Source organism: Paenibacillus shenyangensis (assembly GCF_000346635.1).
In the GTDB taxonomy this organism is placed as follows: Bacteria; Bacillota; Bacilli; order Paenibacillales; family Paenibacillaceae; genus Saccharibacillus; species Saccharibacillus dauci.
Genome location: NZ_AOIG01000007.1, coordinates 1 through 115,343, shown reverse-complemented (window position 1 = coordinate 115,343; position 115,343 = coordinate 1). Strand labels below are relative to the sequence as shown.

Annotated in this window: 96 protein-coding genes, 2 pseudogenes and 2 riboswitches (1 of these 100 running past the window's edge); of the genes and pseudogenes, 28 read left to right on the top strand and 70 right to left on the bottom strand. The window is 45.5% G+C overall.

The features are described 5' to 3' along the window. From H065_RS26880 to rhaD, 3 genes are all read right to left on the bottom strand, one after another. Positions 1–600: the 5' end (the start) of a putative bifunctional diguanylate cyclase/phosphodiesterase gene (locus H065_RS26880; RefSeq protein ID WP_238557898.1), read on the bottom strand. Its footprint begins 1,713 nt before the window's first position; the window shows 600 of its 2,313 coding nt (coding positions 1–600); the start codon lies at positions 598–600; the stop codon falls past the left edge of the window. 598 nt (positions 601–1,198) lie between these two features. After that, on the bottom strand, positions 1,199–2,785 hold the full coding sequence (gene mbcS, locus H065_RS0106020; protein ID WP_017812126.1) for an acyl-CoA synthetase MbcS: 1,587 nt from the start codon (positions 2,783–2,785) through the stop codon (positions 1,199–1,201). A gap of 375 nt (positions 2,786–3,160) precedes the next feature. Next, a complete protein-coding gene (gene rhaD / locus H065_RS0106015; RefSeq protein WP_017812125.1) occupies positions 3,161–4,009 on the bottom strand; it encodes a rhamnulose-1-phosphate aldolase in 849 nt (282 codons plus the stop codon). A gap of 481 nt (positions 4,010–4,490) precedes the next feature. On the opposite strand from rhaD, the gene H065_RS0106010 reads away from it, so the two are divergent. Next, positions 4,491–5,723, top strand: a complete 1,233-nt coding sequence (locus H065_RS0106010) for a family 16 glycosylhydrolase (protein WP_017812124.1) — start codon at positions 4,491–4,493, stop codon at positions 5,721–5,723. A 95-nt stretch (positions 5,724–5,818) separates the two neighbouring features. Here the strand turns inward: H065_RS0106010 and H065_RS0106005 are convergent, their stop codons facing one another. From H065_RS0106005 to H065_RS0105995, 3 genes are all read right to left on the bottom strand, one after another. Continuing rightward, a complete protein-coding gene (locus H065_RS0106005) occupies positions 5,819–6,433 on the bottom strand; it encodes a hypothetical protein (RefSeq protein WP_017812123.1) in 615 nt (204 codons plus the stop codon). 379 nt (positions 6,434–6,812) lie between these two features. Then, complete coding sequence (locus H065_RS0106000; protein WP_017812122.1) at positions 6,813–8,141, bottom strand: MFS transporter; 1,329 nt, start codon at positions 8,139–8,141, stop codon at positions 6,813–6,815. Between the two features lie 80 nt (positions 8,142–8,221). Next, positions 8,222–9,259 (bottom strand): quercetin 2,3-dioxygenase, encoded by a 1,038-nt coding sequence (locus H065_RS0105995; RefSeq protein WP_017812121.1) that lies wholly within the window; start codon positions 9,257–9,259, stop codon positions 8,222–8,224. Positions 9,260–9,456: 197 nt separating this feature from the next. Between H065_RS0105995 and H065_RS25355 the strand changes: the two genes are divergently transcribed. Beyond that, complete coding sequence (locus H065_RS25355) at positions 9,457–10,353, top strand: helix-turn-helix domain-containing protein (RefSeq protein ID WP_017812120.1); 897 nt, start codon at positions 9,457–9,459, stop codon at positions 10,351–10,353. Positions 10,354–10,744: 391 nt separating this feature from the next. Here the strand turns inward: H065_RS25355 and H065_RS25350 are convergent, their stop codons facing one another. The 9 genes and pseudogenes from H065_RS25350 to H065_RS0105945 all read right to left on the bottom strand — a co-directional run. Further along, complete coding sequence (locus H065_RS25350; protein WP_017812119.1) at positions 10,745–11,836, bottom strand: SDR family oxidoreductase; 1,092 nt, start codon at positions 11,834–11,836, stop codon at positions 10,745–10,747. Positions 11,837–11,998: 162 nt separating this feature from the next. Continuing rightward, the gene (locus tag H065_RS0105980) at positions 11,999–12,877 is read right to left on the bottom strand and encodes a DL-endopeptidase inhibitor IseA family protein (protein ID WP_017812118.1); all 879 of its coding nucleotides are present in this window, start codon (positions 12,875–12,877) and stop codon (positions 11,999–12,001) included. A gap of 160 nt (positions 12,878–13,037) precedes the next feature. Continuing rightward, entirely contained in the window at positions 13,038–14,930 is a 1,893-nt protein-coding gene (locus tag H065_RS25345; RefSeq protein ID WP_017812117.1) for a serine hydrolase, read from the bottom strand. Between the two features lie 81 nt (positions 14,931–15,011). Continuing rightward, on the bottom strand, positions 15,012–16,079 hold the full coding sequence (locus H065_RS0105970; RefSeq protein ID WP_017812116.1) for a sensor histidine kinase: 1,068 nt from the start codon (positions 16,077–16,079) through the stop codon (positions 15,012–15,014). Then, entirely contained in the window at positions 16,069–16,767 is a 699-nt protein-coding gene (locus H065_RS0105965; RefSeq protein WP_017812115.1) for a response regulator transcription factor, read from the bottom strand. Before H065_RS0105965 ends, H065_RS0105970 begins: the two co-directional genes overlap by 11 nt. 91 nt (positions 16,768–16,858) lie before the next feature. Beyond that, the gene (locus tag H065_RS0105960) at positions 16,859–17,137 is read right to left on the bottom strand and encodes a hypothetical protein (protein ID WP_017812114.1); all 279 of its coding nucleotides are present in this window, start codon (positions 17,135–17,137) and stop codon (positions 16,859–16,861) included. A gap of 205 nt (positions 17,138–17,342) precedes the next feature. Further along, entirely contained in the window at positions 17,343–19,343 is a 2,001-nt protein-coding gene (locus H065_RS0105955) for an ATP-dependent DNA helicase (RefSeq protein ID WP_017812113.1), read from the bottom strand. A gap of 483 nt (positions 19,344–19,826) precedes the next feature. Further along, positions 19,827–21,341, bottom strand: a complete 1,515-nt coding sequence (locus H065_RS0105950) for an ABC transporter permease/substrate-binding protein (protein ID WP_017812112.1) — start codon at positions 21,339–21,341, stop codon at positions 19,827–19,829. 41 nt (positions 21,342–21,382) lie between these two features. Further along, positions 21,383–22,111: pseudogene (locus H065_RS0105945) on the bottom strand (ABC transporter ATP-binding protein); the annotation flags it as partial. Positions 22,112–22,332: 221 nt separating this feature from the next. Here H065_RS0105945 and H065_RS0105940 point away from each other — a divergent pair. Beyond that, on the top strand, positions 22,333–22,752 hold the full coding sequence (locus tag H065_RS0105940) for a hypothetical protein (RefSeq protein WP_017812110.1): 420 nt from the start codon (positions 22,333–22,335) through the stop codon (positions 22,750–22,752). A gap of 106 nt (positions 22,753–22,858) precedes the next feature. Here the strand turns inward: H065_RS0105940 and H065_RS0105935 are convergent, their stop codons facing one another. From H065_RS0105935 to H065_RS25335, 4 genes are all read right to left on the bottom strand, one after another. Continuing rightward, positions 22,859–23,995 carry a bifunctional cystathionine gamma-lyase/homocysteine desulfhydrase gene (locus tag H065_RS0105935; RefSeq protein ID WP_017812109.1) on the bottom strand — a complete coding sequence of 379 codons (1,137 nt, stop codon included), beginning with the start codon at positions 23,993–23,995 and terminating at the stop codon, positions 22,859–22,861. Positions 23,996–23,999: 4 nt separating this feature from the next. After that, positions 24,000–24,923: a PLP-dependent cysteine synthase family protein gene (locus H065_RS0105930; protein WP_017812108.1), complete on the bottom strand. Its 924-nt coding sequence runs from the start codon at positions 24,921–24,923 to the stop codon at positions 24,000–24,002. A gap of 470 nt (positions 24,924–25,393) precedes the next feature. Continuing rightward, positions 25,394–26,605 carry a YsnF/AvaK domain-containing protein gene (locus H065_RS27300; protein ID WP_017812107.1) on the bottom strand — a complete coding sequence of 404 codons (1,212 nt, stop codon included), beginning with the start codon at positions 26,603–26,605 and terminating at the stop codon, positions 25,394–25,396. A gap of 135 nt (positions 26,606–26,740) precedes the next feature. Then, complete coding sequence (locus H065_RS25335; RefSeq protein WP_046228087.1) at positions 26,741–27,256, bottom strand: general stress protein; 516 nt, start codon at positions 27,254–27,256, stop codon at positions 26,741–26,743. A gap of 558 nt (positions 27,257–27,814) precedes the next feature. Between H065_RS25335 and H065_RS0105915 the strand changes: the two genes are divergently transcribed. From H065_RS0105915 to H065_RS0105905, 3 genes are read left to right on the top strand one after another with little or no spacing between them, the layout of a single operon-like run. Then, positions 27,815–28,786 carry an ABC transporter permease gene (locus H065_RS0105915; RefSeq protein WP_017812105.1) on the top strand — a complete coding sequence of 324 codons (972 nt, stop codon included), beginning with the start codon at positions 27,815–27,817 and terminating at the stop codon, positions 28,784–28,786. 40 nt (positions 28,787–28,826) lie between these two features. After that, entirely contained in the window at positions 28,827–29,738 is a 912-nt protein-coding gene (locus H065_RS0105910; RefSeq protein WP_017812104.1) for a carbohydrate ABC transporter permease, read from the top strand. A gap of 58 nt (positions 29,739–29,796) precedes the next feature. After that, positions 29,797–31,452: a type 2 periplasmic-binding domain-containing protein gene (locus H065_RS0105905; RefSeq protein WP_017812103.1), complete on the top strand. Its 1,656-nt coding sequence runs from the start codon at positions 29,797–29,799 to the stop codon at positions 31,450–31,452. A 206-nt stretch (positions 31,453–31,658) separates the two neighbouring features. Here H065_RS0105905 and H065_RS0105900 read toward each other — a convergent pair whose 3' ends face one another. Further along, positions 31,659–34,013, bottom strand: coding sequence for an AraC family transcriptional regulator (locus H065_RS0105900; RefSeq protein ID WP_017812102.1), 2,355 nt, complete (start codon positions 34,011–34,013; stop codon positions 31,659–31,661). A gap of 446 nt (positions 34,014–34,459) precedes the next feature. Between H065_RS0105900 and rsgA the strand changes: the two genes are divergently transcribed. Continuing rightward, positions 34,460–35,524 carry a ribosome small subunit-dependent GTPase A gene (gene rsgA, locus H065_RS0105895; RefSeq protein WP_017812101.1) on the top strand — a complete coding sequence of 355 codons (1,065 nt, stop codon included), beginning with the start codon at positions 34,460–34,462 and terminating at the stop codon, positions 35,522–35,524. A gap of 242 nt (positions 35,525–35,766) precedes the next feature. Here rsgA and murB read toward each other — a convergent pair whose 3' ends face one another. After that, positions 35,767–36,789: a UDP-N-acetylmuramate dehydrogenase gene (murB, locus tag H065_RS0105890; protein WP_017812100.1), complete on the bottom strand. Its 1,023-nt coding sequence runs from the start codon at positions 36,787–36,789 to the stop codon at positions 35,767–35,769. A gap of 198 nt (positions 36,790–36,987) precedes the next feature. Between murB and trhO the strand changes: the two genes are divergently transcribed. After that, a complete protein-coding gene (gene trhO, locus H065_RS0105885; protein WP_017812099.1) occupies positions 36,988–37,881 on the top strand; it encodes an oxygen-dependent tRNA uridine(34) hydroxylase TrhO in 894 nt (297 codons plus the stop codon). Between the two features lie 149 nt (positions 37,882–38,030). Here the strand turns inward: trhO and H065_RS0105880 are convergent, their stop codons facing one another. From H065_RS0105880 to H065_RS25330, 15 genes are all read right to left on the bottom strand, one after another. Then, positions 38,031–39,272, bottom strand: a complete 1,242-nt coding sequence (locus tag H065_RS0105880; RefSeq protein ID WP_017812098.1) for an aminotransferase-like domain-containing protein — start codon at positions 39,270–39,272, stop codon at positions 38,031–38,033. Positions 39,273–39,466: 194 nt separating this feature from the next. Beyond that, on the bottom strand, positions 39,467–40,636 hold the full coding sequence (locus H065_RS0105875) for an amidohydrolase (RefSeq protein ID WP_017812097.1): 1,170 nt from the start codon (positions 40,634–40,636) through the stop codon (positions 39,467–39,469). A 144-nt stretch (positions 40,637–40,780) separates the two neighbouring features. Further along, positions 40,781–41,851, bottom strand: coding sequence for an LLM class flavin-dependent oxidoreductase (locus tag H065_RS0105870; protein ID WP_017812096.1), 1,071 nt, complete (start codon positions 41,849–41,851; stop codon positions 40,781–40,783). 103 nt (positions 41,852–41,954) lie between these two features. Next, positions 41,955–42,707: an amino acid ABC transporter ATP-binding protein gene (locus H065_RS0105865; RefSeq protein ID WP_017812095.1), complete on the bottom strand. Its 753-nt coding sequence runs from the start codon at positions 42,705–42,707 to the stop codon at positions 41,955–41,957. Then, the gene (locus H065_RS0105860) at positions 42,704–43,414 is read right to left on the bottom strand and encodes an amino acid ABC transporter permease (RefSeq protein WP_017812094.1); all 711 of its coding nucleotides are present in this window, start codon (positions 43,412–43,414) and stop codon (positions 42,704–42,706) included. Before H065_RS0105860 ends, H065_RS0105865 begins: the two co-directional genes overlap by 4 nt. Then, on the bottom strand, positions 43,411–44,181 hold the full coding sequence (locus H065_RS0105855) for an amino acid ABC transporter permease (protein WP_017812093.1): 771 nt from the start codon (positions 44,179–44,181) through the stop codon (positions 43,411–43,413). The genes H065_RS0105860 and H065_RS0105855 overlap by 4 nt, the downstream gene beginning before the upstream one ends. Positions 44,182–44,229: 48 nt before the next feature. Then, positions 44,230–45,120 (bottom strand): transporter substrate-binding domain-containing protein, encoded by an 891-nt coding sequence (locus H065_RS0105850; protein WP_051058693.1) that lies wholly within the window; start codon positions 45,118–45,120, stop codon positions 44,230–44,232. Between the two features lie 140 nt (positions 45,121–45,260). Then, positions 45,261–46,178, bottom strand: a complete 918-nt coding sequence (locus H065_RS0105845) for a LysR family transcriptional regulator (protein ID WP_017812091.1) — start codon at positions 46,176–46,178, stop codon at positions 45,261–45,263. Between the two features lie 293 nt (positions 46,179–46,471). Then, positions 46,472–47,800 carry an LLM class flavin-dependent oxidoreductase gene (locus H065_RS0105840; RefSeq protein ID WP_017812090.1) on the bottom strand — a complete coding sequence of 443 codons (1,329 nt, stop codon included), beginning with the start codon at positions 47,798–47,800 and terminating at the stop codon, positions 46,472–46,474. A 118-nt stretch (positions 47,801–47,918) separates the two neighbouring features. Next, positions 47,919–48,212, bottom strand: coding sequence for a glutaredoxin family protein (locus tag H065_RS0105835; RefSeq protein ID WP_017812089.1), 294 nt, complete (start codon positions 48,210–48,212; stop codon positions 47,919–47,921). Between the two features lies 1 nt (position 48,213). Next, on the bottom strand, positions 48,214–48,921 hold the full coding sequence (locus H065_RS0105830) for a GNAT family N-acetyltransferase (protein ID WP_017812088.1): 708 nt from the start codon (positions 48,919–48,921) through the stop codon (positions 48,214–48,216). 61 nt (positions 48,922–48,982) lie between these two features. Beyond that, positions 48,983–49,771, bottom strand: coding sequence for an ATP-binding cassette domain-containing protein (locus H065_RS0105825; RefSeq protein ID WP_017812087.1), 789 nt, complete (start codon positions 49,769–49,771; stop codon positions 48,983–48,985). A 21-nt stretch (positions 49,772–49,792) separates the two neighbouring features. Continuing rightward, positions 49,793–50,701, bottom strand: a complete 909-nt coding sequence (ssuC, locus tag H065_RS0105820; RefSeq protein ID WP_017812086.1) for an aliphatic sulfonate ABC transporter permease SsuC — start codon at positions 50,699–50,701, stop codon at positions 49,793–49,795. A 41-nt stretch (positions 50,702–50,742) separates the two neighbouring features. Next, positions 50,743–51,759 carry an ABC transporter substrate-binding protein gene (locus H065_RS0105815; RefSeq protein ID WP_017812085.1) on the bottom strand — a complete coding sequence of 339 codons (1,017 nt, stop codon included), beginning with the start codon at positions 51,757–51,759 and terminating at the stop codon, positions 50,743–50,745. Between the two features lie 67 nt (positions 51,760–51,826). Beyond that, positions 51,827–52,966 (bottom strand): iron-containing alcohol dehydrogenase family protein, encoded by a 1,140-nt coding sequence (locus H065_RS25330; protein WP_017812084.1) that lies wholly within the window; start codon positions 52,964–52,966, stop codon positions 51,827–51,829. Between the two features lie 363 nt (positions 52,967–53,329). Here H065_RS25330 and H065_RS0105800 point away from each other — a divergent pair, with 363 nt between their 5' ends. Genes H065_RS0105800 through H065_RS0105790 form a run of 3 tightly spaced genes read left to right on the top strand, consistent with a single transcriptional unit; the run spans position 53,330 to position 55,680 of the window. Beyond that, complete coding sequence (locus H065_RS0105800; protein WP_017812082.1) at positions 53,330–53,758, top strand: DUF1453 family protein; 429 nt, start codon at positions 53,330–53,332, stop codon at positions 53,756–53,758. A 42-nt stretch (positions 53,759–53,800) separates the two neighbouring features. Beyond that, on the top strand, positions 53,801–54,997 hold the full coding sequence (locus tag H065_RS26875) for a sensor histidine kinase (RefSeq protein ID WP_017812081.1): 1,197 nt from the start codon (positions 53,801–53,803) through the stop codon (positions 54,995–54,997). Then, positions 54,994–55,680 carry a response regulator gene (locus H065_RS0105790; RefSeq protein WP_017812080.1) on the top strand — a complete coding sequence of 229 codons (687 nt, stop codon included), beginning with the start codon at positions 54,994–54,996 and terminating at the stop codon, positions 55,678–55,680. Before H065_RS26875 ends, H065_RS0105790 begins: the two co-directional genes overlap by 4 nt. Before the next feature lie 193 nt (positions 55,681–55,873). Here H065_RS0105790 and H065_RS0105785 read toward each other — a convergent pair whose 3' ends face one another. From H065_RS0105785 to H065_RS0105775, 3 genes are all read right to left on the bottom strand, one after another. Beyond that, positions 55,874–56,683: a carbohydrate ABC transporter permease gene (locus tag H065_RS0105785; protein WP_017812079.1), complete on the bottom strand. Its 810-nt coding sequence runs from the start codon at positions 56,681–56,683 to the stop codon at positions 55,874–55,876. Positions 56,684–56,720: 37 nt separating this feature from the next. Further along, on the bottom strand, positions 56,721–57,593 hold the full coding sequence (locus H065_RS0105780; protein WP_017812078.1) for a carbohydrate ABC transporter permease: 873 nt from the start codon (positions 57,591–57,593) through the stop codon (positions 56,721–56,723). Positions 57,594–57,665: 72 nt separating this feature from the next. Beyond that, entirely contained in the window at positions 57,666–58,922 is a 1,257-nt protein-coding gene (locus H065_RS0105775) for an ABC transporter substrate-binding protein (protein ID WP_017812077.1), read from the bottom strand. 222 nt (positions 58,923–59,144) lie between these two features. Between H065_RS0105775 and H065_RS26870 the strand changes: the two genes are divergently transcribed. Continuing rightward, positions 59,145–60,014, top strand: a complete 870-nt coding sequence (locus H065_RS26870) for an AraC family transcriptional regulator (protein WP_017812076.1) — start codon at positions 59,145–59,147, stop codon at positions 60,012–60,014. Between the two features lie 187 nt (positions 60,015–60,201). Here the strand turns inward: H065_RS26870 and H065_RS0105765 are convergent, their stop codons facing one another. The 9 genes from H065_RS0105765 to H065_RS0105725 form a co-directional block, all read right to left on the bottom strand. Next, on the bottom strand, positions 60,202–60,480 hold the full coding sequence (locus H065_RS0105765) for an HPr family phosphocarrier protein (RefSeq protein WP_017812075.1): 279 nt from the start codon (positions 60,478–60,480) through the stop codon (positions 60,202–60,204). Between the two features lie 368 nt (positions 60,481–60,848). Continuing rightward, positions 60,849–61,532, bottom strand: coding sequence for a hypothetical protein (locus tag H065_RS26865; RefSeq protein WP_017812074.1), 684 nt, complete (start codon positions 61,530–61,532; stop codon positions 60,849–60,851). Positions 61,533–61,558: 26 nt separating this feature from the next. After that, on the bottom strand, positions 61,559–62,368 hold the full coding sequence (gene pdxK / locus H065_RS0105755; protein ID WP_017812073.1) for a pyridoxine/pyridoxal/pyridoxamine kinase: 810 nt from the start codon (positions 62,366–62,368) through the stop codon (positions 61,559–61,561). 98 nt (positions 62,369–62,466) lie between these two features. Then, a complete protein-coding gene (locus H065_RS0105750) occupies positions 62,467–63,408 on the bottom strand; it encodes an oxidoreductase (RefSeq protein ID WP_017812072.1) in 942 nt (313 codons plus the stop codon). A 6-nt stretch (positions 63,409–63,414) separates the two neighbouring features. Continuing rightward, positions 63,415–64,248 carry a uroporphyrinogen-III synthase gene (locus H065_RS0105745; RefSeq protein ID WP_017812071.1) on the bottom strand — a complete coding sequence of 278 codons (834 nt, stop codon included), beginning with the start codon at positions 64,246–64,248 and terminating at the stop codon, positions 63,415–63,417. A gap of 70 nt (positions 64,249–64,318) precedes the next feature. After that, a complete protein-coding gene (locus tag H065_RS0105740; RefSeq protein WP_017812070.1) occupies positions 64,319–64,936 on the bottom strand; it encodes a flavin reductase family protein in 618 nt (205 codons plus the stop codon). Positions 64,937–65,311: 375 nt separating this feature from the next. After that, the gene (locus H065_RS0105735) at positions 65,312–66,787 is read right to left on the bottom strand and encodes a DHA2 family efflux MFS transporter permease subunit (RefSeq protein WP_026136047.1); all 1,476 of its coding nucleotides are present in this window, start codon (positions 66,785–66,787) and stop codon (positions 65,312–65,314) included. 56 nt (positions 66,788–66,843) lie between these two features. Then, positions 66,844–67,431 carry a TetR/AcrR family transcriptional regulator gene (locus tag H065_RS0105730; RefSeq protein ID WP_017812068.1) on the bottom strand — a complete coding sequence of 196 codons (588 nt, stop codon included), beginning with the start codon at positions 67,429–67,431 and terminating at the stop codon, positions 66,844–66,846. A 204-nt stretch (positions 67,432–67,635) separates the two neighbouring features. Then, positions 67,636–68,148: a mismatch-specific DNA-glycosylase gene (locus tag H065_RS0105725; RefSeq protein ID WP_017812067.1), complete on the bottom strand. Its 513-nt coding sequence runs from the start codon at positions 68,146–68,148 to the stop codon at positions 67,636–67,638. A gap of 262 nt (positions 68,149–68,410) precedes the next feature. On the opposite strand from H065_RS0105725, the gene H065_RS27675 reads away from it, so the two are divergent. Together H065_RS27675 and H065_RS25305 are read left to right on the top strand one after the other, a co-directional pair. Further along, the gene (locus tag H065_RS27675) at positions 68,411–68,791 is read left to right on the top strand and encodes an IDEAL domain-containing protein (RefSeq protein WP_238557896.1); all 381 of its coding nucleotides are present in this window, start codon (positions 68,411–68,413) and stop codon (positions 68,789–68,791) included. Positions 68,792–69,078: 287 nt separating this feature from the next. Continuing rightward, positions 69,079–69,501 (top strand): DUF4190 domain-containing protein, encoded by a 423-nt coding sequence (locus H065_RS25305; RefSeq protein WP_017812065.1) that lies wholly within the window; start codon positions 69,079–69,081, stop codon positions 69,499–69,501. On the opposite strand, the gene H065_RS0105710 is transcribed toward H065_RS25305, so the two are convergent. Both H065_RS0105710 and H065_RS0105705 read right to left on the bottom strand, forming a co-directional pair. Then, positions 69,498–70,364 carry a VOC family protein gene (locus H065_RS0105710; protein WP_017812064.1) on the bottom strand — a complete coding sequence of 289 codons (867 nt, stop codon included), beginning with the start codon at positions 70,362–70,364 and terminating at the stop codon, positions 69,498–69,500. The genes H065_RS25305 and H065_RS0105710 overlap by 4 nt on opposite strands. A gap of 276 nt (positions 70,365–70,640) precedes the next feature. Then, the gene (locus tag H065_RS0105705; protein ID WP_238557895.1) at positions 70,641–71,579 is read right to left on the bottom strand and encodes a cellulose binding domain-containing protein; all 939 of its coding nucleotides are present in this window, start codon (positions 71,577–71,579) and stop codon (positions 70,641–70,643) included. A 453-nt stretch (positions 71,580–72,032) separates the two neighbouring features. On the opposite strand from H065_RS0105705, the gene H065_RS0105700 reads away from it, so the two are divergent. Together H065_RS0105700 and mprF are read left to right on the top strand one after the other, a co-directional pair. After that, positions 72,033–73,700 carry a multicopper oxidase family protein gene (locus tag H065_RS0105700; RefSeq protein WP_193746756.1) on the top strand — a complete coding sequence of 556 codons (1,668 nt, stop codon included), beginning with the start codon at positions 72,033–72,035 and terminating at the stop codon, positions 73,698–73,700. A 317-nt stretch (positions 73,701–74,017) separates the two neighbouring features. Then, the gene (gene mprF / locus H065_RS0105695) at positions 74,018–76,663 is read left to right on the top strand and encodes a bifunctional lysylphosphatidylglycerol flippase/synthetase MprF (RefSeq protein WP_017812061.1); all 2,646 of its coding nucleotides are present in this window, start codon (positions 74,018–74,020) and stop codon (positions 76,661–76,663) included. 170 nt (positions 76,664–76,833) lie between these two features. Here the strand turns inward: mprF and H065_RS0105690 are convergent, their stop codons facing one another. Both H065_RS0105690 and H065_RS0105685 read right to left on the bottom strand, forming a co-directional pair. Further along, the gene (locus H065_RS0105690; protein ID WP_017812060.1) at positions 76,834–77,373 is read right to left on the bottom strand and encodes a LytA/YqiH family protein; all 540 of its coding nucleotides are present in this window, start codon (positions 77,371–77,373) and stop codon (positions 76,834–76,836) included. Positions 77,374–77,684: 311 nt separating this feature from the next. Next, the gene (locus H065_RS0105685; protein WP_017812059.1) at positions 77,685–78,257 is read right to left on the bottom strand and encodes a hypothetical protein; all 573 of its coding nucleotides are present in this window, start codon (positions 78,255–78,257) and stop codon (positions 77,685–77,687) included. Between the two features lie 420 nt (positions 78,258–78,677). Here H065_RS0105685 and H065_RS0105680 point away from each other — a divergent pair, with 420 nt between their 5' ends. Continuing rightward, positions 78,678–79,025: a DUF3243 domain-containing protein gene (locus H065_RS0105680; protein WP_017812058.1), complete on the top strand. Its 348-nt coding sequence runs from the start codon at positions 78,678–78,680 to the stop codon at positions 79,023–79,025. Positions 79,026–79,238: 213 nt separating this feature from the next. Here the strand turns inward: H065_RS0105680 and H065_RS0105675 are convergent, their stop codons facing one another. The 5 genes from H065_RS0105675 to H065_RS0105655 form a co-directional block, all read right to left on the bottom strand. Beyond that, on the bottom strand, positions 79,239–79,856 hold the full coding sequence (locus H065_RS0105675; RefSeq protein ID WP_017812057.1) for an undecaprenyl-diphosphatase: 618 nt from the start codon (positions 79,854–79,856) through the stop codon (positions 79,239–79,241). 206 nt (positions 79,857–80,062) lie between these two features. Next, positions 80,063–81,397, bottom strand: a complete 1,335-nt coding sequence (locus tag H065_RS0105670; RefSeq protein ID WP_017812056.1) for an amidohydrolase — start codon at positions 81,395–81,397, stop codon at positions 80,063–80,065. Between the two features lie 207 nt (positions 81,398–81,604). Then, the gene (locus H065_RS0105665; RefSeq protein ID WP_017812055.1) at positions 81,605–82,813 is read right to left on the bottom strand and encodes a threonine synthase; all 1,209 of its coding nucleotides are present in this window, start codon (positions 82,811–82,813) and stop codon (positions 81,605–81,607) included. A 125-nt stretch (positions 82,814–82,938) separates the two neighbouring features. Continuing rightward, entirely contained in the window at positions 82,939–84,279 is a 1,341-nt protein-coding gene (locus H065_RS0105660; protein WP_017812054.1) for a response regulator, read from the bottom strand. 234 nt (positions 84,280–84,513) lie between these two features. Continuing rightward, the gene (locus H065_RS0105655; RefSeq protein ID WP_017812053.1) at positions 84,514–85,554 is read right to left on the bottom strand and encodes an NAD(P)/FAD-dependent oxidoreductase; all 1,041 of its coding nucleotides are present in this window, start codon (positions 85,552–85,554) and stop codon (positions 84,514–84,516) included. Between the two features lie 417 nt (positions 85,555–85,971). Between H065_RS0105655 and cls the strand changes: the two genes are divergently transcribed. From cls to H065_RS25300, 3 genes are all read left to right on the top strand, one after another. Continuing rightward, the gene (gene cls / locus H065_RS0105650) at positions 85,972–87,423 is read left to right on the top strand and encodes a cardiolipin synthase (RefSeq protein ID WP_017812052.1); all 1,452 of its coding nucleotides are present in this window, start codon (positions 85,972–85,974) and stop codon (positions 87,421–87,423) included. A gap of 989 nt (positions 87,424–88,412) precedes the next feature. Next, on the top strand, positions 88,413–90,338 hold the full coding sequence (gene thrS / locus H065_RS0105640; RefSeq protein ID WP_017812050.1) for a threonine--tRNA ligase: 1,926 nt from the start codon (positions 88,413–88,415) through the stop codon (positions 90,336–90,338). A gap of 81 nt (positions 90,339–90,419) precedes the next feature. Continuing rightward, positions 90,420–90,752: a DUF3219 family protein gene (locus H065_RS25300; RefSeq protein WP_017812049.1), complete on the top strand. Its 333-nt coding sequence runs from the start codon at positions 90,420–90,422 to the stop codon at positions 90,750–90,752. A 297-nt stretch (positions 90,753–91,049) separates the two neighbouring features. Here H065_RS25300 and H065_RS0105630 read toward each other — a convergent pair whose 3' ends face one another. Next, positions 91,050–92,102, bottom strand: a complete 1,053-nt coding sequence (locus H065_RS0105630) for a hypothetical protein (protein WP_017812048.1) — start codon at positions 92,100–92,102, stop codon at positions 91,050–91,052. 534 nt (positions 92,103–92,636) lie between these two features. On the opposite strand from H065_RS0105630, the gene H065_RS0105625 reads away from it, so the two are divergent. The 3 genes from H065_RS0105625 to H065_RS26860 all read left to right on the top strand — a co-directional run bounded on the left by H065_RS0105625 (position 92,637) and on the right by H065_RS26860 (position 96,999). Further along, entirely contained in the window at positions 92,637–93,773 is a 1,137-nt protein-coding gene (locus tag H065_RS0105625; RefSeq protein ID WP_017812047.1) for a family 10 glycosylhydrolase, read from the top strand. A 291-nt stretch (positions 93,774–94,064) separates the two neighbouring features. Continuing rightward, on the top strand, positions 94,065–94,892 hold the full coding sequence (locus tag H065_RS0105620; RefSeq protein ID WP_238557894.1) for a DUF4097 family beta strand repeat-containing protein: 828 nt from the start codon (positions 94,065–94,067) through the stop codon (positions 94,890–94,892). A gap of 229 nt (positions 94,893–95,121) precedes the next feature. After that, a complete protein-coding gene (locus H065_RS26860; RefSeq protein WP_017812045.1) occupies positions 95,122–96,999 on the top strand; it encodes an ATP-binding protein in 1,878 nt (625 codons plus the stop codon). Between the two features lie 26 nt (positions 97,000–97,025). Here H065_RS26860 and H065_RS0105610 read toward each other — a convergent pair whose 3' ends face one another. The 7 genes from H065_RS0105610 to H065_RS0105575 all read right to left on the bottom strand — a co-directional run bounded on the left by H065_RS0105610 (position 97,026) and on the right by H065_RS0105575 (position 107,147). Beyond that, positions 97,026–99,365 (bottom strand): hypothetical protein, encoded by a 2,340-nt coding sequence (locus H065_RS0105610; protein ID WP_017812044.1) that lies wholly within the window; start codon positions 99,363–99,365, stop codon positions 97,026–97,028. Continuing rightward, a complete protein-coding gene (kdpC, locus tag H065_RS25290) occupies positions 99,362–99,937 on the bottom strand; it encodes a potassium-transporting ATPase subunit KdpC (RefSeq protein WP_017812043.1) in 576 nt (191 codons plus the stop codon). Before kdpC ends, H065_RS0105610 begins: the two co-directional genes overlap by 4 nt. Positions 99,938–100,020: 83 nt before the next feature. Beyond that, a complete protein-coding gene (kdpB, locus tag H065_RS0105600) occupies positions 100,021–102,048 on the bottom strand; it encodes a potassium-transporting ATPase subunit KdpB (RefSeq protein WP_017812042.1) in 2,028 nt (675 codons plus the stop codon). A 150-nt stretch (positions 102,049–102,198) separates the two neighbouring features. Further along, on the bottom strand, positions 102,199–103,869 hold the full coding sequence (kdpA, locus tag H065_RS0105595) for a potassium-transporting ATPase subunit KdpA (RefSeq protein WP_017812041.1): 1,671 nt from the start codon (positions 103,867–103,869) through the stop codon (positions 102,199–102,201). Between the two features lie 19 nt (positions 103,870–103,888). After that, positions 103,889–103,969: a K(+)-transporting ATPase subunit F gene (gene kdpF, locus H065_RS28550; RefSeq protein ID WP_081604057.1), complete on the bottom strand. Its 81-nt coding sequence runs from the start codon at positions 103,967–103,969 to the stop codon at positions 103,889–103,891. Between the two features lie 425 nt (positions 103,970–104,394). After that, positions 104,395–104,577: riboswitch (cyclic di-AMP (ydaO/yuaA leader) on the bottom strand. A 74-nt stretch (positions 104,578–104,651) separates the two neighbouring features. Beyond that, a riboswitch (cyclic di-AMP (ydaO/yuaA leader) is annotated at positions 104,652–104,852 on the bottom strand. 450 nt (positions 104,853–105,302) lie between these two features. Beyond that, on the bottom strand, positions 105,303–106,847 hold the full coding sequence (locus H065_RS0105580) for an SMI1/KNR4 family protein (RefSeq protein WP_017812039.1): 1,545 nt from the start codon (positions 106,845–106,847) through the stop codon (positions 105,303–105,305). 96 nt (positions 106,848–106,943) lie between these two features. Further along, positions 106,944–107,147: a DUF4177 domain-containing protein gene (locus H065_RS0105575; protein ID WP_017812038.1), complete on the bottom strand. Its 204-nt coding sequence runs from the start codon at positions 107,145–107,147 to the stop codon at positions 106,944–106,946. 195 nt (positions 107,148–107,342) lie between these two features. Between H065_RS0105575 and H065_RS0105570 the strand changes: the two genes are divergently transcribed. Then, positions 107,343–107,915 (top strand): histidine phosphatase family protein, encoded by a 573-nt coding sequence (locus H065_RS0105570; RefSeq protein ID WP_017812037.1) that lies wholly within the window; start codon positions 107,343–107,345, stop codon positions 107,913–107,915. A gap of 128 nt (positions 107,916–108,043) precedes the next feature. Here H065_RS0105570 and H065_RS0105565 read toward each other — a convergent pair whose 3' ends face one another. Next, entirely contained in the window at positions 108,044–108,907 is an 864-nt protein-coding gene (locus H065_RS0105565; protein WP_017812036.1) for an MBL fold metallo-hydrolase, read from the bottom strand. 195 nt (positions 108,908–109,102) lie between these two features. Continuing rightward, a complete protein-coding gene (locus tag H065_RS0105560) occupies positions 109,103–109,957 on the bottom strand; it encodes a helix-turn-helix transcriptional regulator (RefSeq protein WP_017812035.1) in 855 nt (284 codons plus the stop codon). Between the two features lie 131 nt (positions 109,958–110,088). On the opposite strand from H065_RS0105560, the gene fabF reads away from it, so the two are divergent. Beyond that, entirely contained in the window at positions 110,089–111,327 is a 1,239-nt protein-coding gene (gene fabF / locus H065_RS0105555; protein WP_017812034.1) for a beta-ketoacyl-ACP synthase II, read from the top strand. Positions 111,328–111,454: 127 nt separating this feature from the next. Here the strand turns inward: fabF and H065_RS25285 are convergent, their stop codons facing one another. Further along, positions 111,455–112,036 (bottom strand): P-loop NTPase family protein, encoded by a 582-nt coding sequence (locus tag H065_RS25285; RefSeq protein ID WP_238557893.1) that lies wholly within the window; start codon positions 112,034–112,036, stop codon positions 111,455–111,457. 326 nt (positions 112,037–112,362) lie between these two features. On the opposite strand from H065_RS25285, the gene H065_RS27815 reads away from it, so the two are divergent. From H065_RS27815 to clpP, 3 genes are all read left to right on the top strand, one after another. Further along, positions 112,363–112,509 carry a hypothetical protein gene (locus H065_RS27815; RefSeq protein ID WP_017812032.1) on the top strand — a complete coding sequence of 49 codons (147 nt, stop codon included), beginning with the start codon at positions 112,363–112,365 and terminating at the stop codon, positions 112,507–112,509. Between the two features lie 236 nt (positions 112,510–112,745). Further along, on the top strand, positions 112,746–113,738 hold the full coding sequence (locus H065_RS26855; protein ID WP_017812031.1) for an RNA polymerase sigma factor: 993 nt from the start codon (positions 112,746–112,748) through the stop codon (positions 113,736–113,738). An 18-nt stretch (positions 113,739–113,756) separates the two neighbouring features. Then, on the top strand, positions 113,757–114,338 hold the full coding sequence (gene clpP / locus H065_RS0105535) for an ATP-dependent Clp endopeptidase proteolytic subunit ClpP (protein ID WP_017812030.1): 582 nt from the start codon (positions 113,757–113,759) through the stop codon (positions 114,336–114,338). A 252-nt stretch (positions 114,339–114,590) separates the two neighbouring features. Here clpP and H065_RS28140 read toward each other — a convergent pair whose 3' ends face one another. Next, a complete protein-coding gene (locus tag H065_RS28140) occupies positions 114,591–114,959 on the bottom strand; it encodes a stalk domain-containing protein (RefSeq protein ID WP_017812029.1) in 369 nt (122 codons plus the stop codon). 120 nt (positions 114,960–115,079) lie between these two features. After that, positions 115,080–115,151: pseudogene (locus H065_RS28135) on the bottom strand (YHYH domain-containing protein); the annotation flags it as partial. Between the last annotated feature and the right edge of the window lie 192 nt (positions 115,152–115,343).

The window sequence follows — 115,343 nt, the reverse complement described above, 5'->3', positions numbered from 1 at the left end:
ACGCAAAGTGTATGCCAAAATAATTGCTGCATACGTTGGCAGACTATCTACAGGAAGGATAGGAATCTCCGGAAAAATCTGACTGAGAGCAAAAAACATAACCAGCCAGATCGATGCTACTACACTTCCACGTATAATTGTAAGCATCATCTGCTGTTCGCGTTCATAAGCACGGCTACTTTTGAGTTTGCGGTAACCAATAAACATAATCATAAGCAAAAAGGAAAGTGAATAAAACGTAATAATGATAAACATCCAGTCAAAAGTTTTATTATGCATCTCCATCCGCCAATGTTCACCCATAGCCATGTATAGCTTGAAAGTATCCGGCCAGCCATGAAGCAGTATAATTCCGACCAGCGGAACACCTGCAAAAGGATGAAGCAGCCAGAATGGCAATTGAATCTGGCTAAGAATAGCAAAGAAATAGGTGAGGATGGTAATCGCAATAAATGTCAGATCATAAGTCATGCGAGGATTGATCCAGCTTGCAAACCCGTAATCAAGCGACTGGGTGAGAAAATCGGATAAAAATATAAAAGAAAGCGCACCAATCAGGATCGTAGTCAGCCGATGAAGAGAGCTGTCTGGATGCCGCATCAGGATTTCAATAGAAAGTGCACCCAACAGCACAAATGGTATGAATGATATGACTAGGCTAACTAAAAAGCTATACATGACTTTTGACCCCCAGATACACTTAAATACACTTACTATTAATATCGCACGAATTAAAGATAATTTAAATAGCTAACTGCCTTAATTTCAAAAAATATATTTGTATGAAACACATTGACAAATGTCTTTGGAACTATTTTACTCCTTTTTACGGTGCGTCTTATGATTTATTTTATGCCTATTTGCGTAGAGCGCCGATTGCTTTTTATCTATAATGAATTTTTCATATGTTGATTTTTTCTTTCTTAATTGTTTATTTTTTTGAAACTTAAATCTCATTTTTTTGCTTTCATTCTTTTTCTGTCTATATAAATTATTGGGTAATTATACCCACAAAAACACGTAGTGATTTAAATTACAGAAGTAACAGACAAACAAAAAAGCAGCCCAAATGGGCTGCCTGTATACGTTGATGCTCAATCATTGTCTGGTTACTATTGAATCCACTGTGCTCTGTTTTTAGTGCTGGCTATCACACGTAGTCAATCCATAGATGACATTTACAATCCATGTGTGACACTCAACTGTTGTTTTTTTTCTCTTGTTCACGCAGTTCGATACGACGGATTTTGCCGGAACTGGTTTTGGGCAGGTCGGTAATAAATTCAACCTTACGAGGGTATTTGTAAGGAGCTGTCCACTCTTTAACATGATTTTGCAGCTCTCTTGCAAGTTCCGGTGTTCCCTCTACTCCATCTTTGAGTACGATAAATGCTTTTACAATATGTCCACGAATCTCGTCGGGACTTGCTACAGCAGCACATTCTTTGACAGCAGGATGCTTCATAAGGGCTTCTTCTACTTCAAAAGGACCGATCGTATAGCCGGAACTGATAATGATATCATCTCCGCGTCCTTCAAACCAGAAATATCCGTCTTCATCTTTACGAGCACGGTCACCGGTAATAAAGTAATCTCCATTGATATTTTCGGCTTTGCGTTCCGGATTCAAGTAATACGTTTGGAACAAAGCAGGCATATCGGTACGGACAGCGATGTTGCCTACTTCTCCTGCAGGTACAGGCTTACCATCTTCATCGATAATCTCGACGAGTCCAGGGGACATGGATTGACCCATCGCACCCAGGCGAATCTCTGTATCGGTCAGGTTACCAATCAGCAGTGTGCTCTCGGTCTGGCCATATCCATCACGAATTGTTAATCCGAATTCACGGTTAAAGGTATGAATGACTTCCTGGTTGAGCGGCTCCCCGGCAGATACAGCGCTGCGCAGGTTGGATAAATTATAGGTACCGAGGTCTTCCAGTTTGGCCATCAGCCGGTACTCGGTTGGCGTGCAGCACAATACCTGTACGCCGTACTGTTGAATCAGCTCCAGATATTTATGCGGCTGAAAAGCTCCATTATAGACAAACCCGGTTGCTCCGCGTCCCAGTACCGACAGGAACGGGCTCCAGATCCATTTTTGCCAGCCCGGTGCAGCTGTTGCCCAGACCATATCATCTTCATGGATATCCAGCCATGGACCTGTAATGCGCAGATGAGCATACGCCCAGCCGTGACTGTGTACAACACCTTTGGGATTGCCGGTCGTTCCGGACGTGTAAGCCAGAATCGCCATATCATCACGCTTGGTAGCTACCGCTTCGAACTGATCGTCTTCATTCTGCATCAAGTTGGTTAGATCCAACCAGCCTTCGGCAAGCTCGGATTGATCGGCAGCAACTGAGATGCGGAATGACCATGCAGGCAGTTCCTCATCGATTTTGTCTACTTCTCCGGTTACACTGGACCAGGCAATAACTGCACGTGCTTCCGAATGACGCAGTCGATAGGCCAGATCTTTGGCACGCAGCATTTCCGAAGACGGGATAATAACCAGTCCACTTTTGAGACAGGCCAGATATATAATATAGGCAGTAATCTGTCTTGGTACCATGACCAGTACACGATCGCCCTGTTCGAGTCCGAGCTTAAGCAGACCATTTGCCAGGCGGTTCGCCTGCTTCAACAATTCTCCATACGTAATTTCCTGTGTATCTCCCTTATCATTCAGCCATTTTAGCGCTGTTTTGGCAGGATTATGTTTCTCCATCTCGGAGGTTAGATTGTATTGCTCGGGTGCAGTCCATTCCTGATATTTCATAATCAATTTCCCCTTTATACTACAAAATGAATACTAATGATTCATTTCAGTATAGCACGTCTTAAGACCAGGTTCTAATACTAATTGCAGGTTGCGCTTACATGAAAATGGCAAATGCAGAATATCTCATCCTTATTATTCCTCATTTTTCCAGATAATTAGCCAAAAAAATCAGCCTGCTTCTTAACAGGCTGATCTTTAATGGCACTATCATATCTTATTCCTATTATAGGTATTACTAATCTATTCGCTTGCTATACGGTGCTACTACTCTATGTCAGTAATTATGATCTTTTATAGTATGCTGCTGTATGATCGTGTATCGATCATTTTGGCTTATATATATCTGTATTATTTTGTTACTTGTATACTCTTCTATATATCCAGAATACCCGGACGGGGAGTTACGCCAAATGCTTGTGCAAGATCAGCAAGTTCCTGACTGGTAATACGCTGCAGAATCGGCAAATGAGCAATTTTCATATAAATCTGGGCGGCCTTCTCGATCGTCTCAATCAGACCAAATGCTTCATCAATCGTCGCTCCGGTACCAAAAATCCCATGTTGTGGCCATAAGACGGCGCGGTGTTCTTGCATTTTGATTGCTGTCGCACGTCCGATCTCGCTGGAGCCGGGTACCATCCATGGAATCACCCCGATACCGTCGGGAAATACAACGATACATTCGGTGCACATTTCCCATAGTGTTCTGGTAAATGCATTCTCGTCCAGCGTATGCACAAAAGTCATTGCCAGCGTATGGGTCGCATGATTATGCATCACCACACGATGCTGCGAATCGACTTTGAGACGCTCAATATGACTCATAAAATGAGCAGGAAGTTCACTGGTTGGTACAGCTCCATTTTTCAGTCCCCAGAGCAGCTCGAGCTGTTCCCCATCTCTTGATACACGCAGCACACCCAGATTGCCTTCAGGATCATCGATGATATTTTTGAAATACTTGCCCGAGCCGGTAACGATAAAATACCGCCCTGCCAGTTCGTGTACCGGAAAAGCAGGCTGAAAGCGCCGAATGACGTGGTTAATATCCATATACTGGGCAACTTCTTCCTCATCCAAAATACAACTGACATTCCCGCCATTACGCTCATCCCAGCCAAAACGCCACATACTGCGAGTAATCTGTGCCATCTCGCGCACAAATGGAATCTGTTCCGGTTGAAACATAATTGGCTGGTGATCAGGCATCATCGTATGCATGATATTCTCTCCCTTGGTTATCTGAATAGGTGCTATACCCACATTTTAATCTTCTAATTTCTGTAAGTCAATAAAAAACAGAAATAAACAAAAATAAATAAACATTAAAATTTTTAATAATGTTTGTTTTCTTCTGATTTAGCTGTATTGATACGATACTTATTCTTTTTATGATTAATATACTTGGCATACTAATCAAGCTAGATACGCTAGATACGCTAGATACGCTAGATACGCTAGATACGCTAGATACGCTAGATACGCTTAAGTATATTTGAAAGTACAGCAAGAAATTTTTATTTTTATTCTGCCGTTACTATTTATTTTCTATCTCTTTATCTGTAGCTGTATATGCATCAGAGTTCGCATTTTATAGAAGAGTAGGTGTATTTCTACGCAATTCTGCTAGATCTCTTTTTTTGTAACCCCTTACATATTAGAATATATTGGAAATTAATATATAGAAAAGGTGGTTGAATTGATGAAGAAAAAGTGGTTTTCTCTCCTCCTCTCTACCGTATGTGCTGCCGGATTGGTAACTCCATGGAATACTCATCTGCCGACAGCAGAAGCTTCTTCCTCCAGCAATTGGGTGCCGATCTGGTCAGATGATTTTAATGGACCTAACGGAAGCGGTGTAGATACGTCCAAATGGAATCTGGAGACTGGCAACAATAATGGCTGGGGCAACAATGAACTGGAGTACTACACGAACCGTACCAATAATTCCTATATGGAAAATGGAAATCTGGTTATCCAGGCGCTAAAAGAGAATTACCAGGGATCTCAATATACTTCAGCACGTCTGACAACCGCCAACAAATTTAATGTCAAATACGGTAAAATCGATATCCGTGCCAAAGTTCCTTATGGCAAAGGAATATGGCCTGCCGCCTGGATGCTGGGCAGCGATATTGGCAGCAATCCCTGGCCGGCAAGTGGCGAGATCGACGTTATGGAGTACATTGGTCCGCCTGCACCCAATACAGTCTACGGAACGATTCATGGTCCAGGTTACTCGGGCGACAAGGGATTATCTGCCGGTTATACCATTGGGGAACCGTTCAGCAATGCCTTTCATAACTATACAGTGGAGTGGGAACCTGGCGTTATTCGCTGGTATGTAGATGGCAAACTGTATCACACCCGTACCCCTGCCGATGTAGGTGATAACACGTGGGCTTATGACAAGCCATTCTTCCTGCTGCTCAATCTGGCGGTAGGCGGCAACTGGCCGGGTTATCCGGATGCAAGTACTGCTTTCCCGCAAAAATTGCTGGTTGATTATGTCCATGTGTTCCAGCGTGAAGGCGGCTATAACATTGTAGCGCTCAAAGCAGGTGCCAATGGTAAATACGTTACAGCGGAAGATTATGGTAGAGGCGCCCTTATCGCTCGTTCGGATAATGTGAGTACGTGGGAACGCTTCGAACTGGTGGATCTGGGCAGTAATCGCGTCGCCCTGCGCTCCATGATCAACGGCAAATATGTATCTGCAGACAATAATGGAACCAGTCCGTTAATTGCTAATAAAACGTCTATCGGTACCTGGGAGACATTTGAACTTGGTACGACAGCAGATGGCAAACGAACACTGAAATCCCTGGCCAATAACAATTATGTAACAGCTGATAATACCGGCAGCAGCCCGCTTATTGCCAATCGTGCCAGTGTTGGCGGCGCATGGGAAGCTTTTGAAGTAGTGAAGCAATAAAATGAAAAGGGAGATTAACCGCCTGCAGTGGTTAATCTCCCTTTTATGACTTTTCAATTGTTGTAAAGGTACTTTGAATATCATCGCTAAATTGCTTAGAACTTGGAACGACATCCCATTGCTTCTTTGGCGAGCAGGAGTACCTGTTCTGCCAGCTTGGCTGAATCACTCTCATGATCGTCCTCGAAAATAAAAGGACCCAGCACGTATTCGTTAATATACAATGGCGAACCAGTCTGGTCTCCTTCTACAAAGGCATCCTGATACAAAATACGATGATAGCAGGCATAATCCTCCATGCCATAAAATTCGGCATGATCTGCTTCGGGGTCCATTTGCAGAACAAAGTGATGTTCATCTTCTACTGTCAGATTGCGCACCGGACGTGAAGCAACATACACAGCAGCTGTCCAGAACATTCCCTGGCATTTCTGGCATTCGCCACAGGAATAGGATGTATCATACCAGTCGCTGCCTAGAATACTGCTGCGTATTCCGGTAATCGTATCGCTATCCATATATACATAACGATCTTCAAGCTCCGGCAATCCGGGATAAATATGCACCTGCTGTTTGTTGCCAGCTTTGGGGTCTGGTTCGACCCGAATCAGTACTTCCCGGCAATGCGGGCAATGGTGTTCAATAGCAGCCATTTTAGCTTCCTGTATGGGCTGCTGAAGTACTTTTAGAAATGTTCCCGATGTGTTCATTTTCATTCTCCAATCAATTGTAGATCATACTCCAAGCTATTCTATCAAATTGGGTATTAGGACATGAATCATTGCGCAACTGTGCGCTGACCCTTTAACAAGTATACTACAAATTAGGTTTTATGACCCAATTTGAATGAACATTTCCAATTCGGAATGTATATTATGATAAAAGTTATATATTCAGGTAGAAGGACCTTGCTTCAACACATCTTATCCTGAGGCATATATCCCGGTATATAATCAAAAAAGAGCCAGATCACCTGGCTCTTTTTCCAAATTGTCCCGCATTATTCTATTTAATATAACAAATCATAAGAGACACCTTGATCTACTATTCTCAGATGACACCATTTTGCCTTGATCTCCATCAAATCGTTTACTTCTGTTCTCCGCGCTGCAAAAAGCGGAAACATCCAGCAAACATAATCAAAATCCAGATCGCGAACACAAAGAAAATCATACTGAATACGCTTGGCTGGCTGCTCAATAGTACGCTTGGAGACCAAGCGGTATGCGACTGATCCAGGATCAGTCCCAGCACCGTCGTACCAATCGCTCCCGAAATAAAGCTAAGCATCATATACATCCCCATACCTACGCCGACCTGCGGTCCTGTCAGTGTACGGGATACCGTATTGGCGAGTCCAACCTGAGCAAATGTAAGTCCGGTATTCCCGATCACGAGCAGCAGCATAATGATCAGATACGATCCGCCAGTGAATAGCGAGATCAGCACATACGTAAGTATCTGCAGACTGAATGCTATAGCAAGCAGGAACGAATTGCCTTTGCTGTCAGCAATACGACCGCCGATAATGCCGAAGATCGCAGCAATTAACGCACCCGGGAACATCACCAATCCGGTAGTAAACGAAGTTAGTCCATTTACACTGCTCAGCAGCTGCGGAATCAGATATGGTACACACAGATTAAAGATCAATACCAGACAAGCAATAATCATCGTTATCGTATATGCACTATTACGGAAAATAGCCGGGTCCAGAAACGGCTGTTTGGCTTTGCGAATATAGAGTATAAAGATAATCAATACAATAAGTGTCAGTACACTCAGCAGTAGACTGGTATTGGTAATTGCCAGCAGCAGCAGAGTTACTCCAGCAGCAAGCAAAATACCGCCCAGCAGATCGATACGTGACGGATGCGTCTGATCTTTGTCCAGGTATTTACGGAAAAATGGAATAGTAACCAGCGATAGCAGGCTGATCGCGAACAGATAACGCCAGTCCGCAAAGCTGGTGATCAATCCGGCAACAATCGGACCCATTGCCGTACCAAGTGCCATACCGGACGAGGTGATACCCAGGGCTCTGCCCCGCTTTTCTGCCGATACATAACGGATCGGAATGACCATAGAGGATGCCGGAATAACCGATGCACCTGCCGATTGTAGAATACGTCCGGCAATAACCATCCAGAAGCTGGATGAGATAAAACCAAGCACTGATCCGATTGCAAACAGACACAGTCCGAAGGTAAGCAGATTTTTCAATTTATAACGATCAGCCAGCTTCCCGTAAGTAACCGAACCAATCGCATAGATAATAATATAAGAAGTGACGACCCAGCTAACCTGTGAGCTGGATAAATGAAAGTCTGCACGAAGCGCAGGCAATGCTACGTTGAACATTGTCGAGTTCATCACAGACAATACCATGGCAAATGCCAGTACAAAAATAATTTTCATGTTAAATGCACCAATGAATCGTATGACAGGATATAGAGCCAGCCCTATATCCTGTATATATCATCTTATCCTTTATTTCATTATTTCTTCTGGTGAGAGTTAGGTGGTCCTACAACGTTCAGATCCAGCGTGTCGATATTTTCCATCAGACGATCAATACGTGCCGGTCCCGGATTATTAGGGAACATGTAATGTTCATACTCATCACCAAGCAGACGGAAGAACGGTTCGAACAACCCACTTACGAGCAGTCCCACTACTTTGGTAAAGTGATCATCCAGACGATAGGAGTGCACTGTACCAGCTGGCACATGCAGGAAGTCACCCGGGAACAACTGGATTTCTTCGTCATTGGCCCACATGGTCATACGGCCCTGTGTACAGAAGAATGTCTCTGTATGGTGATCATGGTAGTGAGATACGATTTCATCCCCTTTTGGACCGTCACTCGCTACAATAATATAACCGCCATCTGTCGTTTTCTGGGTTGCAAGCAGACGATGCACCTGATCGCCGGTCAACAAGCGGATTCCTTCGCCGCTTTCCAGTACATAATTGCTTACTTCATCCGGTACGACTGTATTGCTTACCAGTTCATACGCAGGGAATTCTGTGCTGCCAGCGGAGAATACGATATCTGCATTCTGCTCTGCCTGACGGCGATGTTCTTCGGAATAGGCATGATCGGTAAATGGTGGATACTCGATATGCTCATAGGATTGACCCAGTGCCGGATAGACTTTGGTGATATCGCCGGAAATGGAATAAGAGATAAAGCTGTTACGATGTCCAAGCAGCTGATAGGCATGTTCTGTACCCGGTGTGATGTGGGCATAGTCCCCCGGCAGCAGCAGATGGCTCTGTCCATCGATTACGAATTGTACACGTCCTTCCATCACATAAATGGATTCGTAGGTATTTGGATGCGTATGCATCGGGAAGCTCTCACCTTTAGGCCCGCCGATAACTGCTGCGGAGAAAATATCTCCTGTGCTTTCTGCATTGGCGATAATAGTAGCGACCTGATTACCGAACAGATAACGTTCGCCGTCACCTCTGCGCAGCAGATAAGGCATTTTTTCCTGTGGTAAATGAGTAATTAATTGGGTTGTTGTCATTATGTTCCTCCTATAGATATACTATAAATTTGAATGTTTTTGTGTATAAAGGTACTCTGGTTCAGCTACATATATCGTTGATTGCAGCAGTGATGCCCAAAACCTTACTTATTTATTGTAGCCAACATTATAAATTTGAAATATAGTTAAAGACGACAGAACTATGGGCAATTACGACAGAAGCAGGAGAGTTAATCATGACTACAACCGAACTCAAAATAGTTGAACATCCTTTTGAAAATAATAATCCGCTTTCTTTTCTAACTATAGATGTGGTGCAATCCTATCAGCAGCATGCTCATCCTTTTTATGAAATTATCTATGTATCGGAAGGCAAAGGATTGCTTTTTATTGACAAAGAATCCTTCGAAGTGTCGGAGAGCGATCTGTTCTTTATTCCAATTGGCATACACCATATGTTTCACCTTCAGGACCATAAACAGCCTGCACCGCTGCAGATTATGAACTGTATGTTTTTGCCGGAAGTGCTGATGACGAGCGGTAATCAGGATAATCTGGCCTGGGATGAAGAGTTTCAGGAAATCGCCGGATTTTTTCGCAAGTCTGAGCGATGGCTTGGATATCGGGAGCAGAATAATGAATTTGCCCGGATTATGTATTCTATGCATCTTAACCAATTGAATGCGACTCCTGGCTATCGGTACAAATTATACCTCTCTCTGCTGGAACTGCTGCACACCATGCACATGCATAATCAGTTTAGCTATCCGACTACACCCATGACGATCGAAGATCCGGTAGCTTTTGCCATCAATTATGTACAAACGCATTATCGTGATCCGCTCAAACTTGATGAACTATGCCAGTGGATATCTATCAGTCCCCGCCATCTGCAGCGCAAACTCAAGCAGACTACCAGCCAGACCTTTATCCAGCTGTTACAAAATGTACGCGTTATGCACAGCTGCGAGCTGCTGATCGAGACAGACTGGAGTGTACAGATGATTGCTGCAGAAGTGGGTGTGCATGATATGAAGTATTTTTACCGGATTTTTAAAGCACGATGCGGGCTCACACCTTCCCAATTTCGCAAGCAGCATACCGGCGGTACGTCGCTGCCTACTGATCATTAAGCATAGCGTTATAACATGCAATACCGATAAGCACCATCCAATAAATAATGTCAGATAAATAACACGAAATAAACAGGCATAACCAGATAGCATTTGCTATATAACAAATGTTATACAACACTTGCTATACAAATCCGGAATACAACAAAAAGCCGAAGGGATAGTATCCCCTCCGGCTTTTTGTTAATTTAGTTATCATTACCCTGATCCTGCTCAGCACTCCAATACAAACCATATTCATATGATGGATAACAGATCAGTAAATGAATTTCCCGAATCATCTCTGTGTCTATCCAACTCCATATAAATAGAAATTCTGTACATGCGTATTTATTGGAATGATTCTATTTTGTTTCGCTACGTCTGCTTTTTCTATTATTTCTCTTTACGATTATTGCTCTGTGCGATCTTCACGTGCTGCTTCCAGAGCAAGTGGTGCTTCTGCTGTAGGTGCTGGCAGAGAATCTGTACTGGAGCTACGTTTGGAATAGGCACAGATCAGCGTCGTTAATCCGGCTAGCGCCAGTGTAGTAATAATCGGATGCTTGGTCGCTTCTACATACAGACTTCCTTTACGAATATGACCTTCCTGCGTACCACGCTCATGCAATCCGTATCCTGCATGATACAGTGCACTTGTCTCTGGTGGATTCGAAGGGCGATCTTTGGATTGCTGTCCACGGAACATGAACGCTTCGAACATCAGATCGGTCAGACGCGGCACAAAGTTACCGAATAGAGCGCCCAGTCTCGCTTGAGATCCGACAAACATATCCCGTTTCGGATGTTCGGCTGCATACAGAATCGCCTTTGCTACAGATTCCGGCGGATAGATCATCCCTCTGTGAGCAGGCTGCTTATCCAGATAGCTGTGGGCATGTTCATTATATGGCGTATCGATACGTCCCGGATGAACCAGTGTCACGGAGACCGGTGCTTTTTCCTTTTCCAGCTCCATCCGCAGATTCTCGGTCCACCCATGTACAGCAAATTTGGCAGAAGAATAAGTAGACTGTATGACTACACCACGATCACCAAAAATACTGCCGATATTAATCAGAGCGCCCGGTACACGGCGTTCCTTGAAATGTTTTACTGCTGCACGGGAGCCATATACGACGCCCCAGTACACTGTATCAAACATCCGCTTCATATCATCAATGTTAACTTCGGTCGCTTTACCAAAAATGGAGACGCCGGCGTTATTAACCCATGTATCAAATCGGCCGAAAGTCCGAATCGCAGTCTCGGCAATACGTTGTATGTCTTCTTCTTTACCTACATCTGCGGTCACCCAGGTCGCGGGATAACCTTTGCCGCGCAGTTCTGCCGCCAGCTGGATAATCGCTTCTTCATTACGTGCAGCCAGAACAACCTTGGCTCCTCGTGCTGCCGCCATTCTCGCTGTTACCAGACCTATTCCACTTGATGCACCCGTAATTACGATTACCTGATTTTTTAATTTTTTAAGTGATACTGCCATGATGGTGATCCCTCCTCGAAATAGTCTCAACAACAATTTACCCGCAGACCGCCGGGCCCAATCCCTGATTCGCTTATCTACTGTTCTGCATAGTTATAATAAGGAGCCTGACCACTCTCCATGGCAGGCTCCCGATGTGTGATTTCTAGGTGAAAATGCTGCTTAGAACAGTACGTGTGGTGCAGTATTGATTTTCCATTGTCTGTCTACCAGTGCAAACTTCACCATCACACGTTCTACTGGCTGTGCATTGTCCACATAAGGAACAGTCAGACGATAGACGCGGGAAGTATCGGTCATGCTGATCATTTTGGCTGTAGCACGGTCGAATTCCAGCAGGCTGCCGCCATCTGCTTGCAGTTGAGCCATTTTGCCGTTATTTTGAACAAAGTTTTTCTGGATAAATGTCTCGCTCGCCTGCTTGGTATAGGTCTCCATCAGATAAGCAAGCAGCTTGCTGCGTGTACCAATATCCTGCGATAGATAGCGGTAAGTCTGACCGCTTAGCGTAAATGTACCTGCTGCGGTACTGGATGCTCCGCCGGATGTGGTATAGGTGTATCTTTTCTGTGCTTCCACGATTAGAGGAATAACCGTCTCATGGTTTAATTTGCTAACACCGGTCCAGGCTGCGTATGTAGAGCCTGTAGCCGTAGTTGCACCGGCAGCTGATTGGATATTATTGTTGGATTTGCTGGATGCAGCCGCTTTGGATGAATCTTTTGTACCCGCTTTGGCTGCAGAAGATGCTTTGGAGCTGCTGTTTTTATCTGCTTTGGCACTGTTGGTCTGATCGTTTTTTGTAGATTTTGTTGAAGTTGTTGTACTTTTTGTGGAAGAATTGCTGGTTTTGGCACCAGATGGTACCGATGCTGTGGATGAAGTTGTGCTTTTACTTGATGACGCAGACGTGCTTGCTGCGTTTGATTTGGCTGCCGGTGCTGTCGTCGATGCCGCTGATGCTGGTGCTCCCGAATATAGAGAAGCAGATACGACGGCTGTCATTAGTAATGCAGTTGCTGTTGGTTTGGTCCAGTTCATGGTTGAATTCGATCCTTTCACTTTTCAAATCTGTAATAGGTGTATACTCTCTTGTTTATTATGACAGCTGTGCAGCCGATATTCCACTTTGGCAGCCTACAGCAAATCTTGTATTTGTTCAGCCGGCTTGTATGAATTTGGAATCCGGTATTAATTCATATCAATAAAGATCCAAAAAGTAAGAATAGGAAACAGCGCCTACCGAGGAGCACAACAGAAGTATATAAAACACAGCGTTCCATTTGCCCAATTGTTTTGTACTCCATCCCTTGATCCCGAATCGAAGCATAATAAGTGATAATAAAGCTATAATAGCGCTGATGACCCATACAATAACCAGTACAACAGCTCTAAACGATTCGCTGGAGGTAAACATGACCAATATTATGCATACGCCGATTAAAATAATCAAAATATTCAGCCAGTTGGAGATGATTCTTGCTTTTAATGAATAGCCTTCTGGTCTGTTTATCTTTTTTCGGAACAAAAATCGGAGTATTCCCCATATCATACCCACTGCCGCTATACTAAATACAAAAGGACGTACGATATATTCCATTATCATTTCTTTCGTATTTAGTTTCTCCAGCGTTTGCAGGGGGACATCCATATTAATAACTGCATATTGTTTACCTGTGCTATCCTGTTTAAAATAAATTTGCCGTCCGTTCTCCTTGCTGACATATAGATGATCTCCGGCATGAATATACATTCCACTTACTCTTGAATCAAAAGCCTGTACTTTAATATTTCCGTCTCCGGCATCCTTGATTGCTATTTTCAAAAACAGCCCTCTACTTTTCAATGGCCCTTCCAGCAGACGTTGTGCAAAAACGTAGGAACCACTCAGCGCTTCGGTATCTTCAGCTTGTAGACCAGTCGGAATATTGATTGGTGTTCCACCGTTCAATGGAACATTATAATAACCATAAATAACATCTTCTAGTCCTTCACGCAGTGCTCCATCATCCAGGGTATTGTAGGACACAAAATATCCTAATTGCTGCTTCGGAGATATGGAAAGCTGACTGGTGAATGTATCTGCATCTCCATTGTGCATAACAATATCCGGATTGCGATAGTCTTCGTAAAATCCATATCCGTAACCAGGCAGGGAAGAATGTACCGAAAAATGTTTTTCCCTCATTAATTTGGCAGTGGCGGTGTTTAGTATTCGGGTATTTTCATATATTCCATTTTGCAGATTGGCAAGCAGGAACTTGGCCATATCTCCTCCGGTAGATACAATGGCGCCAGCAGGGTAAACAAGAACGCTACCCGGATCCTGTGATGTAAAAGTGTCATTTTCATACGCATATCCCCGGGAAGCATATTGAACATTTTCAGGAGATAACGCATAGAATGAGTGACTCATCTGTAAAGGAGCAAAAATATGTTCAGTTAAGTAGTTATCAAAAGAATCACCAGTAACTTGTTCCACAAGATGACCGATCAGCGTGTATCCATAATTACTGTATTGAATAACTTCTCCCGGTGGTCTTTCCAGTGGAGGCAAATGTTCTTGTAGTGTATCGATAAGCGGTTTAGGATATTCTCTTAATCCTTCGCTGTATATCCCTTCGACACTTTCAGCCAGTCCGCTTGTTTGTGTAAGCAGATGCTCCAGAGTCAATGGTTCGGCATAAGGGTTTTGTACCTGCATGTCTTTATAATATGTATTAACATCCTCGTTTAAACTTATTTTCTTTTGTTCCACCTGCTGCATTGCCGCTACAGCGGTAAACAGTTTGCTTACCGAGCCGATGCGGAACAACGTTGAATCGGGGTCTACCTTTTTTTGTTGTGAAATATCAGCATAACCATAACCCTTATTCAGAACAACTTTTCCATCTTTGACTATAGTTACAACAGCACCTGCAATATGCTGCTCCTTCATCTTTTTTTCCATATACTTATTTACTGTCCCGGCCAGATCGGCTTTGAGAGCCGTATCTGCTGCCCCAATAGATTTGGCAGGCAGCAGATTGAAGATCAAGAGCCCCATGATAAAAAAGAGTATCGATTTTACACCTATCATTTTGAGTGTTTGCATTATAATTCCTCCCGTTTTTTCTACTGTATCCAGTCTAAAAGAAAGTCATTACCATAAATGAAAGAAATACTTACGACTTTCTTAAGAAAATCGAAACGGAATCTGAATTATAAATACAGTCGCCTGGTGACTGCTTGTTACTTTAATATCCCCACCATGCATTTTTGCTATATTTTTAGAAATAGCTAGTCCCATACCTTTACCGCCTGTATCAGCACTGCGTGACTTTTCTCCTCTATAAAATCGCTCAAATATATGAGGCAGATCCTTCTCTGGAATGGCTTCACCATAATTAGTAATGCTTAGGTGTATAAAAGAGGAATCGGTCTGCAAACCAAAATCCAATTTACGGCCTTTTGCACCATATGCAATAGAATTACGAATCATATTTTGCAGCATCCGGACTACTAGCTTGATATCTACATCCACCAAAACAGGAGTAGATGGAGACTCTACCTGAAAACTCATATTAGCCTGTTCCAATTGAGGCACAAAATCAATAATGACCTGCTGCAACAATTCGCGGATTTCTACTTTTTCCTTGTTCACATGATATTCACGATAACTGAGTGTACAGTATTCCAATAGATCTTGGATTAGTTTTTTTAACTCATCACATTTACGGGTGGCAATATGAATATACTTTTCCTGTTCCTTACCCCCATCTTTTATCAACTCTATATATCCTGCCAGTGAAGTGATTGGAGTTCGCAGATCATGCGATATATTGGCAATCATTTCTGTTTTTAATAACTCGGCAGCTTGCTCTTTTTCTCGCATTTGTCTTAAATTATGGACCATCTGGTTAATTTGCCGGCTGAGATTGCCTATTTCGTCCTTAGCTGACGTTTGCAGCTGAACATTCCAATTTCCTTTGCCAATCTCATTCACGCAATTGTTAATATGCTGAATTCTTCTCATCATCCGATAGGAAAACCAATAAAAAAATAAAGTCATTAATATAAAAAATAACAGCAAATAATAGAAAGAGTACTTTTGCTCAAATGCATCACTGCCACCGGTCAGCATATTCAGCCTGCTGCCAAATAACGACTGCAACACAGTAATGCTTATAAGAGCAAACAAAAGACTGGATACAAAAATAACCAGAAATTTTAACCGAATGCCAATCTGCCATTTAAGCTTCAATTTTATAACCTACTCCCCAAATATTTTTAATAATTTTCGGTTCTCTCAAATGATCTTCGATTTTCTCCCGTAGTCTGGCAATATGCACCATGACAGTATTATTCCCCGTATAATACTGTTCTTTCCATACTTTTTCAAAAATTTCTTCCATGCTGAAAACCTTGTTTTTATGAAGAGCGAGTAACAGCAAAATGTCGTATTCGGTACGTGTCAGCTTGACCGGTTTGCCATATAAATCTACACTTCTTGCTGTCGGATCAATCGTTAATCCATGAATTTGAATAGTGTGATTTTCGGCTGCAGGCAAATTACTGTTCAAATATGTATATCTTCGCAGCTGTGCTTTAACTCTTGCGATAAGTTCGATAGAGCTGAATGGCTTCACCATATAATCATCTGCTCCTGTACTAAGTCCGATCACCTTATCCCAGTCTTCTGCACGGGCACTTAGCATAATAATCGGGATTTGATACTTCTCCCGAATCCGGCGGCATAATTCTATTCCATCCATATCGGGCATCATTACATCCAGGATAGCCAGTCTTATATCCTCTTGTTCTAAATGCTGAAGCGCTTCACGTGAATGATGTACCTTGATCACTTCATACTGTTCTTTGGTCAATAAAATATGAATAAACTCAACAATATCAGGGTCGTCATCAATAATCATAATTTTGTTTTTACTCATGCGGTTTCATCCTTCTTTTCATAAGATAGAGACAGAATCAACCTGAACGGGATTCTGTCTCCTGCATTTCTCATTATTATAATTTGGATACTTATTGGATAAACCCTTCTTTTTTCCAGTAATCCACCATTTTCTTTACAGCTTTCTGGTTCATCTTATGCCAGTCAAATCCCATGCGTTGGAGCAGCATTATCGTTTTATTGTTTTTCAGAACAAATTCAGTTGTGTCTTCTATGGAATGCGTATGAATATCCGTTAACAATCGATCGAGTTGATGGCTATTCTCATTGTTTTTGACATACGAAGATACATCCAGCAAAAACTCGTCCATATTTTTGATCTGTATGGTATGATCCAGCTGCTGAAACATATTTCCTATTTCCTTTATACTCAATTGATAAGGGTTATACTTGAGATAAATTGGAATGTTTTAAATACTATAATTGTCGAAATAGATAATATTATCTATCTCAACACAAAAAAGCTCAAATGCATAAACATGCATTTGAGCTTTTTTATTTGTACTGTTCATACGAATATTATTCGTATCCCTTTCAATGCAGAGGGATATCTTATTATGGAAGCAAATGCTCTACTGCCTGTCGTACATCCTCTTGCAGTAGTTCCCGGCCAAAGATAGATACACGTCCATTATCATCGCGAGAACGAATCAGACGTCCAATTCCCTGACGCAAACGCAGCATCATATAAGGCATATCCACTTCATGGAATGCATCCATCGCCTCCTCACGGCGTGAAGCAAATACCGGATCATTAGGAGGGAATGGTAGTGACCAGATAATGACATGGGACAATGACGGGCCTGGAATATCCAGTCCTTCCCATAACGTGACTGCGCAGAGCACGCTTGTCTCTTCCTGCTGGAATTCGGAGATCAGATGGCTGATCTCGGCTGTCCCTTCATAGAGCATCCGGTAAGGCAAAGCAACTCCCATAACTTCTGTCATCCGGCGGAAAGCTGCCAATTCCTGCATAGAGGAGAACAACAGTAACGAACGCCCTCCACTCTGTTCCACCAGACTCAGTACACGCTCGGTCTGCTGGCGAATTTCCTGCTCGCTTACCCCCTGTATACCTGCCGTACTGACAGACACATGCTTGCCTGCTGCATCACTGACTGATCCAGCAATATTCTGACTGTACAAATCCGTGATTAGCTCCGCGTGCATCTGCTCCTTGTAGTCATAAGGTGATTCCACCGAAAAGGACAGATACTTTTCAATACCCAGGCTATCCGCAATATAATCGAACGAACCATCTACCGACAAGGTAGCCGATGAGAAAATAACCGGCATTTTGCGGGCAAATACCATTTCTCCCAGTACTTCCTTGACCTGCTTCGGCATAATAACGAGAGTCAGATCTTCATTCTCGCCGGTCACCCAGGAGATGAGCTGATCTTGCTGACGACATAGTCCGAGTGCCAGCTGGATCATTTCCAGATGTTCTTCGACAATCTTGAGCTGGTAATCATCCAGTGTAAACAGTCCACTCTCAAATACCAATTCTTCCTCAATCACATCGATATGCTGCTTGACCCTGGCAATCTGTGCCAACAGTTCGTCATTCCACTGAATATCTTTGCGATCCGATCCCGGAACCGGCTTGCTATAACGAGCGAGCTGCTCGAACAGCATATCGCTTTGTACAATAACTTCTTCTACAGCTACCGCCAGCGTCTCACGTACTTCGCCATCCAGCAGACGAGTCACAATGCTCTCGAACAATCCCTGCTTAAGCTTGTAGGTCAGTGCATTTTGCGCAGCTGTCTCCAGCAGATGGCCTTCATCAAATACAACCGAGCTATGCTCAGGCAGCAGCGGCAGCTGTCCTTCACGCTTGCGCGCTTCGTAGGTCCATACGTGCTCCATATAGAAGTCATGGGAGCAGATGATAATATCGGTTGCTTTGCGGTAATGGTCACGAGACAATGTCTGTCCACAACGATGACGCTGCGGGCAGACCAGACAATCCTGGAATACATCCCAGCCAATCTTGCTCCACTGCTCATCATCCAGTGCCGGATAATCCTTGCGGTTACCGTATGGACGAAAAGTCTGCATTGTATCCGCATAATGAACAAATTCCGGCAGATCCGCGTAAATATCGCGGTACATATCCGATTCGGACGGTTCCGCTCTGACTACATCCAGCTTGTTGAGACAGATGTATTGATCCGGCGATTTACCCAGACGGGCATCTACATTCAGATCCAGATAACGGGCCAGCTTATGAATGTCGCCTTCGGGCTTGACCAGCTGCTCAATAAGAGACTCATCCGCACAGGCGATAATCGCCGGTTTGCGGGTATAACGTGCATACGCAATCGCATATAACAGGTAGACCAGCGTCTTGCCTGTTCCTACACCTGCTTCAGCAAAAATGGTTTTTTTCTCGGCATAGGCTTTTTCAAGTTGAAAAGCCATATAAATCTGTTCGTCACGAAGCTCCAGACCAGCTTCCGGCAAAATATCGTAAAACACGTCCGCGATCCACTCACCCGCTTGCTGGATAAATGGACGGGACGGATCAAATGTAAAAGGATACGTATTCAATCCAATTGTTCCCCCACCCGGTTAAAAGTACAATCCTAGCTATTACTATCATCTGCTGAATTGCATCATTTCATTATACCGCAATCCGTGAAGATGCGGAATGGGCAAATTAAATTTTATCGTGTGGTAGGGAGGGCTGAAAATGGAGGGGTTTAGCAGAGAACACTTCGGCAAGGGATAGGGTGCGTCCTCCGGTTAAGCCTGGAGATCCTTTATTATGCGGAAGTAATGGGGATCTCCAGGCTTAAAGGTCGTCCTTTGCCCTATTCCCTTGCCTGCGCTTCGTGCGTGGAGACATTTTCAGTGCTTGTGGAGGTAGGATAACAAAGAAAAACCGGCTGTTCGCCCTGATTGGTGGGAGAACGCCGGTTTTTTGCTGCTCTGCTCTGCTCTGCTCTGCTCTGCTCTGCTCTGCTCTGCTCTGCTCTGCTCTGCTCTGCCAAATTATGCATAGGGAGTGAGCAAATAGATATAGGAGAAACGTTATTTTAATAATCCTTTTTGTTGCAAGTAGGTACGTGCGACTTCGGCAGCAGGTTTGCCTTCGACATTGACCTGGTAATTCATCTGGCGCATCTCATCATCTGTGATTTGGCCGGATAGCTGGTTTAGGGCTTCGGTCACTTCAGGATACTCTGCCGACGTATCTGCGCGCATCAGCGGAGCTCCCTGATAAGGCGGGAACAGTCCTTTGTCGTCTTCCAAGACGCGCAGCTTGTACTGGGCAAGCTCACTGTCTGTGGAATACGCATCGATCAACTGGATATCTCCTGACTGAATCGCACTATAGCGCAGTTTCGGTTCCATGGTAGTCAGATTATCAAATTTGAACCCGTAAAGCTTCGCCAGACCGACATATCCATCGTTACGATCGGCAAATTCGCGGGTGAATCCGACTTTGATCTGGGATGCTACTTTACGGAGATCAGAGATCGTCTTGAGATTATGCTGCTCGGCATACGCTTCCGGTACAGCAAGTGCATAAGTATTGTTATACTTCATTGGTGGCAGCATCTGCATAGCAAACTGCTGCTGCATTCCTTTTTGCGCTTGTTCATAGACCTGTGCACTGTCCGTACTGACAGCATCTTCATGCAGGAACTCCGAGATGGCAGTACCCGTAAATTCCGGATAAATGTCTACATCGCCGCCTTTTAACGCATTAAACAGGAAGGATGTCTTGCCAAGACCAGGCTTCAGCTCGACCGTCAGATTTGTATTCTGCTCGATCAATTCCTGATACATATTGATCAGAATCTCGGGTTCCGCACCCAATTTGCCGGCGATCACCAGATCTTTTTGGGATTGATTGAACAGCGGTACAATCGTAAATCCGAGAATAATGACGACAGCTGCTGACATCAGCCAGATCGAACGGCGGAATGAGGTCTTCTCAATAATCCGCAGCAGCAGATCGAATACAATTGCCAGGAGTGCCGCGGGCACAGCTCCCAGTATGATCAATGCTGTATCATTCCGATCAATTCCCAGCAAAATAATATCGCCTAATCCGCCCGCCCCGATCAGTGCAGCCAGCGTGGTTGTACCGATAATAAGCACCATTGCTGTACGAATACCTGCCATAATAACCGGCATTGCCAATGGCAGCTCGACTTTGAACAGTCGGCGGCTTCGAGTCATCCCCATCGCATCAGCCGCTTCAAGCAAAGAAGGATCGACTTTGCGAATACCGGTATATGTATTGCGCAGTATCGGCAGCAGCGCATAGATCACGATAGCGACAACAGCTGGCACAGTACCAATGCCCAGCAGCGGAATCAGAAGTCCTAGCAGGGCAAGAGATGGAATCGTCTGCAGTACAGCAGCTACACCCAGCACGCCTTCGGATATTTTCAGATGACGGGCTATAAAAATACCCAGTGGAATAGCAATAATCAGCGCAATCAGTAGCGAGGTAAACGAAATTACCAGATGCTCGGTGAGTGCCTGCCAGAGCTGATCCTGACGTTCTTGAAATACATTCATAATATTATTCATAGTGGTCTCTCATTTCCGGAAGTCGGGTATGCTGGCATACTGTTCTGGCGCACCGACTGAAAAAACTGTTCCACAAAAGAATTGGCAGGATGCTGCAACAGCTGCTCAGGTGTATCAATCTGTACAATAGCCCCTCCATCCATTACGGCAATCCGGTCTCCCAGCTTGATCGCTTCCTGAATATCATGGGTAACAAATACAATTGTCTTGCGAATTGTCTGCTGCAGTTCGAGCAGGTCATTTTGCAGACGTTCCCGCGCGATTGGATCCAGTGCACTGAACGGTTCATCCATCAGAATAACCGGTGGATCTGCTGCTAGTGCACGGATTACGCCGATCCGCTGCTGCTGTCCACCAGACAACTCATCCGGACGGCGACTACGGAAAACCGCCGGGTCCATGCCTACCATATGCAGTAGCTCATCGATACGCTTGGACGTTTTATCCCTTTCCCAGTGCAGCAGCTCAGGCGTAACGGCAATATTTTCTTCAACCGTCATATGGGGAAATAATGCAATCTGCTGAAGAACATAGCCAATTTGTTGACGAAGCTTATGTACTTGAATCGTGTTGTGATCGGTTCCATTTACATAAATACTGCCTTGGGTTGGTTCAATCAACCGGTTAATCATTTTAAGAGTGGTCGTCTTGCCGCATCCACTCGGTCCAACGAGCACAAAAAATTCACCTTTTTCAATATGAAGATCCAGCGGCTGCACAGCTGTCGTACCATCTTCATATCGCTTGGATACCTGCTCAAAAGTAATCATTCATCAACCTCCTGAATCGTTGTTATCTGCTACTTTGCTATTACCCAACCTGTAAGTGACTTACCCAGTGAAGGATAAAGTAGAAATGATAGATGTATTGCGTACAATTCAACTCCAGATAATTTGTAAATTTAATGAATTTAATACCTTTTATTGTAATTATATGGGATTAAATGTTAATATAGAACTGGTTGTAAATATAACATAAAGGAGACATAATTATGAAAATTCGAAACATCGCAGTATTGTCCGCTCTGTCACTAGCTGTCACACTCACTGCAGCACCTACTGGTTTCGCTAGTTCTGTATCACCTGATGTTACAGTAAACAACCCAGCCGTCTCTTCACAGGATTCTATTTCGATCAATGCAGTGTCGGGTCCATATCCAGTTGGCGGTAATGCGGTTGTTGTACCTATGCGTGGAGAACTTGCCGTTACTGTCAGTCCTGCCCGCTATGCTACGTTCAATCTTAAAGTAACTGATCTCAACACTGGCAGTGTCGTTGCTAACCAAGCCTATAGCGGTAGCAGCCCATATACATTCCGTGTCAGCAATAACAGCCTGGTAGGAAATTATTCTGTTAGTGTAACTTCGAGTACAGGTGGTAGTAACGGTACATTCACCTTAAGTTATTTATAATTTGCCAAACTGATTTTTTAATTCAATCCTTTTAAAAGTTAAAGAGTCCACTTCTTCTGAATACTCAGATAGAAGTGGACTCTTTTTACTATTTGTTACTATATTATTAATTTTCCAATGCTGCTCTAAGATCCTCGATCAGATCTTCCACATCTTCGATACCGATCGATATGCGTACCAGTCCAGGGGTTATTCCCAGCTCGGCGCGGCGTTCTTCCGGAATCGAAGCATGGGTCATACGCGCCGGTACAGAGATCAGACTCTCTACAGCACCCAGACTCTCTGCCAGTGTAAAGTAATGCAATTTGCTAAGGAGCAATTCGGCTGCTTCATTACTGCCTACATCAAAGGAAATGATACCGCCATAACCTTCGGTTTGGCGCGAAGCCAGCTCATGCTGAGGATGCTGCTCCAACCCAGGATAATGTACTTTATTTACTTTTTCATGCTGCACCAGGAACTTCACAATTTCCCGGGCATTGCGTTCAATTGCTTCCATCCGCAGACCTAATGTTTTGATACCTCGAATCAGCAGCCAGGAATCTTGTGGACCAAGAATAGCTCCTACTGCATTTTGGATAAAATGCAGCTCGTCTGCCAGCTTGGCACTGTTTACGACAGCAAGACCAGCGACCAGATCGCTGTGTCCGCCAAGATACTTGGTCGCTGAATGCAGTACAATATCCGCACCCAGTGTCAATGGATTTTGCCAATACGGCGTTGCAAAGGTATTATCTACAATGACCAGCAATTCATGTTCATGAGCAATATCTGCCATTGCGCGAATATCGGTTACTTTGAGTAGTGGATTGGTCGGTGTCTCAATATAGATAGCGCGTGTATTCGGCTGGATGGCTGCCCGTACTGCTTCGGCATCCGTAGTATCCACAAACGTCGATTCCAGGCCCAGACGGCTTAGTACCTTGGTGAAAATACGGTAGGTACCACCATATACATCATCGGTGAGCAGCACATGATCTCCGCTGTTGAACAGAGTGAACACCGCATGAATCGCTGCCATTCCTGACCCAAAAGCAAAACCGCGTTCGCCTTCTTCCAGATCTTTGATTAGCTCTTCCAGGGCATAACGAGTAGGATTACCGGTACGTGAATATTCATAGCCCTGATGAACACCGATACTTTCCTGCTTGTAGGTGCTGACCTGATACACAGGTACGCTTACCGCACCAGTATGGGGATCGCCGGGAATACCGCCGTGGATTAATTTTGTTTTGCGTTTCATAAGATCAAATACCTCCTTCGTAAATGTGCTTACTCAGATAACGTTCACTGCTGTCCGGGAAAATGGTAACGATATGCGCTCCGTCAGGAGCATGCTCTGCTTCGAGCAATGCTGCATGCAGTGCCGAACCGGCAGAACTTCCAATTAACAGCCCTTCCAATCGGGCCAGTTCGCTCACCCGGTTGAATGCATCCTCATCACTGATCGTGTGAATCGCATTAAAATACGATTTGTCGATAAAGTCGGGAATCATCTCCATACCGATCCCTTCCGTTTTGTGCGAACCTGAAGGACCACCGTTCAGGATAGAACCTTCCGGCTCTACGATAACGGTTTTGAGCTCTGGATTTTGTTCTTTCAAATAGCGGGAAGTTCCCATAAAGGTACCCCCAGACCCTGCACCTGCTACGAATATATCCACTTTACCGTTAAGATCTCGCCATATCTCGGGTCCCATTGTTTCGTAGTAAGCTTGCGGATTGGCGGGATTGCTGAATTGTCCAGGACAGTAGGCATCCGGAATCTGCTGTTCCAGTTCTTTGGCTTTTTCTATTGCTCCACGCATTCCAAGGGATGTCGGCGTATGCACAATTTCTGCACCCAGAGCTTTCATCAAGATTTGCTTCTCGATACTGAACTTCTCGGGTACCGCAAAAACAACACGAATCCCTTCATGAATAGCTGCCATTGCAAGACCGATTCCTGCATTGCCTGCTGTTGCTTCGACCAGCGTACCGCCGCGTCTCAGCTTGCCGCTTTCCAAAGCTTCTTTGACAAGTGCCCGTCCTACCCGGTCTTTGACACTGCCACCCGGATTCATAAATTCAAGTTTGGCGAATAACCGAATACCGCGAGTCAGAGAATACGCATTAATCTCTACGAGCGGCGTGTTGCCAATCAGCTCCATTGTATTATTGTATAAAGTCATATTCAGGCTCCTGCTCCTCTTTTAGACCAGTGGTCAATAAATTAAAAAAGTAATGGTATCTATGATGTATATGCCTATGCAGTCCATACTTATAACTATATCCTATTAAACTCATAGGAATTGTATATAAACGATAATTTGAGTATACTGCCGTTTATCAAAAGCGTCAAAGGGTTTCTTTGCTTTTTGAATTAAGAACGAGAACAGACCAATAATAGCATTCCATTAAGATAAAATCCTGGCAACAGTAGAGAGTATTCTATTGTAGAAATCCACTGGAATATACAGCTTTTTTTATTTTATTCTGTACACTTTGAACGTTATACACGCAAATATCCCGCTGAACATTAGCTCAGCGGGATATGGGGTTCTATACTATTTCTGCATTGAATTCCGGGAAAAATCCGATATCAGATCAGTAATAGATACCTTGCTTGAATAGATTTAAAACAACTATTCCGTATATTGAATTATCGTTTCATGCGGTTGATCGCATCTTTGCCATCCTGAATCATATCTTTACCGCGCTCTTTAAGAGACTCATCGTGTGTATTATCTACACGACCTGTAGTACCTGCTGCACCAGTTGTACCTGTTACGCCTGTTGTTCCAGCAGTAGTACGTGTTGTCTGGTCACCACTTACAATCGGCTGACCCGTCTGGTTGATGCGAGCTTCTTCACGTTTTACAGTATCCTGTACTTGCTCTGTGTCCTGAACAGTGCGTTTGTGAACTTCCACTTCGCCAGTTACAACGTTGTGCTTGTCTACATGCACCTGCTCTTCACTTACAGGAATACGGATTTGCTCGCTTTGGCCTACTGGCTCATTCGTTACTTCATTATTAATTGCTCGGCGTTCAATCACAACTTCCTCGTGATTAACCGGAACATTGATTGTTTTTTGCTCTTCTACTACTTCTTTACGGATTTCTACTTCGCCTGTACGAACTTCATTTTTGCTTACATCCAGGCGTTCTTCGCGAAGACGCAGATTCTGCTCGTCTTCACCGGAATCGAACACGCCGTCCATATTAGCTGCTGTTGCAGCAGTAGCGGATGTTCCTGGCGCACCGTTTACAGTAGTAGATGCTGTTGTATCTGCAGCTCTGTTATCCGGAATCGTTGTATCGTTATCATAGTAACGACTGTTGGTTGCATTGTTGGCACGGAAGATATCATAGATGCGGGAGCGGTTGCCTGCTGCGCTGTCTACCATAACCAGAATGTTACCTTCATTTACGTTAGTTTCGTATTCACGAGCTTCATCTTCTGGAATACCCAGACCAATCAGACCGCCTACAAGACCACCTGCACCTGCACCCGCTGCTGCACCTGCCAATGTTACGGCGATTGGACCAGCTGCCATGATCGGTCCGAATACTGGAATAGCTGCAAGACCCAGACCAGCGAGCAATCCGGCTACACCGCCGACCACGCCGCCTGTAGCTGCTCCAGTAGCCAGACCCTCAGGAGCCTTTGTACCTGTTTCCTCACTTATATGTTTAACGTCTTTACGATTTTTGCTGACTACGGAGATATCATCTGTAGAGAAGCCTGCATCTTTCAACTGCTGGATCGCATTACTTGCTTCACTCTCATTTGAAAAGACACCTACGATTTTACGAGTCTCATTGTTCAGGTCCATATTACGGTTGTTTTCATTGTTTTGGTTGTTCAACATAAATTTCATCCTCCTTGGTAGTAGATAAATAGTTGTTCTGGATTCTTACATGTTACGTTCAACCTGTTCTATTTTTAACCAGCTGATGTAAATCGAAACAGGTTAAGTTTTCCAATTCCATTTTTGTGATAATTTTCAGTCAAACAGGTTTGCAGCATGATTGGCGCGGAATACACGGTATATCTCTTCTGTGCGCCCTGTTGCTTCAGCGACCAGAACGAGGATGTTACCTTCCTCCAATTGATCATTGTAGTGGTTAGCTTCCTCTTCCGAAATTCCATATCCTATTAATGCACCAATCAATCCACCAGCCCCTGCACCGAATAAAGCACCAGTGAACATACCGACAATCGGACCGGCTGCCAGGATAGGACCTACACCAGGAATAGCGAATGTACCGATCCCTGCCACCATACCTGCAAGTCCGCCAAAAATAGTCGTCTCGGACATACTGGATTCTTTTTCATATTCAATATCGACACCGGTCTCTCGCTCAATCGCTTTGGCGTCTTCCGGATTTTTGGACAGTACAGAGATATCTCTTTCTTCAAATCCCGCAGCTTTCAATTCACGGATCGTCTGGACTGCCTGTGGTTCATTCCTGAAGACGCCCACGATTTTTTCCATCACTTTATTATGATAGTCACTCATCAGGCTCACCTTCATTCGATTTATTGTCTCCACTCTCTATTAGACGCAAAACAGGGTCCGCTAAACGGACATCCTCAAATCCTTCACCGATATGTCATTGTTATCCCTACCAGAATGCTATTAGAAAGGGACTTCTATTCATTTTTAATTTTTTAAAATATAAAGTAGATCCTTTTATAATTCCTTCCTTTTAGCTAACATGTGTAAACGTATACAACTAACATGTTCTTTGTATTATCTAAAAATCCTCATTATGTAAGGGTTTTCATTATTAAGATGGGCTATACTGAACGAATAGAATAAGCTTGATATGACATCATATTTCACATATTGCCAGACAGGGATGGCTTCGTATGTTTCTAATGGACTATCTGGCGGTCTCGATGCAAGTCTGCGTATTTTTGGTGCTCTTTCATACGCACAGAGCTATTGCACATTCTACATATTTACGATTGCTTAACCGTTTTTTACACTGGGGACATCTCAATCAACGTATAAACCTAATTCTTATGCACTGCATTCCTGTTCATGCTTTTTAATCCAGAAAGGAGGAATAGAATGCCAAAACCCATGGCAGATACCGTTAAGATCGATGGAGTCTCCAATTCGTCGGCACGCAGCAGCCGACACAGTCTACGAAAAAGAATCTCGCGTAACTGGGAGCTTTACCTGCTGATTGCTCCAGCCTTCCTCTACTTCCTTATTTTTCATTATGGACCGATGTACGGCATTCAGATTGCTTTCAAAAACTTTATGCCTGCCCGAGGTATTACAGAGAGTCCGTGGGTAGGATTCGATCATTTTATCCGTTTTTTTAACTCTTATTATTTCTGGGATCTGATTCGTAATACACTGACGATTTCCCTTTACCAACTGATCGTAGGTTTCCCGCTGCCCATTCTGTTGGCGCTGGCTTTTAACGAGATCAAAAATGGATGGTTCAAACGAACAGTTCAGACCGTAACTTATGCTCCCCATTTCATCTCGGTTGTTGTCATGGCCGGTATTATCGTCACATTCCTGTCTCCGTCTACCGGTATCATTATCAATATTATTGAATGGCTTGGCTTTACAGCGCCTAACTTTTTGACCGACCCGGCATGGTTTAAGACGATGTATGTATTATCCGGCGTATGGCAAAGTACAGGCTGGGGAACAATTATTTACCTGGCTGCCTTGTCCGCGGTTGATCCACAGCTGCATGAAGCTGCAATAATGGATGGAGCGAGCCGCTGGCGCAGGATTATCCATATTAATATTCCAACGATTATTCCGACGATTACCATTTTGCTGATCCTCAATGTGGGCAGCATTCTCGGTGTCGGTTTCGAGAAAATATTACTGCTGCAAAATCCGCTGAATATGAGCTCATCCGATGTTATTGACACTTTTGTGTATCGAACAGGTTTACTGAATGTACAATACAGCTTCTCTACCGCAGTGGGTTTATTCAACTCGGTGATTAATGCTATTCTGCTGATCGCTGTCAATCAGATCGCACGGAAAACAAGTGAAAACAGCCTCTGGTAATGATGAGGCATTGATGTCCGAATAAAGGAGGCATTTCACCATGGCTGCTGTTATCAAGGAAAGCAAAGCAGACCGCATTTTCCTGCTATTCACGTATCTGTTTCTGGCTATTGCTCTACTCTGTGTATTGTATCCATTGGTATACATTGTCAGCGCATCGATCAGTTCACCTACCTATGTCAATTCCGGTGAAATGTGGCTGCTGCCCAAAGGCATTACTTTTGAAGGATACCAGCGTGTATTCGAGAACCAGGCCATCTGGCGCGGTTATGCCAATACGATTCTATACACGGTAGTAGGTACGCTGGTGAATCTGCTCGTTACGATCCCGGCAGCATATGCACTCAGTCGTTCCGATTTCGTAGGACGCGGATTCTTTATGGGGATGTTTCTGGTTACGATGTTCTTTGGCGGCGGTCTGATTCCGACTTACCTGCTGGTCAAAGAACTGGGATTAATCAATTCGATGTGGGCGCTTATTCTGCCGGGAGCTGCTTCGGTATGGAATATCATCGTTGCGCGGACTTTTTTCCAGTCTACGCTTCCCAAGGAACTGCAGGAAGCAGCACATATCGATGGCTGTACCAATCTGCGGTTGTTCTGGAAAATTGTTATTCCACTCTCCTCTCCAATTATCGCCGTTATGGCTTTGTTCTACGGAGTAGGTCACTGGAACAGCTATTTCAATGCACTGGTCTACCTGAATGATGAAGCCAAATATCCTCTGCAAATGGTACTGCGGCAGATTCTCGTTCTGCAGGAAATGAACAGCAGTGGAATTGGTACCGCTACCAGCGGCGAAACGGCAATGGCGATGAATGCCCGGGCCGACGTAGCTGCTCTGCTGAAGTATGCTGTTATCATTATCTCCACACTGCCGATTATTGCCATCTATCCGTTTTTGCAGCGTTATTTTGTACAAGGCGTCATGATTGGTTCTGTCAAAGGCTGATTGCTTCTAATCTGCAAGACTAGATATATTCTATCTACAAATTCAAAGGAGGATTATTATGACTCATTCCACATCTTCTCGTTCCCAAGCGTCAAAGTCTGGAGTGACCCGCTTCAGAGCACCCAAAGCAGCGGCGCTGGTATTGTCATTTGTACTCGGGGCTTCGCTGCTGGCAGGCTGTTCGGACTCTGCCGAACCCAAGGCAGGCAGTCAGGAATCCGCAGCCAAGGTGAATAAAGAAGGCTTCCCGATTGTCAAAGAAAAAGTAACGCTCCGAATGATGGGACCTGATGTAGGAGTACAAAAGTGGGCAAACATGCCTGCTTTTCAGGAAATGGAAAAAAAGAGCGGCATCTCTTTCCAGTTCGATAATCCTCCACTTGAAAGTTTTGAGACCAAAAAGAATCTGACATTTGCCAGTGGTGAATATCCCGATATTTTCTACGCGTCTTCCTTAACACAAGCAGATGAAGTCAACTATGGAAGCCAGGGTATTCTGCTGCCGCTGGAAGGCCTGATTGACAATTATGCACCCAACCTGAAGAAAATCCTGGACGAAAACCCGGAAATCCGCAAATCGATCACGACACCGGATGGTCATATTTATTCCCTGCCGGTAATCAATCAGCAGAGTATCTGGTATCGCAGCCCGATGTGGTATAACGGCGAGTTCCTGGATGCACTGAAAATCGATCACAACAAACTTCCAAAAACGACGGAAGAGCTGTATGACCTGCTGGTTCGCTTCCGTGATGAAGATCCAAACGGTAATGGCAAAAAAGACGAAATTCCGTTAGTTTCGGTCAAATTGGACGATATCCGTTCATGGTTGCTGGGCGCATGGGGAATCTATGGCGAAGATATCTATAACGATGCCAACGGTAAAGTACACTTTGCCCGTACGGAAGACGGTTATCGTGAATTCCTGACGTATATGAACCGTCTGTGGAAAGAAAATCTGCTGGATCACGAGACATTCTCCCAGACTCCCGAACAGAAAAAAGCCAAAGGCGCCAATAATCAGGTCGGATTGTTCCAGGACTGGCATGCCTACTTTACCCATGGCGGGGAACCAACAACCAATGATCCAATGTTCGTCCCTGTGAAGAGCGATAGTGTAGACAAACCGGCAGTTGCTATTCATCCAGGATTATCTACAGGTTCATTTGCTATTACCGAAAGCAATCCGGCACCGGAAGCCTCGATCCGCTGGGTAGATTATATGTACAGTTATGAAGGAGCCATGCTGTTTGACAAAGGACCGGAAGGTCTGATGTATAAAACAGTAAATGCCGAAGATCATACCAAAAAGTGGCTGCCTCTTCCCGACAAATTCAATAGCCGCGAAGATTATCGCGGTACACTTACACCGAACTATGGTACGCCTGCTCCTACCCTACTGAGTCCCGATCTGCAAAAAGGACTAAAAGAAGAATTCGATGTATGGGTAGATAAGCAAAATGAAGAGAAAATTCTGGCATACGATCCACAGCCTCCATTCCCGATTCTGTATCTGACACCGGAAGAACAGGCCGAGATCTCCAGTCTGCGCTCTGATATGGATACGTATGTACAGCAGATGGAAGCAAAGTTTGTTACCGGTCAGGAACCTCTGAGCGGCTGGGACAACTATCTGGCTACCGTCAAGCAAATGGGCAGTGATCGCATGATCGAGATTTACCAGACAGCATACGATCGCTGGAAATCAAGCTAAACCTACTCTTTTGATTTACCACTTCGCTTTATTTCATTATTATCTAGCACGGATATTAAATATTACATCCAAAATGGCAATATTATAGTGCAGCATACTACTCTCACAATACGATCAAATAAACCGCCCTGATGATACCAGGGCGGTTTATTTATTGTCTATTTGTGTATCCCATCAAAATGTAAACGTATTCATATATAGTTGGATCAGGAAATGGAATCCGCACGGTCGATGCTACTATCTTCTTCAGAATGAAGTTTGCGATACTGTCCTGGCGTACATCCCATTTCTTTTTTGAATTTGCGAATAAAGTTGGCGGTATCCAGATATCCGACACGCACAATAATATCCTTGAGCGGATCAGCGGTATGGGTAATCTGACGAATAACCTCATCTCGGCGCAGCTGCCAGATATACTGGGAGAATGTCTGTCCGGTCTTCTCCTTGAATGTACGACTAAGGTACGAACTGGAGATTGAGAATTGCTGTGCCAGTCCTTCCAGACTAAGTGCATAATCGCAATAATGTTCATTTACATAAATGACGACCTGATCCATCATGGAGACCTGTTCCGTCTCCTGCTTGTGCTCGGCACACTCACAGATCCGCACCGCCAGCTGCTGCAGACGATGTTCCAGCTCCTCTGCGGTCTCAAAGCCCGATAATTGCGGCATATCACGCAGACTGTTCAGCAGACCAGCTTCCGAAGCTGCACGCAGCACCGTATTCAGCAAATCGAATAATATACAGCGCATCAGAGGCAATGCCAGCGAACGATCATGCACATTTGCAGTAATACTATGGATCATATGCGAAGCGACTTGTATATTGCCCTGCTTCAGACTCTGGGTCAGCTTGAGCAGCGATTCCGGACTGATCCAGTACTGCTCACTGTCACTGCTGCCTGTCTCTTCATGCAGCTGACAGAAGTACGTTACACTCGCCTGCTCGCTGATTACCCGGTACTCCATTGCTGTCGCAGCCTCAATAAAGGACTGATTGATCTCGGTCAGCTGAGCATAGCTTGTACCGACACCTACAGTCGGCATCGCATGATAATGATCATATACGATTCTGCGCACTGCTTCGACAATGTCAGTCATCCGTGCATTACCATCTTGAACATCTCCAGGCTTCCAGCACACAGCCAGCGCCAACCGGTTGCTTGATGAGTACTCTACGCCATAGACATGTGCCTGCAGCTCATCCAATTCTACTTCAGCCAGAATCTCGGGCAGGCTTGGATACGGACTGAGCATCTCATCCAGCAGCTCTACATTGGGATGCTGCTCCGACGAATGGGATACGGTATCGTTCACAAGCGACTCTCCCGAGATAATCATGACAAAGTAATGCTGTCCATCTGCGCGCAGACCCAGCGTATCAATAAGCCGCAGTGTCTCCGTATCCTCGGGCTGTCCGTGTTTCATCAGCATGAGCAGGCATTGATGACGTACATACGGCTCCTGCAGATCCATCCGATCCCGGTAATCATGCAGCGTCTGCCGAATCCAGGCCCATTCGTTATGCGAAGCCGATACCAATGGCTGAATAGATGAATCTTTGTCATTGGATTGGGCAAATTCCACCAAGTCACGCAGCGGACCATACTGACGTCTCGCCAGCAATAGTGCCACCGGTATACCTGCCAGAGCAATCATCGCAAATATCAGCACAATCAGTGTCTGTACATGGAAAATCCGGCTGAAGAACTGATCGCTCGGCATCGTTGTAATATAAGTCCAGCCATTCTCCTCCGAATGTACGGCAACCACAGACTGCTGCTTACCATTCAATTCCATATTATGAATACCCGGTGTAAGACCCGCCAGTGTACCCAGCTCATTGGCATGAACAGCCTGATCATGATTGTTGGATGTCAGCACCTGACCATGATTATCAAAAATATAACTATTTCCTTTGAAATCGCTCAGAATAGAATCCATCATCCCCGTCAGCCGGGATTCATCAATCAAATAAACGACCGTTGCATAAGGATACGCATCCGTCGGCTTGATCGGCACCATATGTACCAGCATCGAAGAAGGACGCGAATTCACATTCACCTGTTCGGCAGGACGCGTCATCGGATAACGAATTTTGTTCAGATCGCGCTGGATAGCGTCTGTACTCCAGCCATCGAATTTATACGTTTTGTCAAAGACAACATTCAGATTACTTAGCCCCTGTGAAGAGTAAATAACCGAATCATCATGAAAATACAAAAACAGATCATCAATAATCGAGCTGTTCGCCCGGTAACGATCCAGTGTCTTGATCGCTTCGCTGCTGTAGTAAGGATGTTTGACCATATACGGTGTCAGATTATTATCATAGCTCATACGAATAGCAATATCGCGTAGCTCTGTCATTCGTCCATCAATCGTTGAGCGTACATGATTCAACTGATTAACATTTGATTGCTCAATTTCACTGCGCAGGCTGTTAACTGCACTATGGTAAATCAGCACCGTAATTATAATGAGGGGAATCCAAAAGATTAACAGGTAGGAAACTACATAACTTCGCAGTAAACGTGAGCCTTTATGTTTTAATTTCATCCGTCTCCTCCTCGGCTGCACCAGCCTTATACACATGTCGCTCTGGACATGAGTGAATGATGGAACTCGTTACAACACAGAAATGGCGGAATGGAAAATAATAAAGTGACCCCTGATTTACAAAATATCGATATACCAGGCAGGAATACATCAATTGTAGCTTATTTTCGTTATCTGAAAAGGCTTAACTTCATATTTATTACAAATATAGTTCTTTTTGATCACCTTTGCTTTACATCGTGTTTACATCTCCCAAAATAAGTATGGGTTCCTTTTTCTCCCATATCTGCTATACTGAATGGGAAATCCCGAATAGAAAGGATGATGAATTATGGTGACTTATCAGTTTTTTCGCAGCCACAAGCCGTATATGACCAACTTCAAATCGGGAGTAGTGAGCGGATAACAAATCATGAGCTCCCGTATACTAAAGGAGCTAACTTACATTGAATTCAAAAGAATATGGATATAATGATTTTTTTGCTGCACAATTCGCAGCATTGGAGCTGCCCGAACAGCTTATTCCTGGCCGTGTCACGGCTGTATTCAAACATGTGATGCGTGTCGTCTCGACTGACGGTGAACATTTAGCCAAGACTAAGTCTTCCTCATTCCGAGATGCCATGCGTACCGACTGGCCAGCGATCGGCGACTTTGTCGCGCTAGAGAGTCATCCGTCAGATACTTCCCTTATCCATGCTGTACTGGAACGCAAAAGTATCTTCCTGCGCGATGATCCTGACCCGGATATGCCGCCTCAGGTCGTCGCTGCCAATTTTGATTACTGCTTTCTCGTTAATTCAGCCAATGACGACTTCAATATTAATCGTCTGGAGCGCTATCTGACCGTCGCCTGGAATAGCGGCGCCACTCCGGTGATTGTACTGACCAAAGCCGATTTGTCCGACAAGCTGTCCTACTATATGGATCAGCTGAATGCCGCAGCCTTTGGGGTCCCGGTATTTGCGGTAGACAGTATTAGTGGTACCGGACTGGATGAACTACGCAGCTTGCTCTCACCGGGAGAGACGATTGTGCTGCTCGGTTCATCCGGTGTCGGTAAGTCTTCTCTTGTGAATGCACTGGCTGGTGAAGAGCGTATGAAGACCAGCGGAATTCGTGAAGATGATGCACGCGGCAGACATACTACGACCCACCGGGAGATGCATCTGCTGCCAAGCGGGGTTATTGTGATTGATACACCGGGCATGCGAGCACTCGGAATTGGTAATGCTGCAGCAGGTTTGGAAGAGACGTTCCAGGATATTGAGGAGATCGCCCAGCATTGCCGATTCGGGGACTGTTCTCATCATAACGAACCTGACTGCGCTGTACAGGATGCTCTCGAAAATGGAACGCTTGCCCGCAAGCATTATGCCAACTGGGAAAAGCTGCGTAAAGAGCTGGCTTATAATGAACGCAAAAACAATATCCTGCTGATGCGTCAAGATAAGCAGCAATGGAAAGCAATCAGTAAGCAGCATCGTGCCAAACCAAAGAAAAAAGTATAATCTCTGCCGCAGTCGGTATTAAGACGGCTAGAGCACTTATAAAATCAACAATTCCAAAAATAAGCAACTCCAAAATAAATAACTAAAAAGCCGCTGACCCTTTCAACCCGGTCAGCGGCTTTTTATAATGAAATCCATATTACATGGTTATGCATTTACAGGTAATGTGTAAGCAGCATTTTTTACTGTTACATTTACTTTGTATTTTTACATGGCAGATTCTATGGACTCCTTGCTCACTATTACAAAATCACAACTTCCGGCTCCGGCACAAAACCAAACCGGTTGTTGATCGAATCCTGCACCATCTGGATCAGATACAGAATATCCGAGGCTGTGGCTCCGCCGATATTCTGTATGAAGTTGCCGTGATATGGCGAGATGCGTGCCTGTCCATGGATCGTGCCACGCAGACCGAGCTGATCAACCAGCTTACCAGTGGGCTGACCAAAGTCATAATTATTTTTGAAGACCGATCCACAGCAGGCATAATCAAAATGCCGCTTGCCTCCACGATCTTCGATCACGATTCCGAACATGTCCGGAACCTTGTACCCCTGTTCCTCCAGACGCGGAATCCAGTTTCGGTAATACTGGAAATACTGCGGCAGACTGGAAGAAGCCGTGCTCGCTTTTACCATCTCACGCATAATCGCTTCCCAGGCAGGCTGATCCGGAAGCATATACTCCCCAATATTCAGATCTGCGCCTACAATAATCCATGGATTCTGCTGGAAAATGGATTGCTTGTAAGCATAGTTACACTCGGCAACTCCAATGGTCTGCAGACCGCGCTCCGGATGCTGCGCATCGATGTAATATACTTTATCCAGCAAATCACTGATCTCATGGTTAAAATATTTGGCATTCATATAAATGCCTGCGCCCATTGTGCCTGGCAGCAGGTACGTAAACTCCATGCCCTGTATTCCCGTATAGACTCCGATCAGCGCCAACCAGGTCATCGGCACACCTGCCGAGACGAACAGCTTGCTTTCGGAGAATTTCAATTCTACATGTTTTTTCATCGATAGGAAAAGGGTATCGTCCTGCGGCTGATCCGGAAACAGAATATTCGATCCCATACCGAACCATTTTACATCCAGCCCTTTATGCTGACTGCCTTCCAGCAGAGCGATAATCTCTTCGGTGGTCGCAGGCTCAGCCAGATGTCTGGCTGTCCCTCCAATTTCATAAGTTGAATATGGAGCCAGACTTGCATTCATGCTGCATAACTTATCAAAATGTAATGTATTCAAATTCATCGTAACTCCTCTGCTTGCGCTGGCATTCATTAATTGACATCTTATCTATTATAGATAGCATTTACTGAAAACCCAAGCATAAAAAAATAATATTTTTCTCATTTTCGTCATCTTTTTATACATATTCATTGACTAAGGATGTGAAGAGGCGTAAAATTTTAAATTGCGATAATTTTAATAAGATAATAGGTGATGAATATGTCCAACGATCCTTACCGGATTTTACTGTTTTATAAATTTGTCAATATTGATGATGCCGAGACACTAACTGCCGAACATTTAAAATACTGCAAAGATCTCGGGATCAAAGGCCGCATTCTGATTGCTCCGGAAGGTATTAACGGTACACTCTCCGGTACATGGGAGCAGACCGAACAGTACATGAACGATCTGCGTGCAGATGCCCGTTTTGCCGATATGGTCTTCAAAATTGATGAATCCGAAGGTCATGCCTTCAAGAAAATGTTTGTACGCCACAAAAAGGAACTAGTCACTTTCCGCCTCGAAGACGATGTCAATCCGAATGAACTAACCGGCAAGCATCTCTCGCCCAAAGAATTCTACGAGCAGCTGCAGCAGGAAGATGTTATTGTTATCGACGGACGCAATGACTACGAGTACGATATCGGTCATTTCCGCGGTGCCATTCGTCCGGGTGTCGAATCTTCCCGTGAATTCCCGGAATGGATTCGCGAGAACCTGAGCGAGTACAAGGACAAAAAGATCCTCACGTACTGCACAGGTGGTGTACGCTGTGAGAAGCTGTCCGGCTTCCTGATGAAAGAAGGCTTTAATGATGTGGCTCAATTGGATGGCGGTATCGTCACTTACAGCAAAGACCCTGAAGTACAGGGCCGTCTGTTTGATGGCAAATGCTATGTATTTGACGAGCGCATCTCGGTACCGATCAACCATACCGAAGAAGATGTAATCGTAGGTAAGTGCTATCACTGTGAAGAGCCAACCGACCATTATATCAACTGTCCGGTCTGCAATCTGCAGCATATCGTCTGCGATAGCTGTGAAGACGAACATGAGCACTTCTGCTCTGATGCCTGCCGTGAACAGGTACAGACAGCGACCGCTCTGTAATCAGGTGATATTTTTGATTGATAGATGATCCTAAGGAACAAGCTATAAACAATAACGAATAAGCACGCATATCAAAGAGGAACAAGCTCCCTGTTAACAGGTGGAATTTGTTCCTCTTTTTGCATACTATTTCTGTTCACAAGCTGTCATCAGTACCTTATAGGAATATCCACACCTTGATGCAGCTGCTCCTCCTGATATTCTCGATAAGCAGCTGCCAGACGGGAGATGCCTTCTACCAGGCGCTCTTCCGTACAATAACTGAAGCACAGTCGCAGGTGACTGTGTCCGCTATGATCATGATAAAAGTGACTTCCGGCTACATAACTTACTCCGTGCTGCTCCGCGATAGGCTGCATTTCTGCTGTATTTACGTTGTCCGGAAAAGTCAGCCATAGGAAAAATCCGCCCTCTGGCAGTTCAAATCTCACTTGATCTCCCAGCTCCGAGCGGATGGCTGCCACCATACTGTCGCGCTGACTCCGGTAATGCCGAATCAACTGCTCACGATGCTGTTCAAAATCAAGCTGATCCAGCAGATGAGCGACAATCTCCTGGGTAAACACGGCTGTACTGCTGCCCAGCATCAGAATGCGCAGCCTCGATACCAGCAGCGGATGGGCAATCATCCAGCCCAACCGAATACCGGGAGCAAGAATCTTGGAAAAGGTATTCAAATAAATCGTACGCTCCGGTGCCAGCTCATACAGAGTAGTATAGGTCTGCCCAGTAAAATTCAGTTCGGCATACGCATCATCTTCCACAATATAAAAGTTGTATTTACGAGCAAGATCCACCAGCTGCTGTCTTCGGAGAAGCGATAGCGTCACTCCGCCAGGGTTATGGTAGACAGGCATTGTATAGAACAGCTTCGGTAATGCTCTTCCTTCACGAACAGCTCCGATCAATGCTTGCTCTAGCTTGTCTACCTGCACCCCGTCTCCATCTATGGGGAAAGCCTGGATCGAAGCTCCGCACAGGCGAAATGCCTGCAGAGCACTGAAAAAAGTCGGAGCTTCTACCCATACCTCATCCCCTGGTTCCAGCAGCAGCTGTGCGGCCAATGCTATTCCCTGTGTAGCACCGTTGGTGACCAGTATTTGCGCTGTCCCGACTTGGATACCATGAGAAGCGGCCCGGCGCTGAATCCAGTCCAGTATATAACGAGGCCCCGGTGCTCCCGAATACTGCAGAGCACGTGTTCCATCTTGACGAATCGCCTGCAGGGCAGACTGCTCCAATGCCTCTAGTGGAAATAAAGAGTCTGCTGCAAAACCAAATGATAAATGGATATGATCCGGCTGGCTTACCGTCGTACTGCCAATAGACGGCGCTGCCGGAATACGACTGGATAAACGGGACAGATCCGGCACCTGTTGAACTGTATTCATATCGGAACCTCCTTTAGATAGACCTATCTGTAGGCATGCTGTCTCTATCATCGTTGATTTACCAGAACTACCTTTTTCAATGATGACGGATACAGCACCTCTTTACGAATCAGACAGTTCTTTACACGGGTGAGTATCTGCTTGCTTGCTGCCATCTTTTCTGCTCGTTGCGAAATGTTGTGCTCATAATAATGCTATTTTGCCGGAATCGCTGTACTAGCTGTCTCATGCCACTGCTGCATTGCAGACTGTGCGGTCTCAGCCAGTAAAGCAGCGGTATGACCGAGCGCCTCTTCATCCACGTCAAAAGCGGGATGATGCCATTCCTGCGGACCCGAGGTACCCACAAACAGGAATACACCCGCAACCTGCTGTTGATAAAAGGAAAAATCTTCGCTTGCCGGTGATACGGTTGGCACAATAACATTCAGACCCAGCTGACGGGCAGAACGGCGGGCAGCCTCTGTCCACTCTTTGTCATTATGAACAGGCGGTGGTCCGGCGAGCATCTGTATATCCGCTTTGGCTCCATAAGCTGCTGCTGTATGCTCAATAATACGGCTAAACCGTTCCAGAACTTCGCGACGTACCGATTCGTCAAAAGTACGAATCGTGCCTTCCAGCTCTGCCTGCTCGGGAATGACATTCCAGGTATGACCACTGTGCAGCCGGGTCACACTGACCACTGCACTCTCCTGCGCGCTGATATTCCGGCTGATGATTGACTGCAGTGCAGTAATAATATGAGCAGAGACTACAATTGGATCTATTCCCGTCTCCGGTACTGCCGCATGTGTCGATTGACCATGGATACGAATACGGAATCCATCTGCTGCTGCCATTAACGGACCGTCTTTGATACCGATGGTGCCCACTGGCAGATCGGGCTTGTTATGCAGTCCATAGATGACCTGCACATCTTCCAGCCCTCCATGATCGATAATCTGACGCGCTCCCTTGGCTTTTTCTTCTGCTGGTTGAAAAATAAGTCTTACTCTGCCGGGCAATATGTCTTCCTTCTTTTTGAGCAAATAGGCGGCACCAAGCAGAGCGGCACTGTGAAAGTCATGCCCGCAGGCATGCATCTTCCCTGCAATCGTAGATGCATATGGCAGATCGGTCTGCTCCTGTACCGGCAGTGCATCAATGTCTGCCCGCAGGGCAATCACCGGGCCGGAATGACCAATTTCAGCGATAATACCGGTAGCCAGGCCGGCAGCAGGCAGACTCCGAATCTCTGCCGCTTCCAGCTGTTCACGAATATAACGGGTAGTCTCCCACTCTTCACCGGATAATTCCGGATAACGATGCAGATGGCGGCGTATGGCTACCAGCTGTTCCTGTAGTGCTGTGACTGAATCCATCAGCTGCCTCCTTTGTTTTAGTCTGGCTTTCTTTGTCTATTCTCGAATCAAGCACTGTGCCAATCATTCACGGCAAACAACGGCATTATATGCTATTCATCTATTATTTATATGCATTCTATTATCCTAATGCCCTGTTAGGGGTTATAAATGGTGCTGCTGAACAGATGAACCACTCAGAACGGCGGCAGCTTCGGGACTATCATATTCATACTGTACAAATGCCTCCTGCAGCAGTTCAAAAGAACGAATACGTTTGGCAAAATCACGGATCACCGTATGCACAATAAATTCCTGGACACCATAACGCAGACGAATATCTGCGAGCTGCTTATAGACCGATGACGGTGAGCCTTTTACTACTTTGGCTTCTTTGACTTCGATTCGGTATTTTTCCCGGGACTGTCTGCCAAACTCTTCAGCCTGTTCGATGGTGGCAACCGTCAGTACACGGCCGCTCTCCAGATGAATTTTGACAGACAGATTTTCACCCGCTAGCTGGTCAGCTTCCTGCTCGGTCTCTGCAGTAATAACAGATAATGCCAGAATAGCATGTGGCTCTCGCAGTTCTTCGGAAGGAATAAAGTTCTCCCGATAACTATGCAGTGCCTGCAGAGCAACCTGTTCATCACTATTGATAAATAGGGAAAATACATAAGGCAGACCCAGACGTGCGGCCAGCTGTGCGCTATCCGGACTCGCTCCAAGCGCGAACAGATCGGCGGGCTGCTGCGGACGCGGGCTCGCCTGAATACCGGCTAGCGGATGATCAACAGGCACACGATGATACAAATACTGGCGCAGTTCCTGTAATTTCACATCAAGCGGAGGTTGCAAGGCAGCCGCTTCACCCTGCAAAGCCCGTGTAGATCTGGGCAGACCGCCTGGTGCACGTCCAATCCCGAGTTCGACGCGGCCTGGAGCGAGTGCCGCCAGAACATTGAAGTTCTCGGCTACTTTGTAGGGACTATAATGCTGAAGCATTACGCCTCCCGAACCAAGCTTGATTTTTTGGGTATGTGCCAGCAAATACGATATCAGCACTTCCGGTGAAGAACCGGATACATTCGAGGAATCATGATGCTCCGACACCCAGAATCGGCGATAACCGAGCCTTTCTGCCAGTTGTGCCAGCTCTACTGTTCGCTGAAATGAAATTTCTGCACCTTCCTGTTCATATGTGGGCGTCTGATCCAATATTCCGACAGGTATCATCCCATGACCTCCTTTATTTTTATCCCTGTATGTGTTGTTGCATGCAGATATGTCTATGTCCAAATGCAGAATCGTAATCGGAGATTTCCTTACAGCCATTACATTAAATCGAATAATTGGGCTCAGGCATGATCCGCTGGAGAAACTGGCGCGTCCGCTCTTCCCGGGGACGCTGAAAAATCTCTTCCGGCTGTCCCTCTTCCACGATAACGCCTCCATCCATAAAGACCACACGATTTGCCACATCACGGGCAAAGCCCATTTCATGGGTGACTACAATCATCGTAATTCCTTCACGCGCTATCCTGCGGATCACTTCCAACACTTCTCCAACGAGTTCCGGATCGAGGGCAGAGGTAGGCTCATCGAACAGAATCACTTCCGGATTCAATGCCAGTGCACGTGCTATACCTACCCGCTGCTGCTGACCACCCGATAGTTGGCCTGGATAATGATCCAGTTTGCTGCCGAGCCCTACCTTTTCCAGCATACGTGCGCTGATCTCCCGTGCTTCGGAGCGGGGAATTCGCTGCACGACTGTCAATCCTTCCATTACATTTTCCAGCGCTGTCCGATGCTTGAACAAATTGTACTGCTGAAATACCATCGCAGTACGCTGGCGCAGTTGATGTATATCGCGGCGGGATGGATGTTTTCCCTGAACGGCAAGATGACCGATCCTCACTTCTCCGGCATCCGGACGTTCCAGATAATTGATGCAGCGCAGCATCGTTGTTTTGCCCGAACCGCTCGGCCCAAGAATAACGACGACTTCTCCCTTGTCGACCGTCAGATCGATTTCTTTCAGTACCTGCTGGGTACCGAATGTTTTGGATAATCCGCTAAGTTGAATCATAAAGCGCCTCCTCGCTGATAGGCGTTCAGTCTGTACTCCAGCCATCCGCTGATCCGTTCGATCAGGATCGTTAGCACCCAGAACAGAATCGCTGCGGCTATATAGGCCTCAAAGTATTTCCAGTTGTCTGCCGCAACGATTTGTGCCTGGGCATTAATTTCTACAACCGATATCGTATATGCCAGAGTTGATCCATGCAGCATGCCGATTACAGAATTAGACAGGTTTGGCAGGCTGACAGACAGTGCCTGTGGTAAAATGATTCGCCGCAGGGTCTGTATTGTAGTCATTCCGATAGACTGCGCAGCCTCCACCTGTCCTTTGTCTACTGCCTGGATGCCTGCCCGTACGACTTCGGACATGTAGGCTCCCGCCGTTATCGAAAAGGCAATCCATACAAAGCCGATCAGCGGAATCGAAGCAGATGTAAAACTCCAGCCCATTGCGGATGAGATCCCATCGATCAACACCGGCAATCCAAAATAAATCAACAGTAGATGCATGAGCATCGGTGTACCCCGGACAAAAGCCACATAACCTGCCGAGAGCTGGGACAGCACCGGAATATGGTACATCCGGCACAATGCTACTGCCGTACCAATGACCAGTCCGGCTGCTACCGAGACAAACGTAATCCACAGCGTCTCCGGCAGTGCCTGCAGCAGGCTAAGTCCTGCAGTCCAGATAAATGAAGGGTCCAGATTCATCCGCTTTTACCTCCTTTGCCAAGTAGTGGAGCCGCCCGCAGCGGACGGCGCCAGCTTGCTCTGAGCGTCTTTTCGCTCCGATGTCCGTCAAAACGGTTCACATAACGCTCCATCCACTGAAATCCCTTTTCCAATCCAAAGCTGATTACAAAATAAATTAGTGATAGCGCAATATAGGTCTCGATAAAATGCTGGGTAGCTGTACCAAGCGTCTGTGATCGACCGGTCATCTCCATCACTCCCAGTGTAAAAGCCAGTGAAGTATCCTTGAGATTGCCGATTACCAGATTACCAAACAGCGGTATCGAGATTCCCAGTGCCTGTGGTGCAATAACCCGGGTAAAGGTCTGATAGCCGCTCATTCCGATCGAATGTGCTGCTTCGATCTGTCCTCTGTCCACAGCAGCTACCGAGGCACGGATCATCTCCGAGATGAATGCTCCGCTGTTCAGCGCATAGGTAGCAATTACAAAGTACAACACGGCCAGCCGGGAGACATCGATATGAATCCAGCCCAGCACTTCAGGCAGCCCGTAATAGACGAGAAACAGCTGAATCAGAATCGGTGTTCCCCGAAAAAAGGAAACATACAGCTGGGAGAGCCGTTTCAGTACAGGAGTGTTATACAGTCTCGGCAGTGCCACAATCAGTCCGATCAGCAGGCCCAGAACAATCGAACTGCCCACGATGAGCAGTGTTATATTCAGATAGGCCATTAGTTTCGGAATAAATTCAAATACATATTGAATATCAAATCGTCTGCTCACAGTGTGCTCGCCTCCTTGGTCAGAATAGGATACATGAATATTTCTGTATTACTGGGTGACTTTGGCTTCTGCCAGCGTTTTGGTAAAGTCATCACCGAGCCATTTTTCGCTGAGCTGCTTAAGCGTTCCATCTGCTTTGATCTCGCTGACCGCCTGATCTATCTCGTCCGCCAGCTGCTGTTCATCCTTGCGGAATACAAAGTACACATTGGACTCGTTCAGTGGTTCACCCACTGTTTTCAGAGCGACTTGACCATCCGCATCGGTATTGAAGCGGTTGGCAAAATCCGTCGTAATCGTTGCATCGACACGTCCGGATACAATCTGCTGTACCGTATCATTGGCTGCACCACTCGTATAGACTATCTGGATCGCATTATTATGGGTTTTGTTGTATTGGTTCAACAGATAGGCAGCATTGCTTGTCGCGCTGGTCATTACCTTTTTGCCAGCCAGATCATCCAATCCGTGAATAGCTGTATTGTTTTTGGCGACAGCGACACGGTTCAGGAAAATGCTGTAGGGAACCTTATTGAACAGATATTTTTGCTGGCGTTCCGGGTTAGTCTCCATCTGATGAGCCACAAAATCAATCTTGCTCGTATCCAGACTTAGCAGCAGATTGGAGAATTCCATCGTTTTGAATTCAAACTCCACATCCGGCAGACGCTTGTCGATCTCCCGCACCAGCTCCACATCATAACCGGTAAGCTTGCCATTCTCATCGATAAAGCATACGTTGGGAAACGCTGTTCCTGTACCAACGATGATCTTGCGTACATTACTGCCACTGGCAGCAGCTTCTGCATTTCCATCTGTATTACCAGCCGAGCCTCCGCTCGATTCGCTTACAGAAGCGCAGCCCGATAACAGCAGCATAAGTGCTCCTACCCAGAGCGTAGTGCGTGATAATTTGCGTATAGCTTGCCTATTGATCATAGATTCTCCACCCATCCCAAATGATAGTATATAATTCGCATGTATTTAATCGGAATTAAACAAGCAGATTTCCTTTTTGTATATTAGAATCCAGTCCAGCACAGTTCATTCACTTGCTAAAGGATGGAATCCATCTGTATTTAAAAATGGACAGGTTCCTGCAGAATCCCTGACGGTCGAAAATATTCCAGTTCACGGAGCATTTCTGCCGTTACCGAAGCAATATGCAGCTGGCTTTCTTTCAGTGTAACGAGACTAGTCTGCAGCGAGATTCCTTCCAATTCAGGAAGTGGAATACGAACGAGCCGGCCTGACTGTACATCTTCCTGGACGCTCAGTCCTGGCAGCAGCGAAATGCTGGCCTGCTGCAGTACAAGTTTGCGCGCGGTCTCCGCATGATCTACTTGAAAAGCAATATCTGGTGGAACGGGCAGCGATTCAAATACACGGTGAATTCGCAACCAGTCAAGCGATCCACATTCAAAAAAAACCAGCGGTTCTCCCTGCAGAGCAGCTGCCGATCCCGGAGGATGGCTGGCAAAGGGATGATCAGCATATACATACAGTGAGATCGGATCCTCATAGGAGGATACCGTACGAATCGAAGGATTCATTACTTTGCGTACAAATGCCATATCAAGCTCTTTATTGAGCAAACGGCTAACCAGCTGATCTGTAGCTGCTGTCACTACTTTGAAGCGAGTTGCCGGATATTGCTTTTTTAACCGGGGAAACAGTGCAGGAAGAATATAGTGAGATACCGAGAGTGTACATCCAATGGTCAGCTCCTCTGGTGTTGTGCGAACCGTCTGAATCTGCTGTCTGCCTTTTTGCAGCACTTGCAGCATTTGCTGGGCATAAGGCAGGAAGCGCCGGCCTTCTTCAGTCAGCAGAATCTGCCGGCCGAGTCGCTCGAATAATTTACAGCCCAGTTCCCGCTCCAGTGACTGTATTCGTGCAGTAACAGAAGGCTGTGACAAAAACAGAATTTCTGCCGCTTTGTTGAAGCTGCCATAATGATTGATGTACACAAAAGCTTCCATATTCTCAATATTCATCGTGCATTCCCCTTTCCTATGATTATACTAACTTAACCTATGAATTAACTTGGTTTTATGTATCATAGGTGGGTGAAAAGAGCTTGTCAACGGGATTTCCTATCGAATCCAGCATGCCTATCAGCAGAATTCCTTCAGAGCCCATATACAGCAAGACTTTCTCCGACTTGTATTCATAATGGGAAAATCAAACTGCAGCATCAGGCCCCTATTATACAGGTAGGGACACTGGCCTGATGTGCACAGTCATTAGGGGCTGATTTGCCCGGAACAATCATATATACAGCTGTTGCTCAGCTATTCACAGTCCGGCGGGTATAGCGATTCTGCGGAATAGGAACACCAAGATTCTCCCGTAGCGTATCGTATTCATAATCTTCCCGGTAAATACCACGCTCCTGCAGAATCGGTACCACCTCATCCACAAACTGATGGAGACCGGAAGGCAGATCGGAATGAATAATAAATCCATCTGATCCCCGCTGTTCGAACCAGTATTGGATACGGTCTGCCACCTGCTCAGCCGTACCGATAAAATTGCTGCGAGGCGTCGCCGCCTGCAGTGCTACCTCACGCAGGGTCAGATTGCGTTCGCGAGCATCTTTTTTGATTTTATCGGTACCGCTGCGGAAGCTGTTGCTGCCGATCCCATGCAGTTCCGGGAATGGCTCATCCAGCGCATACTGGGAGAAGTCATGATGATCAAAAAAGCGACCCAGATACAGCAGTGCCTTGTCCACAGTGATCAAGCTGGCAATTTCGCGGTATCGCTCTTCTGCTTCGGCTTCAGTTCGTCCGATAATCGGTGTGATACCAGGCAGGATTTTGAGCTCATCTTCGCTTCGTCCGTAGGCAGCTGCCCGCTTTTTCACATCCTGGTAAAAAGCCTGGGCATCTTCCAGTGTCTCCTGTCCGGTAAAGACTGCATCTGCAGATTGAGCTGCCAGATTCCGCCCATCTTCCGATGATCCCGCCTGAAAAATAACCGGCTGTCCCTGCCGGGAACGTCCAATATTTAGTGGCCCCTGTACCGAGAAATACTCTCCCTGGTGATTCAGCGTATGCAGCTTGGAAGTATCAAAGAAAACACCGGTTGCTTTGTCCCGGACAAAAGCATCTTCTTCCCATGAATCCCAGAGACCTTTGGTAACTTCCAGGTATTCGGCAGCAATCCGGTAGCGTTCCGGATGGGAAGGATGCTGGGATCGGCTATAATTAAGAGCAGAACCTTCCAGTGGAGAAGTCACCACATTCCAGCCGGCACGTCCGCCGCTGATATGATCCAGGGAGGATAACTGTCTGGCAATGGTAAAAGGTTCACTATAGCTGGTAGAGATCGTTCCTACGAGGCCGATCCGTGAAGTAACTGCCGCCAATGCCGACAGGATCGTTATCGGCTCGAACCGGTTCAGAAAATGAGGCAGGGACTGTTCATTGATAAACAATCCATCCGCGATAAATACCAGATCAAACTTGCCTTCTTCTGCCTTTACGGCTTGACGCTTGTAAAACTCCAGACTTACACTGGCATCAACAGGTACCTCCGGATGCCTCCATGTGGACATGCTTCCTCCGATTCCGTGTATAATCGCTCCAAATTTAAGCTGACGCTGCTGACTCATTGCTCTCATCCTCTCTACTTATATTATTAATAGTGATCGATAGCCATTCGGCTAAACCGGAACCGATACCTCTGATTGATTTTTACCAAAAGTTATTGTTCATTGCTTGCGAGTCGAATCACTGGACTCTGCTTTCTTCCACCTGTGTACTGTTTAGCAGATACTGCAGCTTCTCCAGATCCGGCTCCAACAGAGCGGTATATTTCCCGTTGCCACCTATTTCCACGACAGGTACATGACGGATACCATACTTGGCCTCCAGCACATCACGCAGCACATCATTACCGGCGACTTCCAAATTGGTATAGGTGTACCCATTCAGTTCCAGATAGGTTTTGATTTCCTGGCAAAAGTGGCAGCCTGTTTTGCTCCAGACAATAATATGTGTAACCGGTTGGGTAATTGTAGACATTTTATTTCCCTCCTGTAGTTGTATGAATAAATGATTGCAATTCCTGTTCAGGGTCGAGCAGCTTGGCCATAAAGACAATATGCTCGCCATTATGGTTCTCATCATAAAAGGTATAATAACCACGTCGTTCGTACATCGGTGCCAACCATGGATGACGGGTTGCTGTCGCCAGCATGACTCCCGGCTGACCGTGCTTGCCGGCTATAATCTCCTGCTCCAGCCAGTTGAGTAGCTGCGCACCGTACCCTTGCCCTTTGAACCGAGGTCCAACGGCAAACCAGCGGATGAACGGCAGACTGCTCAATTCTTTCAGTCGCGGCTGATCATCCCGGTCCAGCGTGACAGTCGCGGCAATCGCTCCATTTTTGATCAGGAGATAGCATTCATGTGCGGCAATATTGTTCTGGATCATCTCCAGCGTTGCATAACCTGCCGGAAATGGAATCTGCAGTTGACGAAGCGGCTCATAGGCCTCCAGTATGACCTGCAGCAATTCCTCGGCATCTGTCCCTTCTGCCTGACGCAGGATAATATCGGACTGCTGGTGAATTGCAGCTGGGGAGTCTATAACGGAATGGACTGTATCCGTACTGCTGTTGGCAGATTTCAGATGATTATCCGACAGTTCAGTTGTTGACAAAGAAGGTTCGGTAGAGCGATTCTGCTTGGGTGCCTGATAGGCATACGGCTTGGGTCCAGTAAAAGTCATATATAATCCTCCTCAATATAAGCTTCATTTTGTAAACGTTAATATTGGGTGATCCCGAGTATTAGATGGAGAAATTGGGCTGTCTAACCATCGGCTGCGGCTGTCGATTATCCCGCTGGAGCAATCTGCCCAGAATCTGGTTCTCAAAGTGAGCAAATCCGCTGTCCCGTTCACGTGGGCGATCCAGAGTAATGCGCATATCCAGCGCAATATGTCCTTCCTCTATCAGCAGTACACGATCAGCAAGAGCAACAGCTTCACTCACATCGTGGGTGACCAGTACAATCGTCAACTCCTGCTCGATCCAGAGCCGTTCGATCAGCTGCTGCATTTCGATACGTGTCAGTGCATCCAGTGCGCCGAGAGGTTCATCCAGTAGCAGCAGATCCGGACGACTAGCCAGTGCCCGTGCCAGAGCGACACGTTGTTTTTGTCCACCGGAGAGTATGCCCGGCCATTCCTTTTCGCGGTCAGCCAATCCTACCTGTGCCAGTGCTTCACGGGCGGTATGTCTGTTTTTATCCGGAATGCCCAGCCTTACATTATCCAGCACTGACTTCCATGGCAGCAGCCGGGATTCCTGAAACAGAAACCGGGTTGACCGCCGTCCGTCAGCTCCTGCTGCCGAAGAACCTTTGGTATCGCGATCGATACTGATCTGTCCGCTGGTCGGCTGCTCCAGACCAGCGATCAGACGCAGCAACGTGCTTTTGCCACAGCCGCTGCGTCCGACAATCGCTACAAACTCTCCCCTCCCGATCGTAATATCTACCTGCGACAAAATCTGCCGCTCTCCAAACCGTTTACCAATATGATCCACATGCAGAAAAGCTGCCTGGTCCACTGTCATTACTTTTCCTCCTTTGACTGTTTATTTGCGGGATAGTACCGGATTCCAACGCAGCCAGCGCTTCTCCAATAGCTTGGCCATACTGTCGGATAGCTTGCCCAGCAGAGCATACAGCAGAATACTCAGTACAATGACATCCATCTGCATGAATTCCCGTGCATTCATCGCCATATAGCCAATTCCGGCATCTGCTGCCACGGTCTCGGCTACAATCAGGGTCAGCCACATAATACCGAGTGCATAGCGGATACCGACCAGAATCGATGGCAGTGCACCCGGCAGGATGATATGAGTATACAGCGCCAGACGACTCAACCCGTACACCTTGCCCATTTCTACGAGTCCGCGATCTACCGAACGAATACCGTGGAATGTATTAAGATATACCGGGAAAAATACACCCAGCGATACGAGAAACAGCTTGGCTTCCTCACCGATTCCGAACCAGACAATGACGAGCGGAATTAACGACAGATGCGGAATATTGCGAATCATCTGGATAGATGAATCCGATATTTTCTCCCACAGCTGTGAGATACCATTGACGACGCCGAGCAGGAAGCCCAGTCCACCTCCGATTGCAAATCCACTCAGAGCACGGCTTGTACTGACAGCAATATTCTCAACCAGTTCACCTGTACCGAGCAACCGGATCAGTGCACGAAATACTTCTACCGGTGTTGGCAGAATATTACCGGCAATCCATCCGTTAGCCGTCAGCAACTGCCAGCCGATAAGCAGTAGTAGTGGCAGTCCAAACGGCAGCAGCCGATTTAACCAGGGGCTCCTTAGAAAAGCATTATCATCCGTACTGTAGCGCTTTCGGGTCGAAACAATAGAAGTACCAGATTCACGATTTACGTCAGGTTCCCCGGCTGTATGAAGTGCAGCCTGATCCTGAATCGGTGGAGCTATACTTTTTGAGGACACACTATAACCTCCTTTGCGATCTGATAATGGGGCTGCAGTTATTATTTGTTGGTGGATAGACCCGAGCTGAAGGCATCGCTCCAAAACGTAGACACTTTAACCGGTTGGTACAGCACGCCTACCTTGCTGAATGTATCTGCTACATCCTGCTCCGAACGGATGGTCTCTGCAGAAGCGGCAATGATACGACTATGACGCTGGGCTTCTCCTTCCTGCAGGGTTTGCAGTGCCTGCTCTACCGGCTGATGAGTAGCATCTGCCGTAATCTGCGCCCATTCCTGCAGATGACTGCGGGACCATTCGTGGAACTGATTGATCCGTTTCAGATAATCGGCAATCGCTTTCTGCTGGGCGCTGTCTTTGATTGCACTGTCCGATACATTAACGAGAAAGCTGCCTGACAGAATGTCCTTGGCGCTGGCAATGGTTATGGCGTCTTTCTGGTGAGCAGAAATAATGGCATTGCCATAGCTTGCAAGAGCGTCAACTTTACCGCTGATCAATGCGCTCAGACCATCTGCTGTGGATAGCTCTACCGCATCAATATCCTGCCAGCGTAATCCTGCTTCCTCCAGCATTTTGAGCAGAAAGTAATGAGCCGTTGTATTTTTGACAAAAGCGACTTTTTTGCCTTTAAGATCTGCGACACTTTGAATTGGGGAACCCTGCGCCACTACAACTTCCTGATTTAGTGTATTGCCTTCCTGTACCGCAACCACTTTGAATCCCCCACCACCAGCTGCCTGCGAAGCAAAAATCGGCGGAATTTCGCTTGTAATACCAAAATCGACTTGTCCGGCTGCCATCGCTTCCAGGATCAGATTGCCTCCCTGGAAGACACTGTATTCCACATGGTAAGGTGTATCATCCAACCCTGCCGCCTTCAATCCTTCCTCCAGATTACCCCACCCTGTCTGACCGACACGGATCGTTACTTCTCCCGCAGCAGCCGCTTCACCGGGTGAGGATTCATTCGTTTTGCCCGAACAGCCTGATAGGAAGATTAACAGACTAAAACATGTAAACAGGAATATAGTAGTGTTTGTACGTTGTTTCAAGAATCATCACCTTTTCTTGTTTAATAGGGTCCGTGTATATATCGTATATAGATTGAAATAAAACGATCTAGCGAGCCGTTGTACTTCCAAGTACGTTTTGCTTCCCCTTCGCTGTCGAGGCGATTAACTGCTCTCCCAGCTCATCCGCCTCAAGAATGGCACGAGTAACTGCTTCGGGATGAACTGCAAAGGTCAGATGATGATCAGCTCCTTCACGCAGAGTCAATCCTTTGGCAATCTGTCTGGCTGCCTGCTCCCGATCGCCCTCAATACCCAGCTGTTTCAATGTCACCGGCAGATCCAACTGATGTAGCAGCGAAGCCAGCCGGTGCAGCTCCGAGTATTCCTTTTGCTCCAGCTGCCACTGGGTAAGCAGTCCAAAAGCTACCTTTTCCCCATGCAGACTGCGATGAGTATCTTCCAGCCGGGTCAGGCTGTCATGCAATCCATGAGCAATAGCCGCGTGTACTGATCCATCCTGAATACTTCCGACCAGACCAGCCAGTACGATAATGGCATCTGTGACTTGTATAAATCCAGGCGTTATCTGCTGCCGAGGAGACTGTTCGTACACATCCAGTGCATGCTCTTCCAGAATCTCCAGCGCTAGTCGGGCAGTAGCAACACTGCTGCGCAGCGCCAGACTGGAATAATTGCCACTGAGATTCACTGCAAATTCATGCCATTTGACCAGCGTATCCCCTATGCCTGCTGCCAGATACCGGGCAGGTGCTGCCGCCAATAACGCTGTATCGGCAAGTACCAGATCGGGTGAGCGACGCAGCGGCCAATATCCGGCTGCCTGTCCCCGTTCATCATACAGAACAGTCAGTGCCGACCAGGCTGCACAGGTAGCTGGAATCGTCGGAATTGTTACTACCGGGAGCCCGGCTTGTTCGGCGACTGCTTTGGCCAGATCCAGTACTTTGCCGCCACCTGCACCAATAATCAGATTTACTTGAACTTTACGTGCTATACCCGTATAAGCCTGAATTACTTCACGGGTACACTCTCCCTGAAAAGGCTGCAAATGATAATTCACCCCTGCCTCGTCCAGCGCTGGGAGCAGATGAGGTGTAACTTTCTCCAGCGCCGTATGACCACCGATAAGGAGGGCATTGCTGCCAAGAGCCCGAATATGCGAGCCGCTGACAGCCAGCAGATGTGGCTCATTCAAGTATATCGATGGAGCTTTGATGATTATCATGTACAGCACCCCTTTGATTGTTAATAAAATGTAATCCTTGCAAATCATCACTTTTATTCATATCCGATAATTCCGACCATTTAAGTTGGTTAAAACTTGAATAAAGTCTAGCATCTGCTCCTCCAGAGCGCAATGCATCTGCTAATCAATAAATTCTATACATATATCAAAAGGTTCTATCTATACAGCTATCCTCTGCTCCATCTGGAGGTGGAGAACACCTGGGACCAAATCCATCCAACCACCGATGAAGCGAATGTTGCTGCCGATTATACTGGAATTAACTTCATGATTGGAGGGATAATTATCCGCTCCCACTGCTGATAACTCCTATCTCCCCATCTACAGAAAGAGAGTGATCCTATGGCCAGAGTCAAGGAAGTACGTCCTATTCAACTATTCTTGCTGCCGGCAATTCTGCTGTATGCTGTATCTCCCCAGATTCAGCCTATGCTGTCAGGCGGTCTGATCATGGAAATTATATTATTTGTCAGTATCAGTATCGGCGCCATGATTGGCTGGATTCGTTCCCGATACCATACTGTTCATCAGGACCCTATAAATGGTAAAATTGTAACAAGATCTTCTATTACCAGTATGATTATTGTGCTTGTACTGATTGCTGTACGTGTATTCACCGGTTATCTGATCGATTCGGGTTATCTGCTGCCCCATCATAGCGATGCAGCCACATTGATATCCAATAGTCTGCTGATTATAGCACTGGCCAATGTTGTTACCACCCGCATCATGATTTATCTTGATTACAACCGGCTGATTCATGGTATCTGATAGCTTCAGCACAGGGTACTACTGCGGGAAGGAATTAATCGTATGGATAATCTGAACAGGCTGATGGGTAACCACTCGCTGGTATTCCGTCTTTCTGTGACCATCATTATGATGTACAGCTGCTTTACTATCTATTTTCGGGAGTCCTTTTTTATCTGGTCGATCTATACGGTGACCATGCTGATTTTTGTCATCCTGACATGGGCTCCCCTCAAGCTTCATCCGATTTTTATTATCACATTCAGTCTATTTTTGTATGTCATGATGTTCGTTAATGAACGCATGGCCAATGCGCCTGCCAACTTTTTGGCTCTGCTGTGGGTATGGTTTGCTATTCTTTGTACCATTTCGGTCCGTGAGAAGAGTATTGCTTCCTTTTTTGCCCTTTTAACCGGTGTACTAATGCTGATTGCAGATTATGATCGTGGATTTCCTTATTCCATGCTGATCTCGTTGGTAAGTATTTATTTTGGCGTACATAGTATTTACCGGTATATCTCGGTGCTCCGCATTAATAGTGAACAGCTACAGGAACTGGAGACCGTGCATAATGAATTGAAGCATGCTCATAACGAACTGCAGGAGAATGCGCTACAATCGATCCGCTATGCAGCCCTGGCCGAACGAACACGTATCGCAGGCGAGATTCATGACGGACTTGGTCATCATTTTACTTCCCTGATTGTACAACTGCAGGCACTGAAATGGATGATTCGGCCTCATCCCGAGCAGGCAGAGCATACCGTGAATCAGCTGCTGGACGTTTCCCGTCAGGGACTGGCCGAAGTACGCAGCGTAGTGAGAGACTGGTCGGTCAGTGAACGTGGAGTCAGTGAACTGCATACGCTCGCTTCCCAGGTCGCAGAGCGTTCGGGATTCACACTGAATTTCCAGGCGGATGCAGCCGACTCCCAGTGGGGCGAAGCCGTCGATGGTATTCTGTATCGTATCTTGCAGGAATCACTGACCAATATCGTTCGCCATGCCGAGGCCTCGGTCGTAGACGTGACGATCAATCAGCTGGGCGACCAGGTGATTATGCATATTGCCGATAATGGAGTGTACCGCGAGGACACTCCGTTAATTCACGGCTTTGGTCTGCAAAATATGATTCGGCGCTGCGAGCAGCTGCAAGGTAAATGTACGTTCCGGGCACGCGAAGGTGGTGGCCTGATTGTAGAAGCCCGCCTGCCCCTTTCATTTGCAATACATCATGAACAACAAAGGAGTATGCCATGAACCAGCCTAACCGTCCTATTCGTATTATGCTGGCCGATGACCAGTCATTGATCCGTCAGGGAATCCGCTATATTCTCGATCTGCAGCCGGATCTGCAGGTCGTTACCGAGGCATCTACCGGCGACGAAGCTGTCGCGCTTACCGGTGAATATCAGCCAGATCTGATTCTGATGGATATCCAGATGCCGGGTATGACCGGTATCGAAGCAACACGTGCTATTTTGCAGCAGCGTCCGGAGATCAAGATTGTGCTGCTGACGACTTTTGATGTACAGGAATATGTGATCGATGGAATTCGCGCAGGCGCATCCGGCTATCTTCTTAAGGATATTGATATGAACGAAATGATTCAGGGAATTCGTTCAATCTGTGCAGGTGGAGCCATTTACAATACCACGACTGCCGGCAGTGCACTCGTTGAACTGCTCGGCCGCCCTTTATCTGTACAAAATGGGGACGACTCGTCTGTCGCTGCTATGCCATTGACCGAACCGCTTACCGAGCGCGAGTTGGAAGTTCTGCAGGCTGTCGCCTATGGCAAACGCAATTTTGAGATTGCTGCCGACCTGTACGTCTCCGAAAGTACCGTCAAAACCCATGTACATAATATTATCCAAAAACTTGGGGTCAAAGACCGTACACAGGCGGCCGTAGTCGCTATACGGCAGGGAATTGTTACCTGAACAAGGTGCCTACTTTCCCTAATAGAATCGTACACAAAAAGCCAGACAAAACCGAGGAAATCATTTTCCGGGTTCTGTCTGGCTTTTCTTTTACAAAACGGGTCATTATACAAAGCATTCAATGTTTAAAATTTAACATTCAACATGTAAAACTCAACATCTAACATTCAATATCCAACACGCTGCTAACGGTTTATCCTTTGACCGAACCTGCAGTCAGACCGGTTACAAAGAATCGCTGCAGGAATACAAATAGAATAACCATCGGCAGTGCTGTAATCACGACACCTGTCAGCAGCATGGTGTAATCCGTAACATACTCGCCCCGGAATTGCATCAGTGCGAGCGGCAGGGTTAGCTTCTCCGTACTATTCAACAGCATGAGCGGAATCAGCAGATCATTCCATACCATTACGAACAGGAATGCCGCGGTCGCCGAGAGCGATGGACCGGATAAAGGCAATACCAGACGCCAGTATATTTTCCACTCACCGGCTCCATCCATACTTCCCGCTTCCATCATTTCCTTGCTTAGCATCTCCATAAATCCGGTTAGCGTGAATACCGTCAGCGGTAGCAGTCCGGCAGCAGTTACGACCGTCAATGCAGTCAGGCTGTCCGACCATCCAAGCTGACGCACCAGTGAATACAGCGGTAGCATAATAACCTGTGACGGAATGATCAGTCCGGCTACAAAGTAGGCAAAAGCGAATTTGCCCAATCTGCCGCCCAGACGCACAATGGCGTAAGAAATCAGACTTCCAAGGAATAATACAATCACTACTGTAAACAGAGTGACCCTCGCACTGTTCCAAAAATATTGCAACATGGGCTGAGCATCAAAAATATGAATAAAGTTCTGCAGACTCCATGTATCCGGCCAGCCCAATGGATTCGCATAAAAAGCCTGGCTCGTTTTAAACGAAGATACGACTACAAAATACAGTGGCGCTGCAACCAGCAGCCCGTACAAAATCATGATGATACGTCCAACCCATTTCATTGCAGCAGCTCACCTCGTTTTCCTGTAAAATATCCAATCATCCTCTTGCTCCTTCCTGGCGCAATGCTCTGAACTGGAAGAACGTCAGAATACCCAGCAGTACCAGGAAAATCATGGATCCGGCAGATGCCAGTCCGAAGGAATAATTGGAGAACGCCAGATGATAAATATATGTCGTCAAAATCTCGGTCGCATAGTTCGGTCCGCCATCTGTCATGACGAAGATCAGATCGAACGCTTTGAACGACTGAATCGTCGTATACGAGATGACGATTGCTGCCGATGGCGCGAGCAGCGGCCATGTGATTTTGCCGAAAATCTGCAAACGGTTGGCGCCGTCAATACGAGCGGCTTCCATCAATTCACCCGGAATTGCATGCAATCCGGCAATAAAGATAATCATCATCTGTCCGGCATGTGCCCAGATCTGTACAAAGGCGATCGCATACAGCGCAATCTTCGCATCCCCTGTCCAGCTGCCCATCAGACTATCCAGTCCTGCACTCTGAAGCGACATATTCAGCAAACCGATCGAAGGATCGTAAATGAATGACCAGATCAATCCTACCGATACCGATGACAGAATAGCCGGGAAAAAGTACAATGCACGGAAAACAACATGTGTGCGGCTGTTCTTGGCAAGTACAAGTGCCAGTACCAGCGAGATAACCGTCTGCAGCACGACCACAACGACCATGAATTTGATATTATTCAGAAATGCCTTGCGGAATGTAATGCTGTCAAAGCTGTCTTTGTAATTGTCAATTCCCACAAAATTGTAGGACGGCGATACACCGTCCCAGTTGGTAAAGGAGTAGAACAATCCCGATAAAGCCGGGTATACGAACAGGCCGGTGTACAGCAATATTCCAGGAAGCATAAACAGCCATAGTAATTTACGATTAATCATAAGCGTTACCGTATCCCTTTACTTTATCTTTTGATACCTGTGATACATGGAGCAAATCATCAGCAGAACGTATTAACGTCCGATCTGCTGATCAATAATAGCCTGTGCGTCCTGAGCTGCCTGTTCTGGTGTAGCACCACCCAGAACCGCCTGGATCGAGTTGGTCACAGCCTTTTGATTCTCGGCATTTACAATTGTATAACGAGGCTGGAATACTGTTTTCTTATCTGCCCATTCCTGAGCGATATTCAGTTCCTTGCTATCATACTTGATATCCTTAAGTGTTACATTTTGTCCGGTTTCATTAGCATATTGAGCAGCAATATCCGGCTGGCTCAAGAATTCAACGAATTTCTTCGCTTCTTCCGGATGTTTGGAGCGGCTGTTGACAGCCAGCATAAATGTACTTGTATGCACGCCTTCATATTTGGCCTGATCCGCCGATACAGTGATCGGTGCGAGTAGTCCCTGCTGCAGCTCCGGATTCTGCTTGGCATTCTGGCTCAGTTGATAGGAACCACTGGCGAGCATGGCGGCTTTACCCTGAATAAACAGTGCACCTGCTGCCGGATCTTTGGTACCTAGAGAGTTTGGTTGGAAGAATCCTTTATCATTCAGTTCTTTGAACTCAGCCAGTGTTTTCACCCAGAATTCATCGGTCAGCTTGGCTTGTCCTGCTTCGACCTTGGTGAAAATATCTTCGCTCGGTTCATTATTCATTACCATCGTGTTCATCAATTGTCCGGGTCCAATATCGCCACCGGCAAAGGCAATCGGGATAATTCCGTTATCTTTGAGGGTCTGGCAGACTTTGAGGAAGCCCTCCCAGTCCTTCGGTGGAGTCAAACCATATTTTTCAAAAAGGGCTTTATTATAAATTGGCATATTATACACGAGCTGATAAGGTACAGCCCATTGTTTGCCGTCTTGACTGCCTGCTTCGATCAGATTTGCATTATAATTTTTAAGGAATGATTCACCGGACAGATCCGTGAACAGACCTGCTTTGGCAAGTGCGGAAAATTGTGCACCCGGGAAAGAAGCGAATACATCCCCTACCGATCCATCAGTCAATTTGGCTTGAGCCGTTGTTTGATACTGATCGGAAGTGAGCGTTTGCATATCGACGACAATATTCGGGTTCTTTTGCTCAAAAGCATCAATGATCTTCTGGAACGTCTGCGTATCTTCCCCGCGCCAGTGGAGGAAACTGATTGTTACTTTGCCATCGGCTGCCTGATCAGATCCACCTCCGCATGCGGATAACACTCCGGTAAGCGCAAGTACCATAACAAGCAGTAAAGCCAATCTTGTACGTTGATTTTTCATGAATCATCCTCCATTTTCGTATCGTCAATGAACATATCGGGATTATCTATGTAAATTAACTAAAGTTAAAATATCCCCATTAATTTAGTAGGAATACCGTGATTTAAATCATAGCAAAAATGAAGATTATCAAACAATGTCATTTTGTGCTGTTTTTATTTGTCAAAATGTGTTGTATAATGATAGGGTACCTATTTAAACAGAAAGGATGAATACGAACGGATGGCAAGTGATATCATTTTTCAAGCCGAAAGAGAAAGCTTGGAGCGTTTTATGCTTTCTACTTCTTCTTTTATACAAACCGGTGGACTGTGGATTACACAGGCAGGTCGCTACTCTCTGGAACCTGGCTGCAGGAGGTTATTTGCCACCAATCCTACCTGCTTCTGGATAGCTAATCGGCAGGGTGGCATGATCATCAAAAACGGTCATAATTATGTACTTGGAACAAATAATATATGGTGTATGTCTTCCATGGCCACCATTGAATATATCAATAATACCGATGAACCTCTTGAAACTTACTTTGTAGGCTTTACTGGTCCCCAGGCGGATCTGCTGATCCAGGAAAGCAATATGCAGGACGGATATAGCGAACTCAGTACCGAGCTTTTCGATCAGATGATTGATTATTATAATCTTATATTAAACACGAATCAGCGTTCTGATACCTTTAGTGCTGAACTCCGTCGTTTGGAGGTATTATTCGGTATGTTTGCCATGCTGTCTGCTAACCAGGCAGCACGTATTGATTACACACCTACCAAGGAACCTGTGCCCTGGATGGAGCAGGCAATTGAGTATATTCATGCCTATTTCGACAAAGGACTCACTGTTACTCAGGTTGCGAATTATGTCGGTATTCACCGTACTCATTTCAGCAAGCAGTTCCATGAGAAATACAGAACTCCACCTGCCGAATATATCCGCAGTCTCAAGATGGAAAAAGCCCGTCGGCTGCTGTCGGATACCAATGACTCTTTGGCCGAGATTGCTTTTGCAGTGGGCTATCCCGATGTATTTTCTTTTTCCAAGGCATTCAAAAAGCACAGCGGGTTTACTCCCAAGCGTTATCGTCTGCATAAATTCTGATTATTCCTTGTTCTTTTGTATGACGATGTAGTGCAAAATAATGAAAAACGAATCATAAGACATGCCTTATAAAATTCGCAGCAAAAGTAACCAGCATAACGTGCATAATAAAAATCCCCGCTACCACACAGGTCGATATCGATCCTGCTGGGGTAACGGGGATTTTATTGTATCTATTTCGTACAAACTACATGGATGGTGCAATGATAATCTGTTCAAACAGCGACTGTACATATTCCAGTGCTTCCAGCTCATCCTTGCCGCGTGTAGTCAGGCAGATCTCGGTGTTTGCCGGGATGATAGTCAGCATCATGCCGAGCAGACTTTTTACATCGACCTCTCTGCGGTTGGTGTCAGGACCAAAGGATACGCGAATATCGGAAGCAAAGCGTGATGCTTCGTTGGCGATGCGCAGCAGATGTGCGCGATCCAGATTACTTTGAACGGTGAATTGATGTACTCTCATGTTCTCATATCCTCTCTCGTGTTGGCATAATGGGTACTGATCCATTTGTGAGCTGCCTGTTGAACGATTAGGAAACGTCTATTGTAACGAATAGGCAACAGGAACGTAAAATCTGCTCCTTGCCTGGAAAGTTGTAGGAAAAATATAACCGCTTTAACAATTCAACAAGCTATATATAGTTTACATTTACCTATTTTATCGGCAAATGATAGCCAACATTCACAAATTATCTCAAGTAAATATGCCATGATCATTTTCATGAAAATTATAGTTGTTACAGAATAAATGCAGGGGTATTTCGGCACCAAAATACCCCTGCCATAGTAGGCAGAGGCTTTTGGATCGTGCGAGGTGCCGTATGATTCCATTTACTGCAAGGTCACATCTTCATACCAGGTCAATTCATCTTTCGCTTCATTTTGAAGCGTAAGCATTACTTTTCCTTGTTCTCCACTGTGGCTCTGATTATAAATAAAACCAAAATTACGCTGGTCACTGCTTGCAAAAAATCCGTCCTTGCCGTTCTTGCCATTTTGTACAGCCTGATCGAACGTGGCTGTCTCATTGGAATTGGCAGACTGCCATTCCATATTGCTTACTTTGTATCCCTGCGGTAAAGATTCTACACGCAGAAACAGCTGACCAGGTCCTTGTTGAACGGTACTGATCTTCAGTTCCTTGGTCTCCGGCGTTAATTGTGGATTGGCATTATTGCTTGTGCCTTTATCCGTACCGGTATCTGTATTGCCTGTTCCTGTGCTGCTATTGTTTGAACTGCCGGTTGTTCCGGTCGTGCTATCGGGAGCAGTACTTCCACTACCGGTCGTACTGTCTGCCGATCCGGTAGTGCCGGTATCAGAACCGTTATTAATACCCATATCCGGTGCTGTCGTGCCGGCACCACCTGGCTGAGCTTCTGTACCATTATCGGCCGCATTTTCACTTGCTGCCGGTGGTTGCACGGGCTGATCCTTGTCGGATGAACAGGCGCTGACGAGGACAATCATCAGCACGAGTCCAGTGCCAAGCATCCATTTGGATAAGCGATTCATAGTTATTCCTCCACTCTACAAGGCTGTTATTTCAGTTGCAGACGGTGAGCCGCATGCAGTGTAGGACCTACATAGCGGTTCAGCGGAAATCCATTGGAGATCGCCTGTGTGATGAAGTTTTTGGCATCGCTGTAGGCATCCTTCACAGAGAGACCTTTTGCCAGACCTGCCGTAACAGCTGCCGAAGTCGTGCATCCCGCACCATGCGTATAATCGGTAGCAATCGCGTCTACTTCAAACCAGTCAAAGCTCTGACCATCATACAGCAGATCCAGCGCTTTGCCTTCTTTGACTTTACCACGTGTTTTGATCAGTACATGCTTGGCACCACGCTCATAGATACGAACTGCTGCTTCTTTCATCTGTTCTTCCGTCGTAATTGGACCGGTCTTCGCCAGTTGGGAAGCTTCAAACAGATTCGGCGTAACCAGATCGGCTCCCGGAATCAGTAGCTCCAGCATCGCTTCGGTATTTTCTGGCTGAAGCACTTCATCCGTACCTTTGCAGACCATAACCGGATCGATAACAATACGATTCAACGGATAACGCTTGAGATAGCTGGCTACCAGCTCAATAATCTCGACCGAACCGAGCATCCCTGTCTTCATCGCATCGAATCCGATTCCTTCCAGCACGGTACGCATCTGCGCTTCTACTACGTTCAATTCTACGGGGAATACCTGATGATTCCACGTCTCCGGTTCCATGGCTACGATGGTTGTCAGCACCGTCATACCATAAACGCCTAATTCCTGAAAGGTTTTCAAATCCGCTTGAATTCCTGCTCCGCCGCTTGTGTCCGAGCCGGCTATCGTTAAGGTTTTTGGTATTGTCATGTGTGTAATTCTCCTTCGCATAGAGTCCCTTTATTTTAGCACAACCTGACATGAGAATACATCCTTTTCATGAAAAGGATATGTAAGTTTCAGCTTATTCATTCTTCTGCTTGTTGTGCTTGTACAAAATCATAATGTACCCCTGTCAATTCTTCGGATACTGTCCATAGTTTGGCTGCAGTCCCGTAATTCACCTTGTGTTCAAAGGAAATATCATGGTGCGGATATCCCTTTCGGCTGCCCGGTCCATCAGGACCAATAAATTCGCCGCCAATCAGGGAAGACTCGGTTGCTGCATATAAGGTAGGCAGGGCTCCAAATGCTGCGGTCTGGCTGAACAATCCCCAGACAAAACGAACCGGCCAGATCGCCTGCTTGCCCGAACCACGCGAGACCAGATTGGTATTGGCAATCCCCGGATGACAGCCCACACTTATCGTATCTGCGCCTGCCTCGGTCAGTCTTTTTTGCAGTTCCTTGGCAAACAGCAGATTCGCCAGTTTGCTCTGACAGTAGAATTTGCCGGCACTGTAGCCGATTCGTCCATCCAGATTATTAAAATAAATATAGCCTGTTCGCGCTGCAATACTACTGAGCGTTATGATTCGTGAACCTGGTGTAGCGAGCAGCAGCGGCAGCAGATGACTGGTAAGTGCAAAATGTCCCAGATGATTGCTGCCAAACTGCAGTTCAAAGCCCTGCTTTGTTTTCTGGTAAGGCGGAATCATGACACCTGCATTATTGATCAAAATATCGAGGGAGTCGTAGCGGCTCCGATACAGATCGGCAAATTCACTGACACTGTTCAGGTCAGCCAGATCAAGCGGCATTACCTCTACCTGTGTATGCGGATAACGCTGTCTGATCTGCGCAGCTGCTTGCTTTCCTTTATCCGCATTACGTATAGCCAGCACTAATGCAGCTCCTTTGGCAGCCAGTTCCAGAGCCGTCTCCAGTCCCAGTCCTCCGCTCCCTCCTGTGATAATTATGCGTTTACCGGTTTGATCCGGTATCTGATTCGCTGTCCACTGCTGACCCATCCCTGTTCACTCCATTTCGTGATCTGATGACTGCTGTTCATAATACTTGCTCATTTCAATAATCATCGCGCCCATCCGTTCATTCTCCGGGGCGATAATACGTTCCACGCCTTGCTGCCGCAGCGCTTCGGATGTTACTTTACCTACCGACACAGCCAGTATGCGTGAAGCCAGCGCTTCGCGCAGCAAAACCGTATATCCATGTTCTGCCGCATCTGCGAACAGATTGCGTACCTGCACCGCTGTCGTAAAGCAAATCGCATCTATCCGGCTTTCTGTAATCTCTTGTCGAAGCTGATTAAGTGTCTCGGGTTCAGGCCCCAGATTCTGATAAGGAAGTAGCGTATGCACAGATGCCGCACCTTTTTCCTGTAAAAAGCGCACGAGCTCCGGTGCCGGATCGCCATGCAGCTGTACCCAGATATTCTTGCCTTCAAGACCGATCTGCTGCAGCTGCTCTTCCAGTCCTTTTACCGTACCATCCGAATCCCGTACATCCGGAGCCAGATCTTTGGCTTTGAGTGTATTGTAGGTTTTGTAACCACGGATAGCGATATTCGCCTGACGAACAGCCGCGGTAAATGCTTGACCCATTTCAAGACGCTCGGCGGCTTCGAACAAAGCATTTGCTCCAATACCTGTGGTGAAGATTACCCATTCTGGCTGTTCTTTAATAAAACGACGCAGCTCCTGCTCCATTTCCTGCTCTTTGAACAGGGTGATCCCCTGCAGTGAACGCACTTCGGCATGACCACCCTGGCGCTCAATCAGCGAACTCATTTCCTCCAGCTTACGTGAACCTGCGATAATTACCTTTTTCCCGTCCATAGCCTTTGTCATGTTTATCCCCCTGTATCGCTCTGTATATCCTTTTTACCCCATTTTACTTTTACATTATAGCTGGCTAATCTCAGCTTGGTCGGTCAACGCTGAATTGCTGCGCCAAGCCTGCATAGTTGTTGCCTGCAAGACGTGCCACAGGCTTTAGCTGCTCGGTGAGAATATACATATGATCATGGTCGATTACCGTTTCGTCAAAATGGTAACAGAGAACACGCACTAGCAGCAGATCCTGTACGATGATTCCCTCATCATTGGTAATGGCTACATGCTGATCGAGCTGGCATTCATAACGTACCAGAGCTTCACGAATTCCCGGTACAGCCACTTTGTCACTCGGTAGAGTGTGTAGATCTGTCAGATCGAGTTCACTCTGATCCGGTGGCAGACTGGCTGCTGTATGATTCATCTGCTCGGTCATTTCTTCATGAACAATATGGATAACCAGTTCCTTGCTGTTCATAATATTGCGCGTGGTATCTTTCATCTGTCCCTGTTTACGAGCAATGGAGACCGATAGAATCGGAGGATCGGAAGCTACAATATTGAAATAGCTAAAAGGAGCAATATTGAGCACCCCTGTTTCCGAGAGGCTGGTGACCATAGCAATCGGTCTTGGGACAACCGAGCCTGTGAGCAGCTTGTAATTTTCAATGGTAGAGATAGATTCAGCGTGTATAGTTATCATATTTATTCCTCCTCGGATAGTAGAGTTTATTTTCTTTACTATATCCTAAATGATACGCAAAGACGATGGATATGCACTACCAAACAGGCAATTTTGGCATTACATCTATTATTTATACATTATATACGACATGCATACAGTAATAGATCTTACCCTTATCCATAATAGATGTTTGTATACTACCTGCAAGTAGGACAGTATGACTCAGCCAATAAAGGTATAATCAAATGCCCCGTCACTCCTGTTAAGAGATGACGGGGCATGGATAGATCTACCGGCATAACCGGTTTAGAATATCAGATTGTTCAATAGCCGGATTCGCTCAGACTCGAACGTATTCAAAGCTTTTATCAAATCATTATCAGTCTGTTCCTATTAATGCATAGGACCTTGTCCAGCTTGTTTACCGATCTGTACACGACTTACAAAGAAAGAACATACCAGACCCAATACTGCCAGTACAAGAGCAAAAACAAAGGCATGCTGTATACCGGTAGTGAAGCCAGCCATTTGATTCTCCGGACTTTGTGGATTGGCTACACGGCTCAGGTAACCGCTCTGTCCAGCACTCAAAATGCTGACTGCCAGTGCAGTACCGATAGCACCTGCCACCTGCTGCAATGTATTCATAATAGCTGTACCATGCGGATAATACTCACTTGGCAGTTGATTCAGGCCATTGGTCTGTGCAGGCATCATGATCATGGAGATACCGACCATCATGAACAAATGCATGGCAACGATCATACCGACCGGTGTATTGGCATTGATGCCTGTATACATAAACAGGATCACTGACACGACGGCCAGACCAATAATAACGAGCCATTTGGGACCAAATTTATCGAACAGTCGGCCCATGATCGGTGACAGCAGCCCGTTGAGCAGACTACCTGGCAGCAGTACAAGACCTGCTGCGAGTGCTGTCAGTGCCATCCCCTGCTGCAGATACATAGGCAGGATCAGCATGGATGACAGAATAATCATCATACAGATGAAGACCAGGATCAAGCCAATAGTGAACATTGGATAACGGAATGCCCGTAGATTCATAACCGGTTGTTCCATACGCAGCTGACGGATACTAAATATCAGCAGCGATATTCCACCGATCAGCAGAGCAGCAATAACGACCGGACTCGTCCAGCCGCCGCCTTGTCCATGGCCACCAGCACTACTGAATCCATATACGATACCGCCAAAGCCCAGTGTGGACAGAATAATCGACAGGATATCGATTTTTGGCTTAGTCAATTTGGAAATGTTCGGCAGGAATAATAATCCGCAGACGAGAGAAATAATAAAGAACGGCAGCGAAATCCAGAAGATCCAGTGCCATGTCAGATTAGCCAGAATCAGACCAGAAATAGCAGGTCCACTCGCTGGTGCGAACATGATAACAAGTCCGATCAATCCCATAGCCGAACCACGTTTCTCGATGGGGAAAATAACCAGAATGGTATTAAACATCAATGGAAGCAGTAATGCTGTACCTACCGCCTGCAGTACGCGTGCTACCATTAATATTTCAAAACTTGGTGCCATTGCAGCTACAATCGTGCCTGCAATCGAGAAAATAAGTGAAGTCGTAAATAATTGTCTGGTAGAAAACCATTGCAGCAGCAGTCCTGAAATAGGTACCAGAATACCCATTACAAGCAGATAACCGGTAGTTAACCATTGAATCGTCGTCGGTCCTACCTCCAGCAGTTTCATAAGCGGTGTAATGGCCACGTTTAGCGCTGTTTCACTGAATAATCCGATAAATCCGCTTAACAGCATGGCGAACAAGATCGGCAGTACTTTGTATTGTTTGGTTTCTTGTTGGTCCTCTACTGGACCTGTCTTCATGGGTACGTCCACGATCCCATCCTCCTTTGATCTCTCTCTGTTTTGTTTTGTTTCGTTTAGTGATTCATGCTTGCGCTCTTCATAACAACAGACAAATAATCCGCTGCTGTGAGCATCGGTTCCTTACTCTGATTGGTCAGACCAATAATCAGAGCCCCCTCCATCATCGAGATCATCAGCAGTGCAGCCTCTTTTGCTTTTTGCTTGGAAGCTCCCTCCTGTTCGAGATGTTCCGCAATAATCTGCTGCCAATCGGCAAACACGCTCTGACAGGCCTGCCGCAACTTATCGCTGATACATGATGTCTCTACTGCCGCCCAGAAGCTAAAAGGCAAAAACCCGGTATACCCCGCCTTCTCCGCATCCTCAGCCGTTTGATGAATAAAATAGCGAATCGCATCTCCTGTATTATCATGCATGTCAAACGTCTCTTTGAATTTCCCCAGAATATACTGATTGGTTTTCTGGATACATTCATGAGCAAGCTCTTCTTTACCATGCGGAAAATAATGATATAGCGAACCTTTCGGCGTCTCACTCTCTTTAATGATCTGGCTAAGACCGGTAGCATGATATCCCTGGGAAAAGAAAAGTCTAGCGGCTGTATCGAGAATCAGCTGTCTGGCATTCGACTTTTCGCTCACAAGAATCACATCCTTCACATTAATTATAACGATCGGTCTATATAATTAAAGCTTTTTCAAAACAGATTGTCAATAACTATAAAATGGTAATTGATTTTCTCCGATGATACCTTAACAGCTTTTTTACTTTTTTTAGATAGAACTGCTGCATTTCCTCTCATTCAGAATACAATCTGATGAACATGGAAATACACATCGAACGATCTACCGATCTGCAGGTATTCTTTCTCTTAGCTGCTTGTAAATATGCACGATGTCATCCATCGGGATACGCACTAATCCGCTGGATGAAGGCGCTACAAATTCATGAATACCCGGTGTGACAGGCTCCTCCTGAAATCCCCATGGTACCTGCTTGCGTTGACTGTACTGGGTGTACACACCTTTGCCAACAAAACAGGCAATGGACGGTTGATACAAGGCAAGTTTACGACGAAGTTCCTGTCGGCCCTCCTGGTACTCTTCAGGCAGAATATCTTCCGCTCCACGGGTAGGCCTGGAGACGATATTGGTAAATCCGTATCCCAGCTCCAGCAGATCTCCATCCTCTTCGGGATGATACAGCCTTGGCGTAATCCCAGCCTGATATAGAATCTGCCAGAATCGGTTACGTGGATTGGCATAATGATGTCCCACCTCTCCGGAACGAAGACTCGGGTTAAAGCCAATAAACAAGATGGAAAGATTGTGCTTCATATGATCTGCAATCGCTGGCATAATGTCACCTCATAATATTTTCATCATTTTTTTATCTTTTTCGACAAAACAACTATACAATATATAAGACTATTGACCGATATATTTATTCAACAAGCAAGAAACACCAAGTCGAAACGACCTCACTTCTGAATATCAAACTTAAAATTAAAAATTAAAATTACTATATCGAAAAGGAATGATTAGCATGATTAAATTAAACGAAGAGCAAATTTATGCTGTCCTTCATAAACAACTGAACAGAAACTTCCCTGTACAAACAATGGAACTGCAATATCATATCGAAGCCGATGCCCGTCTGATCAATGAAACAGGCAGCGTCTCCCTTACCAATAAACACTACTGGGTAAAAGTCATGGACTGCATCTATCCAACACATTCCCGTCCGATCCTGATGAGTGAAATCATCTACTTCCTCAGACAAGAGTACATGGATAGCACCATTCGCGTATTCATGGAACAGGATACAGACGGCAAAGTATCTGCTACTGCCGAGATTTCTTTCCAGGATCAAGTTACCCTTGAATCCGAACAGCTCAAAAGCCTGATCGATCTGGCACTCGTAGTTAAAGACAAGCAATGGTTCGATGAACTTACTGCCAGCTACCTGATGATGAACCGTTCCCTGCCAAGCTCACTGTAATTGTATATAACCGATACGGGACTTTCCATGGTGGAAAGTCCCGTATTTATATTCATTATTTCAAGTGTACCATCCAAATGTAAAAATGAATCTTATACTTGTCTTTATTTATATATTTCCTGCAGTGATCGAACAGCAACTCCTAAGCATCCCGGCGGATGTAACAAAATAAAGCAATTTCAAATGCTTTTATAAAGAAATGTTGTTATTATGTAAAAGATGGTTGAATAGATAGTAACAATCTTATTCACAAGTCTCATACATACCATATATAAGGAGGAGTTACAATGGGACCTGAAGATCCATATTCACGCCCACAGGGGAATGGCATGCCCCCTTATAATCAGCATGATCCTTATCATCAGCAGTATGGGCCTGTACCCAACAATGGCAAAGCTATCGCTGCACTCGTACTGGGAATTTCATCGATTGTATCGATTATGATTTTTCCTGGAATCGGAATTATCCTTGGCATACTGGCCGTTATTTTTGCCGTTATTGCCCTCAAAGAATTGCGCCAGCGTTATCAGCAAGGACGAGGACTCGCAATTGGAGGACTGGTATGCGGTATTATCGGATTTGTTATTCATGCTCTAGTCGTTCTGTTTATTGTAGTCATTATTGGAGCTTCTCTGGCCAGCTATTCGCCGGTCGGCTCGGATAATTGGGAACCGACCTTTGAACAGGATAGTAATAGCGACTTCTATTAAACAGATTCAGTATAAAAAAGAATCCGTATGCCACTAGGATCAGTAACCCAGAGGAATTGTCCTTCTTCATCGGCAGAAATTCCTGCTGCCCGAACACGTGCTGCGACTTCATCGATGGCTTCGCGGTTGGGCAACTGTAGTGAGTAGTAATCAATACCGGCAGCGTTGGCAGGTGCCTTGGGTGCTCCGACGCCTGCCCAGGTATTGAGCCCCATATGGTGGTGGTAGCCACCCGCAGATATAAAAGCTACCGAGCGATTATCGGTTAGCATCATCTCAAAACCAAGTACATCTACATAAAATTTGCGTGCTTCAGACAGGTCAGTTACATGAAAATGGACATGGCCTATTTTTGTGCCTGCAGGCAGTCCGTTCCACACTTTGCCTTCAGCCAGCTCCAGCAGTCCTTCTACATCGACCGGCTCTGTACCCATAATAATGTAACCATGCTCATCCTTTTGCCATGTTTCTTTTGGTCGATCCGCATAAATCTCAATACCGTTATTATCCGGGTCATTCAGATACAATGCTTCGCTGACCAGATGATCGCCCTGTCCAATATTTTGGCGATGCTTTAGCAAATTGCGAAGTGACAATCCCAGGCTTACCCGATCTGGCAGCAGAATAGCAAAATGATATAATCCCGCTGCAGACTGTGGAGGTAAAATAATTGCATTGGCAATCTCCTCGATAATTACGATTGGATGTATACCGTCTGCAGACAAATGGGCAGTCGTCTCATCCTGCTGTAACACTTGCAGACCAATCACCTCTGTATAATAAGCAATAGAACGTTCCAGTTGACTGACTTTGATTTTGACCAGACCGATTTCCAGAGCAGGGCTGATTACACTCGTATTCATAACTTTTTCCTCTTCTCTATATTAACTTATTTTTTATAAGTATGTTAACATTTTGTAAGTAACTAATCAAGTTCGATAATGTATCCTATGATCTGATAGACATCTATTTATTTTTGCCTAAATAATACAACAGCTATCAGACCGATGCTTATACTGAATCACAAAAAAGACAGCCTCTTATTGAGAGGCTGTCTTTTTGATTAATCTGCAGTACATGGATTAAGAATATAACTCATTTCTTTGCATCTATTTACCTGTCTGATCAAGATCTGTCGATTACTCTTCAGTTACGCCAGGATCTTGTCCCCATACCGGTGCACCTTGATAATACAGTACGATATGGTTATTATCGCTCATTGTTGTATTTTCATTGTAAGAGTAGTCAGCTGTACCGGAACCACTCGAACGCTGGATAGTAAAGCTCATATCGCCTGTCTCGCCACCAGCAGGGATAATACCTGCTTCAGCATTAAAGCGCAGTTCCAGATAGCTATCAGCACCTGTTTGAGGGTCTTCCATATTTACGATATATGGCTCTACGTTCTTCGCACCAAAGCTTACATTCCCGATGGAAACGCTCTTGGCTGTCAGATCTTTACCACCTGTAAAGTAATAACGAACACGGATATCACTCAGGTTTACATCTTCGCTGCCTGTGTTCATGATGTTAACCATTGGACGGATTGCACTGGAAGTGCTGCCGCCAGCTGCAGAACTGGATTGTACAACCAGTGACTGGGCTACACTGCCTGTTTGAGCCATTGGAGCAGCAACTACCGGAGTAGACATCTGACTAACCTGGCCGTCACCATAAACTGCGTTTACCACATATCCGTATACATTGCCGTTCATTGCGGACGTATCTACGTATACAGCATCGGTTACACCTGTAGTATGAACAGTGTACGTATTGGCTGCTACGCTGTCGTAGGTGTTATTTACAACATTATAACGGCGTACATCATAGCTGGATGCTCCCTGTACAGGCGCCCATGTCAGTACAACCTGCTTGGAACCGGAACGTGCCTGTACATTGCTTGGTGCAGCAGGTGCAGATGTGTTGGTCCAGGCAATATCGTTAGCTACCACATTACTTTCGATAGCAGCATGCGCGCTTGGCGCTGCCATAAAACTTCCACCTGCAGCAAAAATAGAAGCGGCCACCAGAATAGAAGCCTTTTTGGAATAATTGAACATTTCGTAATCTACCTCCATATTGTATAAGTTTGGTTGTGTGCGGGTCATGCTGTTAAGTATTTGGCTCAGTATCTCTATGTCGGGATCTGCTTTTCTCCTCCTTTATCTGTTCTTCACCTTGAATCGAGCAGCATTCTTTACGGATAACTGCCCAAGTATTGAGCCCGGTGAAAGATTATTAAACAGTAATATAGCAAACAAAACACCTAGCAAGCTCAAATTATAACATTTTTGTTACCACTTGAAGATAGACAGCAAGTTCTAATCGTCAATAAAACGACAATTCCATAAGTCCTACTCCTGCGGGATTTGGGGCATAATAGAGTAGTTGAGCTGTACATGTTCATTTTCATATGTACCTAGACTGTGTATTTTGTACTATATTTGGTTTCTATTTTATCCTGTTATTTTTTGCTTAATGAAAAAATCCAGATGGAATATTTATATACCAAGGGAGAGATAATGTTGCGTTTGAGATCTGATTCTGCGTCTTTTCGACCTGTACAACCATTTTCTTATAAGTCCATCAGTCTGTTTATCCTGCTTATGGCTGTCCTGCTGCTTGGAGGCTGCAGTCAATCATCAGGTGATAACCAGCAGCCTGTTGCCCATTCTCCGGCTTCAGATACCTCTATGTCCGATCATTCCATGAATATGGATCATAGTGCTCATATGGGTACTACAGCTGCAGTACCAGAAGGTAGTATCACTGCCAAGCCTGCTGATGTTACTACCAAGCAGCAAATACTTACCGCCAAGGAAATCACCCTTACCGCCCGCAAAGCCCATTTGGAAATTGAGAAAGGCAAATATTTGCCGGTCTGGACATTCAATGGTTCGGTTCCAGGTCCACAGATTGAAGTAACCCAAGGAGATATCGTTACGGTTCATCTTAAAAATGAACTCGATGTTCCGGTATCCATTCATTTTCATGGTGTTGTACTTCCTGTTGCCATGGATGGAGTTCCAGGCGTCACTCAGGATGCAGTTCAGCCTGGACAAACATTTACGTATACATTCAAGGCACTTCATGCCGGCACTTACTGGTACCATTCGCATCAGGACAGCCTTAATCAGATTGGCAAAGGATTATACGGCACCTTTATTGTCAAAAAGAAAAATACCGTCCCTGCAGATGTAGATCGTACACTTGTGCTGGATGAATGGAATGATCCCAATACCCATGCGCCTGACCGGGAAGCCAATACAGCAGCGCTCAGCAGCAATATGGGGATGTATAATATCTATACGATTAATGGACGCAGTGGCAGTTATATAGAACCTATGCGTGTCCACACCGGTGATCGGGTGCGTCTGAGATTCGTTAATGCAGGAAATATGACTCAGCTACTGTATATCAATCAACCAGCGTATCGTGTAGTGTCGACAGACGGCGAAGATATCAATGAGCCCCAGACACTCAGCCATGGACTGCTGCGAATTGCTCCCGGTGAACGATATGATGTGGCATTTACGGCTGATCAGACAGGAGTACAGGTAATCGGCGCTGTCGGTGATTCCGATTTTGCCCGTTCCATGCGTATCCCTGTCGTTACGGAGACGTCTGCCTCGACGCTTAGTGACCAGCAAGTAAATGATCAGGTAAACAACCAGCAGAACAAATTGACTACCCAGACCGTCTCCAAATGGCCTGAACTTGATCTGACCCATTATGGCCAAGCCGCTCCATCGCAGTTCAATCTGAAGCAAAGCTATGACCGGGATTATCGGATGACTCTGAATATGGGAGTCAGCAATGGGCAAACTGCCTATACAATCAATGGCCAAGCGTATCCCAAAGCGGACAATATGGATGTCAAGACAGGTGATACGGTGAAGATTACGATGACGAATGAATCCGTGAATGAAGATCATCCCATGCATTTGCACGGTCATATTTTCCAGGTATTGTCCAAAAATGGTCAGCCGCTTACAGGCTCTCCTCTCTGGAAAGATACACTTAATGTACGTCCGGGCGAAACCTATGTGGTTGCCCTCAAAGCCGATAATCCGGGAATCTGGATGTTCCATTGTCATGAACTGCATCATGCTACAATGGGAATGATGATTGATCTGGTCTATGAGGACTATGTCTCTACCTACAAACCTAATCCGCAGGTTAACAATATCTTCGAGTAATTCAATCAACCTGTGATCCGGCATTTATGACATTTATGTATCAAAAAAGCAGGCGTCCTGTTCTATGATAGAGAAAGTCTCTATTCTGGAACAGGACGCTTTTGTGATCATACTGCAACAAAACCCTTTTTTCTGTGTAATACATAGTGAGAAATAGAATGAAAACATCACAAAATGTTTTTCGAATACCGATGTAGTATGATAGTAAGTATCTGAAATATTCAGATTGCAGATATGTAATATATCTATTGTTACATGAATATGCTCTATTCAAGATGAACCCTAATCATATCAATAAAGGTGGAGTTAAAAACCCCATGAGAGAATCTTTACGAAAGCTTAAGATCCTGCAGTTATTAACTGCCTTGTTCAGGGCCAGAATCATCAAAATACTTATCCCCCTGATTATCCTTGCAATTATTTATACACAAGGACGAAAAGAAATTGAACATATTAATCTGGCTAGAGTCTTTTTTGAACTGCGTCATATGCCTCCTGCCGCCATTATCCAGATTCTGGTCGCGTCCTTTGTAGCAGTATCGGTAATGAGTACGTACGATTACCTGCTGCGCCGCCAGTTCAATCTGGATGTCAACTGGAAAGCAACTTTCCGGTATGCATGGATTGCTAATACATTTAATAATATGATTGGATTTGCCGGGCTTACCGGTGTCGGTCTGCGGACTATTCTGTACAAGAAAAGCGGAATTTCCATGAAAACCATGGGTGCTGCGGTTCTTTTCCTTTCTCCGATCATGCTGGTAGGTCTGTCCCTATTGGGCTGGCTGACCATTATTGGTGTTTTCCCGGCGGAACCATTATTTAATGCTCATCCATGGCTGAGATTTGCAGTATGGGGAATATCCTTGTATCTGCCTTTCTTCCTGCTGATGCAGCGTTCGTCTCTTTTCGCCAAATGGTTCCACAAAGGAGAAGGCAAGCTTCCATGGAAAGTAATTATCGCTTCGGTAGGTTCTTCTTTTCTGGAATGGGCTTGTGCGGGACTATTGTTCTGGATCGTGATTTACCATGATTTGGCGCATCTGCCGCTGACCGATACACTGGGCGTCTATATTGTAGCTGCAATTGCAGGTATCATCAGCATGGCACCGGGTGGTATCGGAGCTTTTGACTTGACTGCACTTCTTGGTCTGCAATCGCTGGGTGTAGATTCGACGCGGGCCATCACTGCCCTACTGCTATTCCGTATTTTCTATTTCCTGATTCCGTGGCTGATCGGTCTTGTATTGGCTGCTTTTGAGATTACACCAAGCCGTAAACAAATGAAGGAAATGGTAACTACCGGCTATGATGCTTCACGTAGTGCCTGGCTCAAATTCTGGGGCTGGCCCTCACAATTTGGTTTTCTGGGGGATCTCGGTGCATGGGCACTAGGCAAGCTGGTACTTGCCAGTGGTATCATTTTGCTGCTGTCTGCAGCGACTCCGGGGCTTATTGAGCGACTGCGATTCATGGAGCATATTCTGTCGCTGCCGCTTATGCGCTTCTCGGAACAACTATCCGTTGTAATCGGAATTATGCTCATTATCGTATCACGTGCAATTTCCATGCGAATCCGGCGTGCCTTCCTGTGGACAGCGGGGCTGCTGCTAGCAGGAGCGATTTTCACTTTTGCCAAAGGATTCGATTATGAAGAAGCTATTATACTGCTCATTGTTGCTGTGATCTTATGGGTATCCCGAGCAAGGTTCAATCGCGAGAGCGTAAGTATAGCGCCTCGTAATATACTGATCTGGGTTATTCTGGCCTTTGTCTCTTCCTTGTCCTATTATGTCGTTGGTACACAGATTCATCCTGCACTGCTGCGTCATCTGCCGCTGCGTGCACAGCAGTGGTTCCTGGACCCGCATGAATATGCCATTACAGCTGCTGTTGGATTTATTGGAGCGATTGTACTGCTCGCTGCTATATTCGCTCTACGCCCGAACCGTCATATCGAAGACCTTCCGACATCGGAGGACATGGATAAATTCACGAATTTCCTTCAAAATGAGCAGGGTAATCTGCTTACTCATCTGCTGTATCTGGGTGACAAATCATTCTACTGGGCTCAAAACGACCAAATCCTGATTCCGTACTCCCGTGTCAGAGACAAGCTGGTCGTACTGGGTGATCCGATTGGCGAGAAAAGTCTGGTCGGCGCTGCTATCCAGGAGTTTCAGCGTTATGCAGATCATTATGCGCTGACTGTAGTCTTTTATCAGGCAGCTCCCGAGTATCTGTCAATTTATCATGAGAACGGCTATAATTTCTTCAAGCTTGGTGAAGAAGCTCTGGTACCCCTTGAGAAATTCACATTGTCCGGTAAAAGTAATCAAGGACTTCGTACAGCGAAAAACAAATCCGAACGTGAAGGTCAGCAGTTTGAAGTGCTTCAGCCTCCATTTTCTGCTGAACTTGTCGCAGAACTACGCATCATTTCTGATGAATGGCTTGGAGACCGCAAGGAGAAAGCCTACTCGCTCGGCTGGTTCAATGAACAATATATCCAGCAGTCACCTATTGCGCTGCTGCGCGATGCAGAACATCGTATTCTGGCTTTTGCTACGTTGGCACCAGCTTATGATAATCATCGGGTTATCTCTATTGATCTAATGCGTCATCTGAACGATACTCCCAATGGAACGATGGATGTACTCTTTGTACGCCTGATCGAGTGGGCCAAAGAGAATGGATATGCCCACTTTAATCTGGGAATGTCCCCTCTCTCCAGCGTTGGAGAAAATATGAATGCTCATCGGGAAGAAAAACTGGCACGCCTCGTCTTCCAATATGGTGGCCACTGGTATGGATTCGAAGGGTTACGGCGTTATAAAGAGAAGTTCTCACCCGAATGGGAAGCTCGTTATCTCGCTTATCCGGCAGGTATCCCACTGCCTATTCTAACGATCGATCTGGTACGACTAGTTTCCCGGAAGCCGCGTCCGGTTGAAGCCACCTAGGCTTTACCGGAGGGCTTTACGGATAAAGCCGCATTATAAATTAATTACAAAGAACCCCCTAAGCTGCCTGTAGCAGTTCAGGGGGTTCTTTGTTGATATCTGTCTACTTCTATTCTCGACTGTCTCGCAATCTACAGTCATCACATAGCTGACAGCAATTCAATTATTCATTATTTGGATTGCTCTACTTCTACAATGGTTCTCAGCTTGGTTGAAGCATCACCCGGAATTGGCTTTTCTGTATACTTGAATGTAATTTCGGAACCTTCTTTTACTTTGTTCATAGCATCTTGTACGCTATCATTCAGCTGATACACTACCGGAGTACCATCTACCATAATCTCGGCAGAATGCTCATCTGCTAATCCGGAGAATGTACCTGTAGCGACTTGAGTCTCGGCATTGGCAGTTGTATCATCGCCTGCAGCCGTATCGGTTGTACCCTTGGTTGTACCTTCGCTCGTAGTACCATCATCTGTTTTCGAAGAAGTCTCTGTACCGGCAGCAGCTTCTTTGCTAGTATCTGGCGTAGTCGCCGGAGTAGCAGGAGTCTGTTCGGTCACTTCGGTTTCAGTACTGCTATTTGGCGCAGGGGCTGCCGCTGGCTGTTGTTCCGCCTTGTTGCCACAGGCTGCCAAAAGTAGTACTCCTGCAAGCAGGAAAAATGCAAAGGGAATCCGTTTGAATAAAGATTGCTTATTTAGTTGCATCGTTAATGCACCTCCTCAATAGTGTAACGCATCTTCAAGCCAAAAGTTGCTGCAAAGCAAGATAGGCCATACTAAAAGCATACCAGATTATGGTCCTTTAATAAAATTTACATATCCTTTTTATCCTGATCCATATCTATAATGTCTATGTTAATTAAAAAAGGAATCGCCAGAGCCGGCCACACTACAGAGCGCCAGAGTAACGATTCCTCAAAATAAAGAACAATAATAATCACTTATGGTATAGATAGGCATTACTCAGACATCCGCATAAAACTAATCAGCATAATGCATTTTGCTGCTTTAACGGTTTAAGGGATATACTGCTGAACAATTTTCACAACTGCCCCGTCTTTGACCGTAATATGATACGGGAACACAGTTGGATCCAACAGATCCGGTTTTTGGAAAATAGCATTCAGCTTGGACATGCTTACCGGTTCGTTCCATTTGGTATCGATATCTTGCCAGCTACCTGTATGATCATAAATCTGCATCAATACCTGCGCACTGGCTGGAGCTGTATAGTTAAAAGTAGTTGTATCTGTATTGGTAATGTAATAGCCATCTGGTGCACCATCTATCCCGCTATCCGGGTTTTCTTTGGCGAATACTTTGTTGGCGGCTTCGCCAGTGTACCAGTTGATTGGGTCGATCGTAAGATTGAATTCTCCATTGCTGTCACGTTTGACTTCATTAATAAACACTGTATACGTGCCATCTGCTGAAGTCGTATCTTCGGTATACGTATTCTGATATACACTTTGCGTTACTGTTGATGCCTCGGCTGTACTGACCGCTCCGGTCTGACTCAAGCTGCCCGAAGTCAAAAAGATTAAAGAAGCAGCACCCGCTCCAAAAATTCCCATCATTGTTTTAATCATCGCTGCATCTCCCCTTCTAATTGGTCAGTCAGCGTATCGGCTGACAATAACCTGCTCATTCGTAAATATGGACTTCTGTGGCATTTATCTACCACTTTGCTTCAAGTGGTGTGTAACTCTTATTAACCAGATTGCCTTTTTCAAGAACCATTCAATTTTTTTCCAGTTCTTCTTTAGGCCATCAAATTAAGAAGTAATCGACAAGAGGATAATCCCTGTGTATTGCTTGCTTCCTAACCATACTATATACGGATATGAGTGCGAAAAAGTTGCAATAATGTTATTTCTGATTTACAAAATTAATACCTAGTCCTAAAACCTTGTGATACAGGGATTTTATGCGGCTGACGATTCGTTAGTCAGGTGATGGTTATATATATGAGAGAAGCCAAAACACAATTTTTGAGGAGGAAATACATCATGTCAGAACAACCACATGTAGTGAACAAAGCTGGACAAGTATCCACTGATCAGGTAGAACCGGTAATGGATCGAATCAGCGATGAGCGCAAAAAACAGATTCTGGACGACTTTGATAATTTCAAATCCTACCTCGGCAAACGTATTCGTATGGCTGAAAGTATCGGATTAAGTGAAGAAAGCATGGCAAAAGTCGCGCAAAAGATCGCCGATTATCTGGCCAAGCATGAAGAACCACAAAACAGCGAAGAAAAGCTGCTGTATGAACTGTGGAAAGTCGGCGATGAGGATCAACGTCACAAACTGGCACATATGCTGGTTCGTATGGTACAGGCAGACAAATCCTAATACACCCTATCAATTATCAGATAACAAGGGTTTTACACTCTTCGTTATCTGATAATCGATTAACATTGGTTCTGTCTACCTCTGCATATATTTGTTATTCATAACAATAAACCCGGATTTGTTTTTCTGGCATTATGCCAGATACAGATCGGGGTTTATTGTGGGTTGTTCCTGTTTAGAAAAGAACTTGGATAAAGTAATTATTGCAATTATTTATCTATTAATCGAATTATGACGACTTTGTCTTCGGGATCGAGGCCAGATTTTCATTTCCAGACGTTCGTATCCATAAATACCGAGCTCCATCAAGCTGTTAGCCAGTGATATACGGGTGAATAAGCGATGTACCAGCATGGATACAAGTATACCGATACAAGCACCTGCAAGCACGTCTCCCGGGTAATGCACTCCTGTCCATACCCGGCTGAGCGCAATGCCTGCCGCCAGTACAAGCCACATCCATCCATCACGACGCCGGAACTGCCAGATGGTCATGGCAATAACAAACGATCCCAGGGAGTGTGTGCTGGGGAAAGAAGCATTGGCTTCATGATAGACCAGCTGGATTACTTCATGATTTACAAAAGGTCGATCCCTGTAAAACAGTTCTCCAAGCACCCAGTTGACCGTTACCCCGATTGCAGCAGATAGCAGCGCCTCTGTAATCATCCGACGGTTTGCCCGCGCCCGTGTAAACCAATAGACAACTGCTCCGATCATAAAGAGTAGTACTGCATATTTGGATAAAAAAATCATTAACGGATTCCAGAAAGCCGCATAATTGGCTCCTCCATTAATCCAGCGAAAAATCTCATAGTCCAGCTCTGACATATACTGTGATTACCTCCTCTTGTTGAATGTACAAGGTGTCTATGTATTTAAGGTATCTATGCAGCGATAGAACCTTTTACCGTTAGTCAGTTTAACATTTTTGTTAACCCAGTGTAAAATTTACGTAAAACTACGATAGCCAGACAACCTCTATTGGGTCGTCTGGCTATAACGATTCATTTTTATTTATAATCCCAGCTTGCTTATTAGATACCTTCTACTATTCGCTTCGCTCTGGTATGTGCTTCAGTGAGTACTACTGACTCGTCCATGGTCAGCAGCTGACGATCACGCATCAGTACTTGCCCATTTACAATCGTCGTATGCACATCTCCTCCAACAGCTGCATACGCCAGTGTCGAGTAGAGATGATGTACAGGTTGCAGATGAGGCTTGACCAGATCGATCAGGATCAGATCTGCCTTTTTACCTGCTTCGAGTGTTCCTGTCTCGTGATCCAGACCGAGCAACCGTGCACTTCCTATCGTAGCCAGCTGTAAGGCATCATAGGCAGATAGCCGAGTCGGATCACCGTAATCCAGTTTTTGCAGCCATGCTGCTGCTTTGATCTCGGCAAACATATCCAGAGTAGTTGCACTACCAGCGCCATCAGTACCCAGACCGACTGTAATCCCCTGCTGCTGCAAAGCCACGATCGGAGCAATGCCACAACCGAGCTTCAGATTGCTGACCGGATTATGCACAATCCCTCCTCTCATTCCGCGCAGATAGCCAATATCCCGGTGATTCAGATGCACTCCATGTGCCAGCATCACATGGAGTTGCTCGAACAGACCCAGCTGATACAGATATTCAGTAGGAGTCTGGCCATACTTTTCCCGAATAATGGATACTTCCTCGACCGTCTCTGCCAGATGGATATGAATAGGGTGCTGATATTGTTCGGCCAGTGCAATTACCTCACGCAGCTGCTGCGGTGGACAAGTATAAGGAGCATGCGGACCAAACATGGTTGTAATTCGTCCATCGGCTCCTCCTTGCCAGCGCTCTACAAGGTCAATCGCTTCCCGAATACGCTCGTCTGCCCGGTCATCTCCAAAAACAAGTCCGCGCGTTAGCGAAGCACGCATCCCTGTCTCTGTTACCGCATGTGCAATCTGATCCATATGAATATACATATCCGCAAATGTCGTGGTACCGGAGCGAATCATTTCGGCCATGGACAGCTTACTGCCCCAGTAAATATCCTCCGCTGTCATTCTTGCTTCCGCAGGAAACATTTTTTGCTCCAGCCAGTCCATCAGTTTCAGATCATCCGAGAATCCCTTGAGCAGATTCATCGGAGTATGTTGATGAGCATTAATCAAGCCAGGCATTACTGCCATACCGGTTCCATCAATGATCTGCATTTCCATCTCCGATTCCGGCGCAGCAGCGTGCTCTGATGCATATTCTGTATTTGCCTGTGCAGGGATAATCGCTTCGATCCGGTCTTTATTTATTATAATATCTCCTTGAAAAGGCTCTGGATAACGACTGCACATGGTTACAATCGTCGCATTACGAATTTGGATACTCATTGTGATCTCCTCCGTTTGTTAATTCAGGAATAGACATGTAGATGTCCTACACGAAGAATAGACCTTAACGTAGCGTCAAGGTCAATAATTATTTTGAGGATCAAACGGTTTGACTGGAAAGAAAGACAACCTCTTGGTACCCGTACCTTCTGCTGATAATTCAGGAGGGTTGGCTCAGCCATTTATTTCTGTTCTCCGGATACATTTTTACAATATGGAGTCGCCAATCTCCAGCATAGGTGCTTCGGTCTGCACCGTATCCGGATATTTAATTCCTGCTCCTGTATTCAATACAACAACAGACTCTCCGGGGCGAATCCAGCCTTCGACTGCCAGACGCTTCGCTGCGGAAAAGGTAGCTGCTCCCTCCGGACAAACAAAAGCTCCTTCCATTGCAGCTACTTCCTGCTGCACCTGAAGCAGTTCCTGATCCGATACAGCAACCGCCGCTCCACTGGTATCATACAGGGCGCGCAGAACGAGAAAATCTCCCAGCGCCTTGGGGACATTGATGCCAAAAGCAACTGTCGTAGATTCTTCCCAGAACTCGGATCGTTCCTTTTTCTCCTGCCAAGCTTTGACAATCGGTGCACATCCTTCAGCCTGTACAGCGACAAGACGAGGCAATCTGCCTGTGATCCAGCCTATCGCTTTAAGCTCCTGCAGAGCTTTGTGAATACCGATCAAACCTACACCACCGCCGGTTGGATACAGAATAACATCCGGCATTTTCCAGCCCAATTGCTCTGCGATTTCCAGTCCCATCGTTTTTTTACCTTCGATCCGGTAAGGTTCTTTGAGAGTCGATGCGTCGTAGACTCCCTGCTGCTGTACCTTTTCGGCTACCATTTTGCCAGCATCACTGATTAGACCGTTAACCAGATAAAGGGAGGCTCCTGCCAGTGCAACTTCATTGCGTGTAATCATCGGCGCATCCTGCGGCATTACAATCGTCGCTCTCATCCCTGCTCTTGCCGCATATAATGCCCAGGCAGCGCCTGCATTGCCGTTCGTTGGCATCGCAAACTCTTCGACTCCCAGTTCCTTGGCTCGCGATATGCCAACAGCAGCTCCGCGTGCCTTAAAGCTTCCGGTTGGTATCAGGCTTTCATCCTTCATATATAGATGATCTATTCTATAATGTGCGCCCAGCCTAGGCATATTAAGAAGCGGAGTCATTCCCTCGCCCAGTGTCACCACATTCTCCTCCGAAGCAACGGGAAGTAGCTCATGGTATCGCCAGAGATCATTGCTCCGTTCCTTGAGCAGCTGAATATCCACTTCCTGCTGCAGACGTTCAAGATCATATTCGACCAGCAAAGGAGCACCGCATTCACACAGCTGGTGAATCTCGTGCAGATCATATTCATTATCACAGACCGGACATTTCAGATGTGAAGCATAGCTATATGGCATCGTTGGATTCCTGCTTCCTGTAATGAGTATAGTGTGCATTGCATTATCAGAAATCATACCAGTTCAGATGCCTTTTGCCAATTATTCTTATCTGTTCACCCGGATATACATAGACTGTTTTATTGTCAGGTCTGCAGCTGCTTGAATTCACTTGGGCTAATCCCGTAATATTTTTTGAAGATTTTGCTAAAATGTTCTGGAGATTCATATCCCACTTTGTCTGCTACTTCATAACGGCGCAGGTCGGTACTCATCAATAGCTCGCGGCTTTCTTCCATACGCAGCTTGATCACATATTCCCATAGTTTGAACCCGGTATATTTTTTGAACAAATAACTCAGGTAATTGGGACTGACATGGTTTTTGCGGGCTACTTCATGAATAGTCAGACCTTTCTGGTTATAGTGATTATCAATATAGGATTTGACCTGGGACACAATCAGATTATTGCGCAGGCATTCTGTCTCTGCTTCTTCTACAGAGCGGATCGTTTTCCAGTGGTATTTACCATAATAAAATACATAGTGCTCCTGATATTCCTGATGCAGCTCAATAGCACGGTCTGTCTGTGTATTCAGCTGCCCCAAAAAATGAATACCTCTGAGAATCTGGCTGATCCCTATTACGCAGGGAATACGCAGAAACTTATGGATATGAAAATGCAGACTCTGACCAAGCGCTTCCAGCTGTCGAATAATGTGGGACATCCGGTCTGCCGCATCCGTCTCTCTCCACTGGAAAATAACACTTAGTTCCTTATCACCCGATTCAAAAATAAGCGTATTCTCCTGATCTTCCACTTCCAGCAGTTCCTCCGTCACATTCCATATTGCATAACAAAGCCAGCGGTACTCGTCCGGCTGACCCGTAAAAGGAATTCCGGCAAAGTTCATTTTCAGCATCGCATAATAAGGACCTTTTAAAGGCAAATACTGCTGCAGTAGTTCCTGCTCTTCAGCATGAATGGAGCCGGTAAGCAGTCTATTCAACAGCTCATATTGACGCTCTGGCAGACGCTCCATTTTGAAACGGGCCGAATGAGCGGGTATAGTATAGACTGGCTGTCCGGTCCTCTGCTCCGATACAGCTGGCTTATCCAGATGAATAAGCACCTCACGTATGCAATCAAGGAACTGCTCGGAATTCAGCGGTTTGATCAGATAACTGCGTACTCCAAGCCGGATTGCTGTCTGGGCATACTCGAACTGTTCATGAACCGATATAACGATTAACTGAATATCCGGTTGCAGCATACGTATCTGCTGCATAAGCTCAATACCGGACAGATCGCGAGTATGTACGTCACTGATCAACAGATCAATATGGCATTCACGAGCATAAGTAAGCGCTTCCTTTCCGCTGGATGTTGTATAGATATGTCCTATATTTAGACCGGAGGATAACATTAATTTTATGAGCAGTTGAATCATCATGGGTTCTTCATCCACTATTAGAATATTATACACAGTGCAACCTCCTATGATGTAAGATCGATGCATTAATTCCATAGTATTACATTTCATACTAGACCTAATATAACAGAAGTTTAAGCGCTTTAATACGGTAAATATTTAAGTTATGCTTTTAGGTATCACCTTACCTATACGCAAAAAAGTCTGACCCTGTTTAGGCCAGACTTTTTATATTTATGCTATGAAGCAGCTTCACAGACTATTATTATCTCCAAAATAGTATTGTAATCAGGATCTTACCGGCTGCTGTTCAAGTTCACGGTTCTTCTCTGCGAATTTTTTGTTATGTGAAGAGACATATGCCTGATCATAAGCTTCGGGTTCCAGATACTTTTTGACACTGTTTACTGCGGTAGCTCCATCTACAAGCGCCCCACTGATCAGATGCAGTTTGCCATCGTAATGAATTAAATCACCAGCTGCGAATACACCTGGAAGATTAGTCTGACGCTTCTCATCCACAATAGGCTTACCGTGCTCGTCCATCTCTATTCCCCAACTGAGAAGTGGACTAAGATCGGTCGTCAATCCGTGATTAACAATAACCGCATCAACAGACAGAATCTCCTGTTCTCCCGTCTCAATATGCGTAATCGTCACTTCTTCTACCAGAGTGCCTTTTCCCTGCAGTCCTGTCAGTTCGTAGGAAGTAAGCACTCGGGAACAGTTTTGTTTCATCTGCAGTACATTGCGCTCATGCCCTCCGAACTCTTCCCTGCGATGTACTACGGTAATGCTGGCTGCCAGCGGCTGCAGAGCATTAGCCCAGTCTACGGCAGAATTCCCACCGCCGGAAATCACTACATGTTTCCCTGCAAAAATATTCAGTTCCTGTACCGTATAATGCAGATTGGTCACTTCATAACGGTCAGCACCAGCGAGTTCCAGCTTGCGCATTTTGGGAATACCATGTCCCATCGCCAGAATAACTGTACGTGTATAATGTACTTCCCCTGTATTGGAAAGCAGCACAATCGTACCATCCGGTTGACGCTCCAATCGGGTAATCTGCTGATCAAGCACGATCGTCGGCTCAAATACCATTGCCTGCTCGGTCAGATTACGAATCAGACCTTCTCCGCTGATCGGTGGTACGCCGCCCACATCCCAGATGATTTTCTCCGGATACATCAGAATTTTGCCGCCAAGTGCCGGATTATATTCTATAACTTTTGTTTTCAGATCACGCATTCCACTGTAAAAAGCACTATATAAACCGGCCGGTCCGCCTCCGATTATCGTCACATCATATAATTCAAGCTGCTGCATGGGTACGTAATCCTCCTTATTTTCATACATTGTGGATATAAATATGCTAGAACAGAAATAGTACTGTCTATAATAATTATCAGCTATGTACACAGATTTATATTTTAATTGATAATGATTATCATTATAGATTAGTGAGAGATCAGATGCAATATAAAATGATTTACAGGTATGCTCTGCTATTCGCTTTCTCCGATATTTTTACGCACTTTGATCTTTTGTATATCAGCGTCATTCTTTTGAGCTAACTTTGGCTATATGTGCTGATTAGGGTCTTTGATTTGTTTCCCTTTCATTTTAGGGTATATCGATAATTCTCATTATATTTCTTAGTGTGCTCTATACATTTTTTTGGTATGCTGATTGGTGAACTGTTTATTTATAATCTATTATTCTATATAAGGTGGGAAGCTGGGAATGGCCGATTTTTACGCGCATTTCTCTTGGATTTTGCTTGTGATTAACCTTTTTCTTGCGCTGTTCATTGTATTTCTCGAACGACGCAATGTAGGAGCGACCTGGGCCTGGCTCATGATACTGTTGTTTATTCCGATTGCCGGCTTCCTTGTCTATCTTTTTCTGGGACAAAATCTTAGCCGTGTCAAACGATTTCGCCTGCGGAAAGAATTTCGCTCTATTATCGAATCTGTAGTGGAAGATCAGCGAATTGAATTTAAAGAAAAAAAGTTTAAGTTCAATGATCCTTCTATCAGTCGCTACCATGAGCTGGTCCATCTTCATCTTATCAGTAATTATTCGCTATATACGCAGGATAATGCTGTACGTATCTTCGCGGATGGACGCGAGAAATTCGATGCTCTGTTCGAGGATATTGCCAATGCGCAGGAGTACATTCATATTCAATACTACATTATCCAAAACGACGATCTGGGTCGCAGACTGCTGGATCTTCTGACAGCCAAAGCTTTGGAGGGAGTTACCGTTCGTCTGATCTATGATGCCTGGGGTAGTGCCAAAGTGAACAAATCGTTTCTCAAGGACTTTGTAGCAGCAGGCGGACATGCAGCAGCCTTTTTCCCGCCAAGTATCCCGCTGATTAACTTCAAAGTCAATTATCGCAATCACCGTAAAGTCGTTATTATTGATGGACTTATCGGTTATATCGGTGGCTTTAATGTTGGTGACGAGTATTTGGGACTGGTTAAAAAGTTTGGTTACTGGCGTGATACCCATCTGCGTGTAGAAGGTTCTTCTATCTTGCAAATGCAGACACATTTCCTGCGTGACTGGCATCTTGCCCTGAATACGCATATGTCTGGTGATTTCTCGCTGTTTGCGGTATCCAAACCTTTTACCGGAAATATTGGTATGCAGATTGTATCCAGTGGGCCTGATAGCAGTCTGGAGACGATCAAGTACTCGTATATCAAATTAATGTACGAAGCCAAAGAAAGTATTATGATCCAGACGCCTTATTTTATTCCGGATGAAAGTATGGTTACAGCGATGAAATCAGCTATCTTATCCGGTGTACAAGTGCATCTGATGATCCCCAAAAAACCCGATCACCAAATGGTTTATTGGGCTTCCTACTCGTATTTACGTGAATTATTAGAGCTTGATGTTCATTGTTATCTGTATGAAAAAGGCTTTCTGCATGCCAAAACAATGGTCATCGATGGCAAAATCGCTTCGGTCGGAACAGCCAATATGGACATCCGAAGTTACAAGCTGAATTTTGAGATCAATGCAGTCGTCTATGATAGCCATACCGCCAAAAAACTGGAAGATTTATTCCTTAAGGATATTCTCGACAGTCAGGTACTCACGCTGGATGATTATAACAATCGTCCGCTCTATCAGAAAACTGTCGAATCATTTGCTCGTCTGTTATCACCAATTTTGTAAGTGCTGTATAGACGGATAGATTCGAAAAGTAATCGTTTGGCAAAATAAATAAGAGCACTCTCAAAGGCACAGTCCGGTATTTTACATGCTGGATTGTGCTTTTTAATGCGGCTGAAATATGATTATCGTAGCCAAGCAGCATAGGTTTGGGGTTTGGGGTGCGCACTATGTATATTTTATAATGTGTTATCCAGTAATTTTAGGATTTATTCGAAAAGAGCCTTATCTCTTTTTCTGAATGTTTTGAAGCGGGAAGCGATTATGATTTGCATTGGATCAGGATGATGCAAGAACTCCAATATTTAATTTCTCTATTTTGAATTTTTCATATGTTGAAATTACATAATTTTTGTATTGAAAAGGGATTAGTAGTTTCTGGATGCTGTTTAAATTCCTTTCAAATACTTCAATTTGAAAATCCGAATGAAATATCTTATTTACGTGTTATTCACTCTTTCAGAATAAACTCTTGCGTTTTGTTCTTTTTAAAAATTGACTTGACCTTTTTGTCATCCACTTCTATAATCGGAAACCAACAACACATTTTAGCAATGACCAAAGACATGATTCCCTTCATGCACTGTTCAGAGAGAGAAGCATCTGCTGCGAGCTTCTTCAGTCGACGGTTGAGGAATTACCCCTTTGCAGCTGTGATATTGAACGGTTAATGAATGGTTTGGTTGCTTTTGTACAATCTGTTTATGCAGGTATGCAAACGACCTTTGTTGCTATTCACGAACCCGGTAAATATCACCGCCTAATCCCCGTTAACGGATTCCAATGAGGATTCTGCACTGTTAGGACATACATGTTCTGCAGGCAGATCGAATTAGGGTGGAACCACGAGCCAAGCGCACTCGTCCCTTCTGGGATCGAGTGTTTTTTTGCGCTTATTTTTACCTGATCCGGCGAATAGGCTGTTAATCCATCTGTTATTATTGCCAACAGCCAGTTCCGGATCACCACTATAATCATTGGAGGTACACATTATGCCTAATTTACAATCTATTCATATTCAACTACCTAACGGTTCGGTTCGTGAGACTCATTCTGGTGTTTCAGCCGGAGAAGTCGCCTCTTCCATCAGCAATAGTCTTGGCAAAAGCGCCATTGCAGCCAAAGTGAATGGACAACTCGTTGATCTCCATACACCTCTGCAAGCCAACAGTGAACTGGAGATTATTACAGCAGAACATGATTTGAGCCTTCCTATTTACCGACTAAGCGCTGCCCATATCCTGGCTCAAGCGATTAAACGACTGTATGGTGCAGAGCAGGTTAGACTTGGAATTGGACTTGCAGTAACTGATGGGTTTTATTATGATTTCGAGCTGGAGCATCCCCTCTCTTCTGCTGATTTTCCGCGGATTGAACAGGAAATGCAGCGAATTATTGCCGAGAATCTTCCTGTTTATCGAAAAGAACTGAATCGTGAAGAAGCCATCTCGCTATTTACTGCCCAAGGCGAGCATTACAAGCTGGAAATGATCGCTGATCAGGCATATGATATATCCTTCTCTGTATATGAGCAGGGTGAATTTATAGATCTGGATCGTGGTCCTCATTTGCCTTCCACTGGCAAGTTACAAGCATTCAAGCTGATGAGTGTAGCCGGTGCTTACTGGCGCGGCGATGCATCGAAGCCGGTACTGCAGCGTATTTACGGTACTGCTTTTGCCAATAAAGCGCAGCTGCAGGCACATCTGCAGCTGCTGGAGGAAGCACGCAAGCGGGATCATCGTAAGCTCGGACGAGAGCTCAAGCTATTTATGTTCTCGGAGGAAGCACCGGGTATGCCATTTTATCTGCCGCGTGGAATGGCGCTGCGTACAGAGCTGGAGGATTTCTCACGCAGACAACAGTTAAGTCGAGGTTATCAGGAAGTTCGTACACCGATCATGATGAACCAGCAGCTATGGGAACAATCGGGACACTGGGATCATTACAAGGACAATATGTATTTTTCCCAGGTAGATCAGGAGAGCTTTGCGCTCAAACCAATGAACTGCCCGGGACATATGCTGATTTACAAAAATGAGCTGCATTCCTATCGCGATCTACCGATTCGCATGATGGAGTTCGGTCAGGTACATCGTCATGAATTCTCGGGTGCGTTAAATGGACTGATGCGGGTACGTACATTCTGTCAGGATGATGCTCATATCTATGCACTGCCCGAGCAGATTGAGTCCGAGATTCATAAGGCAATAGAACTTATCGATGATATGTATGCTGTGTTTGGTTTCCGTTATGAAATCGAGCTCTCTACTCGCCCGGAAGATTCAATGGGTTCCGAGGAATTATGGGATCAAGCAGAACAAGCGCTGCGCAATGTGCTGGAAGCACGCGGTGTAGATTATCGACTAAATGAAGGTGACGGCGCATTTTACGGTCCGAAGATCGATTTTCATATTCTCGATGCGCTTAAGCGCAGCTGGCAGTGTGGGACAATTCAGTTGGACTTCCAGATGCCGGAGAAATTCGATTTGTCCTATATTGGAGAAGATAGCCAACGTCATCGTCCTGTCGTAATTCATCGGGCAATTTATGGATCAGTGGATCGTTTCCTGGGTATTCTGACTGAGCATTATGCAGGTGCTTTCCCGCTCTGGCTTGCTCCGGTACAAGCGAGAATCCTGCCTGTATCTGATCACTATCTGGATTATGCACTGCAGGTCAAAAAGATTCTTGCGGATGCCGGCCTTCGCATTGATGCCGATATTGGCAGCAATAAGCTGGGTTACAAAATGCGTGAAGCCCAGCAGGAGAAAATCCCGTATATTCTGGTTGTAGGGGAAAAAGAACAGCAATCGGGCAGTGTCAATGTGCGCAAGTACAATGAAGACGCCCAGCATATGATCCCAATCGATGAAATCATCACACAGCTACAGTCACAAATCGCTCAAAAATCCTGATTGGCAATCGACTGATTGAGAGACATCCATAGACGGGTAACATTAATGAGAAAAGAATATTTGCCAAGGAGGAACCATTGTATGACTCATTCCAACACCTCAGAATTGATCCGACTGGGCACTCTGGAGATCCAGGCGACTCAGTACGAAGAGAAATCATTTTCTAATCCTGAAACTTCCAGTAATTCGGAGCGTAAATGGATTTCGTTCGACTTTGTGATTACCGGCAGACAGGAATATCATGATGTAACCACTCTGCTCTATCATCCAACCGTAGAAGTTCAGGTTCCTGAACGGCAGCTGCAGTTTCAGGCAACCGTCCACAACTATTTCACGTCGGTTCCCCGGTTGGAGAATGAAAATGATACCGTAGATGTTCACCTTGAACTGGTCGAGACCATGCCGAACGCCTAGAGCTTTATAAACGAAGAGATGGAACATGTTTTTTACTAATAGCAAGTTATCCATAGCTTGTTTGTGCAAGGCGATTATTTCATCTAGTGTTCATGCCTTCTAGTCAATATTGATCAGCCCCTGTATATATCTACTATAATATAGAAGCAAAACTTCAGAACGCATATCAAAAAGGACAGAATGGCGATATTTACGCCGTTCTGTCCTTTCTTACACCCATTATTCTGTACTTCAAATGATTATTGGCAGAATACATATCCAGTAGAGCTAATTTATTTCCATTTATCTTTCTCTTCTTTAATTGTTAGATTTGAAAATCGAACTGTTGATCCAGTTACGGTGTACATAAACAGGTGAATTATCCAGCGTACCGTACCATTTACCATTACGCTGCTCTGTATATTCGGTGTATTGGCTCCAAGGATACGCCTGTTCTTCATTAAAACGAGACACCTGTACATTCTCATAACGCTGATTCATTGTCGTTCCCTGTATATTATTGCCGTCGAATGCTTTTTTGGCAATAGAGGTTACCCTTTTGACTGAAGTGGAATCGGTATCGCTATCTGTCCATTTGGTTGGCGCTATCAGGATCTGTGAATTGTCCACGACAAAATAAGCATTATAATACGTATCTGTACTTACCGTTTTGGCCAGATAAAATTTGACACTTTTGATCTGGTTGCCATCATACTTCTGAACGGCAGAATCTCCGTAATAAAAACCATTCGAGCGGATATAAGGCAGCCAGCGATGTGTGCCAGTTTGATAAGCATAACCACCCTCAATAGCAGGACCACGTTCTGAATCAAAACCATAATATACCCAAGGTTGTTCCCCTTCGCCCAGACCGCTTACAGCAGGCAGCGTAATATCCGAAGTAATGCTGTCAAACCCTTCAAAATCGAGCTGACGACGTTCAAATGCTCCTGTTGTTCCGCCATTAATCTGATTTACCGGAAACGTATTGTTCGGATTGAATTGCGTAACGCTAGTCGTATTATTGACTTCATCATCCCGTTTGGCAGCACCGAGATAACCTCTTTTGGAGCTATATACTTCACCGGTTACGGTCATATACGTATAATCCGCATTTTTCAACTGCTCCGCTTCACTTGTTTGTGATGCTGAAGCAGCGGAAGTAGATCCTGATGTAGAAGTGCCCGCTATATCCCGTACAACTGCCTGTTTCTGCTGCTGGAAAAAAGCAGAATCAATCTCCTGTGCAGCAGCAGGTGATGATGATGTTTGTTGATTCACAGAAGTATTGCTCTCTGCGTAGGCAGTTGCCAAAGGCAGCCCAAGTAATGCTGTCATTCCAATCGATAATACCATTTTAGCTGTTTTCATAAGTATTTCCTTTCAATTCCTTAAGTATAGTTGTACCTCGATCTTTACCTATAACCCGGTTAGCTAGAATTTCATTCAAGAATGGGTATAAAACCTATATATACATTACCATGTTTTCGCAGCAAATTAAAATTTGACGAATTGCATCATGCATATAACATCGAATTTACGCATTTCTTTAATTATTGCATCATCATTTTGATATATTTGTGAAAATTTCATGTCCATTTTAAAAATAATTTTAATTTTCAGTCAAAGAAGTGAAACATTTTATGATTAGGATACGTAATATATAGTATACCTAACCAAAGGCAGGGGGTATTTTGTGAAAAACGTCTTTCAGCTGGATATAAGTACGCTTTTCACAGAGTATGATCGCTTTTACAAGCTGCAGCTTCTTCTATCTTATAGTAACGTCATTACCGTTCATCATCAATTCATATTATAATGGTATAGTTACGAAAAGTAATAAAGAATCGGCATGGTAATTACACCACTCAAAACATAATGGATTCACGAAAGGACCGACCTGAAATGAAAAAACTAGCTTATTCCTTCTCTGCTGCTTTACTTGCTCTAACTATTATGCCCTGGCAAGCTGCTACAGTTAGTGCAGCCGAGGCAACAGTTCCTGTTACGCCGCTAACCAATGAAATTACTGTACAGACCGAAGCTAATTTCCGTAATGCAGACGATGTAAATTCCTTCATTATAAAAGCTGCCCGTAATCATGTATCTGTGATCAACATGAGTGTAAAGCAGGACAGCGATGTTAATGGTAATTCCGGCTTTGCTTTTTACGACAGTCAGATTGTCCATGAAGCGATTGGTTACGATGGCTTCGATGCACTATCTGCAGTAATTGACAAAGCTCATGAGTATGGTATCAAAGTACGTGCCTGGGTACCACAGGCTCAAGACAAAGCTGCTATCGATATTAACTCTTCATGGCAAATGCGTACCATTGATGACAACGGCAGAATATCTTCTTACAATGGTTATACCGGTACAGAAAATCATGTCAATTTGTTCGAACCAGCCGTGCAACAATATGAACGCTCTATCATCAAAGAAGTTGTACAAAATTATAACATCGATGGTGTTGTAATCAGCGGTCTGGATTTCGATAATGAACGCGTAGATATGAATACTTCAACTATCAATGCTTTCCGTCAATCGAACAGCTTTGATCCTAGAGATCTGGACTTTACGAAGAGCAGTAATAGCGGTAAAATTGCACAATGGAACAACTGGAAAGCTCAACAAATGGCTTCTTACATCCAGTCAATCAGTACGGATGTAAAAACCATCAAACCTGAACTTGCTCTGGGTGTCTACACTGCTTCGCCGGACAAAGCCAATTCCGGTCAGGATATTGCCTTGTTTAATGAGTATGTGGATTTCTTATTGCCGATGGCCGACTATCGTGGTCTGAATCATTCCGTAGACTGGATCTACAATTCTACAGGTGTTCTGGCAAGTACCCAAGCAAAAGCAGCAGATAAAACTCTTATTCCTGCAGTAGATGTAAATATTGATACCAATACAGCAACTAATCTTTATAACGGACTTCGTGCCAATCAGCCAGAAGTAACCAGTATTAACTATTATGCAACTGGTCAATGGACAGATGCCATGATAAACAATCTGGGGCTGCGTTCCAGTCTTTAATCCTTTAGACTGGACATAAGCTAGCATAGATTAATATATCAGCCCTTTTCCTATATAGGAAAAGGGCTTTTTATATGCGGTTTATCCTGCAGGTTGTGAAGCATAATATCGAGTGCTATACTAGGTCCGCACCCAACAGTATGGATGCTCCTTTTATGTGATTTTATTCACTGGTAATAGTTGCGAGGAGGACTGCCCGTTATGATAAATGTTCGATTGAAACGCAAATTAGTGATCTGGAGCATGCTTATCATTTTTGTGATAGCCGGCATTACTTGTTGGCTGTTGTATATGAATCATATGTCAAAGCCTGGTATTGCCTATACACAAACATGGTCTACAGAGCAAGGCAAGCTGAAGCATCTGCAGATTGACTCCGATTATGAGATTGCTGTGGAATTTGAGCCCAGCATGGATGGCAAAGATAGTGTACAGCTGCATGGTGAGCTATCGCCCTATGTAATTAGAGATTTGAATACGTTAAATATCCAGCAGCAGACGCTCCATCTCCAATTAGAGCAACCTCGTTATCCAGGCAATTTGTGGAGTCGTATTCCTTCTGCACATGTTCAATACATTACGGTCTACCTTGCTGATTCACATAGTATGGAATCTGCCGAATTTCGTTTAGCTTCATCCCAGACCAATCTTACCGATGTAACTGCCGATCGGATTGTTGCGCATACTGGCTCGGGGCGTATCAAAGCTCAACAGCTAAATGGTCGTACTCAGCTTTATACTTCATCCGGTGATATTCTGGTTCAGCAATGGCAGGGCAATCAACTGAAAATGGAATCAAGTTCCGGAAATATCCGGGTTAATCAGGCGATTGGACAGGTTCACTCCTTTACCGGATCAGGCCAGCTGCATATCAACCGTCTGAATGGTGCAGGACAATTTGAATCAAACTCGGGTGATGTGGATATTACTCCGGTTCATACTGGTCATTTAGAGATTCATGCTCGTACTGGTAATGTGCTTGTACATGGTCATCTTCCCACTGCCGGAAAATATGATATCCAGTCGGAAAAAGGGATGATCCATCTGCCTTCCTCGTCTTCTACGGATCAACCCTATATGAAGATACGTACTACTACCGGCAATATAACTATTGACTGATAAAGACAGATAAATCGGCAATTTATGTACCTCTGTGTATCTATTATTCGTTAACTGGTTTTATGTATTTTGTCTCTTCAAAATGTGACTTGATCTTCCGAATATTTTGTTAATAGACTATATTTATGATTTTTATGTAAATAATAACCATTTTCTAATCTGTAATTATATAAAATATGTTATAACTAATAAAAGAAATGAAATCACGAACGACAACCTGGAGTGTGACATGACTAACGAATCCCAACAATTACGTGAATTGTTAGATGCCAACCGCAGCAGTCATATCCTTTATATGTATAATGATGCATCTTCCTATCTCGACCATCTGGTTTCTTTTATGCAAACGGGGCTGGAGCAGCATAGCTACGTGCTGATCGCTGAAGATAATGCTATTTATAGTCAGGCGATGGCCATGCTGCAGCCCCATTTGATGAGTATTCAGCATGGTCTGGTCTATCATATTGATCCTGCATCCTGCAGATCTATCTCCCCGTATGCTCCTTTTGATCCGCTTTTTGATTATTTTACCAATCATATACGTCAGTCTGAAGATGATCCGCAGTTTCCTGTATATATATGGTCCAAGCAGGAACAATCAAATAGACTTCCCGATGTTTGCGATGAAGATCAGCAAAGCGGTCAAGAGCCCCCAGCTGCAGGATCTCTTTCAAAAAGAGTGTGTATTTGTGCCTGGGATGCTCAACGATTATCAGGAACAGATCAGCTGCAGCTAATGCGGAATTATCCCTATCTGATGACTGACCAGGAGCTTGTATCTTCACCTCTGTATAATGATTTATCCACTTCTTCAAATGATGCAAACGACCAGGTAAGAAGTGCAGATAATCATTCGGATACTGTTCTAAGTTCCGGTCAATCAAGCCAAAAGCAGGAATGGCTGGAAGCCAGCCACATGGAGCAGCAGATTGCCGAGCAAACTGTACGTGCCAAAAGTGAATTTCTGGCGATGATGAGCCATGAGATACGTACGCCGATGAACGGGGTGATCGGGATGACCCAACTGCTGCTGGATTCACCGGATCTGAGTGAACAGCATCGAGAGTATGTACAGATTATTGCCAAAAGTGGTCAATCTCTGCTGACTATTATTAATGATATTCTTGATTTTTCCAAAATAGAGGCTGGAAAAACGACCCTGGTGGAAGAGCCTTTTAATATTTATCATCTTATGGCAGAGACGCTGGATATCATGCTCGTACGAGCCAAAGAAAAAAATCTGGAAGTCAGTCTGTCCATTCATCCTCATATACCGGAATGGCTAATTGGTGATCCCAAACGCCTGCGTCAGGTGCTGCTCAATCTGATCAGTAATGCTATCAAGTTTACGATGGACGGCAGTGTGAAAATCTCAGCCCGTCTGCTGGATGGCAGTATTGATCCATTGCTCATTCAATTTAGTGTAACAGACAGTGGTATTGGTGTACCTGCAGACAAAATCGATTACTTGTTCCAGCCTTTTCACCAGTTGGACAATCATATCACCCGGACTACCGAAGGTACGGGTCTGGGACTGGCTATTAGCAAAAGTCTGGTTGAGATGATGAATGGTGAAATCTGGATCGAACCATTGCCAGCTCACGGAACCCGATTCTGTTTTACAGCGAGCTTTCGCCCGGAAGAATCTCCTGCGCTGCCAGCAGAACCATTGATATCGAATAGACGTATTCAACTACGTTCACCATTAAATATTCTAATTGCCAGAGACTCTGCTTCCAGTCGGGATCAACTACAACAAACGCTGCTGAATCTGGGATATACGGCTGCTGCGGTTAGCAGGCAGCAGCTTATCGAAAGTATGAAAAAGACTGTATATCATATTGTACTGATGGATATATCGATACCTGATAGGGAGTTCGATGAGCTTCTACGTAGTATGCTTATGCATAATAACAGAGATAACCCAAAACCTTACCTGATCGGGATTGTCGCTAGAGAACAGGATACTAACAGACAGGACTTTGGCTATTCGTCCGTTCTGGATGAATACCTGATCGAACCATTATCTGCAAATCAGCTGGCCGAAGTACTGCGCAAGTATGAAGAGAAGTACGGTCAACACGGACCCGATTCTCTGAATCCATGATCAAAAAGGTCGCAGCCCTCAGGTATTCAATCCCTATCGGCTACGACCAGAATGTCCATATTTCGTGCATAACGAAGTACTTTGCGTAATATCGATTCCCTACCCCATCGTTTCCATCGGGGAGTACTGGATTGGCCCAGAAGCATCTGTGTAGCCTGATGCTTCTGGGCTTCTTCGTTGATGATTCGTGCCAGATGCGTTAGCCCTTTACAGTCAGGTTCATACTGAATATTGAATTCTCCACCAAGGCGATTCGTAAGCTTGCTGAACTTGTCTGCTTTGAGAGCCGCATCTCCAATCAGTGACTGCGGATTTCCTATATGAACATATGTGACAATCAGTCTGGCTTTGAGCCGATAGGCAATACGGAATCCTCTTCGGATCAACCGCTCTGCTTCATGATCCAGTTTCACTCCAACAAATATAATTTCTTCCCTATGCCATGGACCACGTAGCGAATCTATACGTTCCCAGGATTCGAGACGATCATCTACATCATCGGCCACTTCACGGAGAGCCAGCTCACGCAGTGCAATCAGATTACCGAGTTTAAAAAAATGATTCATTGCCTGTTCTACTTTGGCTGCAGCATAGATTTTGCCTTCTTCCAGCCGCTGCTGCAAAGTTTGTGGCGTCACATCAATCAATTCAACTTCATCTGCCAGATGCAGAATAGAATCGGGTACGGTCTCGCGGACGCGAATTCCGGTGATCTGTTCAACCGCGTCATTGAGACTTTCCAGATGCTGAATATTTACAGTGGAAATTACCGAGATACCTGCATCCAGCAGTTCCCTGATATCCTCATACCGCTTGCTGTTTCGACTGCCCGGCACATTCGTATGCGCAAGCTCATCAATGAGTGCTACTTCGGGATTACGTGCAAGTACCGCATCCAGATCCATTTCTTCCAGCTGTCGATCGCCATAACTGATTTTGCATTTGGAAATCATCGGCAAAGTAGCCGCTTGAGCAGCTGTCTCCTGTCGTCCATGAGTCTCCAGTAGCCCGATCACTACATCAATTCCCTGACGCAGCAGCTCATTTCCTTCTCTTAGCATGGTATAGGTTTTGCCGACACCTGGAGCTGCACCTACATAGACTTTGAATGTGCCGCGCTTGATCTGATCGATTTTGCGTTCGATTTCTTCGGAAGGTAACCGTCGGTAGACCTCATTTCTTTTGACTGCGCTGGTGCGTGCAGGCAGAATACGCTCACCTTCCTGCTCTGCCCGATCAGCCATCAAAAAAATATCGATATCCCGTGTATACAGCAGCAGACCATTAATAACTGAACGATTCACTATTTCCTGCCAGCGGTTCTGACGTGAATGCCCCAGTACAATTCGTGTTACCTGATGCTCGCGGGCATAGTTCACCATCTGTCTGGGGAGCATCCGCTGCGAACGAATAGGAACTTCTTCGAATACGCCGCCGATCTGCCGGGTCAGCTCTTGAAATGCACTTTTGAAGGTCTGCTCTTCTCGCGTCAGTTTACGGCTGGAATTGCGAAAGGAGACGACAAGCAGATCTCCACTAAGCCGTCTGGCAATCTGCTGACCCCGTCTGATATAGATCGATCCGTTCCAATGATACTGTGCCGATACCATAATTCGCTCGGCAGTACCGGTCGGACCGGTCAGCCCCTGCTCAGCACGGTGCTTTTCCAATGTACCGCCGACTCCCTCCGCAACCGTACGCAATGCCAGTTCGCGTAGTACAGCCAGATTGCCACGTTCAAAATAGTCACGGTCTGCACTGTTATTCAAATGACCGGCAAAATAACGCTGGAGGATAACCTCCGGCGTTACATCAATCAGACGAACTTCATCTGCCTGTTCCAATACATTGGTAGGAACAGTACATTTCACTTTACGGCCAATATATTGCCGTGCCAGTTCTGCAACTCCTTCGAGTTCGTATACATTCACAGTAACCATAATGCTGATACCATGCTGTAGTAGATGTTGAATATCTTCCCATCGGGTAGTATATTGGGCTTCTGGGCGATTATGGTGTGCCAGATGATCCACCAGCAGTACTTCGGGATTTCGAGCGATAATCTGTTCTATATTCAGATCCTTTTGCTCACTCTGCTGTCCGTCCTCTTCTATTTCGGTCCAGTGAATGCTCGGAATTCGTTCCAGATCACCCAGCTGCTGTACGGTCTCTGGTCGGCGAAGAGTAGATACCGCACACATCGCTACATCAATACCCTCCTGCTTGAGCAGCTGACCATCCCGGAGCATATGATAAGTCTTACCGGAGCCGCTGACGGCTCCAATATAGACTTTGAGTTTGCCATGATGCAATTTGGCGATCATTTGCAGCATCTCTTCCGGTGTCTTGCGCCGAAACGTACTCATGACTGGGCACGCAGCTGCTGCACCGCCAGATTCAGTTTGAGTACATTAACAGCTGGTTCACCAAAAATGCCTAATTGTGCAGAAATTGTATTTTCTTGTACCAGCGATTGCAGCTGATCCGCTTTCAGGCCGGTCAGTTGGCTGATACGGGGAATCTGGGCTGCTGCTGCCTGCGGTGTAATATCCGGATCAAGACCCGAGCCGGAATTGGTCACCAGATCGACAGGCAGTGAAGATACGGGAACGTCAGGATTCTGCTTTTGCCATGTAGCGACTGATTCTTCAATTCGTTTGCTTAAATCAGGATTGGATGGTGCATAGTTCGGTGAACCCGATCCGTTGGCATTATATTCGATGCTGGACACCCGTCCTTGGAAATAATGAGGATCGGTAAATGACTGTCCGATCAGCTCTGAACCAATCACATCGTGGTTGCTGTTATATACAAGGCTGCCTGCCGATTGATGCGGCATGGCAACTTTGGCTATTCCTGTAATGGCTAATTGATATAGTACACAGCACAGGACAAATAGTATTGCACTCGTACGTAGTGTAATCCATACATTTTTCACGTTTATTCTTTCCTTTCCGAATAGGCAGTTAATCTTGGTAGACGGTTAATATTGCTCATATACAGACAATGCTATTACAGGAATCAGACAAACCACTGGATCAACAAATCAATCACTTTAATCCCAATAAATGGCACCACTACACCACCAAATCCATAAATAAACAGGTTACGTTGCAGCAATCGGCTGGAGCTCATTGGCTTGTAGGCTACCCCTTTCATCGCCAGCGGGATCAGAATCGGAATAATAATCGCATTAAAAATCAGTGCCGACAGGATCGCTGAAGTCGGTGAATGCAGATTCATTACATTGAGCAGCTGCATCTGCGGAATAGCAACCATAAACATAGCGGGAATAATCGCAAAGTACTTGGCAATATCATTGGCGATACTAAATGTAGTCAGACTGCCACGCGTCATCAGCAGCTGCTTGCCAATCGCTACCACTTCGATGATTTTGGAAGGATCGGAATCCAGGTCAATCATATTGGCAGCTTCCTTGGCGGCTACCGTACCGCTGTTCATTGCAATCCCGACATCAGCTTGCGCCAGTGCCGGAGCATCATTAGTACCATCTCCGGTCATCGCAACCAGCTTGCCTTCAGCCTGTTCGCGGCGAATAACAGCAATTTTGTCCTCAGGTGTACTTTCGGCGATATAATCATCCACTCCTGCTTCTCTTGCTATGGTTGCTGCAGTGAGCGGATTATCACCGGTACACATAATCGTCTTGATTCCCATACTGCGCATCTGTTCAAAACGTTCTTTCATGCCTGCTTTGACGGTATCCTTGAGATAGATCAGTCCATAGATCGTATCATCTACTGCTACCGCCAGTGGTGTACCACCTGCCGAAGCAATTGCATCACTATTGGCTTGCAGGGAAGCAGGGATGGTTCCACCCTGCTCGGTCACCCAGTTTTTGACCGCATCTACAGCTCCCTTGCGCACTTTGCGTCCGTCCGGCAGATTTAGTCCGCTCATACGCGTCTCTGCCCTGAATTCGATAACTTCCGCGTCTCTCCCCAATTCCTGATCATAATTCCAATTTTGCTTTTTCATAAGTTCCAGTACGGATCGTCCCTCTGGTGTCTCATCATAGGTTGAACTGATGGCTGCCCAGTATCCTACATCCTGTGCAGCATGTCCATCGGTAGGCACGAATTCGCTTGCCATCCGATTACCGTAGGTGATCGTACCGGTTTTATCCAGAATAATAGTATTGATATCCCCGGAAGCTTCGACTGCTTTGCCTGACATGGCCAATACATTAAATCGCGTCACCCGGTCCATACCGGCAATCCCGATAGCAGACAACAGACCGCCAATTGTTGTTGGAATCAGACAGACCAGCAGGGCAATCAATACCGGAACAGCCAGATCAATCTCCAGATAATTCGCCATGAATGGCAGGGTAACAACAACCATCATGAATATAATAGTCAAGCTTATCAACACTGTGTTTAAGGCAATCTCGTTAGGTGTCTTTTGGCGTTCTGCTCCTTCGACCAGACTGATCATTCGATCCATAAAGGATTCGCCGGGATCGCTTGTAATACGTATCCTAATCTCGTCACTAATGACCATGGTACCTCCGGTCACCGAACTGAAATCTCCACCCGCTTCCTTGATAACCGGAGCGGATTCACCGGTTATGGCAGATTCATCTACAGATGCCAGCCCCTTCATGACTTCGCCATCTCCAGGAATCATTTCTCCCTGGGATACTCGCACAATATCGCCTTTACGCAGATCGGTAGAAGGTACTTCTACCGTCTTCTCACCATCAATGCGATGAGCCATAATTTCTTTTTTGGTCTTTTTGAGAGAATCTGCCTGTGCTTTGCCCCGTCCTTCAGCCAGCGCTTCGGCAAAGTTGGCAAACAATATAGTGAACAATAAAATAACAGCTACAGATATATTGAAGCCGGTCGATACGGCTTCTCCAAAAGCATTGGGCATGAAAATCAACAAAATACTGATTATCAGACCTACTTCTACTACAAACATGACTGGATTTTTCATCATTAATCTGGGATTTAATTTTATGACCGATTGCTGCAAAGCCTTGCTAATCAGTTCCCGGTTCATCACGGAAGCTTGATTTTTCATTGCTGATTCCTCCACTTGAAATGTCTCTATTTTCGCTATGCTTTATTTATCAAATAGTCATGTATACAGATCAATCGCTGAGATAGGTTACAGCTCCGTATTCGGTTGATGTTATTGGATATTCTCCAAAGCGGCTGCTCGTTCACACCTTTACAAAGTCAGCTGTTCTGCAATCGGTCCCAGTACAAGCGCCGGGAAAAACGTCAATGCCCCTACGATGACAATAGCAACTACAAATACCAAGCCAAACAGCGGCTGATCGGTACGCAATGTTCCACTAGTCTCAGGTACCGGCTTTTTCATGAGCAATGATCCGGCTACTGCCAGCAAAGTTATCATTGAAAAGTAACGTGCGATAAACATAACCACGCCGGTCGACACATTCCAGAATATCGTATTGTCCCCCAATCCCTCAAAGCCCGAACCATTATTGGCCGCAGCAGAAGTGAACTCATACAATACCTGAGTCAATCCATGATAGCCCGGGTTGGAAATGGTATCCGGGTATGCCATAAGAGCAACAGCCGTTGGTGCCAGAATCAACAATGGCTGGATCAGCAGCGTCACTGCAATCAGCTTCATTTCTCTTCCTTCGATTTTGCGTCCCAAAAATTCAGGCGTTCGTCCAACCATCAATCCGGACAGGAAAACCGCGATAATGGCATACATCAGCACGTTAAGAACCCCGACTCCCGAACCGCCAAAGACTGTATTAAGCATCATGTTCCCAATAGCGACCATACCCGCGATCGGTGTCAATGTATCATGCATAGTATTGACTGCACCTGTCTCTGATGCCGTTGTCACTACCGAATAAAAGGAAGATTGTTCTACCCCAATACGTACTTCCTTACCTTCCATCGAACCTGTACCCTGCTGGATACCAGCCTGCTGAATGAGCGAATTTCCCTGATGCTCACTCACCAGCGATATGCTCAGCATCACGATAAACATCATCATCATGGATACGAACAATACACGCCCCTGCTTATTGTTGCCAACCATTTTGCCATATGTAAATGGCAGTGAGACCGGAACCAGCATCATTAGCATAATTTGTAGCATGTTACTGATACCGCCCGGATTCTCAAATGGATGCGCGGAATTGGCTCCCATAAAGCCTCCACCATTGTTACCCAGCTCTTTGATCGCCAGGAAAGTACCCATAGGTCCTGTAGCAATCTGCTGCTGCGCTCCTTGCAACGTCTGGGCAGCCACTCCGGTCTGCAAGGTCTGCGGTACGCCAAGCCCGATCAGGATGATTGCTGCAACGCAGGCCAGCGGAAGCAGAATCCGTGTTACTGCCCGGGTCAGATCCACAAAGAAATTACCAAGCGGCTTGCCTGCCAGTCCACGAATAAATGCGATAGCTACTGCAATCCCTGTGGCCGGTGAGACAAACATCATAAACACGATCGCTGTCATCTGCGAGAATAATGACAATCCGCTTTCTCCGCTATAATGCTGAAGATTTGTATTCGTCATAAAACTTACGGCTGTGTTAAAAGCCAGATCCGGGCTCATTGCACCTATGCCTGCCGGATTAAGTGGCAGCTTATCCTGCAAACGGAAAATCATATACACTACCAGCAATAATACCGTGTTGCTGATCAATACAGCAGCTGCATACTGCTTCCAGGTCTGATTTTCCTGACGGACACCACCAATACGATAAATTCCTTTTTCCAGCGGACCAAACCAGCGATCCAGACGTCCTGGTGTGTAATCAAATGCTCTCGCAATATAACTGCCCATAGGACGAGCCAATAAAATAACGATGATTAAAGTTACTGCAATTCCGATATATGGAAGAATACTCACAACACTCGCTCCTGCCTATTTAAAATTTTTCCGGATAGATTAAGGCATAACACAGATACACCAGCAAACCAGTAATAATAATCCATAATAACCAGGTCACTTGTCATTCCCTCTTTCTCCAATGACTCGGGATGACCATTCTGCCAGTCCTCCAAGTGCGAATGCGATGAGTATTACCAATACGATCATCATGATGTCCAGCATGGTTTCGTTGCTCCTTCGTAAATAAGTTCATTTTCCTATCCATGGATTGCCAAGGACATTGTTTATCTTCAAAACGTATTATCTTTGCCAACAAATATTTACGTATTGCGCAAATGTACCACACACATATAAGTGTTTTTAAATCGTTGTTATGTGTATTGTTAGCAGTTAATCCTAGAATAAATTCCAAAATTGGCGCAAAAAAAGAAGCCTGGAGAAAAGCAGAACTTTTTCCAGGCTTCCTGACAGATCTTCTGCTTGCTGGTGCATCCATTTCATGCAGCACCAAACAAACTTTACTATCTGTTATAAGTCGGATATAAGTTCTCCCTGATACGCTGACGAGGTTAGCTGTCGGGTTCGGGCTGGAAGATTGCCCGTTCCGGAAGATTCCGGAATTCACCCCATGTCATAGACCGTATAAACTCTTTTCAGTCCTTAGGCTGCTATGACGATTGGTTCCCCCGCTTTCCATATGCAATGGAAACTAAGCGTTGTAACGTTTTCCTGTATGCTGCTCAGAGCATAATAAAACACAGAGCTCTTATACCCTGTGTCATGAATGGCACAAGTCTTACACTCCCTCTCCATCTGTGCTTACGAGGTTAGCTGTCGGATTCGGGCGGTGAGAGTCGCCCTACCTTCAGACCGATACCATGGTGATCGGCCTGAAGGATTCACCCCTTGCGGTATATAAGGTGGCTCTCACACCGCCATTATTCCCGCTTTATTGGTTCCCCCGCTTTCCGGTTAGACCGGAAACTCAGCAATTACAGAATATAAAACCCAATTATAATGACTGCCATTTACAGCAGTCGCTGATTCCAGATTTACTATTCAAATCCGGGAATCTCTAAATCCTGAAATGTATGTTACGCCTGTCCTTGCTAACTGTAAAGGTGACAGAAAAGGCAAAATGGACCCTGATAGTTCACAAATGTCTTTTTACAACAATTATTAATTTTTTATCTATCCGAAGCTCTTTATTGCTCTGCTTTTCTTTTGTTTTCGCGAATTCGACTTTATTTTCATTGATGCAAACATCTTTTTTTGCAAAAACGTGAAAATGAATATGTAATTCTTTTCATGCGTAATACAGATACTGTTCTCTTCAAAATAATAACTTGTTTCCATAATAAAAAGCCGAAGCATCTAAAATACTTCGGCAACTGTTACCTATAGGGACAAATCTGATAGATTTTGAGGGTAACTATTCAAAATGTGTCTTATCAGCGGGTATGACGAATCCAGATATTGTGCTGCTCCTCCGTCATTTCTCCAATCATTTGCGAGAAATTCACATACTGGGCAAAAGCATCCTTAAGCAGTTCAAACTGGGCAAATGTACCGGTGAACTTTTCCAGGGTCACCGAGCGGCCTATCGATTCCAGATTGCCAATCTGGCAGCCTTCCATGAGTTTGAGCTCTTTGAGTGCCGGCAAATCAGCCAACGCGGATATGTCATCAATACGGGAATCATACAAAGTAAGACTCTCCAACTGAGCATAACCACCCAGATAACGAATATGCCGATCCTGCAGCGCTCCAATATACAGCTTACGCAGTGGCAGCATGCGCCCAAGCTGTTCCCAATCTTCCTCCTGCCATTCATCGGCTCCCAAAATAGTAAGTTCACACAGCTCCGGCAAACTCGAAATATATGCAGCAGCTTCGCGAGTCGGAGCCGAGATTGCGAGCTTGTGCAGCGTAGTCAACTGGGCTAATGGAGAATAATCCTGAACTGCAGTACCGCGGCAATCCAGTTCATACAGACGTGACAGATTGGTCAGCGGTCTCAGATCCTGCACCTGGGTATCCTCAATATTCAGAATCTGCAAATAAGGCAAATTCTGAAGGGGTGACAGATCACGTACCGGGTTACGAAACAGATGCAAATTTTTCAGTTCCCGACAGCTCGCCAGCGGAGTAATATCTTCAATCTCATTGCGATTCAACAGCAGTTCACGAACCTGCAGGCAGCGGGACAATGGACTAATATCGCTTAGCTGTGCATCCGGCAAATAGATCTGATTAGCTGTTACAAAAGACTCTGCATCTCCATGACCTTCTGTAATCAGATTACGCCAGACAGGGTCCAGACTCGCAAACCAGGTATCCAGTTGCTCACTTTCTTCTCCTTCAGGCTGCTGTATAATGTCGCCCATCGCATAGGTCTGAGCATCCTTCAGTAGACGGGATTGTTCATTACGACCATACATCCAGTAACCCATACCTTCTTCTTCTACAACCGTATAATTCCCTTCACGCACCGTATCCCGCATAAAATGGATAAATGCTCCGAGGCTGGGGGCAATCACATGTTTCATTTCTTCGTCCCGGCCAAAGTTGATGATTTGGCCTGTTATGCCTTTTTCGGCAGGGTCCAGATCGATTCCAAGATGATTGCCTCCGCCATCATGACAGAATGGAATCCAGCCTTTATTGATATACTGTTCCTTGATCCAGCCGGATGGAATGGAATAATGATCGCCCAGCTCCTGATATTGCGGCTGTAGATCCGACCATATTTTCCATTCGCTCACCATATCGTCCAGACTCAAAAACTGAAGCCCAAAGAAAAGGCCGGGACCATTGCGGGATTCCCCATTATGAATATGATAGAGCTGTCTTAATTCATCCGGAAAGGTGACTCCCATTGCCTGCTCTGCCTGAGCAATCTCTACATCTCCGGCAGGCGGCAGCAGAAAGTCCTCCAGACTGTTCAGTTCCGGTCTCAAAATGGACTTGATTTCCTCGATCCATGTTCCTATCATATACAAGCCTCCTTTTTCCTAACCTAAACCAAACTCTCCATTTTTATTCATCTACACTGCACAGGCTACCTGCACCTTTCTCTATGTAGCTCCCGATCAATCCAGCAGAGCACTGCGTTTGAAAATAAGAACAACTTCTCCCAGATCTCCCTGGCTAATAGTTGTATCAAAAGAAGACACAAGCTCCCAACCATCAAACCCCAGATTGTTTAATTCCTCCTGAAGCAGACGGTCATCGACTCTGCCATTCACAAAACCGGCTGCCGGTAATTTTAATGTTTTATATTCCCACTGACTCATGGTATGATCTTCCTTTCTCCAAAACAATTCGGCTTTTGCCAAAAAGGGTATACAATGTATAAGAAATAGTCATGTATACTGAAGCATCTGCCGATTATCAAATTGTATGAATGAATCGGAATCTTGACTTATTTGAACCGATCCAACAAGCTATATTGTAACATAATAACGATAAGGAGTTACACCAGACTCGTGATGAAGACTATAGGGCTTGTCCGCCATTTCAAAGTGAATAAGGAATTCCCCATTCGGCAGATGGTGACGGTTCGCGAGCTGGTCACCTGGCTGGAGGAGTATGATGTTGCCGACATCGAAGAAGGGCAAACGGATTTGCAGGGACTGAATTGGGAGAAATGTTTTGCCAGCGATCTGCCGAGAGCACTCAAAACAGCTCAGTATATCTATCCCGGAGAGATCATTATTATGCCCGAACTGCGGGAGATTACACCGCCTACCTTCCAGACCGAACTACGCTTTCCCTTTATTGGATGGGCTGTTTTTGCCCGGATCGCCCCTCTGCTGAGCCGGCGCTACAAACGCATGGTCGCCGAGACGGAAGCCCGGATCGATCGCGCACTAGATGTCATTCTTTCTTCGGATGCCGAGCATGTACTGGTAGTCAGCCACTGGGCGTTGATGCTGTATATGCGCAAGCAGCTGATCAAGCGCGGATTTGCCGGCCCTCGAATGCGGATGGTCGAGAATGGTAAGCTGCATATTTTCCGGGATGCCGAAGCACAGGCAGCTCTGCGCCAGACCAAGCGCTAATCCGATGAAATAATCAACACGTTGTTCGTATATTCTTTGCACCTGTACAACTGAATCCCCTCGTTATATTGTGGATATTCAAACACCCTGTTCCGATAATCCGGACAGGGTGTTTTTTTATACCTATATTAGATCTTTGCTTCCATAGCTCGCCCGCTAATGAACAGATCAATCGTCTCCTGTTCATATTCACTGAGTTCTCTACCGTATTGGGCTTGCAGCCGTTCAGCTACCTGATTACGGTCATGATCTGCATTTTGTACGAGCAATGCTGTACGCTCCAGCAGAATCAGCTCCTGATTGAATCGCTCAGCATCCCAGATCTCTGCATGATGAGACAATACTATCGTATCGGCATCGTATTTGCGCAGCGACTGAATCAGCTTCAGCGTAGTCGCCGGGGTATAACAATTGGGCGTTACATGGATATTCGGATACAGTGCATCCCCAAGGAATAATACTTTGTCTTCCCGGATATAGATGATCGAAGAATCAGCGGAATGATCTCCACCGACATGTTCGATAATACAATGCACACGTCCAAGATCAAGCTCCAGCTTACGGTCAAAAGTAATATCCGGGGTAGGCAGCAGAATATCGCGTTCTTCGCCAAATTCTTTTTTGATGGCATCGGCGCAAAAAGCAATTTCAGTGCCTTCCTCTACACGCCGATCCAGATCTTCATCGGACCAGGACAGCTTCTGCATCTCCTTGATGTGCTGTGTCGTCAAGGTCTGGGCGATAATGGTTGTATTGGCCTGATTCATGCCAAATACATGATCCCAGTGCCAGTGAGTGAGTACCAGCCAGCGTGGAGAAATGTCCAGCTTTACCAATTGATCGATAAAAAGCTGGATATGGCTTGCGGAATTCCCTGCATCGATCAACAAAGTGGAACGGGTACCCGTGACAGCCGCCAGAATAGGACGATCGGTTTCCTGATAGGGAGTTAGATAATTAATATGGGAAGATAAATTCTGCATAATCTGCATAGATGGCAGCTCCTGTTCTGATTCATAGGCACCTGCACAGCGGCAAGGTGCATCTTATGATAAATTCCATAGATGGATAGCGTATTCATGGGACAGTCCGGCTTTAAATGTATCCAGACGATTAGGTATACAGGCTATTTCTATATTTCCCTATTGTACTACATCTGATCGCTGTACCCAATGGCAGACGCATCACTACAGTTCTGCTTCCCGGCTTCGCTCCATGAGTGCCATCAGTTTCACTTCTGTCGCAGAATCCTGTACAGGCGTATAAATGCTGCAGCGAAGGTCTCCACTGCCCTGTACGACCAACGAAGTCAATTCAAACAGCATCTTGCCTCCACGTGCATGACGAAATTCAATCACAACCTGTGGCGCCGAGCTGACTTTGCTGTGCTGCCACAACGAACGGAAATCAGGATAGAGACTCATCATTTCATTCAAAAACTGCTCATACCATTCATCCTCTACATACTGTCCATAATAAGCCCGGAAAATAGACAAAAAATCTCCGGCAAAATCATCCCAATTCACAGCCAGTCTGCGAAATTCCTTGCGCGCAAACAGCAAACTGATCATATTGCGCTGCGTTTCAGGAATCTGCTCGAAATCCAGAAAGACATGCCGGGCGGCTTCATTCCAGCCCACAATCTGGCAATGTCTATCGGAGACAATGGTCGGACAATATTTGAGTTGTTCCAGTATTTTGGTCAATGAAGGTGAAATATGAGGCAGCTCTTCGGCAATGGGCGTTACACCATGACCTTTGTCCAGTGCCAGTGAGAACAGGTAACGTCGCTCATCCGTATTCAACTGTAGCGCAGCAGCTACATTCTCCAGTACCGAAGCCGATACCTGGATATCTCGCCCTTGCTCCAACCAGGTATACCAGGTAGTACTCACGCCAGCGAGCTGCGCTACCTCTTCACGACGCAGACCCGGTGTACGGCGCCGCGTACCAGCAGCAAGCCCTACCGATGTAGGCAGAATCTTGGAACGCTGGGATTTGAGAAAAACAGATAAGGCTTGTAAGCGTGCCTGATGGTTCATAAATCCTCCTCTATACATGCATTTAAACGAGCCTGTTATTAATTATACTAGGATAAACGGTAACTTGTAATAGGATAATATACATGCAAAGATACATATAGTAATCAATACAGATACAAGGAGGAAGCAGTATGGAACGAGTGGTTATTACAGGGATGGGTATTGTTTCCCCCATCGGAAATGATGTAGATACGTTCTGGCAGCAATTGAGCGGTGGCCAATCCGGTATACGCGCTATTGAGGCTTTTGATACTCAACGATATAAAAGTACGATCGCAGGTATAGTTCAGAACTTTGATGCGGATGCTTTATTCGGTCGCAAAGAAGCTCGGCGGATGGATCGCTTTACCCAGTTTGCCATAGCAGCTGCAGATCAGGCGATCCAGGATGCCGGTCTGGATATGAATCAGGTCAATCGGGAGCGTGTAGGCGTCTATGTCGGTTCAGGCATCGGCGGAATTCAATCTTTGCTGGATCAGCATCAGACGCTTATCCAGCGTGGACCAGAACGGGTCAGTCCAACGCTTGTACCTTCAATGATCGCCAATAGTGCGGCCGCCATGATCAGTATCCGTATTGGTAGCTGGGGACCCACACTGGCACCGGTTACCGCCTGTTCGATCGGTAATACCGCGATTGGCGAAGCCATGCGTCTGATTCGCGCTGGTGATGCTGATGTTATTATTGCTGGCGGTACCGAATCGGCTACCAACGAGGTTTCTCTGGCCAGCTTTGGCAATGCGACAGCTGTCTCTACCCGCAATGAGGCACCCAAAGCAGCCAGTCGTCCTTTTGACCAGGATCGTGATGGATTTGTAATGTCCGAGGGAGCGGGTATTGTCGTACTGGAATCGCTCAGTCATGCCTTGAGTCGCCAGGCTCCCATCTATGCAGAAGTAATCGGTTATGGCGCCAGCTCGGATGCTTACCATATGGTCGCCACCCATCCGGAAGGACGCGGGGCGCTGCTGGCCATGAAGGCAGCATTGGCTAATGCCGGGATTATACCGGAACAAGTCGATGTAATCAGTGCTCATGCCACAAGTACCGTAATTGGTGATATTTCCGAGACCAAGGCTATCCGCCAGCTGTTTGGCGATCATGCCTACAAACTGCCTGTTACTGCCAATAAATCGATCACAGGTCATATGCTGGGCGCAGCAGGTGGTGCAGAAGCGATCGCACTGGTACAGACCCTGCGCCATGGCTTGATCCCGCCAACAATCAATCTGGACCATCCCGATCCGGCATGTGATCTGGATTATGTGCCCCATACCGCACGAGAAGCCGATGTACAGATTGGTCTGTCAAACTCATTTGGATTTGGTGGGCATAATGCTGTTATCGTGCTGAAGCGATACGAGGAATAGTGACGATATGCAAGAATCTGCCGGGTGCGTTTACCCGGCTTTTTCCTGTGAATCAATGTAAAAAAGCACCGGCAGATGCCGGAGCTGTGGGGATGGCTGGACAAGCAGGTTATATACGTGCAAATGGTCAGTCTACTTGCCGGGTAACAATAAGCTTATGCTTGTAAGGTTCGGCAACTTTGAGAATAGCAGGCTTGGACTCATATTCAAACCGGTGGTTCCAGTACAGCCGATCAATCAATCCCATCAGATTCAAGCGATCCCGATCGGGGTCTGTACCAATTTTCTGCCTTAGAAAACGCTGCAGCATTCTGCCATCCCGTACAAATGGATGCGGTGTCAAAAAAATAATCTGATCGGCCAGTGCAAAGCTTGGAATAAGCCATTCCATCAAATTTCCTTCCACAATCCATTCATCCTTACCGATAATATCCAGCAACAGACGTTGCCTCACAACCGGTGTATTGCGACGTCTTTTTTTGCCCTCATTACTCCAAAGGACAGATTCCAATGAATAGCTGGGTATGTCCAATCGCTCGGACAGCCTTGCAGCCAGCTCGGTTTTGCCGCTGCCGGGTGCTCCCACAATATGTATTCTTTTGGCCAACGACATAGTCACTACCTCCCCAAGATTACCCTGTGCCCGTGAACAGTGATTCGGCCGCATACCGGGAATACACTCTTCACTCTTTAATTTTTTATTTTCCATATAAGCAGCAACTATCTGGCAGCCGTATATAGCTTACTCTGCGTTCAAGCTTGTACGACTGCTGTTATTCAGCTCATGGATACTCAGAGATAGCGGCACCTTCTTTTCCTAAATATACATGTCGGTCACCCTGTATTTCAATTATTAACCAGAAGTAAATGAACATGCACCAATACATTGGAAGCATCTGCGCTGCTGCTTTGGCGCAATCCTATGTACAGCTCTCCTTATGTATACTGGAACACAATCTTTTGGACGAGCTACCACGTAAGACTGGAAATGGATGCTATAATAGTAACAGAATTTCCACAGGGAGGGAAAACGCTATGAAAAAGGATAATGAACAAATCAGTTCGAAGCTTTTTCGTTACTGGCTGAAAATTCCGCGCGTTCTGCGCATGAGTATCATACCTTTGGTCATGCTCATTATCTCCATCCTTGGCTGGATCAAAATTTTTCGTTATGGCTGGTAGGACAGCGTATCCTTTAGCAGAATCTATTCGTCTACATAATATCAGCAGAACTGGTGAAGCAGATAGTGAATCACTTCTGAATTGTACTTTTTTACAACTGAAGGTCGTTACAGAAAATTCTTTTGCCTGCTCTGCACAGTAATCTACTGAACACAACGTTGTGCATATTTTCCGGTACCGGACTGCCGGACAATTCCACTTATTCTACTTGGAACAAACAAAGGAGGGCCCCCATTATGGCCTTTGTATACTCCACAGCCCATACAGCGAATAGCAATTCCAATTCGCAGCGTTCCTGTTATTCCGATCAAATTTCGTTCAATGAAATTTCTGATCAGGGATTAGCCAGCATTTCCATACAATCGACGATAGAAAGCCCTGTACGCAAAATGTCTTTGGCTCATAGTAACACAACCTATGAAACAACAGCATCGGTAATGCAGCCTACATCTATTGATGAATCCGTCGCTCCCTTTGTCAACTCCGACAACCTTGAACTGCAGCCGCTGCTGCATAGCCTGTACAAATATTGCCTCCATCTCACTCATTCCAGCTGGGATGCAGAAGATCTGATGCAGGAAACTTGTCTAAAAGTAATGCCAATGCTCTCAGAACCTGATGCGTTCCAGAATATCAACATCAACCTTGAAGCTTATATGCTGCGTGCTGCACGTAATCTATGGATCGATATTGTGCGAAGACGTACAAACCTGCAGCACAAGCAGATTCTACTGCAGGCTGATCAAACGGATTCCAATACGGATTCAGGCTATAAGCGTCTGGAATCTGAATGGGCGGCAGCCTTGCTGCTGCATCAGTTGTCTTCACGGCAGCATGCCGTTTTTGTACTCCGCGATTTGTTTGGTTACCCGGCTGCTGAGACTGCCCGCATACTGGATACTACCGAAGGCGCAATCAAAGCGGCACTTCATCGTGCACGTGGCGTTGTAAGATCGCTGCACGATCGAATACAATCAGATGATCATATTGCCCTGCCGCTGCCTGATGAACAGGATCAGGCACTGCTGCGCAGCTACCTGGCTGCTTTTCGTAATGGTCAGGCAGAGGATATGGTTCGTCTGCTGCTCGATCCGGCTGTAGATCCAATCGCGATTGCTCCGCAGGTTATCCGGCAGGCTCGCTGTACATTGCGGCAGACAACAGCTGTACCGCCTATGTCATATTGCAGGCTTACCGGCAGCGGAAGCCGGATGCTGATGTCTGCCTGATTTCAGGAGATGATTCCAATGGTACCTATTCCCTATGTTGTTGAACAAACCGACCGTGGCGAACGCAGTTATGATATTTATTCCCGTCTGCTCAAAGACCGGATTATTATGGTCTCCGGCGAAATTGAAGATCATATGGCCAACGTTATTGTGGCCCAGCTGCTTCATCTGACTGCTGAAGACGCAGACAAGGATATTCATATGTATATCAATTGTCCAGGTGGTTCTATTAGTGCAGGCTTTGCTATTTTTGATACAATGCAATTTGTGAAGCCGGATATATCTACGATTTGTACCGGTATGGCTGCGAGCTTTGGCACTATTCTGCTGGTTGGCGGTACTCCTGGCAAGCGAATGGCGCTACCGAATAGCGAAGTAATGATCCATCAGCCTCTTGGTGGAGCGAATGGTCAGGCATCCGATGTGCTTATTTATGCCGATCGTCTAATCCGCAGCCGTCACAAGCTGAATCAGCTGCTCGCTGACCATACCGGTCAACCGCTTGAACGTATTGAAAAGGATACAGATCGCGATTTCTTTTTCACCGCTGAAGAAGCACTGGAATATGGTCTCGTAGACCAGATTGTAACGCGTTTATAAGCGTATAATAGACGACGATAACTGGCTTGGCTATTCAAAAATTCAGAAATAGTATGCTCTCTATGCCTTTCAATATAAACTACAAAAAACAAAATCAAAAAACCAGAAGAATCCTTTGAGGGTTCTTCTGGTTTTTGCATTGTATTCGTTTGTCCTGTTACACCTTAATAAAACAATTCCGATCTCCCAGCCATAGCAACATTGATTTACAAAATACAGATTACTAGTCATATACCTACTGTGCAAAACAGACTATTTTGTCGTTACTTTTAAAGTTTCTGTGCTCGCATTATATGCAATGCTTGCGCCAAGACCTCTGGCAAATACCTGCGCCGGCACATAGGTTACTCCTTCAATAACTACTGGAGCAATATCAATCGTAGTTTTTTTACCGTTATAATATATCGTTTTACTGCCTATCGTCAGCGTCATTTTATATTTATCTTTACTAACTCCTATTGCTCCAGCATCTGCGTTAAATGTTAATTTTGCGCCAAGCGCTTCTGCGATTTCTCTTAACGGTACCAGGTTAGAATCTTTGTATAGTACAGGATCGCTGGCAAATTGTACTCTTGTTCCATTTACATACACTTTTAGACTGGAGACCTGATATTGGGGCACAGTGGGTTGAACTGCAGGAGCTGTATATGTATTGCCCGAAGAATGATCAGACGATGTAGAGCTGTCGGAGCTTGTCGAACCTCCATTATGATAGTGATATTCTCCATTGGCTAGTCCCCACTTGGCACAGTTTGTACGACAATAATGTCCTCCATTTGAATCCGTACGACCGGGATGGGCAGAAACTGTCAAGCTGACAGACAGAAAAAAAATAATTATGCATACAGATATTAATGATTTAATTATGATAAAAACCTCCTTTAATATAGTTTATATATCATCATATCAGCAACTTACCTAATATTCCATTATTTTCATTATATAATTAATAATGTATTAAAAGAGTGCCTCAACGGCAAAAAGAGACCTGTATATACAGGTCTC

Bases quoted from the DNA above. Each gene is read 5' to 3' on its own strand.
- mbcS (WP_017812126.1), bottom strand. From the start codon at position 2,785: ATGAAATATCAGGAATGGACTGCACCCGAGCAATACAATCTAACCTCC.
- rhaD (WP_017812125.1), bottom strand. From the start codon at position 4,009: ATGCATACGATGATGCCTGATCACCAGCCAATTATGTTTCAACCGGAA.
- H065_RS0106010 (WP_017812124.1), top strand. From the start codon at position 4,491: ATGAAGAAAAAGTGGTTTTCTCTCCTCCTCTCTACCGTATGTGCTGCC.
- H065_RS0106005 (WP_017812123.1), bottom strand. From the start codon at position 6,433: ATGAACACATCGGGAACATTTCTAAAAGTACTTCAGCAGCCCATACAG.
- H065_RS0106000 (WP_017812122.1), bottom strand. From the start codon at position 8,141: ATGAAAATTATTTTTGTACTGGCATTTGCCATGGTATTGTCTGTGATG.
- H065_RS0105995 (WP_017812121.1), bottom strand. From the start codon at position 9,259: ATGACAACAACCCAATTAATTACTCATTTACCACAGGAAAAAATGCCT.
- H065_RS25355 (WP_017812120.1), top strand. From the start codon at position 9,457: ATGACTACAACCGAACTCAAAATAGTTGAACATCCTTTTGAAAATAAT.
- H065_RS25350 (WP_017812119.1), bottom strand. From the start codon at position 11,836: ATGGCAGTATCACTTAAAAAATTAAAAAATCAGGTAATCGTAATTACG.
- H065_RS0105980 (WP_017812118.1), bottom strand. From the start codon at position 12,877: ATGAACTGGACCAAACCAACAGCAACTGCATTACTAATGACAGCCGTC.
- H065_RS25345 (WP_017812117.1), bottom strand. From the start codon at position 14,930: ATGCAAACACTCAAAATGATAGGTGTAAAATCGATACTCTTTTTTATC.
- H065_RS0105965 (WP_017812115.1), bottom strand. From the start codon at position 16,767: ATGAGTAAAAACAAAATTATGATTATTGATGACGACCCTGATATTGTT.
- H065_RS0105960 (WP_017812114.1), bottom strand. From the start codon at position 17,137: ATGTTTCAGCAGCTGGATCATACCATACAGATCAAAAATATGGACGAG.
- H065_RS0105950 (WP_017812112.1), bottom strand. From the start codon at position 21,341: ATGAATAATATTATGAATGTATTTCAAGAACGTCAGGATCAGCTCTGG.
- H065_RS0105940 (WP_017812110.1), top strand. From the start codon at position 22,333: ATGAAAATTCGAAACATCGCAGTATTGTCCGCTCTGTCACTAGCTGTC.
- H065_RS0105935 (WP_017812109.1), bottom strand. From the start codon at position 23,995: ATGAAACGCAAAACAAAATTAATCCACGGCGGTATTCCCGGCGATCCC.
- H065_RS0105930 (WP_017812108.1), bottom strand. From the start codon at position 24,923: ATGACTTTATACAATAATACAATGGAGCTGATTGGCAACACGCCGCTC.
- H065_RS27300 (WP_017812107.1), bottom strand. From the start codon at position 26,605: ATGTTGAACAACCAAAACAATGAAAACAACCGTAATATGGACCTGAAC.
- H065_RS25335 (WP_046228087.1), bottom strand. From the start codon at position 27,256: ATGAGTGACTATCATAATAAAGTGATGGAAAAAATCGTGGGCGTCTTC.
- H065_RS0105915 (WP_017812105.1), top strand. From the start codon at position 27,815: ATGCCAAAACCCATGGCAGATACCGTTAAGATCGATGGAGTCTCCAAT.
- H065_RS0105910 (WP_017812104.1), top strand. From the start codon at position 28,827: ATGGCTGCTGTTATCAAGGAAAGCAAAGCAGACCGCATTTTCCTGCTA.
- H065_RS0105905 (WP_017812103.1), top strand. From the start codon at position 29,797: ATGACTCATTCCACATCTTCTCGTTCCCAAGCGTCAAAGTCTGGAGTG.
- H065_RS0105900 (WP_017812102.1), bottom strand. From the start codon at position 34,013: ATGAAATTAAAACATAAAGGCTCACGTTTACTGCGAAGTTATGTAGTT.
- murB (WP_017812100.1), bottom strand. From the start codon at position 36,789: ATGAATTTGAATACATTACATTTTGATAAGTTATGCAGCATGAATGCA.
- trhO (WP_017812099.1), top strand. From the start codon at position 36,988: ATGTCCAACGATCCTTACCGGATTTTACTGTTTTATAAATTTGTCAAT.
- H065_RS0105880 (WP_017812098.1), bottom strand. From the start codon at position 39,272: ATGAATACAGTTCAACAGGTGCCGGATCTGTCCCGTTTATCCAGTCGT.
- H065_RS0105875 (WP_017812097.1), bottom strand. From the start codon at position 40,636: ATGGATTCAGTCACAGCACTACAGGAACAGCTGGTAGCCATACGCCGC.
- H065_RS0105870 (WP_017812096.1), bottom strand. From the start codon at position 41,851: ATGATACCTGTCGGAATATTGGATCAGACGCCCACATATGAACAGGAA.
- H065_RS0105865 (WP_017812095.1), bottom strand. From the start codon at position 42,707: ATGATTCAACTTAGCGGATTATCCAAAACATTCGGTACCCAGCAGGTA.
- H065_RS0105860 (WP_017812094.1), bottom strand. From the start codon at position 43,414: ATGAATCTGGACCCTTCATTTATCTGGACTGCAGGACTTAGCCTGCTG.
- H065_RS0105850 (WP_051058693.1), bottom strand. From the start codon at position 45,120: ATGATCAATAGGCAAGCTATACGCAAATTATCACGCACTACGCTCTGG.
- H065_RS0105845 (WP_017812091.1), bottom strand. From the start codon at position 46,178: ATGAATATTGAGAATATGGAAGCTTTTGTGTACATCAATCATTATGGC.
- H065_RS0105840 (WP_017812090.1), bottom strand. From the start codon at position 47,800: ATGAGTCAGCAGCGTCAGCTTAAATTTGGAGCGATTATACACGGAATC.
- H065_RS0105835 (WP_017812089.1), bottom strand. From the start codon at position 48,212: ATGTCTACAATTACCCAACCGGTTACACATATTATTGTCTGGAGCAAA.
- H065_RS0105830 (WP_017812088.1), bottom strand. From the start codon at position 48,921: ATGACTTTTACTGGACCCAAGCCGTATGCCTATCAGGCACCCAAGCAG.
- H065_RS0105825 (WP_017812087.1), bottom strand. From the start codon at position 49,771: ATGACAGTGGACCAGGCAGCTTTTCTGCATGTGGATCATATTGGTAAA.
- H065_RS25330 (WP_017812084.1), bottom strand. From the start codon at position 52,966: ATGATAATCATCAAAGCTCCATCGATATACTTGAATGAGCCACATCTG.
- H065_RS0105800 (WP_017812082.1), top strand. From the start codon at position 53,330: ATGGCCAGAGTCAAGGAAGTACGTCCTATTCAACTATTCTTGCTGCCG.
- H065_RS26875 (WP_017812081.1), top strand. From the start codon at position 53,801: ATGGATAATCTGAACAGGCTGATGGGTAACCACTCGCTGGTATTCCGT.
- H065_RS0105790 (WP_017812080.1), top strand. From the start codon at position 54,994: ATGAACCAGCCTAACCGTCCTATTCGTATTATGCTGGCCGATGACCAG.
- H065_RS0105785 (WP_017812079.1), bottom strand. From the start codon at position 56,683: ATGAAATGGGTTGGACGTATCATCATGATTTTGTACGGGCTGCTGGTT.
- H065_RS0105780 (WP_017812078.1), bottom strand. From the start codon at position 57,593: ATGATTAATCGTAAATTACTATGGCTGTTTATGCTTCCTGGAATATTG.
- H065_RS0105775 (WP_017812077.1), bottom strand. From the start codon at position 58,922: ATGAAAAATCAACGTACAAGATTGGCTTTACTGCTTGTTATGGTACTT.
- H065_RS26870 (WP_017812076.1), top strand. From the start codon at position 59,145: ATGGCAAGTGATATCATTTTTCAAGCCGAAAGAGAAAGCTTGGAGCGT.
- H065_RS0105765 (WP_017812075.1), bottom strand. From the start codon at position 60,480: ATGAGAGTACATCAATTCACCGTTCAAAGTAATCTGGATCGCGCACAT.
- H065_RS26865 (WP_017812074.1), bottom strand. From the start codon at position 61,532: ATGAATCGCTTATCCAAATGGATGCTTGGCACTGGACTCGTGCTGATG.
- pdxK (WP_017812073.1), bottom strand. From the start codon at position 62,368: ATGACAATACCAAAAACCTTAACGATAGCCGGCTCGGACACAAGCGGC.
- H065_RS0105750 (WP_017812072.1), bottom strand. From the start codon at position 63,408: ATGGGTCAGCAGTGGACAGCGAATCAGATACCGGATCAAACCGGTAAA.
- H065_RS0105745 (WP_017812071.1), bottom strand. From the start codon at position 64,248: ATGACAAAGGCTATGGACGGGAAAAAGGTAATTATCGCAGGTTCACGT.
- H065_RS0105740 (WP_017812070.1), bottom strand. From the start codon at position 64,936: ATGATAACTATACACGCTGAATCTATCTCTACCATTGAAAATTACAAG.
- H065_RS0105735 (WP_026136047.1), bottom strand. From the start codon at position 66,787: ATGAAGACAGGTCCAGTAGAGGACCAACAAGAAACCAAACAATACAAA.
- H065_RS0105725 (WP_017812067.1), bottom strand. From the start codon at position 68,148: ATGCCAGCGATTGCAGATCATATGAAGCACAATCTTTCCATCTTGTTT.
- H065_RS27675 (WP_238557896.1), top strand. From the start codon at position 68,411: ATGGAACTGCAATATCATATCGAAGCCGATGCCCGTCTGATCAATGAA.
- H065_RS25305 (WP_017812065.1), top strand. From the start codon at position 69,079: ATGGGACCTGAAGATCCATATTCACGCCCACAGGGGAATGGCATGCCC.
- H065_RS0105710 (WP_017812064.1), bottom strand. From the start codon at position 70,364: ATGAATACGAGTGTAATCAGCCCTGCTCTGGAAATCGGTCTGGTCAAA.
- H065_RS0105705 (WP_238557895.1), bottom strand. From the start codon at position 71,579: ATGGAGGTAGATTACGAAATGTTCAATTATTCCAAAAAGGCTTCTATT.
- mprF (WP_017812061.1), top strand. From the start codon at position 74,018: ATGAGAGAATCTTTACGAAAGCTTAAGATCCTGCAGTTATTAACTGCC.
- H065_RS0105690 (WP_017812060.1), bottom strand. From the start codon at position 77,373: ATGCAACTAAATAAGCAATCTTTATTCAAACGGATTCCCTTTGCATTT.
- H065_RS0105685 (WP_017812059.1), bottom strand. From the start codon at position 78,257: ATGATTAAAACAATGATGGGAATTTTTGGAGCGGGTGCTGCTTCTTTA.
- H065_RS0105680 (WP_017812058.1), top strand. From the start codon at position 78,678: ATGTCAGAACAACCACATGTAGTGAACAAAGCTGGACAAGTATCCACT.
- H065_RS0105675 (WP_017812057.1), bottom strand. From the start codon at position 79,856: ATGTCAGAGCTGGACTATGAGATTTTTCGCTGGATTAATGGAGGAGCC.
- H065_RS0105670 (WP_017812056.1), bottom strand. From the start codon at position 81,397: ATGAGTATCCAAATTCGTAATGCGACGATTGTAACCATGTGCAGTCGT.
- H065_RS0105665 (WP_017812055.1), bottom strand. From the start codon at position 82,813: ATGCCATATAGCTATGCTTCACATCTGAAATGTCCGGTCTGTGATAAT.
- H065_RS0105655 (WP_017812053.1), bottom strand. From the start codon at position 85,554: ATGCAGCAGCTTGAATTATATGATGTGACGATAATCGGAGGCGGACCG.
- cls (WP_017812052.1), top strand. From the start codon at position 85,972: ATGGCCGATTTTTACGCGCATTTCTCTTGGATTTTGCTTGTGATTAAC.
- thrS (WP_017812050.1), top strand. From the start codon at position 88,413: ATGCCTAATTTACAATCTATTCATATTCAACTACCTAACGGTTCGGTT.
- H065_RS25300 (WP_017812049.1), top strand. From the start codon at position 90,420: ATGACTCATTCCAACACCTCAGAATTGATCCGACTGGGCACTCTGGAG.
- H065_RS0105630 (WP_017812048.1), bottom strand. From the start codon at position 92,102: ATGAAAACAGCTAAAATGGTATTATCGATTGGAATGACAGCATTACTT.
- H065_RS0105625 (WP_017812047.1), top strand. From the start codon at position 92,637: ATGAAAAAACTAGCTTATTCCTTCTCTGCTGCTTTACTTGCTCTAACT.
- H065_RS0105620 (WP_238557894.1), top strand. From the start codon at position 94,065: ATGAATCATATGTCAAAGCCTGGTATTGCCTATACACAAACATGGTCT.
- H065_RS26860 (WP_017812045.1), top strand. From the start codon at position 95,122: ATGACTAACGAATCCCAACAATTACGTGAATTGTTAGATGCCAACCGC.
- H065_RS0105610 (WP_017812044.1), bottom strand. From the start codon at position 99,365: ATGAGTACGTTTCGGCGCAAGACACCGGAAGAGATGCTGCAAATGATC.
- kdpB (WP_017812042.1), bottom strand. From the start codon at position 102,048: ATGAAAAATCAAGCTTCCGTGATGAACCGGGAACTGATTAGCAAGGCT.
- H065_RS0105580 (WP_017812039.1), bottom strand. From the start codon at position 106,847: ATGATAGGAACATGGATCGAGGAAATCAAGTCCATTTTGAGACCGGAA.
- H065_RS0105575 (WP_017812038.1), bottom strand. From the start codon at position 107,147: ATGAGTCAGTGGGAATATAAAACATTAAAATTACCGGCAGCCGGTTTT.
- H065_RS0105570 (WP_017812037.1), top strand. From the start codon at position 107,343: ATGAAGACTATAGGGCTTGTCCGCCATTTCAAAGTGAATAAGGAATTC.
- H065_RS0105565 (WP_017812036.1), bottom strand. From the start codon at position 108,907: ATGCAGATTATGCAGAATTTATCTTCCCATATTAATTATCTAACTCCC.
- H065_RS0105560 (WP_017812035.1), bottom strand. From the start codon at position 109,957: ATGAACCATCAGGCACGCTTACAAGCCTTATCTGTTTTTCTCAAATCC.
- fabF (WP_017812034.1), top strand. From the start codon at position 110,089: ATGGAACGAGTGGTTATTACAGGGATGGGTATTGTTTCCCCCATCGGA.
- H065_RS25285 (WP_238557893.1), bottom strand. From the start codon at position 112,036: ATGGAAAATAAAAAATTAAAGAGTGAAGAGTGTATTCCCGGTATGCGG.
- H065_RS27815 (WP_017812032.1), top strand. From the start codon at position 112,363: ATGAAAAAGGATAATGAACAAATCAGTTCGAAGCTTTTTCGTTACTGG.
- H065_RS26855 (WP_017812031.1), top strand. From the start codon at position 112,746: ATGGCCTTTGTATACTCCACAGCCCATACAGCGAATAGCAATTCCAAT.
- clpP (WP_017812030.1), top strand. From the start codon at position 113,757: ATGGTACCTATTCCCTATGTTGTTGAACAAACCGACCGTGGCGAACGC.